The 114912-nt window shown below is 53.5% G+C and carries 111 protein-coding genes and 8 tRNA genes (2 of these 119 cut by a window edge); 90 read left to right on the forward strand and 29 right to left on the reverse strand.

From position 1 onward, the window contains the following. Positions 1-664, forward strand: partial view of a type III pantothenate kinase gene (locus AALG83_01180; protein MEY8381773.1) — the 3' portion only. It extends 107 nt beyond the left edge of the window; the window shows 664 of its 771 coding nt (coding positions 108-771); its start codon lies off the left edge, out of view; it ends in the stop codon at positions 662-664. A gap of 3 nt (positions 665-667) precedes the next feature. Then, positions 668-1894 carry a homoserine dehydrogenase gene (locus tag AALG83_01185; GenBank protein ID MEY8381774.1) on the forward strand — a complete coding sequence of 409 codons (1227 nt, stop codon included), beginning with the start codon at positions 668-670 and terminating at the stop codon, positions 1892-1894. 95 nt (positions 1895-1989) lie between these two features. On the opposite strand, the gene AALG83_01190 is transcribed toward AALG83_01185, so the two are convergent. From AALG83_01190 to AALG83_01235, 10 genes are all read right to left on the reverse strand, one after another. Then, positions 1990-2736, reverse strand: a complete 747-nt coding sequence (locus AALG83_01190; protein ID MEY8381775.1) for a GntR family transcriptional regulator — start codon at positions 2734-2736, stop codon at positions 1990-1992. Positions 2737-3155: 419 nt separating this feature from the next. Beyond that, positions 3156-3662: a zinc ribbon domain-containing protein gene (locus tag AALG83_01195; GenBank protein MEY8381776.1), complete on the reverse strand. Its 507-nt coding sequence runs from the start codon at positions 3660-3662 to the stop codon at positions 3156-3158. Between the two features lie 44 nt (positions 3663-3706). Further along, a complete protein-coding gene (locus tag AALG83_01200) occupies positions 3707-4372 on the reverse strand; it encodes a zinc ribbon domain-containing protein (protein MEY8381777.1) in 666 nt (221 codons plus the stop codon). Further along, positions 4362-5138: a zinc-ribbon domain-containing protein gene (locus AALG83_01205; GenBank protein ID MEY8381778.1), complete on the reverse strand. Its 777-nt coding sequence runs from the start codon at positions 5136-5138 to the stop codon at positions 4362-4364. Before AALG83_01205 ends, AALG83_01200 begins: the two co-directional genes overlap by 11 nt. Positions 5139-5186: 48 nt before the next feature. After that, entirely contained in the window at positions 5187-5651 is a 465-nt protein-coding gene (gene tadA, locus AALG83_01210) for a tRNA adenosine(34) deaminase TadA (protein ID MEY8381779.1), read from the reverse strand. A 14-nt stretch (positions 5652-5665) separates the two neighbouring features. Further along, entirely contained in the window at positions 5666-6469 is an 804-nt protein-coding gene (locus AALG83_01215) for an HAD-IIA family hydrolase (GenBank protein MEY8381780.1), read from the reverse strand. Positions 6470-6478: 9 nt separating this feature from the next. Next, on the reverse strand, positions 6479-7114 hold the full coding sequence (locus AALG83_01220) for a hypothetical protein (protein MEY8381781.1): 636 nt from the start codon (positions 7112-7114) through the stop codon (positions 6479-6481). Continuing rightward, a complete protein-coding gene (gene uvrA / locus AALG83_01225; GenBank protein ID MEY8381782.1) occupies positions 7111-9948 on the reverse strand; it encodes an excinuclease ABC subunit UvrA in 2838 nt (945 codons plus the stop codon). Before uvrA ends, AALG83_01220 begins: the two co-directional genes overlap by 4 nt. 38 nt (positions 9949-9986) lie before the next feature. Then, positions 9987-11945, reverse strand: a complete 1959-nt coding sequence (uvrB, locus tag AALG83_01230) for an excinuclease ABC subunit UvrB (protein MEY8381783.1) — start codon at positions 11943-11945, stop codon at positions 9987-9989. Positions 11946-12121: 176 nt separating this feature from the next. Next, a complete protein-coding gene (locus AALG83_01235) occupies positions 12122-13852 on the reverse strand; it encodes an NFACT RNA binding domain-containing protein (GenBank protein ID MEY8381784.1) in 1731 nt (576 codons plus the stop codon). A 177-nt stretch (positions 13853-14029) separates the two neighbouring features. Here AALG83_01235 and AALG83_01240 point away from each other — a divergent pair, with 177 nt between their 5' ends. The 4 genes from AALG83_01240 to AALG83_01255 are packed head-to-tail and all read left to right on the forward strand — an operon-like array spanning position 14030 to position 16850. Beyond that, positions 14030-15070 (forward strand): beta-eliminating lyase-related protein, encoded by a 1041-nt coding sequence (locus AALG83_01240; protein MEY8381785.1) that lies wholly within the window; start codon positions 14030-14032, stop codon positions 15068-15070. 12 nt (positions 15071-15082) lie between these two features. Then, on the forward strand, positions 15083-15796 hold the full coding sequence (gene rph / locus AALG83_01245) for a ribonuclease PH (protein MEY8381786.1): 714 nt from the start codon (positions 15083-15085) through the stop codon (positions 15794-15796). Then, positions 15793-16383 (forward strand): RdgB/HAM1 family non-canonical purine NTP pyrophosphatase, encoded by a 591-nt coding sequence (rdgB, locus tag AALG83_01250; protein ID MEY8381787.1) that lies wholly within the window; start codon positions 15793-15795, stop codon positions 16381-16383. The genes rph and rdgB overlap by 4 nt, the downstream gene beginning before the upstream one ends. Continuing rightward, positions 16380-16850: a metallophosphoesterase gene (locus AALG83_01255; GenBank protein ID MEY8381788.1), complete on the forward strand. Its 471-nt coding sequence runs from the start codon at positions 16380-16382 to the stop codon at positions 16848-16850. Before rdgB ends, AALG83_01255 begins: the two co-directional genes overlap by 4 nt. A 32-nt stretch (positions 16851-16882) precedes the next feature. On the opposite strand, the gene sigG is transcribed toward AALG83_01255, so the two are convergent. The 3 genes from sigG to AALG83_01270 all read right to left on the reverse strand — a co-directional run bounded on the left by sigG (position 16883) and on the right by AALG83_01270 (position 19338). Beyond that, on the reverse strand, positions 16883-17656 hold the full coding sequence (sigG, locus tag AALG83_01260; protein ID MEY8381789.1) for an RNA polymerase sporulation sigma factor SigG: 774 nt from the start codon (positions 17654-17656) through the stop codon (positions 16883-16885). Positions 17657-17829: 173 nt separating this feature from the next. After that, positions 17830-18537 carry an RNA polymerase sporulation sigma factor SigE gene (gene sigE, locus AALG83_01265; GenBank protein ID MEY8381790.1) on the reverse strand — a complete coding sequence of 236 codons (708 nt, stop codon included), beginning with the start codon at positions 18535-18537 and terminating at the stop codon, positions 17830-17832. A 9-nt stretch (positions 18538-18546) separates the two neighbouring features. Beyond that, complete coding sequence (locus AALG83_01270) at positions 18547-19338, reverse strand: sigma-E processing peptidase SpoIIGA (protein ID MEY8381791.1); 792 nt, start codon at positions 19336-19338, stop codon at positions 18547-18549. A gap of 196 nt (positions 19339-19534) precedes the next feature. On the opposite strand from AALG83_01270, the gene pyk reads away from it, so the two are divergent. The 8 genes from pyk to AALG83_01310 all read left to right on the forward strand — a co-directional run bounded on the left by pyk (position 19535) and on the right by AALG83_01310 (position 25377). After that, the gene (gene pyk / locus AALG83_01275; GenBank protein MEY8381792.1) at positions 19535-20959 is read left to right on the forward strand and encodes a pyruvate kinase; all 1425 of its coding nucleotides are present in this window, start codon (positions 19535-19537) and stop codon (positions 20957-20959) included. Positions 20960-21023: 64 nt separating this feature from the next. Further along, a complete protein-coding gene (locus AALG83_01280; GenBank protein MEY8381793.1) occupies positions 21024-21275 on the forward strand; it encodes a YlmC/YmxH family sporulation protein in 252 nt (83 codons plus the stop codon). A gap of 138 nt (positions 21276-21413) precedes the next feature. Further along, positions 21414-21869, forward strand: coding sequence for a transcriptional regulator NrdR (gene nrdR, locus AALG83_01285; GenBank protein MEY8381794.1), 456 nt, complete (start codon positions 21414-21416; stop codon positions 21867-21869). Positions 21870-21914: 45 nt separating this feature from the next. After that, entirely contained in the window at positions 21915-22730 is an 816-nt protein-coding gene (locus AALG83_01290) for a polyphenol oxidase family protein (protein MEY8381795.1), read from the forward strand. A 45-nt stretch (positions 22731-22775) separates the two neighbouring features. Further along, positions 22776-23921, forward strand: a complete 1146-nt coding sequence (gene nifS, locus AALG83_01295; GenBank protein ID MEY8381796.1) for a cysteine desulfurase NifS — start codon at positions 22776-22778, stop codon at positions 23919-23921. Positions 23922-24341: 420 nt separating this feature from the next. Beyond that, entirely contained in the window at positions 24342-24599 is a 258-nt protein-coding gene (locus tag AALG83_01300) for an IreB family regulatory phosphoprotein (GenBank protein ID MEY8381797.1), read from the forward strand. A 27-nt stretch (positions 24600-24626) separates the two neighbouring features. Then, positions 24627-25034, forward strand: a complete 408-nt coding sequence (gene ruvX, locus AALG83_01305) for a Holliday junction resolvase RuvX (GenBank protein MEY8381798.1) — start codon at positions 24627-24629, stop codon at positions 25032-25034. Between the two features lie 16 nt (positions 25035-25050). Continuing rightward, entirely contained in the window at positions 25051-25377 is a 327-nt protein-coding gene (locus AALG83_01310; protein MEY8381799.1) for a DUF1292 domain-containing protein, read from the forward strand. Between the two features lie 150 nt (positions 25378-25527). On the opposite strand, the gene AALG83_01315 is transcribed toward AALG83_01310, so the two are convergent. Next, a tRNA-Pro gene (locus AALG83_01315) sits at positions 25528-25604 on the reverse strand. A 233-nt stretch (positions 25605-25837) separates the two neighbouring features. Here AALG83_01315 and AALG83_01320 point away from each other — a divergent pair. The 7 genes from AALG83_01320 (at position 25838) to AALG83_01350 (ending at position 28294) form a co-directional block, all read left to right on the forward strand. Next, positions 25838-26020: a hypothetical protein gene (locus tag AALG83_01320; GenBank protein MEY8381800.1), complete on the forward strand. Its 183-nt coding sequence runs from the start codon at positions 25838-25840 to the stop codon at positions 26018-26020. A 248-nt stretch (positions 26021-26268) separates the two neighbouring features. After that, positions 26269-26345, forward strand: a tRNA-Arg gene (locus tag AALG83_01325). A 5-nt stretch (positions 26346-26350) separates the two neighbouring features. Continuing rightward, positions 26351-26427 (forward strand) — tRNA-His (locus tag AALG83_01330). A 23-nt stretch (positions 26428-26450) separates the two neighbouring features. Then, positions 26451-26525: transfer RNA gene (locus tag AALG83_01335), tRNA-Gln, on the forward strand. A 13-nt stretch (positions 26526-26538) separates the two neighbouring features. Continuing rightward, positions 26539-26614: transfer RNA gene (locus AALG83_01340), tRNA-Lys, on the forward strand. A 257-nt stretch (positions 26615-26871) separates the two neighbouring features. Further along, positions 26872-27579: a hydrolase gene (locus AALG83_01345; protein MEY8381801.1), complete on the forward strand. Its 708-nt coding sequence runs from the start codon at positions 26872-26874 to the stop codon at positions 27577-27579. Between the two features lie 43 nt (positions 27580-27622). After that, entirely contained in the window at positions 27623-28294 is a 672-nt protein-coding gene (locus tag AALG83_01350) for a nucleotidyltransferase domain-containing protein (protein ID MEY8381802.1), read from the forward strand. Between the two features lie 65 nt (positions 28295-28359). Here AALG83_01350 and AALG83_01355 read toward each other — a convergent pair whose 3' ends face one another. Further along, a complete protein-coding gene (locus AALG83_01355) occupies positions 28360-28710 on the reverse strand; it encodes a hypothetical protein (protein MEY8381803.1) in 351 nt (116 codons plus the stop codon). Positions 28711-28802: 92 nt separating this feature from the next. Here AALG83_01355 and AALG83_01360 point away from each other — a divergent pair, with 92 nt between their 5' ends. The 4 genes from AALG83_01360 to AALG83_01375 all read left to right on the forward strand — a co-directional run bounded on the left by AALG83_01360 (position 28803) and on the right by AALG83_01375 (position 32701). Then, complete coding sequence (locus AALG83_01360) at positions 28803-29792, forward strand: WYL domain-containing protein (GenBank protein MEY8381804.1); 990 nt, start codon at positions 28803-28805, stop codon at positions 29790-29792. Between the two features lie 75 nt (positions 29793-29867). Further along, positions 29868-30773, forward strand: a complete 906-nt coding sequence (locus tag AALG83_01365) for a sugar phosphate isomerase/epimerase (GenBank protein MEY8381805.1) — start codon at positions 29868-29870, stop codon at positions 30771-30773. 12 nt (positions 30774-30785) lie between these two features. Then, entirely contained in the window at positions 30786-31934 is a 1149-nt protein-coding gene (locus tag AALG83_01370) for a Gfo/Idh/MocA family oxidoreductase (GenBank protein MEY8381806.1), read from the forward strand. Positions 31935-31999: 65 nt separating this feature from the next. Beyond that, the gene (locus tag AALG83_01375) at positions 32000-32701 is read left to right on the forward strand and encodes an MBL fold metallo-hydrolase (protein ID MEY8381807.1); all 702 of its coding nucleotides are present in this window, start codon (positions 32000-32002) and stop codon (positions 32699-32701) included. 225 nt (positions 32702-32926) lie between these two features. Here the strand turns inward: AALG83_01375 and AALG83_01380 are convergent. The 3 genes from AALG83_01380 to AALG83_01390 all read right to left on the reverse strand — a co-directional run bounded on the left by AALG83_01380 (position 32927) and on the right by AALG83_01390 (position 33493). Further along, positions 32927-33002: transfer RNA gene (locus AALG83_01380), tRNA-Val, on the reverse strand. A gap of 49 nt (positions 33003-33051) precedes the next feature. After that, a tRNA-Glu gene (locus AALG83_01385) sits at positions 33052-33126 on the reverse strand. Positions 33127-33169: 43 nt separating this feature from the next. After that, complete coding sequence (locus AALG83_01390; protein ID MEY8381808.1) at positions 33170-33493, reverse strand: hypothetical protein; 324 nt, start codon at positions 33491-33493, stop codon at positions 33170-33172. 37 nt (positions 33494-33530) lie between these two features. On the opposite strand from AALG83_01390, the gene AALG83_01395 reads away from it, so the two are divergent. Genes AALG83_01395 through AALG83_01410 form a run of 4 tightly spaced genes read left to right on the forward strand, consistent with a single transcriptional unit; the run spans position 33531 to position 35822 of the window. Beyond that, complete coding sequence (locus tag AALG83_01395) at positions 33531-34088, forward strand: SIS domain-containing protein (protein MEY8381809.1); 558 nt, start codon at positions 33531-33533, stop codon at positions 34086-34088. Between the two features lie 26 nt (positions 34089-34114). Further along, complete coding sequence (locus tag AALG83_01400) at positions 34115-34684, forward strand: SIS domain-containing protein (protein MEY8381810.1); 570 nt, start codon at positions 34115-34117, stop codon at positions 34682-34684. A gap of 15 nt (positions 34685-34699) precedes the next feature. Then, positions 34700-35251 carry an SIS domain-containing protein gene (locus AALG83_01405; protein ID MEY8381811.1) on the forward strand — a complete coding sequence of 184 codons (552 nt, stop codon included), beginning with the start codon at positions 34700-34702 and terminating at the stop codon, positions 35249-35251. A 49-nt stretch (positions 35252-35300) separates the two neighbouring features. Then, on the forward strand, positions 35301-35822 hold the full coding sequence (locus tag AALG83_01410; protein ID MEY8381812.1) for a GNAT family N-acetyltransferase: 522 nt from the start codon (positions 35301-35303) through the stop codon (positions 35820-35822). A gap of 38 nt (positions 35823-35860) precedes the next feature. Here the strand turns inward: AALG83_01410 and AALG83_01415 are convergent, their stop codons facing one another. Next, entirely contained in the window at positions 35861-36463 is a 603-nt protein-coding gene (locus tag AALG83_01415) for a pentapeptide repeat-containing protein (GenBank protein ID MEY8381813.1), read from the reverse strand. Positions 36464-36731: 268 nt separating this feature from the next. Here AALG83_01415 and AALG83_01420 point away from each other — a divergent pair, with 268 nt between their 5' ends. From AALG83_01420 to efp, 4 genes are read left to right on the forward strand one after another with little or no spacing between them, the layout of a single operon-like run. Beyond that, on the forward strand, positions 36732-38267 hold the full coding sequence (locus AALG83_01420; protein MEY8381814.1) for a sugar translocase: 1536 nt from the start codon (positions 36732-36734) through the stop codon (positions 38265-38267). Next, a complete protein-coding gene (locus tag AALG83_01425) occupies positions 38264-39130 on the forward strand; it encodes a TIM barrel protein (GenBank protein ID MEY8381815.1) in 867 nt (288 codons plus the stop codon). Before AALG83_01420 ends, AALG83_01425 begins: the two co-directional genes overlap by 4 nt. Beyond that, positions 39123-40187 (forward strand): Xaa-Pro peptidase family protein, encoded by a 1065-nt coding sequence (locus tag AALG83_01430; GenBank protein ID MEY8381816.1) that lies wholly within the window; start codon positions 39123-39125, stop codon positions 40185-40187. The genes AALG83_01425 and AALG83_01430 overlap by 8 nt, the downstream gene beginning before the upstream one ends. 16 nt (positions 40188-40203) lie before the next feature. Continuing rightward, positions 40204-40761, forward strand: coding sequence for an elongation factor P (efp, locus tag AALG83_01435; protein MEY8381817.1), 558 nt, complete (start codon positions 40204-40206; stop codon positions 40759-40761). A gap of 99 nt (positions 40762-40860) precedes the next feature. Here efp and AALG83_01440 read toward each other — a convergent pair whose 3' ends face one another. Next, positions 40861-41031, reverse strand: coding sequence for a YlcI/YnfO family protein (locus AALG83_01440; protein MEY8381818.1), 171 nt, complete (start codon positions 41029-41031; stop codon positions 40861-40863). Positions 41032-41171: 140 nt separating this feature from the next. On the opposite strand from AALG83_01440, the gene AALG83_01445 reads away from it, so the two are divergent. After that, positions 41172-41498 (forward strand): SLOG family protein, encoded by a 327-nt coding sequence (locus AALG83_01445; GenBank protein MEY8381819.1) that lies wholly within the window; start codon positions 41172-41174, stop codon positions 41496-41498. Positions 41499-41562: 64 nt separating this feature from the next. On the opposite strand, the gene AALG83_01450 is transcribed toward AALG83_01445, so the two are convergent. Together AALG83_01450 and AALG83_01455 are read right to left on the reverse strand one after the other, a co-directional pair. After that, complete coding sequence (locus AALG83_01450) at positions 41563-42702, reverse strand: aldo/keto reductase (GenBank protein MEY8381820.1); 1140 nt, start codon at positions 42700-42702, stop codon at positions 41563-41565. Positions 42703-42845: 143 nt separating this feature from the next. After that, positions 42846-42922: transfer RNA gene (locus tag AALG83_01455), tRNA-Ala, on the reverse strand. Between the two features lie 149 nt (positions 42923-43071). Between AALG83_01455 and AALG83_01460 the strand changes: the two genes are divergently transcribed. Beyond that, positions 43072-44400, forward strand: a complete 1329-nt coding sequence (locus AALG83_01460; protein MEY8381821.1) for a replication-associated recombination protein A — start codon at positions 43072-43074, stop codon at positions 44398-44400. A gap of 115 nt (positions 44401-44515) precedes the next feature. On the opposite strand, the gene AALG83_01465 is transcribed toward AALG83_01460, so the two are convergent. Then, a complete protein-coding gene (locus tag AALG83_01465) occupies positions 44516-45244 on the reverse strand; it encodes a manganese catalase family protein (protein ID MEY8381822.1) in 729 nt (242 codons plus the stop codon). Between the two features lie 146 nt (positions 45245-45390). Here AALG83_01465 and AALG83_01470 point away from each other — a divergent pair, with 146 nt between their 5' ends. The 11 genes from AALG83_01470 (at position 45391) to AALG83_01520 (ending at position 59432) form a co-directional block, all read left to right on the forward strand. Next, the gene (locus AALG83_01470; protein MEY8381823.1) at positions 45391-46569 is read left to right on the forward strand and encodes an MFS transporter; all 1179 of its coding nucleotides are present in this window, start codon (positions 45391-45393) and stop codon (positions 46567-46569) included. 150 nt (positions 46570-46719) lie between these two features. After that, a complete protein-coding gene (locus AALG83_01475; GenBank protein MEY8381824.1) occupies positions 46720-48030 on the forward strand; it encodes an efflux RND transporter periplasmic adaptor subunit in 1311 nt (436 codons plus the stop codon). A gap of 4 nt (positions 48031-48034) precedes the next feature. Further along, positions 48035-48715 carry an ABC transporter ATP-binding protein gene (locus AALG83_01480; protein ID MEY8381825.1) on the forward strand — a complete coding sequence of 227 codons (681 nt, stop codon included), beginning with the start codon at positions 48035-48037 and terminating at the stop codon, positions 48713-48715. After that, entirely contained in the window at positions 48712-50355 is a 1644-nt protein-coding gene (locus tag AALG83_01485; GenBank protein MEY8381826.1) for an HlyD family efflux transporter periplasmic adaptor subunit, read from the forward strand. The genes AALG83_01480 and AALG83_01485 overlap by 4 nt, the downstream gene beginning before the upstream one ends. Before the next feature lie 11 nt (positions 50356-50366). Beyond that, positions 50367-51620, forward strand: coding sequence for an ABC transporter permease (locus AALG83_01490; protein MEY8381827.1), 1254 nt, complete (start codon positions 50367-50369; stop codon positions 51618-51620). A 14-nt stretch (positions 51621-51634) separates the two neighbouring features. Beyond that, entirely contained in the window at positions 51635-52321 is a 687-nt protein-coding gene (locus AALG83_01495) for a hypothetical protein (protein ID MEY8381828.1), read from the forward strand. Between the two features lie 135 nt (positions 52322-52456). After that, entirely contained in the window at positions 52457-53230 is a 774-nt protein-coding gene (locus tag AALG83_01500; GenBank protein MEY8381829.1) for an SDR family NAD(P)-dependent oxidoreductase, read from the forward strand. A gap of 182 nt (positions 53231-53412) precedes the next feature. Next, a complete protein-coding gene (locus AALG83_01505) occupies positions 53413-54534 on the forward strand; it encodes an aldo/keto reductase (GenBank protein ID MEY8381830.1) in 1122 nt (373 codons plus the stop codon). 397 nt (positions 54535-54931) lie between these two features. After that, the gene (locus tag AALG83_01510; GenBank protein ID MEY8381831.1) at positions 54932-56176 is read left to right on the forward strand and encodes an SPFH domain-containing protein; all 1245 of its coding nucleotides are present in this window, start codon (positions 54932-54934) and stop codon (positions 56174-56176) included. A 14-nt stretch (positions 56177-56190) separates the two neighbouring features. Further along, positions 56191-56889 carry a hypothetical protein gene (locus AALG83_01515; protein ID MEY8381832.1) on the forward strand — a complete coding sequence of 233 codons (699 nt, stop codon included), beginning with the start codon at positions 56191-56193 and terminating at the stop codon, positions 56887-56889. 107 nt (positions 56890-56996) lie between these two features. Beyond that, positions 56997-59432 (forward strand): DUF6273 domain-containing protein, encoded by a 2436-nt coding sequence (locus AALG83_01520; GenBank protein ID MEY8381833.1) that lies wholly within the window; start codon positions 56997-56999, stop codon positions 59430-59432. Between the two features lie 221 nt (positions 59433-59653). Here the strand turns inward: AALG83_01520 and AALG83_01525 are convergent, their stop codons facing one another. Together AALG83_01525 and AALG83_01530 are read right to left on the reverse strand one after the other, a co-directional pair. Further along, complete coding sequence (locus tag AALG83_01525) at positions 59654-61444, reverse strand: ABC transporter ATP-binding protein (protein ID MEY8381834.1); 1791 nt, start codon at positions 61442-61444, stop codon at positions 59654-59656. Next, positions 61441-63255 carry an ABC transporter ATP-binding protein gene (locus AALG83_01530; GenBank protein ID MEY8381835.1) on the reverse strand — a complete coding sequence of 605 codons (1815 nt, stop codon included), beginning with the start codon at positions 63253-63255 and terminating at the stop codon, positions 61441-61443. Before AALG83_01530 ends, AALG83_01525 begins: the two co-directional genes overlap by 4 nt. A 520-nt stretch (positions 63256-63775) precedes the next feature. Between AALG83_01530 and AALG83_01535 the strand changes: the two genes are divergently transcribed. Further along, a complete protein-coding gene (locus tag AALG83_01535; GenBank protein MEY8381836.1) occupies positions 63776-65281 on the forward strand; it encodes a sugar ABC transporter ATP-binding protein in 1506 nt (501 codons plus the stop codon). Between the two features lie 3 nt (positions 65282-65284). After that, on the forward strand, positions 65285-66283 hold the full coding sequence (locus tag AALG83_01540) for an ABC transporter permease (protein ID MEY8381837.1): 999 nt from the start codon (positions 65285-65287) through the stop codon (positions 66281-66283). A 412-nt stretch (positions 66284-66695) separates the two neighbouring features. Here the strand turns inward: AALG83_01540 and AALG83_01545 are convergent, their stop codons facing one another. Further along, entirely contained in the window at positions 66696-68192 is a 1497-nt protein-coding gene (locus tag AALG83_01545) for an IMP dehydrogenase (protein ID MEY8381838.1), read from the reverse strand. 124 nt (positions 68193-68316) lie between these two features. Beyond that, positions 68317-68934, reverse strand: coding sequence for a DUF5698 domain-containing protein (locus AALG83_01550; GenBank protein ID MEY8381839.1), 618 nt, complete (start codon positions 68932-68934; stop codon positions 68317-68319). 253 nt (positions 68935-69187) lie between these two features. Between AALG83_01550 and ruvC the strand changes: the two genes are divergently transcribed. From ruvC to queA, 4 genes are read left to right on the forward strand one after another with little or no spacing between them, the layout of a single operon-like run. Beyond that, complete coding sequence (gene ruvC, locus AALG83_01555) at positions 69188-69688, forward strand: crossover junction endodeoxyribonuclease RuvC (GenBank protein ID MEY8381840.1); 501 nt, start codon at positions 69188-69190, stop codon at positions 69686-69688. Positions 69689-69702: 14 nt separating this feature from the next. Beyond that, entirely contained in the window at positions 69703-70287 is a 585-nt protein-coding gene (gene ruvA, locus AALG83_01560; GenBank protein ID MEY8381841.1) for a Holliday junction branch migration protein RuvA, read from the forward strand. Between the two features lie 22 nt (positions 70288-70309). Beyond that, positions 70310-71362, forward strand: coding sequence for a Holliday junction branch migration DNA helicase RuvB (gene ruvB / locus AALG83_01565; protein MEY8381842.1), 1053 nt, complete (start codon positions 70310-70312; stop codon positions 71360-71362). Positions 71363-71365: 3 nt separating this feature from the next. Then, entirely contained in the window at positions 71366-72388 is a 1023-nt protein-coding gene (gene queA, locus AALG83_01570) for a tRNA preQ1(34) S-adenosylmethionine ribosyltransferase-isomerase QueA (GenBank protein ID MEY8381843.1), read from the forward strand. 238 nt (positions 72389-72626) lie between these two features. Here the strand turns inward: queA and AALG83_01575 are convergent, their stop codons facing one another. Next, positions 72627-75035 carry a DNA topoisomerase (ATP-hydrolyzing) gene (locus AALG83_01575; GenBank protein MEY8381844.1) on the reverse strand — a complete coding sequence of 803 codons (2409 nt, stop codon included), beginning with the start codon at positions 75033-75035 and terminating at the stop codon, positions 72627-72629. A gap of 18 nt (positions 75036-75053) precedes the next feature. Beyond that, positions 75054-77006 (reverse strand): DNA gyrase subunit B, encoded by a 1953-nt coding sequence (locus AALG83_01580; protein ID MEY8381845.1) that lies wholly within the window; start codon positions 77004-77006, stop codon positions 75054-75056. Positions 77007-77168: 162 nt separating this feature from the next. On the opposite strand from AALG83_01580, the gene AALG83_01585 reads away from it, so the two are divergent. The 38 genes from AALG83_01585 to prmA form a co-directional block, all read left to right on the forward strand. After that, positions 77169-78416, forward strand: coding sequence for a cell division protein FtsQ/DivIB (locus AALG83_01585; protein ID MEY8381846.1), 1248 nt, complete (start codon positions 77169-77171; stop codon positions 78414-78416). A 210-nt stretch (positions 78417-78626) separates the two neighbouring features. Beyond that, positions 78627-79676 carry a substrate-binding domain-containing protein gene (locus AALG83_01590; GenBank protein ID MEY8381847.1) on the forward strand — a complete coding sequence of 350 codons (1050 nt, stop codon included), beginning with the start codon at positions 78627-78629 and terminating at the stop codon, positions 79674-79676. Positions 79677-80000: 324 nt separating this feature from the next. Continuing rightward, positions 80001-81032 (forward strand): substrate-binding domain-containing protein, encoded by a 1032-nt coding sequence (locus tag AALG83_01595; protein ID MEY8381848.1) that lies wholly within the window; start codon positions 80001-80003, stop codon positions 81030-81032. Positions 81033-81429: 397 nt separating this feature from the next. After that, positions 81430-82470 (forward strand): substrate-binding domain-containing protein, encoded by a 1041-nt coding sequence (locus AALG83_01600; protein MEY8381849.1) that lies wholly within the window; start codon positions 81430-81432, stop codon positions 82468-82470. A 166-nt stretch (positions 82471-82636) separates the two neighbouring features. Continuing rightward, the gene (locus AALG83_01605; GenBank protein ID MEY8381850.1) at positions 82637-83410 is read left to right on the forward strand and encodes a polysaccharide deacetylase family protein; all 774 of its coding nucleotides are present in this window, start codon (positions 82637-82639) and stop codon (positions 83408-83410) included. A gap of 16 nt (positions 83411-83426) precedes the next feature. Next, positions 83427-84044: a single-stranded DNA-binding protein gene (locus AALG83_01610; GenBank protein MEY8381851.1), complete on the forward strand. Its 618-nt coding sequence runs from the start codon at positions 83427-83429 to the stop codon at positions 84042-84044. Positions 84045-84113: 69 nt separating this feature from the next. Beyond that, the gene (locus AALG83_01615; GenBank protein MEY8381852.1) at positions 84114-84398 is read left to right on the forward strand and encodes a YerC/YecD family TrpR-related protein; all 285 of its coding nucleotides are present in this window, start codon (positions 84114-84116) and stop codon (positions 84396-84398) included. Between the two features lie 32 nt (positions 84399-84430). Next, on the forward strand, positions 84431-86605 hold the full coding sequence (locus AALG83_01620; GenBank protein ID MEY8381853.1) for a UvrD-helicase domain-containing protein: 2175 nt from the start codon (positions 84431-84433) through the stop codon (positions 86603-86605). 11 nt (positions 86606-86616) lie between these two features. Beyond that, positions 86617-88554, forward strand: coding sequence for an NAD-dependent DNA ligase LigA (gene ligA, locus AALG83_01625; protein ID MEY8381854.1), 1938 nt, complete (start codon positions 86617-86619; stop codon positions 88552-88554). Between the two features lie 7 nt (positions 88555-88561). Then, a complete protein-coding gene (locus AALG83_01630) occupies positions 88562-89551 on the forward strand; it encodes an AIR synthase family protein (protein MEY8381855.1) in 990 nt (329 codons plus the stop codon). 68 nt (positions 89552-89619) lie between these two features. Further along, the gene (locus AALG83_01635) at positions 89620-90495 is read left to right on the forward strand and encodes a YicC/YloC family endoribonuclease (GenBank protein ID MEY8381856.1); all 876 of its coding nucleotides are present in this window, start codon (positions 89620-89622) and stop codon (positions 90493-90495) included. Between the two features lie 10 nt (positions 90496-90505). Beyond that, a complete protein-coding gene (locus tag AALG83_01640) occupies positions 90506-90757 on the forward strand; it encodes a DUF370 domain-containing protein (protein MEY8381857.1) in 252 nt (83 codons plus the stop codon). Beyond that, complete coding sequence (gene gmk, locus AALG83_01645; protein MEY8381858.1) at positions 90758-91327, forward strand: guanylate kinase; 570 nt, start codon at positions 90758-90760, stop codon at positions 91325-91327. A gap of 20 nt (positions 91328-91347) precedes the next feature. After that, positions 91348-91554 carry a DNA-directed RNA polymerase subunit omega gene (gene rpoZ / locus AALG83_01650; GenBank protein ID MEY8381859.1) on the forward strand — a complete coding sequence of 69 codons (207 nt, stop codon included), beginning with the start codon at positions 91348-91350 and terminating at the stop codon, positions 91552-91554. Then, a complete protein-coding gene (gene coaBC / locus AALG83_01655; GenBank protein MEY8381860.1) occupies positions 91544-92737 on the forward strand; it encodes a bifunctional phosphopantothenoylcysteine decarboxylase/phosphopantothenate--cysteine ligase CoaBC in 1194 nt (397 codons plus the stop codon). Before rpoZ ends, coaBC begins: the two co-directional genes overlap by 11 nt. Positions 92738-92827: 90 nt before the next feature. Beyond that, complete coding sequence (gene priA / locus AALG83_01660; protein ID MEY8381861.1) at positions 92828-95056, forward strand: primosomal protein N'; 2229 nt, start codon at positions 92828-92830, stop codon at positions 95054-95056. 14 nt (positions 95057-95070) lie between these two features. Then, the gene (gene def, locus AALG83_01665; GenBank protein ID MEY8381862.1) at positions 95071-95538 is read left to right on the forward strand and encodes a peptide deformylase; all 468 of its coding nucleotides are present in this window, start codon (positions 95071-95073) and stop codon (positions 95536-95538) included. Continuing rightward, positions 95528-96481: a methionyl-tRNA formyltransferase gene (gene fmt / locus AALG83_01670; protein ID MEY8381863.1), complete on the forward strand. Its 954-nt coding sequence runs from the start codon at positions 95528-95530 to the stop codon at positions 96479-96481. The genes def and fmt overlap by 11 nt, the downstream gene beginning before the upstream one ends. A 3-nt stretch (positions 96482-96484) precedes the next feature. Continuing rightward, entirely contained in the window at positions 96485-97798 is a 1314-nt protein-coding gene (gene rsmB / locus AALG83_01675; GenBank protein MEY8381864.1) for a 16S rRNA (cytosine(967)-C(5))-methyltransferase RsmB, read from the forward strand. A 2-nt stretch (positions 97799-97800) separates the two neighbouring features. Next, a complete protein-coding gene (gene rlmN, locus AALG83_01680) occupies positions 97801-98838 on the forward strand; it encodes a 23S rRNA (adenine(2503)-C(2))-methyltransferase RlmN (GenBank protein ID MEY8381865.1) in 1038 nt (345 codons plus the stop codon). Between the two features lie 2 nt (positions 98839-98840). After that, entirely contained in the window at positions 98841-101435 is a 2595-nt protein-coding gene (locus tag AALG83_01685; protein ID MEY8381866.1) for a Stp1/IreP family PP2C-type Ser/Thr phosphatase, read from the forward strand. Then, positions 101425-102330 carry a ribosome small subunit-dependent GTPase A gene (rsgA, locus tag AALG83_01690; protein ID MEY8381867.1) on the forward strand — a complete coding sequence of 302 codons (906 nt, stop codon included), beginning with the start codon at positions 101425-101427 and terminating at the stop codon, positions 102328-102330. Before AALG83_01685 ends, rsgA begins: the two co-directional genes overlap by 11 nt. Further along, on the forward strand, positions 102323-103000 hold the full coding sequence (gene rpe, locus AALG83_01695; protein ID MEY8381868.1) for a ribulose-phosphate 3-epimerase: 678 nt from the start codon (positions 102323-102325) through the stop codon (positions 102998-103000). The genes rsgA and rpe overlap by 8 nt, the downstream gene beginning before the upstream one ends. An 18-nt stretch (positions 103001-103018) precedes the next feature. After that, on the forward strand, positions 103019-103747 hold the full coding sequence (locus tag AALG83_01700; protein MEY8381869.1) for a hypothetical protein: 729 nt from the start codon (positions 103019-103021) through the stop codon (positions 103745-103747). Positions 103748-103883: 136 nt separating this feature from the next. Continuing rightward, the gene (locus AALG83_01705) at positions 103884-104429 is read left to right on the forward strand and encodes a cyclase family protein (protein ID MEY8381870.1); all 546 of its coding nucleotides are present in this window, start codon (positions 103884-103886) and stop codon (positions 104427-104429) included. Further along, a complete protein-coding gene (locus tag AALG83_01710) occupies positions 104426-105118 on the forward strand; it encodes a TIGR01906 family membrane protein (protein MEY8381871.1) in 693 nt (230 codons plus the stop codon). The genes AALG83_01705 and AALG83_01710 overlap by 4 nt, the downstream gene beginning before the upstream one ends. Next, the gene (gene tsaD, locus AALG83_01715) at positions 105115-106182 is read left to right on the forward strand and encodes a tRNA (adenosine(37)-N6)-threonylcarbamoyltransferase complex transferase subunit TsaD (protein ID MEY8381872.1); all 1068 of its coding nucleotides are present in this window, start codon (positions 105115-105117) and stop codon (positions 106180-106182) included. The genes AALG83_01710 and tsaD overlap by 4 nt, the downstream gene beginning before the upstream one ends. 36 nt (positions 106183-106218) lie before the next feature. Next, the gene (locus AALG83_01720; protein MEY8381873.1) at positions 106219-106929 is read left to right on the forward strand and encodes an N-acetylmuramoyl-L-alanine amidase; all 711 of its coding nucleotides are present in this window, start codon (positions 106219-106221) and stop codon (positions 106927-106929) included. Then, entirely contained in the window at positions 106926-107834 is a 909-nt protein-coding gene (locus AALG83_01725) for a carbon-nitrogen hydrolase family protein (GenBank protein MEY8381874.1), read from the forward strand. Before AALG83_01720 ends, AALG83_01725 begins: the two co-directional genes overlap by 4 nt. Further along, positions 107824-108228 carry a ribonuclease III domain-containing protein gene (locus AALG83_01730; protein MEY8381875.1) on the forward strand — a complete coding sequence of 135 codons (405 nt, stop codon included), beginning with the start codon at positions 107824-107826 and terminating at the stop codon, positions 108226-108228. Before AALG83_01725 ends, AALG83_01730 begins: the two co-directional genes overlap by 11 nt. Positions 108229-108239: 11 nt before the next feature. Continuing rightward, complete coding sequence (gene rlmB / locus AALG83_01735) at positions 108240-109004, forward strand: 23S rRNA (guanosine(2251)-2'-O)-methyltransferase RlmB (GenBank protein ID MEY8381876.1); 765 nt, start codon at positions 108240-108242, stop codon at positions 109002-109004. 88 nt (positions 109005-109092) lie between these two features. Continuing rightward, positions 109093-109734, forward strand: coding sequence for an RNA polymerase sporulation sigma factor SigH (sigH, locus tag AALG83_01740; GenBank protein ID MEY8381877.1), 642 nt, complete (start codon positions 109093-109095; stop codon positions 109732-109734). Between the two features lie 127 nt (positions 109735-109861). Next, a complete protein-coding gene (greA, locus tag AALG83_01745) occupies positions 109862-110347 on the forward strand; it encodes a transcription elongation factor GreA (protein MEY8381878.1) in 486 nt (161 codons plus the stop codon). An 18-nt stretch (positions 110348-110365) separates the two neighbouring features. Then, positions 110366-111856: a lysine--tRNA ligase gene (gene lysS, locus AALG83_01750; protein ID MEY8381879.1), complete on the forward strand. Its 1491-nt coding sequence runs from the start codon at positions 110366-110368 to the stop codon at positions 111854-111856. Positions 111857-111887: 31 nt separating this feature from the next. Continuing rightward, positions 111888-112502, forward strand: a complete 615-nt coding sequence (locus AALG83_01755; protein ID MEY8381880.1) for a hypothetical protein — start codon at positions 111888-111890, stop codon at positions 112500-112502. Positions 112503-112544: 42 nt separating this feature from the next. Beyond that, entirely contained in the window at positions 112545-113519 is a 975-nt protein-coding gene (dusB, locus tag AALG83_01760) for a tRNA dihydrouridine synthase DusB (GenBank protein MEY8381881.1), read from the forward strand. Positions 113520-113551: 32 nt separating this feature from the next. Beyond that, positions 113552-114094, forward strand: coding sequence for a YcxB family protein (locus AALG83_01765; protein MEY8381882.1), 543 nt, complete (start codon positions 113552-113554; stop codon positions 114092-114094). A gap of 8 nt (positions 114095-114102) precedes the next feature. Next, positions 114103-114912 carry the 5' portion of a 50S ribosomal protein L11 methyltransferase gene (gene prmA / locus AALG83_01770; GenBank protein ID MEY8381883.1) on the forward strand. The gene runs 141 nt beyond the window's last position, so only the first 810 of its 951 coding nucleotides appear in the window; the start codon lies at positions 114103-114105; the stop codon falls past the right edge of the window.

Consider the following 114912-nt stretch of genomic DNA (forward strand, 5'->3'; position numbering starts at 1 on the left):
CGATGAGCTTGGCATCAAAGTCGTCTCGTTTTTCAATTATCTTGGCATTGATACGGAAAAGGTGGAGGATATCATCGTCTCCTCCGTCATTCCCTCCATCAACTATACAGTGGAGCATATGTGCCGCATCTATTTCCATAAGAAGCCGTATTTCGTGGAGCCGGGCATCAAAACGGGCATCAATATTCTCTATGATAACCCCAAAGAGCTGGGATCCGACCGCATCGTGAATGCGGTTGCGGCGTATGTGAAATATGGCGGCCCCTGCATCACGGTAGATTTCGGGACGGCCACTTCCTACGGCGCGGTTTCGGCCAAAGGCGAGTTTTTGGGCGGGGCCATTTGCCCGGGCGTGAAAATTTCCGCTGAAGCGCTCATCTCCAATACGGCCAAGCTGCCCCGGGTGGAGCTGACCATGCCGAAGAATGTCATCAACCGCAATACCATCAGCTGTATGCAGTCCGGCCTTTTATATGGCTATGTGGGTCAGGTCGACTATATTTTGCGCAAGATGAAGGCCGAGCTGGGCGGAAGCGCCAAAGTTGTCGCGACGGGCGGCCTGGCGGATGTGATCGCGCAGGAAACCAAAACCATCGATGTGATCGACAGCCTGCTGACTCTGGAAGGGCTGAAAATTATTTATCATAAGAATGTGGAGAAGTGAGCTATGAAGAGTGTCAAAATTGCCATCATGGGCATGGGGACAGTGGGCGGCGGTGTTTACCGGCTAATTGAGATGGAAGGGGAGCGCATTGCCCGGGAACAGGGCATCTGCCTGGAAGTGAAAAAGACGCTGGCGCTTGCGTATAGCGTGGAAGTTCCCGAGGCCGTCAAAGCGGCGAATGTTCAGGAGATTGCAGAGGATCCGGAGATCTCCATCGTCGTCGAGCTCATGGGCGGCATGGAGCCTGCCAAGACGTTTATCAAAACCATGCTGGAGGCGGGAAAGACGGTGGTCTCGGCAAATAAACAGCTCATCGCAAATGCCTGGCCCGAGCTGGAAGCAGCAGCCAAAAAGGGCGGCGCAGGATTCTATTTCGAGGCCAGCGTGGGCGGCGCGATTCCCATTATCCGGACGGTCAACACCAGCCTTCAGGCGAATACCATTCAGTCTATCGAGGCTATTATCAACGGGACGACCAACTTCATCATGACCAAGATGTGCGATGAGGGCGGTGATTTTGCGGAGGTGCTCAAGGAGGCGCAGGAGCTCGGCTATGCCGAGGCAGACCCGACGGCAGATGTGGATGGTTTTGACGCGATGTATAAGCTCTCCATCCTCTCTTCGCTGGCGTTCTGCTCCCGGATGCCCATCGATAAGATCTACCGCGAAGGCATCCGCAATGTGAGCAAGAAGGATATCGACTGCATCAAATCGATGGGGAAGGAAGTCAAGCTTCTGGCCATCGGTAAAAAGGATGGCAACAAGGTGCAGCTGCGCGTGCACCCGACCATCATCCCCAAAGAGCATATGCTGGCGACGGTAAAAGGCTCCTTCAATGCAGTATTTTTAAAGTGCAGTATGGCAGACGACCTCATGCTCTACGGCAGAGGTGCAGGAGATTTGCCTACGGCCAGCGCAGTTGTTTCGGATGTCCTGAATGCTGCAACCCAGGAAGCACCCGCGTATGCGCGTTTTAAGAACGTGGAAGGCGAGGTCGACCCGGAGATTTGCTTTGATGATAACTGGCAGACCGGCTATTACCTGCGGGTCCAGGGCGGGGATGCCGCGCAAAAGGCGAAAGCCGCTTTGGAGAAGAGAGGGATTCAGGTTGCGCAGGAGATCGCTTTGGATGGCGATTTGGCCCTTATCGTCGAGCAGGCGCATGAGCAGGAGATTCAGGCGGCTGTGCAGGAGATGGGCGGCGTCGCATCGCTGCTGCGCATGCAATAGAAAAATCAATCGCAAAAGCAAAAGAGCAGAGAGGTTCTCTGCTCTTTTTTTGCATGAAAAAAGCGGGCGCTTCCTGCCCGCTTTCAAAACGCGTTTTAGACGACGTATTTATAGACACACCCTAAAATGGATTCTTTGATGCGAAAAATCGGGGTGCCGTCCGGCTCGGAAATGGTCTGGCGCAGAACCAAAATCGGCTCGCCCCGGTTGACACGCAGCGCGGAGGAGACCCATTTGCTGGAGCGCTCGATCTCGATGGTCTTTTTCGAGCAGGAAATTTGCCCAATATGAAATTCTCTTTCCAGGATTCCCCAAACAGATTCGGATTCCAACGGAAAATTCTCCAGCGCGGCGTATTTGGGATGAAAGAAATATTCCTCGATAGCCGCCGGCTTGCCGTTGACGAAATAGTTATTAGCATATAAAAAGACGAGCTCTTCCGCGCGAAGCCCCAGTGCTATCATATCGTTTTTGGTTGCGGGGATGAGTCCTTTATAGGAAATATGGCTGGTGAGCCGGGAATTGCTCTCCAGCGCAAAGCCGCCGCTGGAAAGGGAGGAAACCGAAGTGGATTTCGGCTGCTTTTTAGGCGGCAAGGATAAAACAGGCTTTTGCTGCTTGACATAAGTTCCTTTGCCCTGGCGGCGAACCAAGATATCCTGTTTCGCTAAGGCCGCGATGGCCGCGCGAATGGTGGTGCGGCTTAAGTGATATTGTTCGCAGAGCTCCAATTCCGAAGGGATCTTATCGCCCTCCTGGTATTTGCCATTTTTTATTTCTGATAAAATCAGGTCGCACAGCTGCAAATAGAGCGGTGTGATGGAATTTTGGTCTAGAGCCATTTGAGTTATCTCCTGGGTGCAGAGGGGCATGGCTGATGCAGATGCTCACTCTTTTGGCGCTCTCAATCCATCCTGTTTTCGTAACAAGAGATAGGAGGGAGACTGCATCAAAATACCCGCTATTTTTATCGGTTTTCCTGCAAAAACAGAGCACATTCTGAGCGATTGCGCCATCTTGTTTTGCTGTCAGTTTTTCATCAATATATATTTTATTATTACATTTTAATAACAACTCGTCAATGGATTGAAAAAATATAAAGAGAAATTTAATAAATAGGGGAGAAAGTCTGAAGAAATCTATAAAATAAGAAGCACTGTTTTGGCAGTGCTTCTTGCGGATAGTAGCATTTTACTACATATGAAAAAATGATGAACTAAATGTTAGAAGCGTAAAAGCTGGATTCACTATATAGAGAAAACTAGTTATACTTGTAATAATTCCATAAAGCTTTATAGGTGTGGTGCCAATAATCGGATTCATTTTTGGCTTCAGTGTATTCATCATATAGCTGCTGATATTTATCTTCCCATTCAGTAATCGTCTCGTTTAAATCATCAACGGCCTGATTACTACGAAACATCTCCAACATAAAATAGACGGTGGAACATAGGAGCAGGCAGATGACGATGCTCATGCTGATGATAGCGGCTTTGGCTTTATGAGGTTTTTTTGGTTTGGGCATTACCTCGCCGCAAACAGAGCAAGCCTTTTCCTTCTTGCTGAGCAAAGCGCCGCATTTTGGGCATATCTGCACTTTGCCTTTCATTTTGGAGGAGATAGGCATGGGTTGTTGCGGCGATGTGTAAAAGGCAGAAGATTGGGGAGCGGCGCTGGATTGGGCTTGCGCTTCCGCTGAAGAAACCCCGCAATAAGGGCAAAAGGTGCTTTGTTCTGGGATGAGATTTCCACAATTCTTACATTTCATAATCTATGCTTTCCTTTGCTTTATTGAATTAAAAAGGCGGCCAGTTATTGGCAATGCGGGCAGGGGCGATAGCCTTGGTATCTTGCGTTTTCACTGTTGAAGATATAAAAGTATGAGTCATCCAGATAAGAGCAACCATAGGAGTGATAGTAGCGATTGCTGTTTCCGACAATCACGGCATAGTCATGGAAAAAGCTTGCCTCTCTATACATTCTATCGTAATCTAATTTTAAATCTTGATAGTGCCTTTTCCATGATTCTGACTGCTTGGTTTGAGTAGCTAACTCAGAATTTAGTTTTTCGATTACCTCTGAGTAAGAGGTAATCTCTTCGTTCAATTTGTCAATCGCGCGGTTTCCCTCAAACATTTCCAGCATGAAGTAGACGGTAGAACATACGAGCAGGCAGATGACGACGCTCATGCTGATGATCGCGGCCTTCGCTCCATGGGGCTGTTTCGGCATGGCCTCTCCGCAAATAGAGCAGACCTTCTCCTTCTTGCCGAGCAAAGCGCCGCACTTTTGGCATTTCTGCACCTTGCCTTTTGCCTTCTTTGGCTTGCCAGAAGATTGCTGAACCGGCGGCGCATAAGGCGCAGTAAACTGAGGGGCGGCAGGCTGAACCTCCTGAGCTCGTTCTAAAGAAGCACCGCAGTAGGGGCAGAAAGTGCTTTGATCTGGAATAAGACGTCCACAGTTTTTACAGTTCATGATTGTTTTCCTCCATTGGAGCGCCGCACCGATTGCAGAATTTGGCACCAGCGATCAGCGCATTTCCGCATTTTGGGCAGAAACAGGCTGCGGCATTGGCCGGAGCCTCCGGCGAAGGCGAAGCGTTCTGATAGGGCTGATAACCGGCAGAGGCAGAGAAGCCTGAAGGTGCGCCGCCAGAGATGCTTTGGGCATTTTGCATGGGAGCGCCAGGCTGCTGCACATAGTCATAGTTTGGCACATAGGCAGGGGCCTGGGGCGGTACCTCCATCTCGAACAGCTCGCTGCGCTTATTGAAGTAGGAAAGATTTGCTGCGGCCCAGCAAAACGCGCCGGTAATTCTACCCAGCATATAGGGTGAAAAACTCCCGCTAATCAGTATCCCCAACACTTCGCATCCCACGCTAAACCAAAGATAGACCATGTTCCACTTGAAGGAAGAGGGAGAGAGCTTGAGTAGTTTCACAAAGGTGATAACGCTGATAGCAAAACAGGCAAAATCCATCAGCAGGGCAATATAGAAAACAGGAGCCAGATATCCTCCGAATAGATACGGGAAATAGGGGATATAGCTGTTAACTAGTGTTATTATAAACGAAAGAAACGAGATCGGGAAGCGAATAAATATGTAGAAGAAGAGCCATTTTGTCGGCATTCCGAACGCCTTTGTTTTGCGGCTGTAGATTGATTGGTTCATAGAATCCTCCCTATCCATTTTTATACTATGGCTAATTATCATTATAATGCTTGCGACAAAATTCTGCAAATTTTTTACTGGCAAAACAGCATGAAAAAAAGGAGGATTTCCTCCTTTTTACTCTTTTTTCTTTTTGCGCTTTTCCCGGAAGTATTCTCTTAAAATTTGCGCGCATTCCTCTTGCAGGATTCCGCCGGAAACCAGAGGGTGATGATTGAAGGGCAGGGCGTTCAAATCGCAAAGACTGCCAAAACAGCCGGCTTTGGGATCGGGAGCGCCGAAACAGACCTCATCCAGCCGGGCATTGAGAATCGCCCCAGCGCACATAGGGCAGGGCTCCAGCGTTACATAAAGCTGGCAGCCAGTCAGCCGCCATCCGCCCAGCTTTTTCGCGGCCTTTTGAATGGCGAGAAGCTCTGCATGAGCGCAGGGATTTTTGCCCGCTTCGCGCTTGTTATGCGCCCGGGCGATGACGCTGCCCTCCCGGACGATCACCGCTCCAACGGGAACTTCATCGATGGCCGCGGCCTTGGCGGCTTCGCGCAGAGCCAGGCGCATATAGTATTCTCGCGTTTGCTGCATGAACCCTCCTCCTTTTAGGGGCAGAGCGCTTGGAGAATGCCGGCCACGCTATCAAATGTATAGTCCGGGGCAATCTCGGAGGCATCAATATCCTGCTGACTGATTTCGCCTGAAAGCACAGCGATGCCCGTAATGCCGCCGTTCACGGCCGTCGCGATGTCGGTATAGAGCCGGTCGCCGACGATGGCAGTCTTTTCCGGCGCCGTTCCTGCGGCATCCAGGATAAAGGAGACGGTTTCTGCAAAGGGCTTGCCCATAAACTTTGGGGCAATGCCCGTGGCATGCTCGATCATGGCGCTCATAGAGCCGCAGTCCGGCAGGAAGGCGCCGCCCTCCAGCGGGCAGACGCGATCGATATTCGTGGCCAAAAAGGGAACGCCGGAAGAGACGAGCCGGCAGATGGCCTCGGCTTTTTGAAAGTCAAAAGTAGTATCGAACCCGAGTACAACGGCATCGGCCGCCTGAGTATCGGCCGGCAAAAGCTCGATTCCTGCCTGCGCAAACTGCGCTTCCAGCGCGGGCGTGCCGGATAAAAACACCTTTGGGGCAGGAAAATGCGTTTTCAGATAGTGGAGTGTAACATCTCCGGAAGTCATGATATGCGAGCGGGTGATGCCCGAAAAGCCCATCCGTTCCAGCTTTTTGACATAATCCTCAGGTGCTTTGGAGGAGTTGTTGGTAAAGAAGAAAAACTTGATTCTGCGCTCCAAAAGCGCCTGAATCAGCTCCAGCGCGCCGGGGATCAGCGTCTCGCCGAGGTTGATGGTGCCGTCCATATCGAATACAAAACATTCCAGATCGCGGATTGGTGTGGGCATAGGGCCTCCTTATTGGGATAATATGGTTTGGAAAGAAAAATCTTTTTTCTGAACGCCCGGATAGCCGAGCTCGAGCTGGGAAAAATCCAGCAACTCCAGCAGGTTTTCCAGCATCACTTCTTCCATATAGATGGGGTCGGTAACATAGCTATAGGTCGCCGCCAGATCTTCCAGCAGGTTTTCGGCATTGTATTTGTGCAGATTTTCCTGCACGTTCCAGTCCTTATACTCCTGGTCGCTCATGCCGAATTCTTTTTGAAGCGCATCGAAAAACTCCTTTTCCTTGCCGTAAACTTCCGTATCATTGATCTCGATGATATGCGCATCGTATTCGGTTTCCAGAAACTGCTGATCGGCTCCAAGGCTGAACTGCTCGGCATAGTAGGAGAGGATGCGCAGCTCCGCTTTCTGCAAAAAGAGATCTTTTTCCTTTTGCAGGGCCGTTCCCTTCACCTGATGGGAAATCTCCTGCTCTTTTAGCGAGCGCTGCAAATCCTGCACCGTCATGATCACCTGGCCGTTGACGACCAGCAGCGGGTCATCTGGGTTCATGCCTTCCAGCGCACTTTTTTTGGAACAGCCTGCGGCGCAGAGCAGAGCGAGAAGCAGCAAAACGGCGAGAAAAATACTGAAGGCTCTTCTCATTGGTTGCCACGCTCCAAAACTTTTTTGAGGAACTGGCCTGTGGCGCTGTTTTCTACCGTCGCCAGGTGTTCGGGCGTGCCCGTCGCGACGATTCTGCCGCCTGCATCGCCGCCTTCCGGCCCAAGATCGATGATGTGATCCGCGCATTTGATGACATCCAGGTTATGCTCGATGATGACGATGGTGTTGCCCTTTTCACCCAGCCGCGCGATGATATCCACCAGCTTTTTGACGTCGTGCGTATGCAGGCCGGTGGTGGGCTCGTCCAGAATAAAGAGCGTCTTTCCCGTCTGCCGGCGGGAGAGGTAGGTCGCCAGCTTGATGCGCTGTGCTTCGCCGCCTGAAAGCGTCGTGGAAGGCTGGCCAAGCTTGATATACGTCAGCCCCACATCCTTGAGCACCTTCAAAATCGGCTCAATCTTGGGGATGTTTTTGAAAAACTCATAGGCATCTTCCACGGTCATATCCAGCACTTCAAAGATATTCTTGCCCTTGTATTTGACTTCCAGCGTCTCTCTGGTATACCGCTGCCCTTTGCAGACTTCGCAGGGGACATACACATCCGGCAAAAAGCTCATGCCGATCTGGATGATGCCGTCGCCCTTGCAGGCTTCGCAGCGGCCGCCCTTGACATTGAAGGAGAAGCGGCTCTTGGTATATCCGCGCACTTTGGCGTCGTTCGTCATAGCGAAGAGATCCCGGATGTGATCGAACACGCCGGTATACGTCGCCGGGTTGGATCTGGGCGTGCGGCCGATGGGGGACTGATCGATGTTGACGACCTTATCGAGCTGCTCCAGGCCCAGAATCTGCTTGTGCTTGCCCGGGCGGTATTTGGCGCTGTTCAGCTGACGTGCCGCCGCCTGGTAGAGAATCTGGTTGACCAGCGTGGATTTGCCGCTGCCGGATACACCGGTTACCGCGGTAATCAGCCCGATGGGGAACTTGACGTTGATATTTTTCAGGTTGTTCTCCGACGCGCCCTTGATCTCGATATACCCGTTGGCCGGCTTTTTGCGCTTTTTTGGAATTTCGATTTTCCGCCTGCCCGAGAGATAATCGCCGGTGAGGGAGTGCGTATCAGCCATGACCTGCTCCGGCGTTCCCATGCAGACAACTTCGCCGCCATGCACGCCGGCGCCCGGCCCGATATCCAGAATATAGTCGGATTCCATCATGGTTTCCTCATCGTGCTCGACGACGAGCAGCGTGTTGCCCAGATCCCGCAGGTTTTTGAGCGTGGCCAGAAGCTTGGCATTGTCCCGCTGATGCAGGCCGATGCTGGGCTCGTCCAGAATATAGAGCACGCCTACCAGCCCGGAGCCAATCTGCGTGGCCAGCCGGATGCGCTGAGCCTCGCCGCCCGAAAGCGTTCCGGCAGAGCGGGAGAGCGTCAGATACCCCAGGCCGACATCGATGAGAAAATCCAGCCGCGCGTTCAGCTCTTTGAGCACGCGGTCTGCCACGGCCTGCTGCTTGGCGGTGAGTGTCAGGTTATTGAGGAACTGCTTGGCCTGCACGATGGACATATCCGAAAGCTCCGCGATATTGACGCCGTTGATCCGCACGGCCAGCGTCTCGGGGCGGTAGCGCAGCCCGCCGCAGGTGTGGCAGGGCATTTCATACATATACTGGCGGATTTCCGCCTTCATCCCTTCGGAGGAAGTCTCGTTGAACCGCCGCTCCAGATTGGGAATGATGCCCTCAAATGTGCGGTTATAGCGCGAAACTTCCGAATCACTGCGGTATTCCATGGGGATGACTTCCTCGCCCGAGCCATACAGCACAATCTGCCGCGCCTTTTCGGGCAGATCCTTCCAGGGCGTATCCATAGAGAAGCCGTAGTGCCGGGCCACAGAGGCCACGCGCTGGCCATTCCACTTATCCCATGCCGAGAGATTCCAGCCCGAGACGCGCACGGCCCCCTGGGCGATGGAGAGGTTTTCATCCTGCACGATGGTGCTCTCGTCTATCTTGAGAATGACGCCAAGGCCCGTGCAGTCCGGGCAGGCGCCGAAGGGGCTGTTGAAGGAGAACATCCGGGGAGAGAGCTCCTCGATGCTGATGCCGCAGTCCGGGCAGGCGTAGTTCTCGCTGAACAGCATCTCCTGGCCGCTGTCCGCATCCTGCACGATGACCAGCCCGCCCGAAAGCTTGAGGGCGGTTTCCAGAGAGTCGCTCAGCCGGCGGCGGATATCCTCCCGCAGGCGCAGGCGGTCCACGATGACCTCGATGGTGTGCTTGTTGTTCTTGACCAGAGAGATCTCCTCTTCCAGCATGTGCATCTGCCCGTCCACCCGAACCCGGGCAAAGCCGCTCTTGGCAAGGTCGGTAAAAATTTTCTTATGCTCGCCTTTTTTTGCCCGGACGATGGGGGCCAGGATATTCAGCCGCGCGCCTTCCGGGAGCTGGAAAACCTGCTCTATCATCTGATCGACGCTCTGCCGCTCGATGGGTTTGCCGCATTTGGTGCAGTGCGGCACGCCTGCCCGGGCGTAGAGAATGCGCAGGTAATCCTGGATCTCGGTTACCGTGCCCACGGTAGAACGCGGGTTTCGGCTGGTGGTTTTCTGGTCGATGGAGATGGCGGGGGAGAGCCCCGTAATATAATCCACGTTCGGCTTCTCCATCTGCCCCAAAAACTGGCGGGCATAGGAGGAGAGCGATTCCATATACCGCCGCTGGCCCTCGGCGTAGACGGTATCGAAAGCCAGGGAGGATTTGCCGCTGCCCGAAAGCCCGGTGATGACGATGAGCTTGTTTCTGGGCAAATCCACGCTGATGTTTTTTAAGTTGTGCTCTTTGGCACCTCGAATGCTGATGACGTCTTCCAATGCAGTTACCTCTTCCTTTGGGGCAAGCCCCTTCGCACTTATAATTCTCCTTTAAGCTGCCGGATGCGATCCCGCAGCGCCGCGGCAATCTCGAAATCCAGCTCGGCGGCAGCTTCCTTCATCTGCTTTTCCAGCAGTTTAATATTCTTCTCATTGCGGTTGATCTCCCGGATATCCGAAGTCTGGCTGGAGACTTCCTCCGTTAGATCGATCTTGTCGTTGACTTCTTTGACGACGGATTTAGGCGTGATGCCGTGCTTCTCGTTATACGCCTGCTGGAGCGCGCGGCGGCGGTCTGTCTCGCCCACAGCGCGCTGAATTGAGCCGGTCATCACATCCGCATAGAGGATGACGCGCCCTTCGGCGTTTCTGGCGGCGCGGCCGATGGTCTGGATGAGGGAGGTTTCATTGCGCAGAAAACCCTCTTTATCCGCATCCAAAATGGCCACCAGAGCGACTTCCGGGATATCCAGCCCCTCGCGCAGCAGGTTGATGCCCACGAGCACATCGAATTCGCCCAGCCGCAGGCCGCGGATGATATCGATGCGCTCCATGGTATCGATATCCGAGTGCATGTATTTGACGCGCACGCCCATCTCGCTGTAATAATCTGTCAGCCGTTCGGCCAGCTTTTTGGTCAGCGTCGTAACCAGCACGCGCAGGCCCTGCTTGGTAACTTTGTTGATCTCGGCCAGAAGGTCGTCCAGCTGGTTTTCGACTGGGCGGATGATCACTTCCGGATCTAATAGGCCCGTGGGGCGGACGATCTGCTCGACGATGGCGCCTTTGGCCTTTTCGCGCTCGTATTCCGCCGGGGTAGCCGAGAGATAGATGGCCTGGTTGATGCGCTGGTTGAACTCGTCGAACTTGAGCGGCCGGTTGTCTGCGGCGGCAGGCAGCCGGAAGCCGTATTTAATGAGCATTTCCTTGCGCGCCTTATCGCCGTTATACATGGCGCGCACCTGCGGCAGCGTCACGTGAGACTCGTCCACAAACAGCAGATAATCGCTCGGGAAGAAGTCCATCAGCGTAAAAGGCGCATCGCCCGGGTTTCTGCCGTCGAAATAGCGGGAATAGTTCTCGATGCCCGAGCAGGAGCCAACCTCCTGAAGCATCTCCATGTCGTAGGTGGTGCGCTGCAAAATGCGCTCGGCCTCCAGGTATTTTCCGGCCTCTTTAAACATCTCGGCCTGGGCGAGCATATCTGCCTTGATGCGCGGGATGTTGGCCAGAACTTTTTCGCGGCTCACGGCATAGTGCGTCGCCGGGAAGATCATGACGTAGCTGGAGGAGAGCACGGGCTTTCCGGTTACCACGTCCACTTCTAAAATCCGGTCGATCTCATCTCCGAAGAACTCGATGCGGATAGCTCTGGAAAGGCCGCCCATGGGGAAGACTTCCACAATATCGCCCCGCACCCGGAAAGTGCCCCGGACGAATTCGATGTCGTTGCGCTTGAAGTTGATGGCAATGAGGCGCTCCATCAGAACGTCGCGGTCGATGGTCTGCCCGGTGCGCAGGGCGACCGTCGCATCCCTATAGTCCTCAGGCGCGCCGATGCCGTAGATGCAGGAGACGCTGGCCACGACGATGACGTCCCGCCGCTCCAAAAGCGCCGAAGTTGCGCTGTGGCGCATGCGGTCGATCTCCTCGTTCATGCTGGAATCCTTTTCGATATAGAGATCCCGCTTTTCGATATACGCCTCCGGCTGATAGTAGTCGTAGTAGGAGACGAAGAACTCCACGGCGTTGTGCGGGAAGAACTCCTTAAACTCACTGCAAAGCTGCGCGGCCAGAGTTTTGTTATGCGCCAAAATCAGCGCTGGGCGCTGGGTCTGCTCGATGATATTGGCCATGGTAAACGTCTTGCCCGAGCCGGTTACGCCCAGCAGAACCTGGTCGCGCCGGCCGGCCTCAACTCCCTGAACCAGAGCCTTAATCGCATCCGGCTGCCCGCCGGATGGCTTAAATTTTGATTCTAGTATAAATTTACCCACAAATTCTGTTCCTTCGCAAAAAATCTCTATTCTATTTTATACCACTTGCCCCCCGGTTGCAAACCAATTCCTGTACTAGTTTTTACCCACTTTGTTAAATTCTTCTTAACTTTTTGGGGCGGGGGAGAGCAAGAAAAAAGCAGGGCGGTTTTTCCGCCCTGCAAAGCGCCAAAGGACTATTGCCTGCGCAGGCGATCTGCCAGCGCGGCATCCGGAGAGACCAGGATGCTCCAGTAGTGATCGTAGTTGACCATGCCCGGCCGCGCGCCGTTTGCTTTCCAGACGTTTTTGCGCGGCGCATAATCGATCTCCACTTTGCCGGCCTTGCTGCCCCGGCAGTAGGTGGCCGCGATGGTGGCCGCCTCGATGACGTCGCTGTCCAGCAGCTCTCCGCCGCCCGTAAAGAGGATGACGTGGCTGCCTGGCTGGTTTTTGGCATGGAACCAGTAATCCGTGTCCTCCGCGACGTGCAGCGTCAGGGCATCGTTCTGGCGGCTGTTGCGCCCGGCCAGCGCTTTGCTGCCGCTGCTCAGCAAAAACTCCATGGGCTTTTCCAGCGGGTCGCTTCGGGTGATCTTCTCTCTGGGCGCCAGATCCAGATAGCCATAGCGCACCAGCTCCGCGCGGACCTCCTGCAAATCCTCCAGCTCCTGCGCGGCCTCGGCGGTATACTCCAGCTCCCGCAGATACCCAAGCTCCTGCTCGTATTGCGCGGCCTGCTTTTCCGCGATGGCAACGCCGTTTTTCAGCTTGGTAACTTTCTTAAAATACTTGGTGGCGTTGGCCGATGGGCTGAGGGAGACGTCCAGCGGAACGGTAATTGGCTCGCCGGTATAGTAGTTGACAAGCTCTGCCTTGGCCATGCCGCGTTTGAGCTGATAAATATTGGCGGAGATCAGCTCGCCGTACAGCCGGAATTTCTCCGTCCGCTCGGCCGCCTGAATGGTCTCCCACTGGATTTTCAGCTTTTTTTCCACCCGGGCGATGTTCTTTTTCAGCACGCGCATCACGCCTGCGCGGCTCTGCTCCAGCTTTTGCAGGAAATCCCGCCGGGCATAGTAGTAGTCCACGGCTTCATTGGCCGCGGCAAAGCTTTGGCGGTTCTGCTCGGAATAGGCGGCATAGGGGACGAGGGAGAGAAACACGGGCACGCCCGCCATATTTTTCTGCACGCAGGGCGCGGGGTGCGCCAGCGCCTGCTCTAAATAGGCGCGGATGAACTCGGCGAAATCAGGAGCCTGCCCCGGCGGCAAGAGCGCGGGCGTCTCTTCAAAGAAGCGCGCGCAAAGCTCCTCGGCCGTCTGGGGGGAAAGGCCCTCCAGCGCCTCAACCAGGCCATACGGCAGGTTTTTGCCTGAAACTGCGGCGGCAATCTCGTCGCAGTCAGCTTCCAGCGGGTTTGTTTTATCCATCGGGGGCAGCTCATAGCGCACTCCGGGGAGCACCTGCCGCTTGCTGCTGGTATCCACAGAGATGTGCTTGATGCTATCCATGATTTTGCCGTTTTCATGCACCAGAATGATATTGCTGTATTTGCCCATGATCTCGGTGTAGAGCGCATAGCGGCAGGCGATGCCCATCTCGTCCTTGGCCGCAATATCTATGCGGACGACGCGCTCCAGCCCTTCCTGGGCAATTTGCTCGATGCGGCCGCCCGAGAGGTATTTGCGCAGAAACATGCAGAAGTTGAACGCCTTATCCGGGTTGGGCTTTTGCTGGGCCGTCAGGTGCAGGCGCGGGTCGCTGCCCGAGGCGGAAAGCAGCAGCCGCTTTTTGCCTTCCCTGGTATGAAGCAGCAAAATGGCTTCATCTTTCTGCGGCATATTTATCTTTTCGATCTTCGCGCCTGCCAGCGGAGCAGAAAGCTCGCGGATCAGGGCGCAGAGGGTGAGTCCGTCTAAAGTCATGTGAAGTTCCTTTCCCAGGCGCGGCGGCTTTGCCGGGCGCCAATAGCCCTATTATACTATTTTTTGCCTCTGCGCGCCACCTTTTCCTGGTTTTGCCCGGAAAAACGGGATTCTTTGCATTCTGCATCCGGTATGATACAATAAGAAAGAAAATATGCTAGAGCATAGGAGAAAGATATGGAGACGATGCGGCAGGATTTTAGCTGCGATTATCTGGAAGGGGCGCATCCGCTCATCTTGCAGCGCCTGATGGAGACGAACCTGGAAAAAGCGCCGGGCTATGGCATGGATCGCTATTGTCAGAGCGCCAAGGAGAAGATCCGTGCGGCCTGCGCCTGCCCGGAAGCGGAGATTTTCTTTCTTTCCGGCGGAACGCAGACCAATGCAGTCGTGATAGAAGCGCTGCTGCGCCCCTATCAGGGCGTGATTTCGGCGGATACCGGGCATATCAGCGCTCACGAAGCCGGGGCCATCGAGCATGGCGGGCATAAGGTGCTGACTTTGCCGCATACGCTGGGCAAGATCAGCGCAGAGCAGGTCCGGGCCTGCTTTGAGGCATATGAAAACGATGGGAACCGGGATCACCTGGTCATGCCGGGCATGGTCTATCTCTCGCATCCGACGGAGTACGGCACGCTCTATACCAGAAAAGAGCTGGAGGAGATTGGGAAAGTCTGCGCGCAGTATGGAGCGCCGATCTATCTGGATGGCGCGCGGCTGGGGTATGGCCTGGCGGCAGAGGGGACGGATGTTACCCTGCAAACGCTGGCGCAAGTCTGCGATGCGTTCTATATCGGCGGAACCAAGATGGGAGCACTGCTGGGCGAGGCGCTGGTGTTCCCGCGGCCTGGTCTCATCCCGCACTTTTTCTCCATCATCAAGCAAAACGGCGCGCTGCTGGCCAAGGGGAGAGCGCTGGGCATCCAGTTTGATGTGCTTTTTACGGACGATCTCTATTTTCAGCTGGGCAGGCATGCCGTGCGCCTGGCGCAGGAGATGAAAAAAAGGCTGGAAGAGAGGGGATGCCGCTTCCTGTTCGATTCGCCGACCAACCAGCAGTTTCTCATTCTGGAAAACCGGCAGATGGAGCGGCTCTCCCAAAAGATTGGCTTCAGCTTCTGGGAGGCATACGATAAGGAGCACACGGTCGTGCGCCTGGCCACAAGCTGGGCCAGCAGGCAAGAGGATATCGCGCAGCTCACTGCGCTGTTTGAATAGAGAGGGAAGAATATGAGAGTAGATGGAAGAGCAAACGATGCGCTGCGCGATTTGCGCATTACGCCGCATTTTATGCCGAACTCGGGCGGCTCCTGCCTGATAGAATGGGGCAATACCAGAGTGCTGGTTACGGCGAATGTGGAAAATAAAGTGCCGCCTTTTCTGGCGGGCAAGGGGAGCGGCTGGCTGACGGCGGAATATGCCATGCTGCCCGGCTCCACCCTGGGGCGCAAGCCGCGGGAGCGCCAGAAATCCGATTCCCGCAGCATCGAGATCCAGCGGCTGATTGGCCGGAGCCTGCGCTCTGTGCTGGATTTTGAAGCCCTGGGCGAGCGGATGATCACGGTAGACTGCGATGTCATCCAGGCGGACGGCGGAACCCGGACCGCCTCGATTACGGGCGGCTTTATCGCGCTCGGCCTGCTGGTCAGGCAGCTCATGAGCGAGGGCATTTTGGAGAAAAACCCGATTCGGGAATATCTGGCTGCGGTATCGGCAGGAATCGTGGATGGAGAGCCGCTCTTAGATCTCTGCTACCAGGAGGATTCGCGGGCCGAGGCGGATATGAACTTCGTGGGGACGGAGGGCAGCTGCATCAGCGAGATTCAGATCTGCGGCGAAAAGCGCGCGATTACGGATGTGGAATTTGCAAACCTGCTGGTCGCCTGCAAAACCGGCGTAAAGCAGCTCATACAAAAGCAAAAGGAAGTGCTGGAGAATTTATGAAAAAACTGATTTTGGCAACGGGAAACCCGGGCAAAGTCCGGGAGATGAAGCAGATTTTGGCAGGGCTTTATGATGAAGTGATCTCCATGAAGGAAGCGGGCGTGGCCGTGGATGTTGTGGAGGATGCAGATAGCTTTCTGGGCAATGCGGCAAAAAAAGCACTGGCCATCAGCCAGCTGGTGGAATGCGATGTCGTCGCGGATGATTCCGGCCTTTGCGTAGATGGGCTGGGCGGCCGGCCGGGCGTCTACTCGGCGCGCTACTCTGCGGAGGGCACGGACGAGGCCAACAATGCCAAGCTCGTGCAGGAGGTTTCCCAGCTGGGCGAAGAACAGCGGGGCGCGCACTATGAATGCGCCATCGTCCTGGCGCGCAAGGGCGAGGTCGCTTTTTCCTGCGAATGCCGCTGTGATGGACAAATTATTCTGGAGGCCCGGGGAAGCGAGGGCTTTGGATACGATCCCTATTTCCTGCTGCCCGAATACGACAAGACGTTCGGAGAGATCGAGCCGGCCATCAAGAACCAAATCAGCCATCGGGCCAAAGCGCTGGCCGAGCTGCGCCAGTTTGCGGAGCAGGAGAGATGAGGATTCTCGTTCTTTCGGATACCCACCGCCATCTGGAGCCCATGAAGCGCGCTATCGTCCAGGCAGGGCCGGTAGATTATATCTTCCATCTGGGAGATAACAGAGCGGATGCCGGGCAAATCTCCAAATATTCGGATGCAAAAGTAGTCTGCGTGAGGGGAAACTGCGATTCCATTGGGGAAGCCGAGCAAACCGTATTTTTGGAGGGGCAGCGCTTGCTTTTGACGCATGGGCACTGCTATGCCGTCAAATACTCCCTGGATCGCCTCTCTTATCTGGCAGAAGAGCGGCAGGCGGATGCCGTGCTGTTTGGCCATACGCATATGCCTCTCACGGAGTATGCGGGCGGGCGCCTGCTCTATAACCCGGGAAGCGTGGGCGAGCCGCGGGGCGGGCACAGGGCTACATTCGGCCTTCTTTTGGTAACGAGGGACGGCATTTTCCCCAAAACGGTGGAGCTGCGCTGAGCAAATAAAAAAGAGCCCATATGGGCTCTTTTTTATACATAGTTTTTCTTGATGTTGCGTATCGCGCTTTTTTCCAGCCGGGAGACCTGCGCCTGACTGATGCCGATTTCCTCCGAGACTTCCATCTGCGTCTTGCCTTCAAAATACCGCAGGCGGATGATGTTCTTTTCCCGGTCGCCCAGCTTGCTGATGGCGTCCCGAAGCGCGATGCCCGAAAGCCAGGTTTCCGAAGAGTTTTTTTCATCCGAAAGGCTGTCCAGCACATAGAGCGCATCGCCGCCCTCCTGATAGATGGGCTGGGAGATGGAGATGGGATCCTGAACCGCATCCAGCGCAAAGGAAAGCTCTTCCCGGGAGATGCCCATCTCTTTGGCGATGGCGTCGATGCCCGGTTCCTGGGCGTTGCGCTCGGCCAGCTCCCGGCTGATGGCAAAAGCGCGGTAGGCCGTATCCTTGAGCGAGCGGCTGACGCGCATCAGGCTGTTATCCCGCAGATACCGGCGAATTTCGCCGATGATCATCGGGCAGGCGTAGGTCGAGAACCGAACGCCGACGTTGATATCGAAATTATCGATGGCTTTGATCAGGCCGACGCAGCCAATCTGGAAGAGATCGTCCATATTTTCGCCGCGCGTAGAAAACCGCTGCACGATGGAGAGGACCAGGCGCAGGTTTCCCTGAATGAATTCCTCCCGGGCACTGCGATCCCCGGCATAGATTTTTTCAAAATATTCCCGCAGGCGGCTCTCTGGGATGACGGGCAGTCTGGAAGTATCCACGCCGCAAATTTCCACTTTATTTATCATAGCATTGCTCTCCCTTGTTGCAGTAAATTGTGCCTCTGGGTTTTAGGGTTGCCTCTGGCGGGATTTTCTATACCGGGGAAAAACTGGAAGAAACCGCGAAAAATGGGGGAGGGAAATGCAAATCAAAAAGGCAGCCTGGGGGCTGCCTTTCAAAGCTTCTATTGCCTTTGAAGCTAGAGCATTTTCGAGACGTCTTTTTGCAGGCGCTTGATGATGCGCTTTTCCAGCCGGGAAATATAGCTCTGCGAAATGCCCAGCGCGTCTGCGACCTGCTTTTGCGTGTTTTCCCGGAAGCCGGATAGCCCAAAGCGCATATTGATGATCAGCTTTTCCCGGGCGGGCAGATGCGAAACAGCCTCGGCGATGAGGGATTTTTCCACGTCGCTCTCAATCTCCTTGAAAACGGCGTCGCCCTCCGTGCCCAAGATATCCGAGAGCAAAAGCTCGTTGCCATCCCAATCCACATTGAGCGGCTCATCCAGGGAGATCTCTCCTTTAATGCGGGAAGTGCGGCGTAAAAACATCAGAATCTCATTTTCGATACAGCGGCTGGCATAGGTGGCCAGCTTGATGTTTTTGCTGGCGTCGAAGGTGTTGACCGCCTTAATCAGCCCGATGGTGCCAATCGAGATGAGGTCTTCCAGGCCGACGCCGGTATTATCGAATTTGCGGGCAATATAGACGACCAGGCGGATATTGCGCTCGATCAGGCTGGTTTTGACCTCGCTTTCGCCGCCGGCCAGGCGCTGTATTAGAAGACTCTCCTCGCTCTTGGAGAGGGGCGGGGGAAGCGCTTCGCTCCCATTGACGTATAGGAGATGGCGTTTTGCCAGAGTGATTTTAAAAATGGCCAGACGGATTTGTTCCAATGTTTTTATCATATGTTCCTCCTATAATGGGAATAGTTTTAAATTCGGCCCGAGAAGGGCGGTGTAGCCCTCGGGAAACGAAGTATCTGCAAGCGCGAGATAGGCCTTGGCCGCATAGCTTTTGTCCCGGGTGGTAATAATGAGCTTATCTGGCAAAAAGCCGGGCAGGCTGGATTCCCCGGATGCCGTGCGGCAGGGAAACGAGGGCAGAGCATGCCGCTCTATCTGCTCCAGAAGCGCGCTGCCAGCCGCGCTGCGCGCCACGATGATGACGGAAAGCCCGCCGGGGCTTTGCAGCAGGTTGCCGGTATCTAAAAAACCCCGGAGATTGACGGCAGCTCCGGAAAATTCCGCGTGAATGAGGTAGTCTGTTCCTTGCTTGGGATGGGGCGTGCGCAGGAGCAGCTCCAAAAGTACGATGCCCGCGGCCAGGCCGAGCAGGAGATAGCGCAGAATGGGAAGCCCGAGATATGCGCCGTGAAGCGGCGCGTCCAGCGCCAGCATGGCGAATAAAATGCAGCCGCCAAAGAGGAAGGAGCATAAGAGCGCCAGGCCGCAGCGCAGAAAATACCGCCTGGCCGGGCGGGCTCCCATGGGCAGGCACATGACGGCCAGAGCGATGCACTTAAAGGCGAATCCCCCGAGCGGCGGGAAAGCCAGCGCCAAAACAGAATAGAGCGCGCCAATTCCCGCTCCCATGCTGACGCGGGAGAATTTGACGCGCTTTTCACTCAGGCGCGCAGCAAAAAATAAAATGATAAAGTCCATCAGGAAGTTATCCAGAAAGACCAGCTCGATATATACCTTTTTCATTTCCCTCACCCGGGCACAGTATATCCTACTCACTTTTCAAAAAATGTAGAACTGTGGGATGCAAAAAGCGCACAAAATGGCGAATGTGTAAAAAATGAAGGAGAGTATTTTCATCCTGCATTTTTCGTGTATAATATAGACTGGAAGTATTTTTTGAATAGATTACCCCTAAGAGAGGAAGCAAAGGAATATGGCCATGAGAAAAACCAAAATTGTCGCGACGCTGGGGCCGGCCAGCAGTGATGTGCAGACCATCAAACAGCTCATTTGCGCAGGGATGGACGTCGCGCGCTTCAATTTTTCGCACGGCGATCACCGCGAGCAGCTCAGCCGCCTTTTGGCGCTGAAGCAGGCGCGCGAAGAGCTGGGCAAACCGGTGGCGGCGCTTTTAGATACCAAGGGGCCGGAAGTGCGCCTTGGGCGGTTTGAAGGCGGCAAGGCCGAGCTTCTGGCCGGAGAGAGCTTTGCGCTGACCACGGCAGACCTTCTGGGCACGGCAAAGCGCGCGAGCGTCTCCTATAAGCGCCTGCCTATGGACGTGCGGGCGGGAGATACCATCCTTTTAGACGACGGCAATATCGAGCTTCGCGTTGAGCGTGTCTGCGGATCCGAAATCGAGACGCAGATCATCGACGGCGGCATCGTTTCGGACCGCAAGGGCGTGAACCTGCCGGGCGTGCACCTGAATATGCCCTATATGAGCGAGGCGGATGAGCAGGATCTCCTCTTTGGCATCAAGCATGGCTACGATATCGTTGCGGCCTCTTTTGTGCGCAGCGCCGAAGACCTGATCATTCTCCGGGAGTTCCTCAATAAAAACGGCGGCGGGCATATGAAGATCATCGCCAAGATAGAAAACGCCGAGGGCGTCGAGAATGCGGGAGAGATCATTCGCAGCTGCGATGGCATCATGGTCGCGAGAGGCGATATGGGAGTGGAAATTCCCCTGGAGGAAGTGCCCGTTGAGCAGAAGCGGCTAATTAAGCGCGGATATCTTGCGGGCAAGCAGGTCATTACCGCGACGCAGATGCTGGAGAGCATGATTACAAACCCCCGGCCCACCAGAGCAGAGGGGACGGACGTCGCCAACGCCATTTACGACGGCACCAGCGCTATCATGCTTTCGGGCGAGACGGCGGCGGGCAAATATCCCGTCAAAGCCGTCGAGACTATGGCTCGCATCGCCCTGCGCACCGAGCAGGATATCGATTATAAGAAGCGCTTTTTTGCAGAGAGCCAGCGCAACCGCGGCGCGGAGAATACGCCGGACGCCGTCTCCCATGCTGCCTGCACCGTCTCCTACGATTTAAATGCGGCGGCCCTGCTGGCCCTCACCAAAACCGGGACGACTGCAAAGCTCATCTCCAAATTCAGGCCGTCCATGCCCATCATCGGCTGCGCCATGACGGATGAAGTCATGCGCCAGCTCAATCTCTCCTGGAATGTTTTTCCTGTGCGGGTGGAAGAGAAGATGGAGATGGATGAGCTCTTTGCCCATGCGGTGGAAAAGGCCGTGGAGGCGGGCTACCTGCGCCGGGGCGAGCTGGTGATCATGGTAGCGGGCATTCCCCTGGGCTTTGCCGGGACGACGAATATCATCAAAGTGCATATTGTGGAATAAACGCGCTGCCCGATAAACCAAAACTCCCCTCCAAGCATATGATAAAAGCAAGGAGGGGAGTTTTTTGCGGTTTAATCAGCTGAGAAAGAAAGAGGTCATCAACGTCTGCGAGGGGCGCAGCCTTGGCTACATATGCGATTTGATTTTTGATGAGTGCAAGGGGCATATCCATGCCATTGTCGTGCCCGGAAGCTGTGGGCTGCGCGGCATGTTCCAGCACCGGGACTACGTGATTCCATGGAAAGATATCTGCAAAATTGGGGACGACGTGATTTTGGTCGAGATCGATATGGCAACTTGCGAGATCATTCATTGAGTATGCGCCGCTTTTTGTGCTATAATAACCCCGAAAGCGCATATTCGGCGCGGCTTCTCTCGCGCAAGGCGGAAAAATATGATAGAATGAAGCTGCTGTGTTCCGAAGAAAAAACAAAGCGATGCAAGAGGTGGAATTATGAGGTGTATTTATTGCGGACACCAGGAGAGCAAGGTAGTCGATTCCAGGCCGCTGGATGAAGGGGTTTCCACGCGCCGGCGCAGAGAATGCCTGAAATGCGGCAGAAGATTCACGACGTATGAGAAGGCAGAGCAAGTGCCCGTGATGGTCGTCAAAAAGGATGGCAGCCGCCAGGCCTTTGATATCGATAAAATCAAACGGGGCATTATGAAGGCCTGCGAAAAGCGCAATGTCTCTATCGATACCATCGATGCCATGGCGCTGGAAATCGAAAACCAGGTGCAGAACCGGGTGGAGCAGGAAGTGCAGGCGCAGGATATCGGCGATATGGTGATGGAATCGCTCAAAAAGGTGGACGAGGTGGCTTACGTCCGCTTCGCTTCGGTTTACCGGGAGTTTAAAGACATCAGCACTTTCATGAGCGAGCTTAAAAAACTGGTGGCAGAGAAATAGCGCGAGGATCTCGCGGCAAAGAGCAGAAGGGGATTTCATTTTATTATGGCATATGCAGATAAGGTGCAAAGAGGCTTTTTGGAGCGGCAAAAAGACGGCGTCATTTTCTATACGATTCCATCCTTCGAGGCACTGGGAATCCGCCATGGGTTCACTTCCCGCATTGGCGGTGTGAGCGACGGCCCCTTCTCTTCTTTGAACTTGAGCTTTAAGCGCGATCCCTCGCCGGAGCGCGTCCGGGAAAACTTCCGGCGCGCGGCAGGAGCCATGGGAATGCGGGCAGAAGAGCTGGTGGTCTGCAACTACGAGCATGGCAATCAGGTGGAGTTTGTGGATGAGCGCCATCACGGCATGGGAATTTTCCGGGAAAACGAGCTGCCAAAGTGCGACGGCGTCTGCGTGACGGCGCCGGGAACAGCGGGCGTGAGCCTGCATGCAGACTGCAACTCGCTTTTCTTTCTGGATAAAAAGCTGCGGGCGGCGTCGGTTTGCCATGCGGGCTGGAAGGGCACACTTTCGGGCATTGCGCGGACGGCCGTGCAAAAACTGCAGAGCCTGGGCATTGCGCCGGATGAAATTTTGGTGGGCATCGGGCCTTCCATATGCGGCCATTGCTATGAGATTCAGGAGGACGTGGCAGGGCTGTTCGAGCCGGAGTATCCGGCGGCGGTTTTGCGCGGGGGCGAAGGCATCCATCTGGATTTATGGGCCGTTTTGTTGGCGCAGTTTGAAAATCTCGGCATTCCGCCAAAAAATATCACACTCTCCGGTCTTTGTACATATGATAATAGCGAGAGGTTCTTCTCTCATCGAAGAGACCATGGAAAAACGGGCGCGATGGGGTCTTTCATCGCGCTGTAACTGGAAAAAGCGGGCGCCCTGCCTGCTTTTTTAATAAGGAGCGAGGTGCTTATTTTGATCTATTTGGATAATGCCGCCACGACGAAAGTGCGGGCGGAAGTATTAGAAGCGATGCTGCCCTATCTGCAAGAACAATATGGAAACCCATCCTCGGTCTATGGGCTAGGGAGGGAAGCGCACCACGCGCTGGATATTGCAAGAGAGCAGCTGAAAACGGCCCTGGGGGCAAGGCTGGCCCGGGAGATTTTCTTCACCGGCTGCGGCACGGAGAGCGACAACTGGGCGATTTCCGGCGCGGCTCATGCGCTGCGGCAAAAGGGCCGGCATATCATCACGAGCAAAGTGGAACACCATGCCGTGCTGGATACCTGCCGTGCGCTGGAGACGGATGGCTATGAGGTAACCTATCTGGATGTAGACTGCTATGGGCAGGTCAGCCCCGAGGCTGTGCGGGCCGCGATTCGGGAAGATACCATCCTGGTAAGCGTGATGTTTGCGAACAACGAGGTGGGGACCATCAACCCCATCGCCGAGATTGCCCAGGCCGCGCATCAGGCGGGCGTGCTGATGCATACGGATGCCGTGCAGGCGGTGGGGCATGTGAAAATCGATGTGCAGGAGCTGGGCGTGGATCTGCTCTCGCTTTCCGGGCACAAATTCCATTCGCCCAAAGGCGTCGGCGCGCTCTATGTCAGGCAGGGAACGCCGCTCGATAAATATCTGCACGGCGGCGGCCAGGAGCGCGGCCGGCGATCCGGCACGGAAAACCTGGCTTCCATCGTCGGCATGGGCCGGGCCATCGAACTGGCATCCCAGGAGCTCGAAAGCGAGGCTCAGCGGCTGACGGCGCTGCGGGAAGAGATGATCAAAATGGCGCGCCAGAAGATTCCCGGCGTCATTTTGAACGGCCATCCCACCCAGCGCCTGCCCGGCAATGTCAATCTGCGCATTCCCGAGCTGACCAGCGAAGCCGCGCTCTATAACCTGGATATGATGGGCATTGCCTGCTCCAGCGGTTCTGCCTGCACGGCAGGCTCGCTTTCGCCGTCGCATGTCCTCATGGCGATGGGGCTTTCCGAAAAGGAGGCGCGGGGCGCTCTGCGCTTCACCTTCTCGCGCTATACGACGCAGCAGGAAGTAGAGGCCGCGGTGCAGACGCTGGCAGAGATCGCTCAGCGGCTGCGCAAGTAGCGGCTTGCGTTTTTAAAATGAAAAATTTTGAAAACGCACGATTTTGTGATTAAATTCCCTTTTTCTGCGCAGATTAACGATGAGAATTCATTTGCAGAAGGGAGTTTGAAATGAATATGAAATGCACAGCCCTTAGTTTTTTGATGGGCGGTCTGGTGGGCGCGGCTGCGGTTATGGCAACTGTTCCCGGAACCAAGACCTTTATGAAGAGAACCATGAGAAAGGGCAAACGCGCCCTCGAGGATGCAGTTTGCAACATGTGGTAATCGTGAAGAGCCGCTCGGCAGAGCGGCTCTTTGCATCATACAATGGCGCCGGGAATCTGCGAAAAACTGGTAAATTCAGGCGCAGATTGGTTGATTTGTAATTGGGCTTGGTATATAATAATTCTATTAAGAGGGCAACAGGAGGGCTATCACGATGAATCATGCTGATCGGACGACGAAATTTGTCTTGACAAAAGACATGGACAACCCTGCGCGCGGGATTATCAAGCTCGCCTGCGATGCGATGCAGCAAAAGGGATACGATCCTCTCAATCAGCTGGTTGGGTATATCCTCTCCGGCGATCCGACGTATATCACAAGTTTCAACGGCGCGCGCAGCCTGCTGACCAGGCTGGATAGGGACGAGCTGTTGGAAGAGATTGTCTCGCAGTATATCGAGAATCTCGAATAGGAGGCAGGATTGTTATACCCGAAGATCATGGGGTTAGATGTTGGAGAGAAGCGCATTGGCATTGCGCTTTCGGATCCGCTGCGCATTACGGCGCAGGGCCTGGAATCCTATCAGGTTCAGGGCGAGCAGGAGGATATTGCCTATATTAAGGCGCTTTGCGAAAAGCATGGCGTGGAGCAGATTGTCTGCGGGCTCCCGAAAAATATGAACGGGACGATTGGCCCCCAGGCGGAGAAGATTTCCGCGTTTGCGGAAAAGCTGAAAGAAGCGACGGGGCGGGAGATCATCATGGAAGATGAGCGCCTGACGACGGTCTTTGCACAGCGCACGCTCATCGAAGCGGATGTCAGCAGGGCAAAGCGGAGAAAAGTGGTCGATAAGCTGGCTGCGGTAGCAATATTGCAGGGCTATTTAGATAGGACGAAAATTTACTGATTTAGGAGAAAATAACATGAGTGAACATTGCAACGGCCATTGCGAGCACTGCGCTGGCCATGATGGCGAAATGGATATCGAGAGCAACATCATTGCGCTGACAGACGACGAGGGCAACGAAGTCGAATTTGAGTGCCTGATGACGTTTGATTGTGGCGAGCATTTCTATGCGTCGCTTCTGCCCGTCGTTCCCCTGGAGGATTTTGAGGAAGGCGAAGTGCTCATCATGCGCTTGGATGAGGATGGCGAGGAGAGCGTTTTCAGCCCCGTCGAATCTGAGGAGGAGCTGGAAGCAGCTTGGAACGAATTTATTCGCCTCTATGAAGAAGAGGAAGAGGAGTAGGGCCAATTTGGCTCGTAAAAAAAGCAGCGGAGAGTATGGAAGCATTGTTCTCCGCTGCTATTTTTATGAGAAGATTCCTATGTATAAGCTGCTCGCAAACCCTATCAATTCGATAAACAAAAAAACCGCTCTATTGAGCGGTTTTCTTTTTGGTCTGGGTGACAGGAATTGAACCTGCGACCTCTTGAACCCCATTCAAGCACGCTACCAAACTGCGCTACACCCAGAGACAATCATAAAAAATCAACAGTGATATATTAGCATTCTCTATTTTGTTTGTCAAGGCAAAATCCTCAGCTTCAAAATTTGAAATTAAATTTTTATGGGAAAAAGAAGAAAATCAAAGACAAATTTTTCTGGAGAAACCGGACGATTGGCAACATAAAAAAGTGTTTTTTACAGATACTATCTTTGCAACAAAGTTTGCGAAACTCAAAAGTGAGAAAGGAGGCAATTTATAATGAAGAACAATAAGAATTGCAATTGCAACAACACGGGGTCGAACCAGTCTAACAACCAGAACTCCAATCGCTCCAACAACAACCAGAGCAATAACCAGAGCAATAACCAGAGCAACCAGAGAAATAACTCGAACAACAGAAACTCGAATTTCAAGAACCAGATGAATAACGAGCACGAGTAAGGAACGAAAAAGAGTACACAGATTCTGTGTACTCTTTTTTCATTAAAATGCCAAGCCATACTATCAGAAAAGGCTCTAGTTTGCCCTGTTTTTATATGTGAAAAAAAGCAAAAGTAGGCGGGGAAAAGTTTTGCCGAATTTTTTCCTTGACACTTCATATCATTTAAGATATAATTTGTTTTGCGCGATAGGGCAAGCTTTTGGCAAGTTTCCCAGCAAACGCGGCGGCGATGAGCCGAATGGGGCATGCGTCTGTAGCTCAGCTGGATAGAGCAACGGCCTTCTAAGCCGTAGGTCTTGGGTTCGAATCCCCACAGACGCGCCAGTATGGTGGGCATAGCTCAGTTGGTTAGAGTGCCAGGTTGTGGCCCTGGAGGTCGTGGGTTCGAATCCCACTGTCCACCCCATTTTATTTTAGCAAGGGCGATGATGGGGTGTAGCCAAGCGGTAAGGCACGGGACTTTGACTCCCGCATTCGTAGGTTCGAACCCTGCCACCCCAGCCAAAATTTAATATTTGACTCGCTAGCTCAGTTGGCAGAGCACTTGACTTTTAATCAAGGTGTCCGGAGTTCGAATCTCCGGCGGGTCACCAGGAAAAACCGCTCAATAGAGCGGTTTTTCTTACCCTTATTGGAAGCAATTCAGGCTTCATCCCCTCATCTGAAAAAGCAAGAAGTAGGGCCGATCTTCTCTTTGTTGAAGATGATTTTGTTTTCGGCTTATTTTGTCTGCGAAAAATATGGCGGGAACGTAACGTTTTAGAAAATTTGGGTGCAGATGCATTGGGAACAGGGCAAAGGCATGGTAGAATAGAAAAAAGACTTGAAAAACCGCAATGGAGGGAAGGGTATGGAAGAGAACAGATGGGAACAGGAAAACAGAGGGATTCCCTGCTTTGAGGGAAATTTGCGCAGCCATATGATCAGCGCGCCCCAGTGCCTGCGGAAAGCATCCGGGATTCGCATTTTCGGCAGAAAAATCAAATCCCTGGCCTTTACGACGGATGTTGCCATCATCCGCAATATCAATACCGATGCGATTATCGCAGTTTACCCCTTTACCCCCCAGCCGGCCATCACCAAAGCCATCATGACGGCGGCCGATATGCCGGTTTTCGTCGGGGTGGGCGGCGGAGTGACCAAGGGCGCGCGGGTGATCGATTTGGCGCGGGATGCGGAGTTTGTGGGTGCATTTGGGGTTGTGCTCAATGCGCCGACGGAAAATGAGACCATCCGGCAGCTCAAGCAGATTTTGGACATCCCCGTGGTGATTACGGTGGTATCCGAGCATACGGATATTGCGGGGAGAATCGCGGCGGGAGCGGATATTATCAACGTTTCCGGGGCGGCCAAAACGGCGCAGATCGTCAAAAAAATACGGGAAACATACCCGGATATTCCGATCATTGCGACGGGCGGGCCCACGGAAGAGAGCATTGAAGCGACGATTGCGGCAGGAGCCAACGCCATCACCTATACGCCGCCCAGCAACGGCGAACTTTTCGCGATCAGCATGCGCAAATACCGCGAGGCGGAACAAGAGGCAGAGCAGAAATAAGAATGAGCAGCGAGATTTCGCTGCTTTTTAGACGGAGGAGAATATGACAGAGCAGACAAAGCAGTGGTGCGGGGCGTTTCAGAGGGCGATTTTAGAGCTGTTCCCGGGGCGCGTTGCCTTTTTGGGGATTCAGGGCAGCCATCGCCGGGGCGAGGAGACAAAGCAAAGCGATATTGATATGGTCGTAATTTTGGATGAGCTGGGTGCGGAGGACTTGCGGGCCTATCGGCAGATGGTAGAAAAGATGCCGGAGCGGGAAAAAATGTGCGGCTTTGTCTCGGGGAGAAGCGAACTGGCGCATTGGCCCAGAGCGGATCTGTTTCAGTTCTATTATGATACCCAGCCCATTTTAGGGGATTTATGCGAGCTGTTTCCAAAGCCTGGGCGGGAGGAAGCGCAGGAGGCGCTGAAAATCGGCGCGGCAAATCTCTATCATGCTGCCTGCCATTGCTATCTTTTTGAAGGGGGAAAGGCGCAGACCCTGGCGATGCTCTATAAGGGCATTTTCTTTTTGCTGCAAGCCGATGCATTTTGCAAGGAGCAGGTTTATTACGACAGCAAACAGGCGCTGGGGCAGGTGCTTTCCGGGGAAGAGGCATGGTTATTTGGGCGGTGCATGAGCAGAGAGGCCATTGCAAATGCCCAGGGGCAGGAGTTGGAGGAGCTGTTTATGCGGCTTATCGCCTGGTGTGCGAAGAAGATGGCAGAGCGATAGAACAGGGTGGCAAAAAAAGCGCAGAAAAGCGCCGCAGTAAAGATGCGGCGCTTTTTCATCGTGCTTCAGCTTATCTTTTCGCGGGAACATCGCTGTGTTTTTCCGCTGTGGGAAAAGCGGGCACTTTTTTTGCGGACAGATGTTTCCGGCTCGGCGGGATATTCGCTCTCGTATGCATCGAAGTGCGCCAGCGCCAAAGCGGCCAGAACAGCGGCGATTGTGCAGCCCCAAAAGGCCCCTAAAAAATGAAAAAGCCCTGCAAAAACCAGAGGGACCAAGCAACAGCCCAAACAGAAGAAAGCGACGCCTCTGCCGTAGCGGCCGCCCTGCGCGCCGCGCAGGAAGCTTTCCAGAAATCTATGCAAAACTGAATAACGCTTTTTCATGAAACCACATCCTTTCTCTGTAGTTATCATACCAAAAGGATAGTCCGAAAAAACGGACTATAGAGGTTGAAAGCATGGGATGTTTATGGTACACTGAAAAACAAAGGGGAGGGATGCGAGACATGGCTAAGGGCCCAAGGCAAAAGATGAAGCTGCTCTATCTGATGAAGATTTTATTGGAGCGCACGGACGAAGAACATTTGATGACGATTCCGCAGATGGTTGAGGCGCTGGCGGAATATGGAATTGGCGCAGAGCGCAAGAGCCTGTATGACGACTTGGAGACACTGCGGACGTTTGGGCTGGATATTGAATGCCGGCGCAGCAGAAATTTTGGCTATTATGTGGCCAGCAGGGCGTTTGAACTGCCCGAGCTCAAGCTGCTGGTAGACGCTGTGCAGGCATCCAGGTTTATCACGCATAAGAAAAGCGAGCAGCTCATCAAAAAAATAGAGAGCCTGACCAGCGCCGGGCAGGCGCGCCAGCTGGAGCGCCAGGTTTATATTTTGAACCGGGTGAAAACCATGAACGAGAGCATTTATTATAATGTCGACGAGATTCACCGGGCGATTTCCGAGGAGCGGCAGATCTCCTTTCTCTATTCCGAATACAAGCTGGATAAAAAGCTGCACCCGCGCAGAGACGGCGAGCGGTATACCGTCAGCCCGTATCTGCTGCTCTGGAATGACGGCTACTACTATCTGGTGGCCTATTATGAGAGGTATGGCGGGCTCTCGCATTTCCGCGTGGATAAAATGGCAAAAATCAGCCTGGAGCCTGAGCGGCGCATCGAGATGGGGCAAAAGCTGGAGCCGGCAGAATATGCCAACAGGATGTTCGGCATGTTTGGCGGAGATGTGCAGGGCATTGTGATGGAATTTGACGAGAGCCTTGTGGGCGTCGTGGTGGATCGCTTTGGCAGAGATGTGCCCATTTCCAGCGCAAAAGACGGCAAGTTTACCGCGCATCTCAAAGTCGCGGTCAGCCCGGCCTTTTTCTCCTGGGTGTTTCAGTTTGGAGGCAAGGCGAAAATCATCTCGCCGCCCAGCGTCGCCGAGAAATTGCAGCAGGCCGCAAAAGAAACTTTGCAGCTTTATGAAAAAAGAGCATAAACGCTCTTTTTTCTCTTTCCAAATATGATATAATGGGCATACCGAATCTAAAAATGCAAATAGGCGGAGGTTTTTATGAAACTTGGATATTTGAGCGCAATTTTGCCGGAGTATCGCTTTGATCAGGTGGTGGACTATGCGGCGCAGCTGGGGCTTAAGGCCGTGGAGCTGGCATGCTGGCCCATGGGAAAGGCGACGCGGCGGTATGCTGGCGTTACGCATATCGATGCGGATTGCTATGACAAGGGGGCGATTCAGGAAAAGCTGGCCGAGACGGGCATCGAGATCTCCGGCCTGGGATACTATCCCAACCCGCTGGATCCGGATAAGGAGCAGAGCGAGCTTGCGGTTGCGCATATCAAAAAGCTTCTGAAAGTTGCGGAAGATCTGGGCGTTCCGGTTCTCAACACGTTTATCGGCAGAGACCCCCGGGCGACTTTGAGCGAGAGCTTCGATGCGTTCCAGAAAATTTGGCCGGATATCATCAAAGAGGCGGAGGATCGCGGCATCACCGTCTGCATTGAGAACTGCCCCATGTATTTTACGACGGATGAAGAGCCCTGCGGCAAAAACCTCGCCTGCACACCCGCGATTTGGCAGGAGATGTTCTCGCGGATTGACAGCAAGAACTTTGCGCTCAACTATGATCCTTCGCACATGATCATCATGCAGATGGACTATACGCTGCCCATCTATCAGTTTGCGGAAAAAATCCGGCATATTCACATCAAGGATGTGCAGTTCTATCCGGAGAAATACAACCAGGTGGGCTTCTTCGCGCCGCCGCTGGCATATCACACGCCCAAGCTCCCGGGGCTTGGGGATATCGACTGGGGCAAATTCGTCTCGGCGCTCAACGATATCGGGTATAAGGGCGCGGCTATCTTGGAGATCGAGGACCGGGCATACGAGGAGACTTTGCAGGATCGGCTGGATTCCATCCGCCTTTCCAAGAACTTTATGAACCAGTATATTTTGTAAGGAGAGGGCGCCATGAAGAAGATAAAAGTCGGCGTGATCGGCGGGGGATTCATCGGGCCGGTGCATGTGGAAAGCCTGAGAAGGCTGGGCTATATTGAAGTTGTGGCAATCGCGACGACCAACGCGGCCGGGGCGGAGGCGCTGGCGCAGAAGCTCTGCATCCCCAAGGGGTACGGCGATTATATGGAGCTGATCGCGGATGAGCAGGTGGAGGCGGTGCACATCTGCGCGCCGAATTACCTACATTATTCCATGGCCAAAGCGGCGATTTTGGCGCATAAGCATGTGGTATGCGATAAGCCGCTGGCTATGACTTCCGCAGAAGGAGAGGAGCTGCTGGCCCTGGCAGAGAGGGAAGGCGTGGTTGCGGCGGTGAGCTTCAACCTGCGCTACTACCCGCTGCTCCATCAGGTGAAGGCCATGATAGACGCGGGAGAGCTGGGCGAGATTTATGCGGTGAACGGCTCATACCAGCAGGATTGGCTGCAGCTCCCCACGGATTACAGCTGGCGCCTGGAGCCGGAGCAGGCCGGAGAAGCGCGGGCGATTGGCGATATTGGCTCGCACTGGCTGGACGGCGCCGAGTTCATGACTGGCCTGCGGATTGAAAAGGTCTGCGCGGACTTCGCGACCTTCCTGCCCGTGCGCAAAAAGCCCAAAAAGGCGATCCAGACATTCTCGGGGAAAATGCTCACAAACGACGACTACGAGGATATGGAGATTACGACAGAGGATTATGCCTCTGTTCTGCTGCGGTTTGGCGGCGGCGCCCGGGGAACGCTCACGGTCAACCAGGCGGCGGCTGGGCGCAAAAACCGGCTGTATTATGAGATTTACGGCAGCAAGGCGGGCATTTGCTTTGACGGCGAAATGCCCAACCAGCTCTGGATTGGCAAGCGCACGGGAAATAACGAGATCATGATCAAGGATCCTTCCCTGGCAATGCCTCTGGCGCAGGAGATCATGAGCTACCCGGGCGGCCATGCCGAAGGGTTTGGCGATGCCTTCAAGCAATGCTTCAAACAGGTTTACGACTATATTCTGGGCGGGCAGCAGGGGGAAAAGCGCTTCCCGACATTCGAAGACGGCGTGCGCGAGATGAAAATTTCCGAGGCAATCGTCAAATCGGCCAAAGCGATGGCCTGGGGCGAGGTCAAATAGCATAACAGGAGCTCAGGAGCTGGCGCTTTTGAGCTCCTTTTTCAAAGCGGGAAGGAGGCAACGGCATGGAGCAGGAATACTGCGTGAAGACAATGGGAGAGAGAATTTGGGCGATTGAGGAAGGTATCGTCCGTATGTTTCTGATCGAGGGGGAAGCGCGTGCGCTTTTGCTGGACACGGGGTTTGGCAAGGGAGCCCTGAGAGAGCTGGTTTCCGGCCTGACGCAAAAACCGCTGATTCTGGCGCTTTCTCATTCGGATCGAGACCACATTGGCGGATGCGGGCAGTTTGAGGGGGAGATCTATCTGCATCCAGCGGAATATGAGCGCTTTTTGCAGAACATGCCGCAGAATCGGCTGCGCCTCAAGCCTTTATGGGAGGGCGATACCATCGAACTAGGCGGCAGGAAGCTGGCCGTGCTGCATACTCCGGGGCATACGCCGGGCAGCATCATGCTGCTGGAGCAGGAAACGGGCGTACTGTTTTCGGGGGACAGCGTGCAGGAGGGGCCAATTTATATGTTTGGCTCGGGGCGCAACCTGGAGGCCCTTTGCGCCAGCATGGAGCGATTGGAGAAAAGGAAGGAGGCATTTCAAACCGTGCTGCCCTGCCATGGCAAAATGCCCCTGGACGCTTCGTATCTTGGAGAAATCCAAAGAGGAGCGCAGGCGATTTTGAAAGGGGAAATAGAAGGGCAGGAGCCCCAGGACAGCGGGATGCCATGCAGGGAATATGCCTATGGCAGAGTGAAATTCTACGCGCCTTAAAAAAGAGAGCCTGGCCGGGCAGAAAAGCCGGCCGGGCGCTTTGATTTTGGGGAGGGTTTTATAAGAAATAGGGCTGCCAAAGGCGCGATGCGCTGGGCGAATTTGTGCGAGAGCTGCCGCGGGAAGGGTGCTAAGGTAAGGCTGGCTCTGGCAGGGCGCCCCGCTATTTTGGCAAAAAAATACTGCCCTGAAAATCAGAACAGTATTTTTTCAGCGATATGCTGTTGGTGGGAACAATTGGGCTCGAACCAATGACCCTCTGCTTGTAAGGCAGATGCTCTCCCAGCTGAGCTATGCTCCCAAACTCCCCCGCCAACCGCCCGAGGCAGCTGACGAGCAAGCTTTAAAAATGGTGACCCCTAGGAGAATCGAACTCCTGTTACCGCCGTGAAAGGGCGATGTCTTGACCGCTTGACCAAGGGGCCACAAACGGGACGTATAATATATTAAACAATGACGGAGAAAATGTCAAGGGAATTTCTGAAAAATACCGAAATTAAGTTGGCAGGCGGCGGCTATGCCTGCCTTTGCCGGAGTTTTTCTGCCTAGGCGGTTCGGAAAAGATAACTTTTTTGCAGGAAAATGCCGTTTACTTCTAGAACAGGCCATGATACGCTTAAAATATAAAAGGGCGCCTTTGAGAGCCAATATAAAAATGGGCTGAAGGCAAGAGAAAGGTTGCAAATGCGCGCCTTGGCGATGTATAATAAAAGCATTCGGAGAAACAGACAAGATCATAGAGGAGAGGAGCGTTTTGCCTCCATGTGCTTTGCTTTTCCCGAGCGCATCCAATTTATGGCCTTGAGCCAAAAGAAAAGGAGATTTGAAAATGGATAAGTTGAAGAGAAGACAGGAAATGGGCAAAATTAACGCGGAGATTCTGGCCGCTGTCGATCAGAAGCAGATCGACGAGCTGGTAGACGCGATTATCGACGCCAGAAGAATTTTTGTTTCCGGCTGGGGCAGAGCGGGGAACATCGTCAGAATCCTGGGCATGGATATGTCGCAGCTGGGCATGAACGTGTTCTGCGTCGGCGACAATAACACCCCTTCCATCCATGAGCGGGATCTGCTGATCATCTTCTCCGGCTCGGGCAACACAAAAACCATCTCCCTCATCTGCCAGCAGGGCAAGGATCACGGCGCGAAAGTCTGCCTGATCTCGGGCAACGCGGATTCCACCATGGGCAAGATCGCGGATATCAACGTCGTCATCCCGGCATCGCAGTGGAAAGAGGAAAAAGAAGGCGAAGAGCATTCCGAGATTCGCGGGCTGAATATCTATCAGGTTGCCTTCATGCTCAACGATTTCATCGAAGAGTGCGTGATGGAGCGCCTTGGCAAGACGTTTGAAGACGTCCGCGCAAACCACAACAACCTGGAATAATCCCACTGCTAAAGGAGAGATAGGCAATGACAAAGAAAATGGATAGAGTTGCAGAGCGAGCCAGAACAGGCAGAGAAGATGCCGAGATGCTGGCCGGCATCGACCAGGCGCAGCTGGATGCGATGGTAGATGCTATCCTGGAAGCAAAGCGGATTTTCGTCGCAGGCTGGGGCAGAGCGGGGAACGTCGGCAGAATCCTCTCGATGGACTGCTCGCAGATCGGCCTTGAGACTTACTGCGTCGGCGATAACGGAACGCCGGCCATTCAGCCGGGCGATATTCTGGTCATCAGCTCGGGCTCTGGAGAGACAAAGACCATGTGCATTCTTGCGCAGCAGGCAAAGGAACACGGCGCAAAGCTGGGCCTGATTTCCGGCAACGCAGATTCCACGATCGGAAGGCTTGCGGATGTGAACGTAGTCATCCCGCAGAACAGGCGCAAGCGCGGCGACGGCGCGCCTCCTGCTCCCACCAGCTCCGGCGGCTCTATGTATCATGTTATCGTCATGGTTTGTGATCTGATCCGCGCTTATGCGATGGAACGGCTCGGCGTAACCTGGGAAGACGTCGGCAGAAACCACAACAACCTGGAATAAGAGGAGATTACGATCATGATGGATAGAGTAAAAGAGAAAATCAGAATGGGCGAAGAATGCGCCCAGATGCTAAACGGCGTTTGCCAGCAGGAGCTCGATGAGCTCGCAAAGGCGATTCTCCATGCCAGAAGAATTTTCGTCGCAGGCTGGGGCAGAGCGGGGAACATGATCAAGATCCTCTCCATGAACTGCTCGCAGGCTGGGCTGAGGACGTTTGTCGTCGGCGATAACGGGACGCCTGCCATCGGCGAAGAGGATTTGCTGGTGATTGGCTCGGGTTCCGGTGAGACCAAAACTATGTGCATCATCGCGCAGCAGGCAAAAGAACATGGTGCCAAGCTGGCGCTGGTTACGGGGAGCCAGGATTCCACCATCGGCAGACTGGCAGATTTGAAAGTCGTCATCCCCAAACCCGTTCGGCCGGAGGGAGAAGAGGTTCCGGATGGATGCGGCGGCTCGATTTATCCGGTGTTCAACATGGTGGCAGATACCGTCCAGTCCTATCTGGCGGAGTATATGAGCCTTGTCCCGGCGGATATTGGGTTTAACCACAACAATCTGGAGTAAGAAAAAGAAGGGGCCTCTTCGGAGGCCTTTTTCTATATGAGGAGGAGCAATGCAATATCGGATTGAGACGCAGCGGCTGGGGCTGAGAGAGCTGCGGCAGGAAGATTTTAGCGCGCTGTGTTTGTTTTTGCAGGATATTGAGGTAATGTACGCCTGGGAATATGCCTTTAGCGACGAGCAGGTGCGCGGCTTTATTTCGAACCAACAAAAACGCTATCAGGTGGATGGCTTTGGATATTACGCGGCAGTGGAAAAGGCATCCGGCAAAGTAATAGGCTGCATGGGGCCGCTGATGGAGCAAATCGGCGGGGAAAAGTTTTATGGGATTGGATATATTTTGGGAAAAGAAGCCTGGGGCAAGGGCTATGCCACAGAGGCCGGAGAGGCCTGCATCCGGTATCTCTTTGAAAACTACCCGGCGGAGAAAGTGATTGCGGAGATCAGGCCGGAAAACCGGGCGTCTGTGCGGGTGGCGGAGCGGCTGGGCATGAAAAAAGAGAGCCAGTTCATCAAGGTAGTCAATGGGAAGCAGATGCCTCATGCAATTTACGCGCGGTATGCGGAGCAATAAAAAAGAAACGCAACAGCGTTTCTTTTTTTGATTGGAAGCTATACGATCTCGACCCCGAAAAACCGCATAAAGGCGGCGGCCTGGATGGCGTTTAGTTTGACGCCGCGCAGCTCCTGAAACGTATCCGAGATAGAGATGTTCGTCAGATCGCAATCTGAAAGATCCAGCTTTTTCATGGAAACGCCAAAAAAATCGGCATCCGAGAAATTGACCTTTTGAAGCTGAAGATCTTTGAAGCGGGCGGCGTGAAACGAGGCGCCGCTGAAAAAACTCTCAGAAACCTCGCAGTTTTCCCAGATGATCTGCGGAAAGTTCGCATAATAGAAAAGGCTCTCAGCGATCTTGCATTCCCGGATGCGCGCCTCGGAAAAATTACAGCCGTCGAACTTGCTCTCGGCCATGCCGCCATATTTCCAAAAACTCTCGGAGAAATCGCTGCCCGAGAGATCGCAGCCTTCGAACCGCGTATGCAAAAGGGAGGCCTTGGAAAAATCGCATTGCAGGAATCTGCATTTTCGGAATAGAACGCGGTTAAAATCCAGCCGGGAGAAATCGGATAGCAGGAGCGATTCATTTTCAAAGATCTGGTTTTCAATTGGCGTTTCCGCGCTTTGAGCGTTTTGTATCAATTCCAGAAGCATGGGGTTCTCCTTTTTAGATAGATGATCTGCTTTCAGTTTAGCACACAGGGTAGGAATTGTCTCGCAAAAAAGAGAGGGCCGAAATGCGCTATCCGCTTTATCGGGCAGTATCAAGCGGATGGCTGAACGCTCTGAAAATCCAAAAAGAAAAAAGGGAGTGCGGGAATTTTCCCGGTATTTTGGAAAAGACTAAAAAGAAACAGCCGATTTTGATTTTTCATAAAAATATGCTAAAATATTCTAGTATCTTTCAAAAAGGAGAGCCCCTTTGAATCGCGCAAGGAATTCTATTCGCAATATCATATTCGGCCTGGGCGGTCAGATTTTAAATATTCTGATGAGCTTCGCCATGCGCACGGTCTTTATCCATACGCTGGACGAGGTTTACCAGGGCGTCAACGGGACGTTCACCAATATTTTGATGCTCTTTTCCCTGGCGGATCTGGGCGTCGGGACGGCTATCATATACGCGCTCTATAAGCCGATTGCAGAGGATAACAAAGTCAAAATCCAGGGCCTGATGAAGCTGTATCAGAAGGCGTATATCATCGTCGGCTTTGTGGTTGTTGCGATGGGGCTCGTTACGCTGCCTTTCCTGGAATACCTGGTCAAAGACGCGAATATCCCGGATCTGCACCTGATTTTCATGCTGTTTGTCATCAATACGGCATCGGGGTATTTCTTCTCCTATAAAGGCTCGCTGATTACGGCGCACCAGAAGAACTATATCGTTACCAACGTCATCTACGGGACATCCATTTTGTGCTATGGCATTCAGATGATCGTCATGAGCCTGACGCACAACTATATTCTGACGCTCTCCATTCAGGTGGGCACCAACGCGCTGCAAGGCATCATCACCATGTTCCTCGCGGATCGGATGTATCCCTATATCCGGGGGAAAAACGACTCTGTGCTCCCCAAAAAGGACCGCAAGGCAATTTTCCGCAGCATGGGTTCGCTGATGTTTTACAGAGCGGGACAAGTTGTCATCAACGGCACGGACAGCCTGATCATCTCTTCCATTGTCGGCGTCAAGGAGGCGGGGATTTACTCCAACTATTCTCTGCTGACGACGACGGTCAAGAACCTCTTGCAGCAGGTGTTCAACGCCTGCACGGCCAGCATCGGCAATATGGCGGCAACCGAGAGCAACCGGCGCAAATACAAGGTCTATAACGCCATCTTCTTTGGGAACTTCTGGATGTTTGGCTTTGCGGCGGTCTGCTTCTATGTGCTGTTCAACCCATTCGTCGCGATCTGGGCCGGCACGGATCGGCTGCTGGATCAGACGATGGTCGTCTTTATCGTTTTAAACTTCTATCTGGTCGGGATGCGCAATGTCAATACGACGTTCCGGGATACGATGGGCGTTTTTGAAGAGGGGAAGTTTATTCCGATCATCTCGGCAATTGTCAATATCGGCATCTCGATTATGACAGCGAAAGCCTTCGGGCTCATCGGCGCATTTATCGGGACAACCGTCAGTATGCTGACGACGCTGGTCTGGATGGAGCCGGTCGTGCTGTTTAAACATGGGTTCCACCGAAGCCCGCTCGTGTATTTTGTAAAATATGCCGTCTATTTCTGCGTTACACTGCTCACGGCGCTTCTGACGGATTTTCTGGCGGGCCTGCTGGGAAGCGGCGGCCTGCTGGTGTTTGCAGGAAAATTCCTTATCTGCATGATCGTGCCCAATACGATTTTCTACTTGCTTTTCCGCAAGACTGGGGATTTCCAGCTGCTTGCGCGGCAGGTCAAATCGGTTTTGGGCAGAAAACTTAGGAGGAAAAAACACGCATGATTTTATTTGGGCCTTCCGGAAATTCGGAGCAGTTTTACGAGGCAGGATATAAGCACACTTATGAGGCGATGGCCTGGATTCGGGGCATGGGCCTTGGGGCATATGAATACTCCTTTGGCAGAGGCGTGCGCATCGGTGAGCAGACGGCGGCAGTTGTGCGGGAAAAGGCGCGGGAGAATGAAATTGCCATGAGCGTGCATGCGCCGTATTTTATCAACCTGGCGACAGACGACCCGGAAAAGCGGGAGAAGAACCTGCAGTATTTTTTGGAAAGCGCAAAAGCGGCAAAATGGCTGGGAGCAGACCGCGTGATCTTCCACCCGGGCTCCTGCGCCAAGATGGATCGGGCGCTGGCCTTTGATATGACAAAGCGCAATTTCACGTGGATTTTGCAGCAGCTGGATGAGGCCGGCCAGGGAGATTTGACCTATTGCCCCGAGACCATGGGCAAAATCAACCAGCTGGGGGATTTGCAGGAGATCATTGCTCTGGTGAATCTAGATGAGAGAGTGCTGCCCACCATCGATTTTGGTCATCTGCATACCCGGGGGCGGGGCGCCATCAACTCGCCGGAGGATTTTGAGGAGATTTTGAAAGCGCTCATCGATGGCATCGGGCAGGAGCGCACCAGCCGGATGCACGTCCATTTCTCGAAAATTGAGTTTACGGCCATGGGGGAAAAACAGCACAGGACGTTTGCCGAGGAAGGATACGGCCCGGATTTCGCGCATCTGGCGCCTATGCTGCTCAAATACGATTTACAGCCGCGCATCATCTGCGAATCCAAGGGGACGATGGCGATGGATGCGCTGGCCATGAAGCAGATGTACGAAAAAGCGAAGGAGGGGATGAAACATGAATAAGTTTGAAAAGCTGCGCGCCTATATGGCGGAAAACGGAGTAGACGGCGTTCTGATTACCAGCCTGGAGAATATGCAGTGGTATTCCGGGTTTTCCGGGGATACCGGGGATATTCTGGTAACGGCGGATGCGCAGTATTTTATGACGGATTTCCGCTATCTGGAGATGGCCGAGCGGGAGATGGGCGATGATTTTGAGTTTGTCAAAATTGCGCAGGACGGCGCATACCGCGAGGCGGCGGAGCTGATGAAAAAGCACGGCGTAAAAAGGCTTGGCATCGAGACTTCTAAAGTTACGCTGGATCAGAAAGCGGCGATGGATGCGGCATTTTCCGCTTCCTACTGCTCGATCGACGACGAGATGCGCGCACTGCGCACAATCAAAACGCCGGAAGAAATTGAGAAAATGCGCAAAGGCGCAAAAATCACCGCGGATACCTTCTATCACATGACCAAAGTGATCAAACCGGGCGTTTCGGAATACGATTTGCTGGCAGAGATGATCTATTTCTTCCATAAAAACGGCGTGAAGCCCTCCTTTGAGCCGATCATCGCCACAGGCCCCAACTCCTCTCTGCCTCACGCGACGATTTCGGATCGCAAAGTGCAGAATGGGGATTTCGTTACGATGGATTTCGGCGTGATCTATGAGGGGCAGTGCACGGATTTTACCAGAACTGTCGCTGTGGGAGGGGTTGCGCCCGAGCTGGAAATGATTTATAATATTGTGCAGAAAGCACAGCTCGCGACGCTGGCAGCCCTGCGCCCGGGGATTACGGGCGGCGATGTGGATGCCGTTGCGAGAAATATCATCACAGATGCCGGCTATGGTGCGTTCTATGAGCATGGGACGGGCCATGGTGTGGGCGTAGAGATTCACGAGGCTCCGTGGTTCCGCAGAGATAATCCGCAGGTGCTCGAGGCGGGCATGATCGGCACTGTCGAGCCGGGCATTTATCTGCCGGGGCAGGGCGGCGTGCGCATCGAAGATATGGTAGCCATCACGGAAGATGGCTATGAGAATTTCTATACGGTATCAAAAGATTTAATCGTTTTATAATTGGAGGAGAAAACAAATGGTATCAGCAGGCGATTTCAGAAAGGGCGTTACGATCGAGATCGATGGCCAGGTTTGGGTCATCGTGGATTTCCAGCACGTCAAGCCGGGCAAGGGCGCGGCATTCGTGCGCACGAAGATCAAAAACGTCGTTACGGGCGGCGTGCTTGAGCGGACGTTCAACCCGACGGAGAAATACCCCAAGGCGATGGTCGAGAGAAAAGAGATGCAGTATCTCTATTCGGACGGCGATCTCTACTACTTCATGGATCTCGAAACGTATGATCAGCTGCCCCTGGGCAAAGCGCTGGTGGAAGAGGCGATGCAGTACGTCAAGGAGAATTCCAACGTTACGGTGAAGTTCTTCAAGGGCGAGGCATTCTCTGTGGAAGCGCCCAACTTCGTCGAGCTGGAAATCGTCGAGACCGAGCCCGGCTTCAAGGGCGATACGGCAACTTCCGGCAACAAGCCGGCTGTGCTCGAGACGGGAGCGAAGGTCATGGTTCCGCTGTTCGTCAACCAGGGCGATCGGATCCGTGTGGATACCAGAACGGGCGACTACATGGAGCGCGTTTAGGCGCAAAGCAAAAAGAGCGGCGAAAGGCCGCTCTTTTTTATATGCAAAATAGAGGGAGCTTGTTATGCGATCAAAAGAGCAGCGCAGAAGCGCTGCTCTTTATTCTTCTTTTAAATTCTCCAATATCATCCTTACTGCCGCGATGACAAAAGCAGAAAAGGTGCAGTTCTTTCCCTGGATAGCTGCTTCCACTTGCTCAATGACATCGTTGGGAAAGCGGATAGTTTTATTGGTTGTTTTGGGAATGGAGGGAATTCTAAATTTTCTCATGCACCAGCTCTGTTATAAGGTATCTAACCTCATCATAGAGCATAAAAAGACGGTTGTCTGCATTGCAAATGCCTTGCTCACAGCGGGAGAGAAAGCTGTTATACTAAAGCTATCTTTTGTGAAATTGAGAGCAGGGCAGAATGAAAATCGCGGTAGTGGGTTCGAGAAATTTAGAGGTAGAGATTGGCAGATATTTGCCGGAGGGGATCACGGAGATCATCAGCGGGGGAGCTCGGGGCATCGATCGGGCGGCGGAGACCTATGCAGATGCGCACGGCATCGCCAAGCGCATTTTTCTGCCGGATTACCAAAGATACGGGCGCAGAGCGCCGCTGGTGCGCAACCGGCAGATCGTGCAGGCGGCGGAGCTCGTCATCGCCGTCTGGGACGGCGCCTCCCGTGGGACGAAATATACCATAGACTATGCGCGCTCCCTGGGCAAGCCGGTGCGGGTTTATCGGGTTTAAAAAACGGGGAGAAACAGGGAGATCAAAAAGGAGGCGCTCACGCACCTCCTTTTTTGTTAAAAGCTTATTCAAAGAGCTTGGCGGCCTTAGCCATGTTTTCAATTACCGGAACGCCGAAGGGGCAGCGCCCTTCACAGCTTCCGCAGGCAATGCAGTCGCTGCCTTTTGCGGAGAGAGAAGCGTAGTGCGAGGCGATGGAAGGCGGGATATGCGCCTCATCCAGCCGGGCAATATCCAGGTATTTATTGACGGCCGCGATATCGATGCCCGCAGGGCAGGGCTGGCAATGGCTGCAATAGACGCAGTTGCCCTTAAAATCGTTGCGCTGGGTGCCCAGAACAGGGGAATAATCCCGCTCCTCGTCGCTCAGCTCCAGATAGCGCATGGCCTCAGCGACTTCGGCGGCCGTCTGGCAGCCCACCAGCGTGCTGGCCACGGCAGGGCGCGTCAGGGCATAGTGGATGCACTGGGCGACGCTCATGGGCTTCTCGAACGGCGTATGTTCGGCAGAGATCAGCTTGCCGGCTCCCAGCGTTTTCATGACGGTGATGCCAATGCCCTTGTTGGCGCAAAACTGATAGAATGCCGCCCGACCGGGATCGATGCCGTGAAATGCCGCGGAATCCAGGCCATCATTGAGCACATCCAGCGCATTGGATTCGGCGGGAATGAGATCGAACGCCATATTGATGCTGAATAGGAGCATCTCGGGCAGACCCGTCTGGATGACGCGCTGCGCCATCGCCGGGTTATGCGAACTGAAGCCGATATGGCGGATATCGCCGCGCTCTTTGAGCTTCAGGACGTAATCTGCGAAGCCGGTATCAAAAACGCCGCGGTAATCCTCCTCGGAATCGATGAAGAACATCATGCCAAAATCGATATAGCCATAGATGCGCAGTAGATCTTCAAAATAGCGCTGAACTGTGGGCAGATCGCGGCTGATGTCGTATTGTTTGCTGAGGTCTGTCGAGCCGATATGCCCTTGAATCAGCACATCCTTGCGGCGCGCGCCCAGGGCCTTGGCGATATTCTCCCGGATCTCCCGGCCGGGCATAAACACATCAAAAATATTCACGCCGTAATCCAGCGCCGCGGAGATTGTCTCGCCCACCTGCGCAAAGGGTTTGCCATCCAGATGTTCGCAGCCAAGGCCGATGATGCTGGCCTGGCACCCGGTTTTTCCAATTTCACGATACTCCATGTTTCCACCATCCTATCATCATATTGCTAAGATTCTATTCTGTTTTTTTGCTGTGCCTTTATGATACCATGAACGCAGGATTTTGCAAAGCGGAGAGAGCCGCGGCAATAAAAAAACCGCGGATGATTCTATCCGCGGCGAGATGGTGGAGATGATGAGACTCGAACTCACGACCTCTTACATGCGAAGCAAGCGCTCTAGCCAACTGAGCTACACCCCCAACTGCCAACAACACGCATTATACACCATCTCCCACAAAGTTTCAATATCTATTTTTGAGTTTTTGAAAAATAGGCGGGAATTTGGCCGGGGCTTTCTCTTTGGCAAAAATTCTGCTACAATTTAAAGGAAGAGCGCAGGAGGGGGATTATGGCACAGCAATCGTTATTTGAAACAGGGCAGAACCGCCCGCTGGCAAGCCGGCTTCGGCCGACGGATCTGGATGGGTTCGTGGGCCAAAAGCATTTGCTGGGGGAAGGGAAGGTTTTGCGGCAGCTCATCGAGCAGGATATGGTTTCCTCCATGATCTTCTGGGGGCCGCCCGGCGTGGGCAAGACGACGCTGGCCCGCATCATCGCCGGCAAGACAAAGGCGAATTTTATCGATTTCAGCGCAGTAACCAGTGGGATCAAGGAGATCCGCGAGGTCATGAGCCGGGCGGAAAACGACAGGCTGCTGGGAGAAAAGACCATCCTGTTTGTAGATGAGATTCACCGCTTCAACAAAGCCCAGCAGGATGCTTTTTTGCCCTTTGTGGAAAAAGGGAGCATCATTCTGATTGGCGCGACGACAGAGAACCCTTCTTTTGAAGTCAACTCCGCTCTGCTTTCCAGATGCAAGGTATTCGTTTTGCAGGCGCTGGCGCAGGAAGATCTGGTGCAGTTATTGCAAAACGCGCTGGCAGACCCCAAGGGCTTTGGGGAACAGCAGGTGGAAATTTCCGAAAAACTACTGGAGATGATCGCCGCTTTTGCCAACGGTGATGCCAGGACGGCGCTCAATACGCTGGAGATGGTTGTGCTCAATGCAGAGCGGCGGGGGGAGAAGACCATCGTCTCCGAGGAGATTTTGGAGCAGTGCATCAGCAAAAAATCCCTGCTCTATGATAAGAACGGCGAGGAGCACTATAATCTGATTTCGGCGCTGCATAAATCCATGCGCAACAGCGATCCGGATGCGGCGGTCTACTGGCTGGCGCGGATGCTGGAGGCCGGAGAGGACCCGCTTTATATCGCCCGGCGGCTGGTTCGCTATGCCAGCGAGGATATTGGGCTGGCAGACCCCAGCGCGCTGTCTATGGCTGTGGCGGCATACCAGGCCTGCCATTTTATCGGTATGCCCGAATGCAGCGTCAATTTGACGGAGGCGGTGATCTATTTCTCCGTAACGCCCAAATCCAACGCGCTCTATACGGCGTATGAGCGGGCCAAAAAGGACGCGCTGACCATGCTGGCAGAGCCGGTTCCGCTGCAAATCCGCAATGCGCCGACCAAGCTGATGAAGGAACTGCACTATGGCGAAGGCTACCAATATGCGCACGATACGGAGGAAAAGCTGACGGCTATGCAATGTCTGCCGGATTCGCTTTTGGGCAAGAAGTATTACCGGCCGACGGTGCAGGGCAGGGAGAGCCGAATCAAAGAGCGGCTGGAGCAGATTGAGCAGTGGAAGGAGCAGCACAGGGAAAAACAGCAATGACGACAGCGGCGCGGGCAGAGTTTTGGGATGCGGCCCAAGCGCCTGCTGCTATTTGGTGAAAAAAAGAGCGATGCTGGATACAAGGCCAGGCACCGCTCTTTTTTATAAGGAAAATTCAGTCTTTTTTCGGCGGAACAAAGGTGGATTTCTTGCCGAAGTTTGGCTTTTCCTTTTGGGGAGGCTGAAAGCTCGGCTTTTCCACCTGGGTATTCTCGAAATTATTCTTGGGGGAGGGAGAGGAGAGGTCGAAATACAGGCGGGAATCCTCGGTTACGCCAAAATCGCGGTTGGAGCCGGTATCCTGCACGCGGTTGAAGGCCTCGCGGAACATGGCGTTATGCGCCTCTTCCCGGTTGAGCAGAAAATCGATGGTCTCACGGACGCACTTATCGCCGATTTGGCGGTAGAGATATTCGTAGACCACTTTGGCGCGCTGTTCGCTGGCGATATTGGAGAGCAGGTCCGCGCAGAGATCTCCCGTAACGGTAACGTAGTCGGAAGTCCAGGAATAGCCGGAGGAATTGATGAGCCCGGGGTTCAGCCCTAGGATGACATGCGTCTGGATTTCGCCAACCTGCGTCTGCTGATAATCCACGTCGTGGCCGTTGAGCAGGTTAATCGTCTGGGCGACCATTTCCATATGGCTCAGCTCTTCTGCGGCGATATCCATAAACAGATCCTTGATGGCGGGATCTTTGATGCGGAAGCTCTGGGACATATACTGCATGGCCGCTTTCAGCTCGCCGTTTCCGCCGCCCAGCTGCTCTTGCAGCAAAACGGCATACTGCGGATTGGGGCGCTCAACTTTGACATCCTGCAATAATTTTTTGTTGTGTTCAAACATGGTTTTCTCCTTTAGAAATACATTTTCCCTTATTATCTGTGAATTGGCCACTGTTATGCGCGAAAAGACGCGAAGGAGCGGTTGTAGGCGGGTGGAAAAAGGTGTAAACTAAAACAGACCGGATAAAAAGAAATGGAGAATTTTTTATGCAGCTGTTTTTGGAAAAACACAAGCGCGCTGTGATGCAGATGATCACTGTGCTTTTTTGGTTTGCGCTTTATGTCTATGTCCCTTATCAGACGCCGTACCTCACTTTGCTGGGCGTGGCGTCTTCTTTTATCGGGATCATTTTAGGCGCCTATGGGTTTTCCCAGATGATCATCCGCATCCCGCTGGGAATTGGGGCAGACCGAAAAGGGCGGCATAAACCTTTTATCATCCTGGGCAACATCTGCGCGGCGGCGGCCTCTGTTCTGCGCTTCTGCTGGCCCGGCGCAGTCTCCTTTCTGCTGGCAAACCTCATTTCTGGCATGGCGGCCTCGACCTGGATTTCAAGCACTGTGCTTTACCCGACGTATTACCCCAAAGATCAACTGAAAAAGGCCATGGGAACACTGCTGGCCATGAACAATTTCGGCACGCTGCTGGGCTTTCTTGCAGGCATGATCGCGACCCAGTTTTTTAAAACAGAGGTTCTCTTTTTGATGAGCGCCGGGGCGGGAATTTTGAGCGCCGCACTGAGCCTCTTCTTATGGGAAGAGCCGCAGGCGCAGGCAAAGGCTTTGCCGCCGCTGCGCGATCACTTCCGCATTTTTAAGCGCAGGCGGCTTCTGCTGTTTTCCGTGGGCATGGCGCTTTTGCAGGCCGTCAATATGAGCACGGCCATGTCGTTCACCAGCGAATACGGCAGGCAGATTGGGGCGGATAATTTGCAGATTGGCCTGCTTTCAGCGCTCTATATGGGCGCTTCAGCCCTGAGCTCCCTTTATACGGGGACGCGCCATGCCGCGCGCCTGGGAGAGAAAAAACTCGTTCCGGCCTTCTTCCTGGTCTACGCGCTTTGCTGCGCAGGCATTCCGCTGATCCGGCAGATTTGGCTGCTCTGCCTGGCGCAGGTTTTGGGCGGCTTCTCCTTTGCCAGCCTGCTTTCGCTTTTTATGTCTGGGGCGGTGGAAGGGGTGCCCCAGGAAAAGCGCTCGACTGCCATGGGCTTTTTCCAGGCGGTATATGGCATCGGCATGACGTTCGGGCCGACGCTTATGGGCGTGATGGTGCAGGGCGCGGGCATGCAGGCGGCCTATTGGGCGATGAGCGCGCTCTGCGCCGCAGACGGCATCGCAGTTTGCTGGCTGCTTTCCAAAAAGAGCTTTTCCAGCGGGCAATAGCGCCGGAGCAACGTATATAATTTGTATCAAGTTGTAAAAGATATAGGAGAGGATGGCAAAATCTGCTATGATGAAGCTATCCTAATTGGAACTTTTTTGAAAATTGCGCGTCTAAGAGGATAGTATTTGAAAGGGTAATGGAGAAAAACCATGAGTAAGAAGAAAAAGATCATTCTAATTGCATCTATTTCAGCGGCTGTTTTGCTGATCGCAGGCGGGCTGTACTGGCTGCTTAGCGGAACGGGCGCTTCGGGGCAGAAGGTTTATGTGCAGCCGGTTTCCGAAATCCTGGGATTAGGGGCGGCGGGCGTGCAGAACCGGTATGCCGGCGTGATCGAATCGCAGAAGACGCTGAAAATCGAGCTGGATCCTTCTAAAACGCTTTCGGAGGTTTTCGTCAAAGAGGGCGATGAAGTGAAGGCGGGGGATCCGCTTTTCTCTTACGATGTCGATGAACTGAAGCTGAACCTGGAGCAGCTCAATTTGGAGCTGGAGAGCACAAAGAGCAGCATCACGACCATGCAGGAGCAGATTGCCGCGCTGAAAAGAGAGAAAGCCAGCGCGCCCAAAAGCGAGCAGCTGCAGTATACCATCCAGATCCAGACGCTGGAAGTGAACATCATGCAGGCAGAATACACCATCAAGACAAAAACTGCCGAAGTCGAGAAGGCGAAAAGCGCCATCGAGCATGCCGTCGTCACGGCGGAGATGGATGGGGTTGTGCGCGAGCTCAACCAGAGCGGGGGAGAGCAGCAGCCAGGCTACGGCGACGGTTCGCAGTCCTCTTTTATGACGATTACAGCCACAGGCTCCTTCCGTGTCAAGGGGCTGGTGGGCGAGCAGTTTGTCTACACGCTCTACGAGGGCATGCCGGTGATCATCCGATCCCGGACGGATGAAAATGCCATTTGGAAGGGAACTATCCAGCTCATCGATGTTTCGAACCCGGTCAAGGGCAACAATAACGGCATGATGCATTATGACGGCATGGCGGCGCAGGATGACACCACCAGCACGTCCAAATATCCCTTCTATGTGGAGCTGGAGTCTTCTGAGAATTTGCTCATGGGGCAGCACGTCTATATCGAGCCGGATATGGGGCAGGGCGCGCAGAAGGAGGGCACCTGGCTGCCCAGCGCCTATCTGATTTTGGAGGATGAGAAGGCCTTTGTCTATGCGGCGAATACATGGGGCAAGATTGAGAAGCGCAGTGTCGAGCTGGGCGAATACGACGAGACGACCGACAGCTATGAGATTTTGAAGGGCCTTGAGCTGAAAGACCGCATCGCGTTCCCGGAAGACTTCATCAAAGCGGGGATGGGCGTAACGGATTCGCCCACCTATGGCGGCGGCGATGACGATCTGCCGGAAGGCGGCTTGCCCGGCGAAGACGACATGCTGCCCGGCGGCGGAGATGAGGGCATTATGCCATACTCGGATGCTGCTGCCCTGGAGGAATAGGCGTATGGTAGTCAGATTAGAGCATATCTTTAAAGACTATATGCAGGGCAAGCTGACTGTGCCCGTGCTCAAAGATATTTCGCTGGATATTGAGGAGGGCGAATACCTGGCCATTATGGGCCCTTCCGGCTCTGGCAAGACGACGCTGATGAACATCCTCGGATGCCTGGATATTGCGACCAAGGGCAGCTACTTTCTGGAGGAGAAAGATGTCTCCGGCCTTTCGGATCGGGAGATGGCAGAGCTGCGCAACCGCTATATCGGCTTTGTCTTTCAGACCTTCCACTTGCTGCCGCGCCAAAGCGCGATAGAGAACGTGGAGCTGCCGCTTCTATACGGCGGATATTCCAAAAAGGACCGCAGAGCAATGGCAGAAGCGGCGCTGGAGAAGGTCGGCCTGGCAGACCGCATGGAGTTTAAGCCGGGGCAGCTTTCAGGCGGCCAGTGCCAGAGAGTTGCCATTGCGCGCGCCATCGCAGGAAAGCCGAAGCTTCTGCTGGCAGATGAGCCCACCGGCGCGCTGGATTCCAAATCCGGCGAGCAGGTGATGGAGATTTTCTCCCGGCTGCATCAGGAAGGCGCGACGATTGCCATGATCACGCATGAGCGCTCGATTGCCGAATGCGCCCAGAAGATCCTCTATATTCGCGACGGCGAATTGCACCGGGAGGAGGCAGGAAGATGAAGAAGAAATTGAGCAAAAAGATGGTTGCCGCCATCAGCATCTCGGTTGCTGCTGTAATCATCGCGGGAATTGGCGCGGCCATTGCAATTTCGGCGGGCAACGCGCGGGTGGACGTCGTCCCGGTTTATCAGATTATGAACTCCTGGATGGGGGAATCCGAGACGACGAACGGCATGGTGCAGTCTTATATGGCGCAGACCATCCCGCATAGCAAGACCAACACCATAACCAAGATATACGTCAAAGACGGAGACCAGGTGGAGATTGGCGATCCGCTGCTGGAATACGATGTAACCATGCTGGATTTGCAGCAAAGGCTCAAAAAGCTGGAAGTTCAGCGCATGGGGCTGGAACTGACGCAGCTCAAAGAGGAGCTGGCGGCGCTGAGAGGGCTGAAGCCGGGCTCTGCAAGGCTGGCAGGCGATTTTGCCCCGGCAGACGGGCTGATGCTGCTGGCGGTTGCGCCGGGGAGCGCGATCAACACAGGCGAGCTGGATGAGAATGCCCTCTACTATAACCAGACGCCTCCTGCCGGGACGGAGGTGGATCCCTATCTGTTCCTATGCGCCAAGGGCACCAAGATTCAGCAGGGTTTTCTTGCGGAAATGCTCAGGCTGGCAGCAGAGAAGGGAGATTCTGTTTTTGCGCGGGTGGAATACCGCCAGGGGGATACGCAGACGGGAGAACTGCTCTATGCGTACCGCATGGCGTTTCACGCGAACGGAGAGTTTGAATTCGATTTAGATCTTCCCGAAGTTCAGCCTCCGGCACCCTCTGCATCCGAGGAGCCGGAACCCAGCGCCGAGCCATCGCCTTCGGAGGAGCCGGAGCCCAGCCTGGAGCCTGAACCGAGCTTTGAGCCCGAGCCCAGCATTGAGCCGGATCCGGGCTATACCGCCGATGAGATTAAGCAGATGATAGCGGAGAAAGAGGCAGAGGTTCGGGAAAAGGAGCTGGCCATCAAAAAGGCCGAGCTGGAGCTGAAAAAGGCGGAGACGCAGCTGGGCGCAGAAGGCGTCGTGAAGAGCGTGGTCAAGGGCAAAGTCAAGCTGGCGCCCAACCAGGATGCCCTTCAGGAGGGCGAAGCACTGCTCACCGTGACGGGTGGCGACGGCTTCTATGTGCAGGGAATGGTCAATGAGCTGAGCTTGTCCAAGGTGCAGCCGGGGGATACGGTTTATGTGATGAACTATATGAACGGCATGAGCTATGAAGGAGAAGTTGTGGAAGTTTCGGATATGCCGCAGCAAAATTACGGCTTCTCTCAAAACCCCAACGAATCCGCATATCCGTTTACGGTCCATGTGGGCGGCGATGCAGAGCTGACCATTGGGGACTATGTGGATATCTCCTATGGCGGCGGCGCTGCCTCGGGAGGGAATGAAGCGCTCTATATCGATAAGATGTATGTCCGGGAAGAGAATGGCGAGAGCTATGTGTTCATCGCGGTGGATGGCAAGCTGAAAAAGCAGACGGTCAAGACGGGAGCGACGCTCTATGGCTGGTGCATTGAGGTCAGGGAAGGCCTCTCGCCGGAAGATTATATCGCTTTCCCATACGGCAAGCTGGCCAAGAACGGGACGAAAGTGAATTTGCCGGATAATACGGGCGACGATATGGCCTGGGCGGTTAAACGATAGGAGGCAGAGAAATGCTAGAAAATATACGATTGGCGTTCGTCGGGGTATGGACGCATAAAATGCGCTCTTGCCTGACGATGCTTGGCATCATCATCGGCATCGCTTCTATCATTGCCATTTCTTCCACGATTATGGGGACGAACGAGCAGATCAAGCAAAACCTCATTGGCGCGGGCAATAATGCCGTAGAAATTCAGCTGCACCAGAACGATTACCCCATAGATATGGAAGGCGGCGTTCCGCAGGGAATCCCAACCGTTTCCCAACAGGCGATGGAGGAGATCGCGGCGCTGGACAATGTGGAGGCGGCGGCACAGTTTTATAAGCGCAATATCTATTCCAGCGTTTTTTACGGAGCGACAAGCCTCTCCAATGGCTATCTTTACGGGATCGATTCAAGTTATCTTGGCGTATACGGATACCAGATTCGGCAAGGCAGAGGCTTTTCCGAGGCAGATGAAAAGGGCGCGCACAAAGTCGCCCTGCTGGATAAGGATGCGGCAGACGCGCTGTTCCTGGGAGAAAACCCCGTCGGCAAGACTGTAGAAATACAGAGCGAGCCATATGTGATCATCGGGGTTGTGACGCAGAGCAGTGAGTTCCAACCCGTCATCAACACGCCGGAAGACTACTATAACTATATGAAGACCAGCAATGGCAAGGTGTTCGTCCCGATGGCGACCTGGCCAGTGATCTATCAGTATGATGAGCCGCAGTCTGTGGCTGTGCAGGCGAGCAGTACGGAGGCCATGAGCACAGTGGGCAAGCAGGCGGCAGATGTGCTGAACAGCTATCTCCAGACGGGCAGCGAGGGCCCAATTCTCTATAAGGGAGAAGACTTGCTGGAGCAGGCGAAGGAGATGCAGGATCTCTCCAAGAGCACCAATCAGCAGCTCATCTGGATTGCCAGCATCTCGCTGCTGGTCGGCGGAATTGGCGTCATGAATATCATGCTGGTCTCCGTAACCGAGCGGACGCGGGAGATTGGCCTCAAAAAGGCGCTGGGCGCCAGAAAGGGAATCATCTCCGGGCAGTTCCTGACGGAGGCGGCCGTTTTGACTTTCCTGGGCGGCCTGGTGGGCGTCATCAGCGGCATCATTTTGGCGGTGGTAATTTCAAAAATATCGCTGGTTCCCATCGCTATCAGCGCGCCGACAGCTCTGATTGCAGTCGCATTCTCCGTGATCATCGGGCTGATTTTTGGCATTGTGCCCGCCATGAAAGCGGCGAATCTCAACCCGATTGAGGCGCTACGGCGGGAATAGGAAGGAAGAGCAGAATGAAAAAACAGAGTATGAGAGGTGGGCTGGCGCTGCTGTTTTGCGCGGCGCTGTGCCTCGCCGTGATGATAGGGGGCTGCGCAAAGCAGCCGGAAGCGCCGAGCGGCTCTGCCGCTGTGCCAGAGGCTTCTGAGAAAGTGCCCGAGCTGGGCGAAGAGAAGCTGGAGCATATGCTGCCCATTCTGGAGGGGATTGCGGTGGCCGCGGAGGGCGGCAAGACGTATGACAGCCAGGATGCGGAGCAGGTTTGGCAGATGCTCTACTCGGTTGCCTACCGCAACGGCGAGCAGGGACAGGAGGCGGTTTGGCAGGAAGGTGGAGATCTGTCTGTCAGCAAAGCGCTTATGGAGCAATATGCGGCGGCCTGCTTTGAGGGATTTGCCCAGCTGCCGGAGGTTCCGGAAAGCGTTGAGCAAGTGGTCTACGAGCAAAGTACCGGGAAATATCTCCTGAAGAATACGGATCAGAGCGAGATTTATGGGAAAATTTATGCTGTTCAGGAGACGGCGCAGGGGATTTACCGCGTATCGCTCAATCTTTTTGCAGGAGATGACGATCTCCCGTATGAGCAGTATGAGTTCATATTGGTCGATAATAAAAATAAGAGTGAAGCAGCGCAAAGTTTTGATTACTGCGTCCGGCAGGCAAACAAGTTTGAGATGAATCCGGGCAGTATGGCGCGGTAGAAAAGGGCAGCGAAACGCTGCCTTTTTTACTGAAAAAAATGACATCCGAAAGAAAGCGGTTTTACATTTTTTGGGCAGGGCGATATAATAAAGCAAGTGAAGTTTGCGGCGGCTTTATGAAAGAAAGGGAGAAAGATGAAAATTGCGGTGATAACGGGGGCGTCTTCTGGCATGGGCAGGGAGTTTGTTCGGCAATTGGCCCAGCAGGAGGAACTGGATGAGATTTGGGCGATTGCCCGAAGAGAGCAAAGGCTCAAAGAGCTGGCCGACGAGGTTCGCATTCCCATCCGGGCGCTGGCGCTTGATCTCACCCAGGAACAGAGCTTTGAAGAATATGCACGGCAGCTGGAGGCGGAAAAGCCCGAAGTTGCGGTTTTGGTGAACTGCAGCGGATATGGCAAATTCGGCCATTTCTCGGAGATTGTTCTGGATGATATGATGGGCATGATCGATTTGAACTGCAAGGCGCTCGTGCGCATGACGGCGCTGACGCTTCCCTATATGGGGCGCGGCGGGGAAATCTACCAGCTGGATTCGCTTTCCTCCTTCCAGCCCGTTCCCTATATCAATATTTACGGCGCCACCAAGGCATTTGTTTTGAGCCATTCCAGAGCGCTGAACCTGGAACTGCGCCCAAGGGGCATTCGGGTGATGGCCATTTGCCCCGGGTGGGTGAATACCGAGTTTTTCGACCGTGCCGAGACGCAGAGCGAAAAGGTCATCACCTACTTCAATGCCGTCTACCAGCCGGAGGACGTGGTTGCAACGGCGCTAAAGGATATGAAGAGGGGAAAAGACGTTTCCATCCACGGGTTCAAAATCAAGATGCAGGTGTTTTTTACAAAGCTTTTGCCGCATCGGCTTGTGATGCGGGTTTGGATGAAACAGCAAAAATTTCCGGCAAAATAGCCGAAGAGGTGGGAGAGGGACTCCCGCTTTTTTTATTGGAGGCGCCTTGCGCTTGTGCCGGAAAGCGGGGCGTGTTAGAATAAGAATAAACAAGGGAAAAGGAAATACCGCTTGACTTAAAGTGTGCTTTATCGGTTACACTGGATTTGTTGTTAATAAAGGAAAGGTAGAGGAGGAACAAAATGCAGTACAGAAAGTATGGCAAGACGGGAGAGATGGTCTCGGCGCTTTCGCTGGGCATGATGCGGCTGCCCACGGCAAGCGAAGAGGGAAATTCTAAGGATATCGATCAGGCGGCGGCAAACGAGATGGTGAAGCTGGCGCTGGAAAAAGGGGTCAACTACTTCGATACGGCGTATCCCTATCACGGCGGGCAGAGCGAGGTTTCCCTGGGCATTGCACTGCGGGAGAGTGGGCTGCCCAGGCCGTTTATCGCCAGCAAGAGCCCGGTTTGGCTGATAGAAAAAGAAGAAGATTTTGATAAATACCTGGATGAGCAGCTGGAGCGGCTGGGCGTGGATTATATCGATTTCTATTTGCTGCATGCTCTGGATGCAGATCGCTGGGAGAATAAAGTGCAGAAATTCAATCTGTGCGCAAAGATGGAGCAGGCCCGCGCGGCGGGAAAAATCCGCCATATCGGCTTCTCTTTCCACGATAAGCTGGAGGCATTTCGGCAGATTGTCGATGGATACGAGGGCTGGGAATTCTGCCAGATTCAGCTCAACTATATCGATACCAATTATCAGGCGGGCATTGAGGGCCTGAAATATGCGGCGCAGAAGGGCATGGGCGTTGCGATTATGGAGCCCCTGCTGGGCGGCCGGCTGGCCACGCCGCCAAAGGATGTTAAAGAGGTGTTCAAAGGCAAAGATCCCGTTCAGGCGGCGCTGGATTTCCTCTGGGATATGCCGGAGGTTGGCGTTGTGCTCTCGGGCATGAGCAATTTGGAGCAGTTAAGGCAGAATATCGAGTTTGCAGAGGCATCCTCGGCAGGCAAGCTCTCGGAAGAGGAGCGCGGCATCATGGCCAAGGCCAAGCAGATTTACGATGCCAAGGCGTTGGTGCCCTGCACGCGCTGCGCATACTGCATGCCCTGCCCGGCGGGACTGAATATCCCAAGCCTGATCAACAAATACAACAATACGGCTATCTATGAGTTTGAAGAGGTCCGCAAAAACTATATGGATACGGAAGTCAAGGCGGATGCCTGCATCGGCTGCCATGCCTGCGAAGCGGAATGCCCGCAGCATCTAAAGCCCAGTGAGCTGATGCCCAAGATCCACGCTCTCTTTACAAAGTAAACAGAAGAAAGAACAGAGATACGGTGCAGCCTATGAGAGCTGCACCGTTTTTTATTTGCTTTCTCCCTTTATGATGATAGATCCCTTTGCTGTTGTGAATAGCGCATAACTTTGTACATTCAAATGCAGCAAACAATATCATCTGGTAAGCAAAGCAGCTGTCAAAAACGATCGAAGCAACATAGCACAACTGGGCCTTTCCTGCTTGAAAAGGCTCAGTTGTGTTACCCGGAGATTTGCGTATCGACAAATTTCGAATAAATTGTATTTATATCGACAAATTTCTTGTAAGTGCTCTTTGTCGCATGATATAATATACAAAATAGAATGGGTTTGTTGTAGCCTGGTGCACAGCATAATGTGGGTTATGCTGCCTGAAATATGAGGAGGTAATTCTATGGCACAGATTGCTGAAATTATTAAATACGAGGGTGACAACAGCACTTTCATTTGGAAACATCCAAGCGAAGATTTTAACAGCCTGACACAGCTGATTGTTCACGAGAGTCAGGAAGCGATCTTCTTTATGAATGGCCAGGCGCTCGATCTGTTCGGGCCGGGCCGCTATACGCTGGAAACTCAGAATATCCCCAAACTTGGCAAAATTCTTAACCGCACCACCGGCGGAAACACTCCGTTTCATTGCGAAGTTTATTTTATCAACAAAACCGAGCAAATGAGTATTAAGTGGGGCACCGACAGCAAGGTTCAGTACATTGAACCTACATATGGGTTTCCGATCTCCATCGGCGCTTCCGGTGAAATGAGCCTTCGCGCGGAAGACAGCCGTAAGCTGCTTTTGAAGCTGGTTGGGACTGAGAATTTCCTCGGCCAGCAGAAATTAACATCCTTTTTCCGCGCGTTTTTGATGACGAGAGTGAAAACCTATATCGCACAAGCGATGAAAGCCAATGCGATCAATATTTTTGAGCTGGATGAAAACCTGACCGTCTTTTCAGATTCTATCCACAAGCAGCTGATTCCTGATTTTGCAGATTACGGCGTATCTTTGGAGCGCTTTTTTGTCACCAACGTAGCTAAGCCAGACGGAGACAGACAATATGAGAAGTTTAAGGAGCTTCACTTCCGCCAATATGCGGATATTGCTGAAGCAAAGCTTCGTCAGCAGGCAGATATCATCTATGCTCAGACGGAAGCGCAAAAGGTGATCATTGATTCGCAGGCGCAAGCTGCCAAACGCGCGCAAGAAGGGTATACCTATCAGCAAGAACGCGGTTTTGATGTAGCAACAGAGGCCGCGAGAAATGAAGCGGTTGGCCAGTTTACGAATCTCGGCGTCGGGCTGGGCGCAATGGCTGGAGTTGGCGGCGCTGTTGCGGGCACAGTCAGTGGAGCAATGAGTGATGCGTTAAATCAAACAAGCATGGCAAGTGCTGATTCTAAATGCGCAAAATGCGGGGCGGCTCTTCCTGAAAATGCAAAGTTTTGCTTGGAGTGCGGTGAGAAGATTGCCCCTGCAATACCAGATGGCATGGTAGTTTGCCCAAAATGCGGTAGCGCCGTTGCAAAAGGTAAATTTTGCCCAGAGTGCGGCCACAAGTTTGTAATTGTTTGCCCCAAGTGCGGCAAGGAGATTGCTGCAGGCGCCAAGTTCTGTCCTGAATGCGGCGAGAAGCTCTAAAAGAGGTGCTGATAATGAAAAAAACTTTTAAATACTATTCGATTATTTGGGCTGTTTTGTTCATTCTTTTTCAAGTGATTGCCTTTGTTCCTGCCGGTTGGCTGGGATTGGAGAAATATACTGCTTCCTTCTGGATCGGCTATGCCTTCATTCTGCTCTCGTTTGCCGGGCAATTGCTCTGCGCCTATTTCGCATTAAAAGAAAACAATATAAAAAAGATTTTCTATAACATATCTCTCGTTACCACAAGCTACACTGGGCTAATTCTTTCTTTTGTCTTTGGCGGCCTGTGCATGATGATCTCTATGCTGCCTTATTGGGTCGGCATTGTTTTGTGCAGTGTTCTCCTGGCATTTAATGTAATTGCCGTGCTAAAAGCCGCTGCCGCAATTGAACTTGTAAGCGCTGTTGATGACAAAGTGAAAGCAAAGACTTCTTTTATCAAAGCGCTGACGGCAGATGCGGAGGGCCTGATATCCCGTGCAAAAAGCGAAACTGTAAAAGCAGAATGCAAAAAGGTTTATGAGGCTGTGCGCTATTCTGATCCTATGAGTGATGAAGCGCTTTCTGCCATCGAGGATGAAATTACTATTCAGTTCGCAAAACTCACTGAAGCTGTAGTAGAAGGCAATGAAATCTTAACAGTCGAAACCGCGGATGAGCTTGCCGTTATATTGGCCGATAGAAATAATAAATGCAAGCTTTTGAAATAAGGTAATAATATTATCTCCAATTTTTTGTGCTCTGGCAGATGGGTGAAGGCCTGCATTCTGCCCAGAGCCCAGATGTAAGTTTAAGATGACCTTTGGGGGAATAGAGAATGGCATTATTTAGATGCAAAATGTGCGGTGGCGCATTGGAAATCAACAATCATGAAACGGTTGCAACCTGTGAGTATTGCGGAACTCAGCAGACCTTGCCTAAACTGGATAATGACCGCAAAGTAAATCTCTATGATCGGGCCAACCATTTCCGCCGCAACAACGAGTTTGATAAAGCGATAGGGATCTACGAGCAGATTCTCAATGAAGATAATACCGACGCTGAAGCATATTGGTCGCTGGTGTTGTGCCGCTATGGTATTGAATATGTAGAGGATCCTTCGTCTCATAACCGGATTCCCACCATAAACAGAGCACAATTCACTTCTGTTTTTGACGATGATAACTATAAATCCGCCTTGCAGTACGCGGACGGCTATCAACGCCATATCTATGAGCAAGAAGCAAAGACCATTAACGAGATTCAAAAGGGCATTCTTGCCATTTCTCAAAAGGAAGCGCCTTTTGATGTGTTTATCTGCTATAAGGAAACGGATCGTAACGGGCAGCGCACTCCTGATAGTGTATTAGCAAACGATTTGTATCACCAGCTTGCACAAGAAGGATTTAAAGTGTTCTTTGCCCGCATCACCTTGGAGGATCAGCTTGGCTCTGCATACGAGCCATATATCTTTGCGGCTCTAAACAGCGCAAAAGTCATGGTTGTCCTCGGCACAAAGCCGGAATTTTTCCAATCCGCGTGGGTCCGCAATGAATGGAGCCGCTATCTCGCGCTTATTAAGCAGGGGCAGAGGAAAACGCTCATTCCCGCATATAAGGATATGGATCCCTACGATTTGCCAGAAGAATTTTCCCACCTGCAGGCACAGGATATGTCTAAGCTCGGCTTTATGCAAGATTTGATTCGCGGCATTAAGAAAATTGTCCAGGCGGATGAGCCCAAAACAGAAAGTGCGAAAGAAAATCTAGAAAGCGGTGGAAATACCAATATTGCTCCTTTGCTCAAACGTGTGTTTATGTTTCTTGAGGATGGAGATTTTGACAGCGCTGATGAGTATTGTGAAAAAGTTCTGGATATCGAACCTGAAAATGCGCAGGCATATCTTGGAAAGCTGATGGCCGAGCTGTGGGTCAGAAAGCAAGAGAACCTGAAGGATTGTGCTGAGCCTTTTGACAGCAGCAATAACTATCAAAAAGTGCTGCGCTTTGGCGATGAAGAATTAATAACAGAGCTGATGGGCTGCATAGAACATATCAACATCCGCAATGAAAATGCTCGCTTGGTCGGAATTTATACCCGCGCGCAAAGCTCGATGTCTGCTGCGAGAACAGAGAGAGAATATAAAGAAGCCGCACGCCTGTTTGAACTGATCAGCGATTACGAGGACTCCGCTGCTCTGGCAGAGGGTTGCCGCGATAAGGCAGAAGCCGCAAGAAAAGATGCCATTCTTGCAGAGGCGAGGCTAAAAGCGACGGGCGAAGCTATATCTCATTATGAATCTGCAATTAAGCTCCTAGAATCTATTTCTGGATGGAAGGATGCGGATGAGCAGATCTGCGTTTGCAAAGAAAAGATAGAAGAAATCAAGGCAAAGGCTGAGGCAGAGCGCATGGAGCGTAGGCGACAGGCCGAGCTTGTCCGTGCAGAAGAGGAAAAAATCCATACAAGCAAAAAGTGGATTTCAATTATAACGGTGTCTATTGTGTGCATAACGATTGTGCTTCTCGTCGTTTTGGATGCTGTTATCAATAGCAACAAATATAATGATGCGGTTGCATTGATGGATGCAGGGAACCTTGATGAAGCATATGAAATCTTCAAAGAGCTTGGGCACTATAAAGATTCTAAAGATAAAGCGAGTGATATAAGGCTCGTCAAAGCTAGAGAAGCGTTAAAACGCACCAAGGTTGGAGACTATATTAAGTTTGGAACATATGAGCAAGATAATGAAACATCTAATGGTGAAGAAGATATAGAATGGCTTGTACTTGAAGTAAAAGACGGTAAAGCGCTTTTAATTAGCAGATATGCCCTTGACTATCGAAGCTATTATATATATCGTAAAGATGTTAGCTGGGAAAACTTTCCACTTCGCGAGTGGTTAAACGAGAGTTTTTTGAATGCTGCATTCTCGGACGATGAAAAGGCGAAGATACTCACCGTAACGGTATATCCTGATAAGGAGTCGGCCGGCAATGAGACGCAAGATAAGATTTTCTTACTAAGTTATGCCGAAGCGGATAGGTATTTTAGCTCTAATAGCGAAAGAAGGTGTAAACCTACGGATTATGCGGTTGAAAAAGGAGCATATGTCAAGGAATCCACTGGTAACTGCCGGTGGTGGCTGCGGACGAATGGCGCCAAGCCGGGGTATGCTGCCTATATCGATGAGCGTGGTGAAGACTTTCTTAGCAACGTCAATGCCGATAGTTCTGCTATCCGCCCGGCTATGTGGGTTGAGGTGAACCCCTAATTCTTTGGAAGCCGGGGGCATCCAAGCAATGAGGATATCAATCTGTGTGGAGGGAACAGAAGAAAGATGACGCATTGATTTTTCGCCTAACTGCACTCGAAAGCGGTGCAGTAATCAAATAGTGCAAAAAAAGAGAGAAAGCGAAGCTTCTCTCTTTTTTTGCGGGATTCCGGTTTTGCAAAATGCAATTTTTAGAGAAACAATAGTTTCCTTGATTTTTTCTACTGCTGGGAATAGAGCTGATAATAGGCGCCTTTTTTCTCCAGCAGCTGTTCATGCGTTCCTTGCTCGACGATGCCGCCATCGCCGATGACCAAAATGAGATCGGCATTGCGGATCGTGGAAAGCCGGTGGGCGACGATAAAGCTGGTGCGCCCTTGCAGAACCGTGGTGATCGCCTGCTGAATGAGCTGCTCGGTCTGCGTATCGATAGAGGAAGTTGCCTCGTCTAATACAAAGATGCGGGGATCTGCCAGGATGACCCGAGCGAAGGAGATAAGCTGTTTTTGGCCCGTGGAAAGGCGGATGCCGCCTTCGCCAACCTCGGTATCATAGCCGTGCTCCTGCTCCAGAATGAACTGCTCGGCATGCACCATCTGCGCGGCTCTGCGCACCTCCGCATCCGAGGCGTCTTTTCTGGCATAGCGGATGTTATCCCGGATTGTGCCCGAAAAAAGGTGCGGGGATTGGAGCACATAGCCTAAATTGCGCTGTAACCAAAGCTGTGAGCGCTCCCGGTAATCCACGCCGTCGATTAAGATGCGGCCGGAAGTGGGCTCATAGAAGCGGCAAATGAGGTTGATAATCGTGCTTTTGCCTGCGCCGGTTTCTCCGACCAGCGCGATGCTCTTGCCCGCGGGAACATGCAGATTGAAGTTGGAGAGAATCTGCTCCTGGGGGATATAGTGGAACCCAACATTCTCAAAGGTAACATCGCCATGCAGCTTTGGCCAGTTTTCCTGCTTGGGATGGAAACTATCGCCAAAGACCTCCTCAACTTCGGGCGTATCCGTGATCTCGAGGGGCGTATCCAGCAGAGAGAGCACTCGCTCGGCCGCCGCCTGTGCGCTTTGAAACTCTGCCAAAATTCTGGCCAGCTGCTGGATGGGATCAAAGAGCTGGGTGGTATAGGAAAGGAAGGCAGAGAGCGTACCAAAACCAATGAGGCCAAGCAAAACCTCCTGGCCGCCGCGATATAGGGCCAGCGCCGTGCCCACAGAGCTAAGCAGCATGACGATGGGCATGAAAACCGCCGAGAGCACGGCCGAGCGGATGGATACCTTGCGCATGGTCGTGGTAATCTCCTGAAAATCTTCCAGGTTGGCCTGTTCGCGCACGAGAGTTTTGGTCGTCATGGCACCCATGATCCCCTCGTTGAACGCGCCGGTGATGCGGGAGTTGGTCTTGCGCACCTCCCTCTGGCATTTGAGGATTTTCTTCTGGAAATAGAGGCATAGAATGGCGAGAACGGGGATGACGCAGAGCGCGATGAGCGCCAGCTGCCAATTCAGGGAAAACATCGCCGCCATGCACCCGACGACAAAGCTGAGCGCCCAGAGCACATCTACCAGGCTCCAGGCGATCATCTCGGAAAGCCGGGCGACATCGCTGATCATGCGGCTCATGAGGTAGCCAACCGCTGTCTTATCGTAGAAGGAGAAGGAGAGCGTTTGCAGCTTGAGAAAGACATCCTGGCGAATATCATAGGATATCTGCATTTCCAGCTTGCCTGCGCCCGAAACGAAGCACATGACGCCGATGCTCTGCAAAGCGACGGCCAGAACATAGGCCGCAAAAAACCAGCCCAGGCCATCGGTGGTGCCGGGTGTAATAAAATGGTCAATGGCATATTTGTTGAAAAGCGGATAGGCGATATCCACAAGCGCCACGCAAATCAGGGAAAAGACGCTGAACATCACCAGGCCCTTGGAGCGCCAGGCGTAGGAGATCAGCCGCTTCCAAAGGCTCATATCTATTTTTTCTGAAAATTCCTGTTCGTGAAGGCTGCTCATACGCCCTCTCCTTTCTGGCCGCTTTGTTTCTGCATACTTTGAATTTCGGCAATCCGGCGGTACATGCCGTCCTCCGCCATCAGCTGATCGTGCGTTCCCTGCTGCACCAGCCGGCCGTTTTCCAGCACGAGGATATGGTCGGATTCCCGCAGTGTCGTGATGCGGTGAGAGATGATGAAGGTGGTGCAGGTGCCGCGGATAGAGGCCAGAGCCGAGCGAATGGCGGCGTCTGTCTCGGTATCTACGGCGCTCATGGAATCGTCGAAAATCAAAATGGGGGCGTTTTGCATGAGCGTCCGGGCGATGGCCACGCGCTGCTGCTGGCCGCCCGAGAGGGTAACGCCCCGCTCGCCCACGACTGTATCATAGCCTGAATCAAAGCGCTGGACAACATCGTGGATTGCGGCGGCCTTTGCCACCGAGTAGACCTCCTCATTGCTGGCGCTCGGCGCGGCCATGCGGATATTTTCCAGTATCGTGCGGGAATAGAGGAAGGGCTCCTGCAGAACGATGCCGATGTTTTTGCGCAGATGCTTGTGTTCGATATCGTTCACATTGACGCCGTCAATGAGGATTCGGCCTGAAGTGCAAGGGTAGAGGCGCTGCATGAGCTGCACGAGAGAGGTTTTGCCCGAGCCGGTTGAGCCGAGAATGGCGATGGTCTGCCCGGCTTTGACGGAGAAACTGATATCTTTTAACACATCGTCATAGCGATCATAGCCAAAGCAGACGTGCTCAAACTCGATGTTGCCGGAAATCTCTGGAGTCAGCGCCTGCCCCGGCTCTTTTTCGGGCTCGGCAGAGAGAATCTCGTCAAGCCTGCCCAGAGAGACGCCGGCTTTGCCCAAATCCGAGAGAATGCGGCCCAGCTGCCGGACGGGCCAGGCGAGCATATCGGTGTAAGTAGTGAAAACCAAAACGTTGCCCAGGCTGAAATTGCCTGTTACGGCGAAATACACACCTGCCAGCGTGGAAATGCCGATCTGGAGATAGATGAGGCCATCTGTTCCGCCCCAATAGACGCCGAGCAGTGTGTTGAGCTTGGCTGTGATATTTTTATAGGCGCGGTTTTTCTCTGTGAACTGCTCCATCTCATTTTTTTGCTGCCCAAATGCGCGGACGACGCGCACACCTGTGAGGTTTTCCTGCAGTGTAGTGGAAAGTTCTCCTTCGGCCTCGTCGGAATAGGCGAAGTATTTGCGCACTTTTTTATAGTAGACAAACGAGATGATGCAGAGGAAAGGAAAAGTGGACATCGAGATCAGCGCCATCTGCGGATGAATGGAGAACATGAAGACAGCGGCGACGCTGACCATGGTCAGCGCGCGGACGATCTCCAGCAGCTGCATACCGATAAAGCGGCGCACCATATCCACATCTGAAGTGCAGCGCTGCACCAGATCGCCTGTGGAGGCGTGCTTATGGTAATCATAGGGAACCTCCTGCAAATGCGCGTAAAGCTTATCCCGCAGGGTTTTGGCGACCCCCTCGGAAACCTGCGCGATGCTGCGGTTGCGCAGAAAAGCGAAAAGACCGTTAAGCAAGGTGAGAGCAACTAAAACGACAGCACAGATGGCGAGGTTGCCAGCCAGCATCTCCCTATCCGCAAAACTCTGCGCCAGGGATTCGAGAAAGAAGGGCAGGGAAGGAGCCTGGCCTCCGATCACATAGTCGATGGTAAAGCTGGAAACCAGCGGAATAAGATAGGAAAGAACCGTGCCGCAGAGCACGGAAAAGGCGCCTAAGAAAAGATAGCGGCGCAAGCCCTTGAGCAATTCGCCGGCAAGCCGCCAGCTGCTTTGATGCTTCATAAACACCTCCGGAAAAACGAAAAAAGCAAGACTCCTATCATAAAAACAGATGAAAAAGAATATCTACATTATATAAATGATTGGAAAGTTTTTCAATCGCGTTTCTCCATCATTTTCCCGCGGCCTTAAAATGGCAGAGCATTTTTACTCAAACGATAGGCGAAAAGCACTTCTTGTGGTATACTTTTTGATAGAAAGCAAGATATAGTAAAGATTGGAATTGTAAATTTGAAAAAAACGTAAAAAATTCCTGAAATTTTTCTTGACTTTGAGAGCTTTAAATGCTAACATTACCTAAGAGTTAAACAACAGTTCGTTTTGTTGTTGGTAATTGGGAATTTCATTAATATCAATTTTTATATAAATGGGTTTTAACCCCGCTATTCAACTGAAAAAATGAAAAAACGGCATCTTTTTAAGAGGTGTTCTTTTGGTTCATGTGTTTATTGTAATATACAATTTTTAATTGTTACTTTAATAAACTATACTCAAATATTAAAGATGGTGGTGATGTAAGAAAATGGCAGAGCTATTACGCATGGAAGGGATCTCGAAAAGCTTCCCGGGTGTGCAGGCGCTGAAAGATGTTCACTTCGAAGTTCAATCGGGCGAAGTACATGCCCTAATCGGAGAGAACGGCGCAGGCAAATCCACCCTGATGAAATGCTTGACGGGAATCTATGTACCAGAGGAAGGGACGATGACTTTCAAAGGCGAGCCTTGGAAAGTTTCTAACCCCAAAGAAGCAACGGATAAAGGTATCTCCATTATTCATCAGGAGCTGAACCTGATGAACGCGCTGACGGTTGCGCAGAATATCTTCATCGGCCGCGAGCCCAGAAAGATGGCGTTCGTGCTCGACGACAAGAAGATGCGCAGAGAGACGCTCAAGCTGATGGAGAGAATCGATTTTTATCTGGATCCCGATGCTATCGTAGGAACACTTACAGTAGCACAGATGCAGATGGTTGAGATTCTGCGTTCCCTCGTTGTCGATACGGATATTTTGGTGCTTGACGAGCCGACTTCTTCGCTGACAAGTGCAGAGGTTGAGAAGTTGTTCACGATTATCCGTGGTCTGCGGGATGCAGGCAAGGGTATAGTTTATATCTCCCACAGATTGGAAGAGTTCGATCATATTGTCGATAAAGTAACAGTCCTTCGGGATGGCCAATATGTAAATACCAAGCTTTGGAAAGAGACGACCATCAATGAGATGATCGCATCCATGGTTGGCCGCGAGATGACGGAGCAGTTCCCCGAGCGCCACGCCGAGATTGGCGAAGTCGTTCTGGAAGCAAAGAACATCGTGCGCGGCAAAGTCCTCAAAAACTGCTCGATGTATGTTCGCAGGGGCGAAGTGCTGGGCATGGCAGGCCTGATGGGCGCCGGCCGTACCGAGCTGGCTCGCGCAATCTACGGTGCGGATAAGATTGATTCCGGTGAAGTTTTCATCAACGGCAAGAAAGTCAATATCCACAACCCGAAAGATGCTGTTAAGATGGGCATTGCTTATCTCTCCGAGGATAGAAAGAGAGATGGCCTCATGCTCGACCAGGATGTTTCCTTCAACACCTACATCGCAAACCTGGATAAATACTCCACGGGCGGCGTTGTAAATGATAAGGAAATCAGAAAGACAGTTGGCGAGTTTGTCGAAGCACTTTCTATCAAGACTCCTTCGCTGCAGCAGCTTACGCAGTTCCTCTCTGGCGGTAACCAGCAGAAAGTTCTGGTCGCTAGATGGCTCTGCAAAAAATCCGATATCATCTTCTTCGATGAACCGACGAGAGGTATCGACGTTGGCTCCAAGTATGAGATTTACTGCCTCATCAACGAGCTGGCGGAAAACGGCGCTGCAGTTGTCATGATTACTTCGGAAATGGCCGAGATTTTGGGCATGAGCGATAGAATCATGGTTATGTATGAAGGCACTGTCGTAGGCGAATTGTCTGCGGAAGAAGCGAACCAGGAGATCGTCCTGCACATGGCTTCCAATACACATAGACTTATGGAGGAAAAATAAGAGATGGAAAAGACAGCACAAGCTAAGCTTGGAAAGAAGAAGCTCACTGGTGACCAGTGGCAAAAAATTACGATTATCGGCCTAATCCTGGCCGTCTGCATCGCATTCTCGTTCTTGTCGGAAGCATTCCTGACGCTCGAGAACCTGATGAACATTCTGCTTCAGATGTCCGTTGTATGCATCATGTCCTTCGGCATGACGATCATCATCATCAATGGTGGTGTTGACCTCTCGATGGGTGTTATCATCGCCTTCACCGGCGTTGTTGCAGCTCTGTTCGTTAAGGGCGGTAAAGATGGCGACAGCACGGGCAACATCTACATCGGTCTGCTGCTCGGCATTCTGGCTGGCGCTCTGATCGGCTTCATCAACGGCACGGTTGTTGCACGCTTTGGCCTTGCTCCTTATATCGCAACCCTGGGCATGCAGCTGACGCTGAAAGGTGTTACCTATCTGATTTCCAGCAACAGCCCGATTTACGTCGCGCCGACTTCTGACTTCAGACTGGTCGCTCAGCAGAAGCTCTTCGGCTTCCTGCCGCTGCCGATTCTTTACACAATCTTCTTCGGCCTCATTGCTTCCTTCATTCTGAAGAAAACAGTTCTCGGCCGCCACATCTTCGCTATCGGCTCCAACGATGAGGCTGCTAGACTTTCCGGTATCAACCTGCCGGTTGTCCGCACCATGGCTTATACGCTGGGCAGCACCTTCGCTGCAATCGCAGGTGTTCTGTATGCAGCTCGTGTTAACAGCGGTAACCCGACGGCTGGCGCTGGCTACGAAGGAAACGCCGTTGTTGCTACGGTTCTCGGTGGTACCTCCATGGCTGGTGGTCATGGTTCCATCAGCGCAGCAGTTATCGGTGCTATCCTGATGACACTGCTCCAGAACGGCTTCAACCTGATGAACGTTAACACCAACTATCAGATGATTCTGACAGGTGTTATCCTGATTATCTCGGTTGTCGTCGATAGAATCAGAAGAGAGAAAGCAATGTCCTAGTCGCTTTCAAGCGAATCTGAATGATAAAGAGCAAGCACAATGTGCTTGCTCTTTTATATTATTTTGAAGTGAAATCGCTTCAAAATGTATTTTATAAGTATGGATTAGGCCATTTTCCGGACAATTATCGATTATTTCCCGGGCATAGGGCTCGCACTATTCATTTGATAGAGATGAGTTACTATGAGAGGTAATAGGGGGGGCGTTGCGGAAAAGTTCTGAGGAACGGTGTAATTCTTATGGCCATCAAAGATTGATAGGATAGACTGGAACTTAATATTTTAAGTAAATGAAAATAGCAGGCCAAGGAAAAATGCGCTGGGAGAAGAGAGTGTCTGAAAATAGAGCAATGTATTGATTATGATGGCAATAAAAAAGAGAAGCAAACGCTTCTCTTTTTTTCTATTAAAGGCTAATTTGTTTTATTTTTGAGCAAAACGTCGTGCGCCCCACCTTCTACGATGGAAGTGGAGGAGACGACTGTAATCTTAGCGCGCTCCTGTAACTGTGCAATAGTGATGGCGCCCACATTGCACATGGTGGAACGAACTTTGCTCAAAGATGCCTGCACATTGCTGCGGAGGCTGCCAGCATAGGGAACGTAGGAATCCACGCCCTCTTCGAAAGAAAGGCCGGTGTTTTCGCCGCTGTCGTATCTTTGCCAGTTGCGCGCACGGTTGGAGCCCTCGCCCCAGTACTCTTTCATATAAGTTCCATTAATGTTGACCTTATTGGTCGGGCTTTCATCGAATCTGGAGAAGTAGCGGCCAAGCATCAGGAAGTCGGCGCCCATCGCCAGAGCCAGCGTCATGTGATAATCGTGCACAATGCCGCCGTCAGAGCAGATGGGGATGTAGATGCCAGTCTCTTTGAAATACTCATTCCTAGCGTTGACCACATCGATGAGGGCGGTAGCTTGTCCGCGTCCGATACCTTTTTGCTCTCTGGTGATGCAGATAGAGCCGCCGCCAATACCTACTTTGATGAAATCTGCGCCAGCTTCTGCCAGATAGCGGAAGCCTTCGCTGTCTACGACGTTGCCCGCGCCGATTTTGACGCTATCGCCATAATTTTGGCGCGTAAATTCCAAAACTCGGCGCTGCCATTCGGAATAGCCTTCGGAAGAATCGATGCAGAGCACATCTGCGCCAGCAGCGATCAGAGCAGGAATGCGCTCTTCATAGTCCCGGGTATTGATGCCTGCGCCGACCATATAGCGCTTGGAAGTATCCAGCAGCTCCAGAGCGTTTTCTTTATGTGTATCGTAGTCCTTGCGGAATACCATATAAACCAGATGATTATCATCATCGATAAGGGGGAGGGCATTGAGCTTATGCTCCCAGATGATATCGTTGGCAACTTTCAGAGAGGTGCTGACATGAGCACAGATGAGATCTTCGAATTTGGTCATAAACTCGGAGACTTTTGTATCCGCAGACATGCGGCTGACGCGGTAATCACGGCTGGTAACAAGACCCATCAATTTGCCGTTTGGCGTGCCGTCCTCGGTTACGGGCATGGTAGAATGGCCGGATTTTTGCTTGAGCGCCAAAACATCTGCAAGCGTATCATCCGGGCGAAGGTTGGAATCGCTGGTAACAAAGCCGGCTTTATAGCCCTTGACCCGGGCGACCATTGCGGCCTCGCTTTGGATGGATTGCGAACCATAAATAAAAGAAAGACCGCCTTCCTGCGCCAAAGCAATGGCCATCCGATCGTCGGATACCGATTGCATGATAGCGGAAACCAGCGGTATGTTGAGAGAGAGCTCTGGCTCTTCGCCTTTTTTGAACTTACAGAGCGGCGTTTTTAAGCTGACATTGGAAGGAATGCACTCGGCAGTAGTCAGGCCGGGGACGAGAAGATACTCGCCAAACGTGCGCGACGGTTCACTAAAATAGTATGCCATACTCACAATTTCTCCTTATGATAATTAAAACATATATTTCTATAAGGATAGCATTTTGGGGCAGGAAAGTCAAACAAAAGAGGGCACAAAAAACGGGCTTTTGCCCGTTTTTTGTCAGATGAATTTAGCTGTCGCGCTCTGCATTGCGCCCCCGTCCGAATAGGGTAGGGAGCTTGGAAGCGGCGCCTTTGATATACCCGCCTTTGACGGAGGAAACCTGGCCAACAGTGATAAAAGCGTTTGGCGTAAAGTCGTTGATGATCGCGATGGCCTCGTTGGTGCGCTTGCGTTTGAGCGTCAACTGCAAGACGTATTTTTGCTCGCCGTCGATGCCCTGGCCATCCAACACAGTCAGCCCAAAGCCTTTTTCGCGCAGGAAAGAGGCAAGCTGCAGGGATTCCGCGCCGCTGGGCAGATAGACTGCCACAGAGCAAAGCCCCAGAGCCAGTTTTTCATCCATCCAGGAGCCGATATAGTTGCCAAGGGCAAATGCCAGCGTCAGCGCGATGGCCTTCATCGGATCTTCCTGATAGCCCGTCAGAACAGAGGCCGTGATGAACAGCCACAGGATATATTCCAAAGCGGCAATGATGCAACCCACCAGGCGCATTCCCTTGTTGATGAGCACCGTGCGCAAAGTAGAGATGGAAACTTCTAAAATTTTGCCAAAAAAGATAAAGAGATAAACGGCGACGGTATGGCCGCTGGTAAAACTGGCGATGGCATTCATGAGTGCTTGCATAACAGGCTCCTTTTTGATTTATTCACCTTATTCTAACAAGGCGCAATGGAAAATTCAAGGAGAGTGGAAAAAGTTCATATTTGGGCAGCCGGAAGAGGGCTGCTGACCGGGTTTGTTTTATGCTATAATAGGAAAAAGGTAGAACTGCCAGGCAATTTACGGCTGTTCCTTCCGGGCAAAATATAGTATAATGAATGGGAGCTTTGCCGGCCGGAAGGGGCAAAGAAAAAGCGATAGAAAAGGCGGAAAGAGATTGGTTATTTTAGGGATAGACCCGGGAATTGCCATCGTTGGCTATGGCGTCATTGAATACGATGGTTTTCGAATGAAGCTGATAGATTACGGCGCGATTTTAACGCCGGCCGGCATGAAGCTGCCCGAGCGGCTGGATATTATTTTTGACAGCATGACGCAGCTGATGGAGCGGTTCGAGCCGGATGCCGTGGCTTTTGAGGAGCTGTTTTTCGCCAAAAATGTCAAGACGGCCATCGACGTCGCTCAGGCGCGGGGCGTCTCCCTGATGGCGGCGTATAAAAAGAACAAGGCGCTATATGAATATACGCCTTTGCAGGTCAAGCAGGCGGTAGTGGGATACGGCAGGGCAGACAAGCACCAGGTTCAGACGATGGTCAAGACCATTCTCTCCCTGGCGGAAATTCCAAAGCCAGATGACGCGGCAGACGCTGTGGCCGTCGCCATCTGCCACGCGCAGACGGTGAACTACCGCAAATCCAACCGATATTTTCGGGATTAACGGGGGAAAAGTGAATGTATGCTTATATACGCGGGGCGCTGGCCCTCAAAGGCAAAGATTACGTCGCTCTGGAATGCGGTGGTGTGGGCTATAAAGTGTTCGTTACCGAGCGCTTTCTGCAAAACGCCAAGCTGGGCGAGGAGACGACGCTGTACACGCAGCTGATTGTGCGCGAAGAAGAGCTTTCGCTTTATGGGTTTCCCAGCGAGGCGGAAAAAGAGATGTTCGAGAAGCTGATTGGCGTCTCGGGCGTTGGGCCTAAGGCTGGAAAGGCGATTTTATCCGAGATGACGGTGGCCGAGATCGCATCGGCCATTTTTTCGGCAGATTCCAAGGCGTTTTCCAAAGTGAGCGGGATTGGCCCGAAAACTGCCGGAAGGATTGCGCTAGAGCTCAAGGATAAGATCAAGGCGCAGGATGCGATTGGCGCTGTGGGCGGTGAGGAAACGCCGGCAAACACGGCCGTCAGCGACGCGGTAGCTGCGCTGGTCAGCCTGGGGTATGGCAAAGCAGAGGCGGCGCAGGCGGTTTCGGAGGTATCGGCTTTGGCGGATACGGCGGAAGAGCTCATTTTGCTGGCGATTAAGCGCATTGGCTAAAGACGAGCAGAGGGGAGAGCATATGCTGGAACAAGAAAATACAGAAGGACGCATTGTATCCGGGTTTTCCAAGGAAACGGAAGCCCCGATGGAAGTGAGCCTGCGCCCAAGGGTTTTAGAGGAATATATCGGCCAGGAAAAAGTAAAAGAGAGAATGCGCATTTTTATCGAGGCGGCCAGATCGAGGGGAGAGGCGCTGGATCACGTGCTGCTCTATGGCCCGCCGGGGCTGGGCAAGACGACGCTTTCGCATATCATCGCCAGCGAACTGAATGTGAACCTGCGCATCACTTCCGGCCCTGCCATCGAGCGCCCCAAGGATTTGGCGGCGCTGCTGACCAACCTGGGCGAGGGAGACGTGCTCTTTATCGATGAGATTCACCGGCTGAATGCCAGCGTGGAGGAGGTGCTCTATCCGGCGATGGAGGATTATGCGCTGGATATCATCATCGGCCAGGGGCCAAGCGCAAAATCACTGCGCATCGATTTGCCGCACTTTACGCTGGTCGGCGCAACGACGAAAGCTGGAATGTTGACTTCGCCGCTGCGGGATCGATTTGGCGTCATTTGCCGGCTGGAGCTGTATACGCCGGAGGAGCTGGATATTATCGTCGAGCGCTCGGCCTCGATCATGGGAATCAAAATCGAGCACGACGGCGCCATGCAGATTGCCCGGCGCAGCCGGGGCACGCCGCGTATTGCAAACCGTCTGCTGCGCCGCGTGCGGGATTTCGCAGAAATTCAGGCGGATGGCATCATCACTAAGGAAGTTGCGGATCGGGGCCTCGATATGCTGGAGGTGGACAGCCTGGGGCTGGATGGCGTGGATCGCAAAGTTCTGGAAACGATGATCACCATGTTTGGCGGCAGGCCGGTTGGGCTGGAAACGTTGGCGGCCGCGACGGGAGAAGAGGCTGCGACGATAGAGGATGTCTATGAGCCCTATTTGATGCAGCTGGGCTTTTTAATGCGCACGCCAAGGGGCCGGGTTGTTACGGATTTGGCTTATCAGCATTTGGGGTACCAGAGGCCAAAGGAACGGGAAAAAGACGATACCCAGGGGAGGCTGTTTTAGCATATGAACACCAGTGATTTTTACTACGATTTGCCCGAAGAGCTGATCGCGCAGACGCCGGCTGAGCCCAGGGATTCCTCGCGCCTTTTGATTTACCACCGGCAGGACGAGACGGTTGAGCATAAGGTTTTCTGGGATATTATCGATTATTTAACTCCCGGGGACGCCCTTGTGGTAAATGATACCCGGGTAATCCCAGCCCGGCTCTATGGGAAAAAACAGGGGACGGGAAGAGAAGTTGAGTTTTTACTGCTCAATCGGCTGTCCAAGGATACTTGGGAGGCCATTATGCGCCCGGGAAAGAAGCTGCGCATCGGCGATCGGGTGGAGTTTGCAGAGGATTTGCAGGCAGAAATTCTGGAGAAAAAGGAAGACGGCGTTACGCAGGTCAAGTTCTATTTTGAAGGGCTTTTCGAGCCTTTGCTGGAGCGATATGGCAATATGCCACTGCCGCCTTATATTACAAAACGGCTGGAAGATCGGCAGCGCTATCAGACGGTTTATGCCAAGGAAAACGGCTCTGCCGCGGCGCCGACTGCGGGCCTGCATTTTACGCCCGAGCTGATGGAGAAAATCCGGCAAAAAGGCATCGATATTATCCCGGTTTTACTGCATGTAGGCCTAGGGACATTCCGCCCAGTCAAGGTAGACAACGTGGAGAACCACAAGATGCACAGCGAATATTACAGCGTCTCCGCAGACTCCGCCCGGCGCATCAACGAGACGCGAAAGAGAGGCGGACGGATTATCGCCGTCGGGACGACTTCTGTGCGGACGCTGGAGAGCGTAGCGGATGAGGAAGGCTGCATCAAAGAGCAGAGCGGCAATACCGAGATTTTTATCTATCCGGGCTATCGCTTTAAATGCGTGGATGCACTGATTACCAATTTCCATCTCCCAGAAAGCACGCTGCTCATGCTCATTTCGGCTTTTATGGGAAAAGAGCAGGCGCTGGGCCTGTATCGCCTGGCGGTGCAAGAGCGGTATCGCTTCTTTAGCTTTGGAGATGCGATGCTGATAGTATAAAGAAGTATGTGATTTTTAATAAAAAGCATAGCAGGGAGTGAAAAGGGGCGGGGATAGATACCGCGCCCTTTTTATTGAACTCATGCAGTTTTCAATGTATTTAAAGGAAGTGTAAAGCGCGAGCTTTGAATTGAGAATGAGTGTGGGAGCAAGCAGCCACAAGCTGCAACCATGCCAGGGATAGTAAAAAGAGCGGATGGTTTTAAGCCATCCGCTCTTTTCATTCACTGCATATATCCTAGAAGCTTCGCACTTCCGCCACAAAATCTCCCAGCATGGCGGGAACGAGCTGAGCGCCTTTGGAATAACGCTCCTCTAACGGAAGCTCGGCCGAAGTGAGAGGGTAGACCTGCCCAGAATTGGTAATTACCTCAAAGGCGGCGGGCTTTGTCAGCAATACGGCGGCCACGAGATAGCTGCCATTGGTGCCGCCCTTTGCCCACTGGAAAGTTTTGAGGCCTTTACCGTTGCGACCCTGCACCTCATACTCCGAAAGCTTGCTCTGCTTGGCAAAGCCGAGCTCGCTGAAAATGGCGAGGTTGCCCTGGCCGTCCGTCTGAGCGGCGAAAATAATGCTGTCGTCCGCCGCCAGCTTGATGCCGCCAACGCCCTTGCCTGTTTTCCCCTGAAGGCTGATCTCCTCCTTGGAGAAACAGATGGACATGCCAGCCTTTGTAATCAGCAGGAGATTGGGAAGAGACGGGATATCCGCCTCGGCAAGCAGCAATTCATCCTTGGGCTTTAAACCGCAGGCGATGATCTTCTGTTTGCGGCTCTCCAGTTCGGCGAAATCGGTGTATTTTACCATGCCGCTCTTGCTTACCGTCAGCAGGCGGCCCTGCGCAGGAGAGGAGACGGAGATGATTTTTTCGCCTTTCTCGATGCCCGCCAGCAGGGAATTGATGGTGCTGCCGGCGTCCTTATACTTGGCTTCCTTGATACTTTCGACATCCAGAGAATAGAGGTTTGCATGGTTGGTAAACAGCCAGAGCTTTGCCTCTGTGTTTGTCTCGATGATCTGTGCCGGGAGATTGCGATCCGTCGCCTCGCCGCCCTCTGCGCCCCGGGCCAGTACCTTCCTATTCATGCGCTTGAGATTGCCGCCCTTGGTATAAATCACGGCGCACTCTTCGACCACTTTAAAATGCTCTTCATCAATCGTGATGGTGCCGCTCTCGGAAGAGAGGGGCGTGCGACGCTTGACGGCATATTTGGAACTGATAGCCGAAAGCTCCTGAATGATGACGCCGTCCAGCCGATCCTGCGAGGCCAGAATGGCGCGGAGTTCGTTTAGGAGCGCGACGGTTTTCTCGTATTCCTCCCGCAGGGTGATGACTTCCAGCTGGGTCAGGCGCGCCAAGCGCAGATCCAAAATCGCCTGCGCCTGAATGCCGGTGATATGGAGCTTTTCCATCAGGCCGGCCTTAGCCTCCTTGGAACTGCTGGAAGAGCGGATGATCTTGATGACCAGATCGATGTTGGTTACCGCAATGATGAGGCCCTCCAGCTTATGCTCCTTTTCCTCGGCCGCTTCCTTATCAAACTGCACGCGCCGGGTAACGACATCGCGCTGAAAGTTGATATAGTAATCCAAAATCTCCAAAAGCCCCAAAAGCTTGGGCTGCCCATCCGCAATGGCGACCATATTGATGCCGTAGCTGATCTGCATATCCGAATATTTGTAGAGGCAGTCCAGCACTTTTTCCGCATTGGTGCCGCTCTTTAATTCGATGACGGCGCGCAGGCCGGTACGGTCGGTCTCGCTGCGGACATCGCTGATCCCGGCAAAGAGATCCTTGCGCGTGGTGCGCAGCTGCTGGATTTTGCGCAGCATGGCCGATTCGCGGATCTCGTAGGGGAGCTCTGTGATGACGATGCGCGTCTTGCCGCCGCGGACCTGCTCAATCTCAGTTTTGGCGCGCAGAGTGATCTTGCCTTTGCCCGTCTCATAAGCCTGCCGAATGCCTTCCTTGCCCAGGATTACGCCGCCGGTGGGAAAATCCGGCCCCTTGATGCGGCGCATCACATCTGACAGCGAGCAATCCGGCTGCTGGATGCGCAGAATGACGCCGTCGATCACTTCCTTCAGGTTGTGCGGCGGAATGTTGGTCGCCAGGCCGACTGCGATACCCGTTGCGCCGTTGACCAGGATATTGGGGAAACGGCTGGGCAGAACAGATGGCTCTTTGAGAGAGTCGTCGAAATTCAGCTGGAAGGGGACGGTATCTTTGTTAATATCCCGCAGCATTTCCAGCGCGATAGGTGCCATGCGCGCCTCGGTATAGCGCATAGCCGCCGGGCCATCGCCGTCGATAGAGCCGAAGTTGCCCTGGCCGTCGATGAGGGGCATGCTCATGGAGAAATCCTGCGCCATGCGCGCCAGGGCTTCATAGATGCTGGAATCGCCGTGCGGATGGTATTTTCCCATGGTATCGCCGACGATACGCGCGCATTTCTTGTGCCCGCCGTCCGGGAAAACCTGCATTTCGTTCATGGCAAAAAGGATATGGCGCTGAACCGGCTTGAGGCCATCCTCCACTCTTGGAATGGCGCGCTCTAAAATGACATATTCCGCATAGGGCATGAAGCTGTCGTGCATCACGTCTTCCAGGGGTGTGCGTATAATGCTTAAAATCTCTTCTTTCATCGTCTCGTCTTTCCTTTGCTATGCTTCCTGGGTGTTGGCCTGGAAGCGATCAGGCTTATTGAAATTTGCGTATTCGCTGATATACTGCTTTCTGGGCTCGACATTGTCGCCCATGAGGGTGGCGATGATGCGGTCGCAGGAGGCGGCGTCTTCCAGGCCAACCTGCACAAGCACGCGCGCCTCCGGATCCAGCGTCGTCTCCCAAAGCTGCTCTTTGCTCATCTCGCCCAGGCCCTTATAGCGCTTGACTTCCGCGCCGCGCCCCAGCCGCGCCTTTGCCTCATTCAGCTGCTTTTCTGTATGCGCCCAAACCACCTGCTTGCCTTTTTTGACGCTGTAAAGCGGCGGCTGCGCGATATAGACATGCCCATCCGCGATGAGGCTGCGGTAGTAGCGGAAGAAGAAAGTCAGCAAAATGGCGCGGATATGGGCGCCGTCCTGGTCTGCATCGGCAAGAATGATGATCTTGTGGTATTTCAGGCTGGATTTATCGAAGGATTTATCAAACCCGGCGCCCAGCGCTGTGATGATAGAGCGGAACTCCTCGTTTTGCAGAACCTGCTCAATGCGCTTTTTCTCGACGTTCAGCGGCTTCCCGCGCAGAGGCAGGATAGCCTGAAAGCGGCGGTCGCGCCCCATTTTGGCATTGCCGCCGGCGCTGTCGCCCTCGACGATGAACAGCTCGTTTTTCTCCGCGATTTTGCCCGTGCAGGCAGAGAGCTTGCCCACCAGCGGGGCGGAATCTGCCTTGCTCTTCTCACGCTCGATTTTCTTTGCTTTTTTGGCCGCTTCGCGCACTTTGGCCGCAGTGATGGCCTTTTCTGCGATGCGCGCACAGACGGCGGTATTGCTGAGATCCGAGAAATATTCGCTCAGCCCCTCGGAGACGATGCCTTCTACGGCAGTACGGGCTTCTGTATTGCCCAGCCGCGTTTTTGTCTGGCCCTCGAACTGGACATTTTTGATTTTCAGAGAGAGGATGGCAGTCAGCCCTTCGCGGAAATCCTCGCCTTCAAAGCTGATTTTTTCTTTGGCCGCGGCAGAAGAGTTCTTCATATATTCGTTCATCACCTTAGTGATGGCCGTTTTGAAGCCAGTTTCATGCGTGCCGCCCTCGGGCGTGGGGATATTATTGACGTAGGAATAGATGCTTTCGCTCTCTCCTGAAACATACTGCATGGCGACGCTGGCCCAGATGCCGTTTTTCTCACCCTCGATGACGATGGGCAGGGGATGCAGGGCCTCTTTATCCTGGTTCATATCCAGCAGAAAATCCGAAATGCCCCCGGAATAATTGAAGGAGACCTTGCGGCTTTTTCCTTCGCGCTTGTCCACCAAATGGATGGTAATGCCGCGAATCAGGAAGGCGAGCTCCCGGAGCCGCCGCGCGATGCGATCAAAATGCAGGTTCAGATCATCGAATACGGTGGCATCCGCCAGATAGGTGATTTTGGTGCCGCGCTTATTGGTCGCGCCGGCTTCGCGCAGGGCATACTGCGGCTTTCCGGCATGCAGCTTGCCGCCTTCAAAGACGGACGCATACTCCTGTTCGTAAATTTTTCCGCCGAAATAGACTTCCACTTTCAGCCATTTGGAAAGCGCGTTGACGACGCTGGCGCCCACGCCGTGCAGGCCGCCGGAAAAGGAATAGCTTTCATTATTGAACTTTCCGCCGGCGTGCAGCTGCGTAAAAACGACTTCCACGCCCGAGATATGCAGCTCTGGGTGAATGCCGACGGGAATGCCGCGGCCGTTATCCTCGACGGTAACGCTCAGATCCTCATTTAAGGTTATGGTTATGGTATCGGCAAAGCCGTTGGCGGCTTCGTCGATGGAGTTATCGATAATTTCCCAAAGAAGATGATGCAAGCCGCGGTGGCCGGTAGAGCCGATGTACATGCCCGGCCGCCGGCGCACGGCATCCAGGCCCTCCAAGACTTGAATATCATCCACTGTATATGATGTAGACATGAACTTCCTCCATACTGCTTGCTGAAAACAAAGATATACCTATTATACTTCATTTCTATATTTTTTTACAACTGTTTTACTTTTTTGCGGGAAAGCGCTTTGATGCTTGGCTTTTGCAGAAGGGTATAGTATAATATTTGAAAGGCGTTAAACGAGGATTCTATGGCGAAACAAGAAGAGTTGAAAAGCTTCCAGGAGCTGATTACAGCGGAGAAGCAGAAAGCAAAGCCGAAAAATAGCCTCCGTTATGGCAGAAAGATTGGAGAAACCGAGCGGGAGGCGCTGGAGAAGCCCCAAAAGGAGGCTTCTTTGGCGTATGCAAATACGAGTGCCGCGCGCCCGGAGCCGGCGGCTGCCGCGGCGCAAAAGCCGGCCAGGGAAAAGCCGCGGCAGAGGGCCGAGAAGCCTGCTGCCAAGCCACAAAAACCCAAAAAACAGGCGCAGAAGAGCAGCGTGATCAAGGAAACTCCTGCTGTAAAAAGAAAGTCGGTTCCGCCGCAAAAAACGCCCAAACCCGGGCAAACCGCAGCGCGCCAGCCAAAGAAGCCGGAGCAGAGCCGCAAAAAGCGCCCGCATCAGCTGACGACGCGGGAAAATATTTCCTATCTTCCGGCGGCAATGAAGGAGCCGGCTCCGCGCAAGCGCCACAGCAAGAAAGCCGCCGCGCTTTTGATCAGCATGATTGTGCTGATCGGCATCGTGGGCTTTCTGGGCTATCAGTTTATCCGCGCAGATGAAATTGAGGTGCGCGGGGCAGAGTCTTTCGATGCGCCCTATGTCATTGCGCTTTCAGGCATTCGCTCGGGGACGCATATCTTCCGGGTGGACAAGCGGGCGGCCGCCGCGGGCATTGCGCAGGATCCCCATCTGGTGCTCCAGAATATCGAATATGCCTTCCCCAATAAGATTACGCTCGTCGTTTCCGAGCGCAAAGAGGCGGCATGTTTTGAATTTATGGGAACGTATGTCATCACAGATTACTCCGGCATCATTTTAGGGCATGTGGAGAGCAGCGAACAGCCGCAGCATCTGCCGGTGATCCGCGGAATCAACGTAACGGAGTTTGCCCTGGGGGCCAAAATCCGCACGGACGACACCTTTAAACAAAATATCATGACCATCCTATTGGAAAATACGACGGCCTACCAGCTGACGGATTTGGTGCGTGAAGTCGATCTGACGGATACCAACAGCATCACGCTAGGGCTTTCCAATGGAATGCAGGTTATTTTTGGGCAGGCGGATCAGATAGAGGAGAAGCTAGCCTGGCTGCAAAATATCTTAAAGGAGCTGGAAAAACAGGGCAAGACCGGGGGGATTATCGATCTCTCCTCCGTTCAGATGCCGACGTATCTGCCGCCGCAGGAGCCTAACGAGCCGGCTTCGCAGGAGCCAGCGCCTGCGGAATAAAAAGAATCATCATAAAAGGAGCGCCAGCAGGCTGCTCCTTTTTTATTGATAGGATTATGCTAAGCTGGGCCTTGCATGGGAAAGCGGAAGCAATTTTTAATTGGTTCAGAAAAAGCAAGTTTTTCGCAGGAAAAAGCCGTTTACTGCCTGGTGGGAACGTGATATTCTAAAGTACATACAAGAGGCGCCCAAGTGAACATGGAGGAAAAAATGAAAAAAACGATTTCTATTGTATTCGCACTGCTTTTGGTCGCGATGCTGTTCGTTTCCTGCGCTAAGGGCGGCGAAGAAAAAACCGAGGGTCCCAGCTCCATCGTCGGGCCTGGTGAGACTTCCGGTACTGAAGACGGCGATAAAGAGGTAGGCGAGATTGCGGTGGTTTTGCAGACATACAACGGCTCCTTCTGGTCCGACGTTATGAGAGGCGTTGACAAGGCTATCGACGAGCTGGCTGAAAAAGGCGTTAAATGCACGTTCAACGGCCCGGACGACTCCACCAACCTGCAGGCGCAGATCGAGATGATCGAGGCTGCTGTTGCGAGAGACGTCGACGCTCTGGCTGTCGCACCTGCTGACTCCGCAGCTGTTGGCGGCGCAATGGGCATCTGCCAGGAGAAGGACATTCCTGTTGTTCTGTTCGACTGCTCGGCTGATTCCGATTGGCCGGTCTGCCTGGTTTCTTCGGATAACTACAAGCTGGGCCTGCTGGCTGGCGAAGCGCTCGGCAAAGCCATGGGAGGCAAAGGCCTTTGGGCAGCGGTCAACTGGAGCGATGCAGTCATCACCAATGGCCAGCGCTCTTTCGGCTGTGAGGACTACATCAAAGAGCATTATCCGGATATGGAATGCTACCAGCTGTTCTTTACCTATAATATGCCTGATGCTGCAATTACCTTTACCCGTGATACGCTGACAGCGCGCAAAGACATCGGCGGTTTCATGGTTGGAACAGAGGGAGACCTTGCGAACGTTCTTTCGGCCGTCCAGGAATCTGGCAGAGTCGGTGATGTGAAACTTGTTGCCATTGATATCACACCCGTTTCTCTTGAGTATATCAAAGACGGCACGCTGGCAGCAGTTGTAACGCAGAACCCGTTCAACATGGGCTACACGGGCACGATGACGGCTTACAAGGCTGCCCTCGGCGAGGAAGTTCCGGAATTCATCGACAGCGGCTCTGCTATCGTTGATAACGAGACCATGGAGAACAATGAAGAGACTCGTGCGATTCTAAAAGAACTGAATCTGCTGGATGTATAAAGAAGGATGAAAAAGGGCTCTCATTCCAAGAGCCCTTTTTTATGGCAAAAGTTTAGAATTGAAATAGGGAATAGAACAAAAGAGTATTTCTGAATTATTAAATATATTACAAAAATATAAATAAATTATTTCGACAAAAAGTGCTTGCTATTCAGAAAATTTGAAAGAGACGTTATGATACATTTCTTCACATAAATAAAAATTGTGTAGACATATGGAGATTGTTCTGTTAAAATGACAAATGTTGCGGATGATAACAAAATATTTCGTTTACTTAATATTTGTCATCAACTGGCTCTGCCAGTAAATTTTAAGGAGGAAAAGATGAAAAGAACAATTTCCATCGTATTTGCTCTTCTTTTGGTTGCGATGCTGTTCGTCTCCTGCTCCAATGGCGGGGATGAGAAGCCGGATGCCAGCGCTTCTGCGCCCGGCGAAAGCGCTGCCAATGGGGAAGTGGGCGAGATTGCAGTTATTCTGCAGTCCTACAACGGCTCTTTCTGGTCCGATGTCATGAGAGGCATTGAGAAGGCTATGGACGAGCTTGGCGCTGAGGGTGTCAATGTTACCTTTAACGGCCCGGACGATCCCACCAACCTGCAGGCACAGATTGAGATGCTCGAAGCTGCAATTGCCCGCGATGTAGATGCGATTGCGGTTGCGCCTCAGGATGCTGCTGCTGTTGGCGGCGTAATGCCCCGCTGCGAAGAGAAGAACATCCCGGTCGTCCTGTTCGACTGCTCGGCTGAATCCGACTGGCCGGTTTGCCTGGTCTCCTCGGATAACTACAAGCTGGGCACGCTGGCTGGCGAGGCTCTTGCGGAAGCAATGGGCGGCAAAGGCAAATATGCGATTGTCAACTGGAACGATGGTATCATCACCAATGGCCAGCGCTCTCAGGGTGCTCAGGAGTATATCGAGCAGAACTATCCGGATATGGAGTGCTACAAATCCTTCTTCACCTATGGTGTTGTGGATGCTGAGCTGACGTTTGCCCGCGATACGCTGACCAGCCAGTCGGATATCGGCGGTTTCATCACCGGCTGCGAGAGCTACATGCCGCCGGTCGTCGCTGCGACGCAGGAAGCTGGCAAAGTAGGGGAGATCAAGATCGTCGCCATCGACATCACGCCGGTTTCCCTGGAGTATGTCAAAGACGGCACGCTGGCAGCTGTTATCACCCAGAACCCGTTCAACATGGGTTACACGGGCACGGTTTCGGCTTATAAGGCTGCAATGGGCGAGGAGCTTCCGGAATTCATCGACAGCGGCAGCGCTATCGTTGACAAGGATTCCATGGAGAATAACGAAGAGACCCGCGCAATCCTCAAAGACCTCAACCTGCTGGACGCTTAAGCCGGAAAGCAAAAAATCTCTCCTCTGAATTTTTCGGAGGAGAGATTCAAAAAAGAATAACTTCATCATAATAGAGCCGGAAAATGCAAAAGAAACTTGAAGTTTCTGGCAAAAAGATGAGAATTTATTTCAAAGCGGTAAATAATCGAGAGAAAAGAACAATAAATATTAAAAATATTTAAATTTCTTTTCCGGCGATTTTATCGCTTTTTTTGATAGAGACATTATAATACATCTTTAATTTCTCCATAAAATGCCGCTGGACAAAGAAAAAAACTCGTGATAGGATTACAACGATCCAAGGATGTGATGAGAGTTTACAAGAGCGGTTTTTGTGTTACGCTCTGGTAATATTTAATTTGTTGCGAAAAGCAACGAAAATTTTAAGGAGGAAAAGATGAAAAAAACTATTTCCATCGTATTCGCGCTTCTTCTGGTTGCGATGCTGTTCGTCTCCTGCTCCAAAGGCGGAGAGGACAAGCCGGATAATAGCCCCGCTGTTAATCCTGGCGAAAGCGCTGCAGCTGGCGACGGCGAAGTGAGCGAGGTTGCAGTTATTCTGCAGTCCTACAACGGCTCCTTCTGGTCCGACGTTATGAGAGGCGTTGACAAGGCTATCGACGAGCTGGCTGAAGTTGGCGTAAAGTGCACCTTCAACGGCCCGGACGACTCCACCAACCTGCAGGCGCAGATCGAGATGATCGAGGCTGCTGTTGCTAGAGATGTCGATGCGATCGCTGTTGCTCCGGCAGATGCTGCATCTGTTGGCGGCGTAATGCCCCGCTGCGAAGAGAAGAACATTCCTGTTGTTCTGTTCGACTGCTCGGCTGAGTCTGATTGGCCGGTCTGCCTGGTTTCTTCGGATAACCACAAGCTGGGCCTGCTGGCTGGCGAAGCCCTGGGCAAAGCCATGGGCGGCAAAGGCACTTGGGCAGTTGTTAACTGGAACGATGGCGTTATCACCAACGGCCAGCGCTCCTGGGGCGCTCAGGAGTATATCGAGGCAAACTACCCCGATATGGAACTCTACAAATTGTTCTTCACCTACAGCGTTGTCGATGCTGACCTGACGTTCGCTCGCGACACGCTGACGGCTCAGAAGGACTTTGGCGGCTTCATCACTGGCTGCGAGAGCAACCTGGCTCCGGTTCTTTCCGCGGTTCAGGAAGCTGGCAGAGTCGGCGATGTCAAGATCGTTGCTATCGACATCACGCCTGTCTCCCTTGAGTACATCAAGGACGGCACGGTTGCTGCTGTTGTAACGCAGAACCCGTTCAACATGGGCTACACGGGCACGATGACGGCTTACAAGGCTGCCCTCGGCGAGGAAGTTCCGGAATTCATCGACAGCGGTTCCGCTATCGTTGACAAGGACACCATGGAGAACGACGAGACAACTCGCGCAATCCTCAAAGAGCTCCAGCTGCTGGATGCTTAATCCAAGTTAAGAGCGAAAAACAAGGCTCCCTGCAAATTGCAGGGAGCTTTTTTATTATGAAAGAACAGGAGGGCTTGGCGAGATGGTGAGATAGATGAAAGAAGATTTCATTTTGTATTTTCATAGCTGGGCACTTGCACGCATAGAATGAATGGGGTGAGAAACTATGCGTGTTTTTTTAATCAGGAAAAAATGGCTGTGGCGCGGGGCAATCGTCGCTGTAGTTTTGGCGGCTGCGCTCGTTTGCGCAGGGACGATGCCCGCATCGCCGGTGTTCTTCTCAAACAAAACGCAGTATCAGATCAAAAGCGTCAAAACAGAAGAGAAGTGCATCGCCATTACCATCGATACTGCATTTGGGCAAGAGGATTATACCCAGCAGATTCTAGAGGTGTTAGACAAAAAGGGCGTCCCGGCGACGTTTGCCGTCATGGGAATCTGGGCGAGGGAATATCCGGATGCCGCCAGAGCCATCGCGGATGCCGATATGGAGCTCATCAGCCACTCCTATGCGCATGAGCACTATGACGGCCTTTCCAAAGAGGCGATTTGTGAGGATGCAAAAAAGGCGCAGCAGGCCTTAAATGAGCTGGGTGTGCACAGCAGTTTCATCCGCGTGCCCTATGACTGCTGCAATGAATCCACCTATCAGGCGCTCAGGGAAGTTGAGCTGATTCCGGTTGGATACAGCGTGGCAATGGGCGAGGCGGAGCAAAATGCAGAGGAGATCGCAAACCGCATTGTGGAGCAGGTGAAGCCGGGGGATATTCTCATATTTCAAAACAACAGCCCGAATACGGCGCCGGCCATCGAGGAAGTGATCGCGCGCCTAAAGAGCCTGGGCTATCGGTTCGAGACGGTTTCGGGCTTGCTGGGAGAGGACTATACCGTAAATAGCAGTGGCGTCGCTGTGCCCACGCAGTCGCCCGTTCATGCATAAGGAAAGAGAGGCACATATGAAAATTTGTGAGACCAATGAGGCACAGTTGTTCGGGCGCATACTGGAAGAGCCGGTTTATAGCCATTCCACTTACGATGAGCAGTTTTTTCAGATGAGGTTTGGCGTTCCCCGGCTTTCCGGGCATATGGATATTCTGCCCACCATCATTTCGGCTTCGCTGCTCTCTGCCGTCCCCGAAGGGGAAGCACCGTTTGGCCTGCGGGGCCAGCTGCGCTCCTATAATCAGGCAGAGAAGAGCATCAACCATCTGCATATCCGTTTCTTTGCCCAAAACTTGCAGGATGAGCTGGATTCGCTTTGCCCAAGGCGGCAGAACTTTGTATTTCTGGAGGGATTTTTGTGCAAGCCGCCTGTATACCGGGTGACGCCCTTTGGGCGGGAGATCACGGATATGCTGCTGGCTGTCAACCGCTCATTCAAAAAATCCGACTATATCCCCGTGATTGCGTGGGGGAAGAACGCCAGGTTTGCCAAGAACCTTCAGGTAGGCCAGAAAATGAGGATTGAGGGCCGGTTCCAGAGCAGGGAGTATGAAAAGTGCCTGCCCGGGGGCGAAAAAATAACGCGCACGGCCTATGAAGTCTCGGCTTCTTCTGTTAGCATCGTAATCTGATAAAAGATGATTTGCAGGAGCGCAAAATTATGATAGAATAAACTATATCACAATAAAAGGAGCGCTATCATGCAAAAGGGCAGTACGCAGGATTACAACAATCTTTATGACGCCATCCTCTCGCTTCAGAGCCGGGAAGAATGCGCCGCTTTCTTTGAAGATCTTTTTACCATCTCCGAGATCAGCGCGGCGGTGCAGCGGCTGAAAGTGGCGGGGATGCTCTATGAAAAGCAGACCTGCAACGCAGTTGCCGAGAAAACCGGCGCCAGCACTGCCACAGTGAGCCGCGTCAATAAATGCCTGCATTATGGGGCAGGCGGATACCGGCTTGTGCTGGAGCGCAGAGAGAAATAACGCTTGAAAAAGATGGCTGCTAGGAGAGAAGAATGGATTTGAGCTTTTTGAGCGAAGTGCAGCAAAGGGCTGTCCGGGCGACGGAAGGGCCTGTGCTTGTGCTCGCGGGCGCTGGCTCTGGAAAGACCAGCGTGCTGACCAACCGGGTTGCTTATTTGGTGAATGAAAAAGGGGTAGACCCTTTTTCTATTTTGGCGATAACTTTTACGAATAAAGCGGCAAACGAGATGAAGGAGCGCATCTCTGCGCTGGTGGATTTCGACGTCAGCCGCATGGCGATCTCGACGTTCCACTCCATGTGCGCAAAGTTTCTGCGCTTTGATGCGGACAAGATCGGCTATGAGCGCAATTTCTCTATTTACGATACGGACGACTGCATCACGGTGGTCAAGCGCGTGCTGGAGGCCAAGGGTATGGACGTCAAGCACGCCCGGCGCGTGCTTTCGCATATCAGCAATATCAAAAATAATGAAGCCAAGATGACGCCAGAAGATTATGCCGGGCAAGCCATGCAGGCAGATCAGTCCATGCAGGCCCTGCCATCCATCTATCGGGAATACTGCGATCGGCTGCGGCGGGAGAACGCCATGGATTTCGACGATCTGCTGCTGAATATGCTGCGCGTTCTGCGGGAGAGCGAGACTGCCCGGGAATATTATCAGAACCGTTTCCGCTATATCATGGTGGATGAGTATCAGGATACCAACAGCGTGCAGTATGAGCTGGTGCATATTCTGGCGGATAAATATAAGAACCTTTTTGTCGTGGGCGACGATGATCAGAGCATCTATGCCTGGCGCGGCGCGGATATCCGCAACATCCTGGATTTTGAGAGGGATTACCAGAATACTCAGGTCATCAAGCTGGAGCAGAACTACCGCTCTCATGCGAAAATACTCGATGCCGCCAATGCGGTGATCCAAAAGGCGGAGGAGCGCAAGCAAAAAACGCTGTGGTCTGCCAGAAAAACCGGGGCGCTGCCCAAGGTCTATACGGCGCCAAACGAATATGCCGAGGCAGAGTTTGTTGCCAGAGAGATTAGCAGCCTGGTCAGCCAGGGCAAGAACTATACAGATTTTGCCGTGCTTTACCGCACGCATACGCAGTCCCGCGTGCTGGAGGAAAAGCTGCGCATCTACGGCATCCCATACCAGATTTTTGGCGGCATGAGCTTTTTTGCCCGTAAGGAAATCAAGGATATGGTGGCGTATCTGACGGTCTATGAAAACCCGATGGCGGATACGGCGCTGGCGCGCATTGTCAACGTCCCAAGGCGGGGCATTGGCGATGTCTCCCTGCAAAAACTGCGGGGGTTTGCCGCGGCGCATGAGCTCTCGCTTCTGGAAGCGATGGAGCGGGCGGATGAGTTTATGAGCGGCGGCCGATCGAAGTTCGCTTCTTTTTTGGAAACGGTGGACAAGATCCGCGCCTCCTGCGAGGAAAAAGGCGTGGGAGAGATCGTGGAGGCGGTGTTTGCGGCGTCTGGATACCGGGATATGCTGATGGAAGACGAGAGCATCGAGGGGCAGACCAAGATAGAAAACGTCGAGGAATTCATCAACTCCGCCTATACCTATGAAAAAGAGAATGAGGAGCCGACTCTGGAAGGATTCCTCTCCTCGGTTTCGCTCATCAGCGATGCAGATACGGTTTCGGAGGAAGGCAGCGTTACGCTGATGACCATGCACAGCGCGAAAGGGCTGGAGTTCGATACGGTGTTTCTGGTTGGGATGGAGGAAAACCTCTTTCCCTCCAAGCGCTCTGTGGACAGCGGAAAGCTGGATGAGGAGCGCCGGCTCTGCTATGTCGGCATTACCCGGGCGAAAAACACCCTGTATTTTACCAACTGCATGACGCGAAACCTCTATTCCGGCCAGAGCGAGAACTACCCGTCGCGGTTTTTGATGGATATCCCCAAAGAGATGATGGAGGAACTGACGCCCGTCTCCCGGATGCCGCGCCGGGAAAAGGCGCCGGCGGCATCGCCTAAGCCGATTTTCTTCCAAAAGAAGGCCGAATTTAAGCCGCAGGCGCAGGAAGCCGCGGGCGATTTCGCGCCGGGCATGGTAGTAGAGCATAAAAAATTTGGCCAGGGGAAAATTAAGTCTATTATGGGCGAGGGAGATCAGAAGGTTGCGGTCGTCTCTTTTGCAGACGCAGAGCGCAAACTGTTTTTGAGCTTTGCCCCGCTGAAAATTGTCAGATAGGAAGGCTTGTCATGCAGGAAATGCAGCAGCTCGTCTCGCAGCTCAATGAATATGCATACGACTACTATGTGCTGGATAACCCGCGCATCAGCGACAGCGAATACGATGCGCTATACGATCGCCTGCTTTTGATGGAGAAGGAGCAGGGAGTCGTCCTGCCCGATTCCCCGACCAAAAGAGTCGGCGGCCCGGTGCTCGAAGGCTTTGAGAAGCACACGCATCTTGCGCCGCTTTATAGCCTGGATAAGGCAAAAACCATCGAGGAGATCCGCGCCTGGGAGAAGCGCAATGAGAAAATCGCCGGGCCTGCGGCGGAATATACGCTGGAATATAAATTCGACGGCCTCACGATTAACCTAACTTACGAGGGCGGCAGGCTCATCGGAGCGGCAACCCGCGGAGACGGTGTAACGGGAGAGGAGATCTATGAGCAGGCGCTGACCATTCGTTCGATTCCGCTTACCATTCCTTTTCAGGGACGGATGGAAGTGCAGGGAGAGGCCATCATGCACCTCTCGGATCTGGAGGCTTATAACAAAACGGCCAAAGAGCCGCTCAAGAATGCGCGCAACGCCTGCGCAGGCGCATTGCGCAACCTGGATACGACCGTAACGGCTTCGCGCAAGCTGGATGCCTATTTCTATAACGTCGGCTATATCGAAGGGAGAGATTTTGAAGATCACACGCAGATGATCGCATTTCTCAAAGAGAATAAGTTTAAGGTGAGCGAGTTCGAGCGGGTTTACCGCTCAGTTGATGCCCTTATCAGCGGCATCGAGGAGGCCGGAGAGAACCGGGAGAACCTGGATTTTCTCATCGATGGGATGGTCATCAAAATCAAGGATTTTGCGCTGCGGGAGCAGCTCGGGTATACAGAAAAATTCCCGCGCTGGGCCATTGCATATAAATTCGCCGCCGAAGAAGTGACGACGAAGGTTCTGGATATTCTCTGGGAGCTTGGGCGGACGGGCAAGCTGACGCCTATTGCACAGCTGGAGGAAGTGCAGATCGCGGGCGCGAGCGTGCGCCGGGCGACGCTCAATAACCTGGAAGATATTTTGAGAAAGAGAGTAACCGTTGGGTGCAGGGTATTCGTCCGGCGCAGCAACGATGTGATTCCGGAAATTCTGGGGGCTGTTCCGGGAGAAGAGGGCGTCTATGCGGATGCACCTCAGCGCTGCCCTGCCTGCGGCAGTGATTTGGAGCAGGTCGGCCCAAATTTGTTCTGCCCCAATACGCTCTCCTGCAAGCCGCAGCTGGTTGCGAGAATGGCGCATTTTGTCTCCAGAGACGCCATGAATCTGGAGAGTATTTCAGAAAAAACAGCCGAACTGCTTTTCGAGCATGGGCTGGTGCAGGATATTGGCGATCTCTATCAAATTACAAAAGAGCAGCTGCTGGAACTGCCCGGCATTCAGCAAAAAAAGGCTGAGAATATTTTTTCTGCCATAGAGGGCAGCAAGACCCCGGGGCTGGCAAACTTTGTCTACGCGCTGGGCATCAACAACGTCGGCAAAAAGACGGCCAAGGATCTGGCAGAGGCATTTGGCAGCTTTGAGGCCATCGCGGCGGCCAGCCTGGAAGAGCTGGTTGGCATCCGGGATATTGGCGAGATTGTGGCGCAGTCTATTTTGGACTTTTTTGCCAGCCAGCAGGTGCAGAAAACGCTGCAAAAACTCTGGGACTGCGGCATGAAGCCCAAGGCATATGAGAAAAAGGAAGGCATTTTTGCGGGAAAAAATGTCGTCGTGACGGGAACGCTGGCCTCTATGACGAGAAAAGAGGCTGGGGAGCAGATAGAAAAAAGAGGCGGCATCTTGCAATCTGCCGTCGGGAAAAACACGCATCTGCTCGTGGCAGGGGAGAAAGCCGGCTCCAAGCTCGCAAAAGCCCAGAGCCTTGGCATAGAAATTTTAGATGAAGAAGCTTTCTTAGCGCTTCTTTCGTGAGGCAAACGTGAAAATCGGGAAATTGACAAATGAACAGTTGCAGGCGCTTGTGATCGATAAGCTGAAAGTCGGGCGCAGGGAGGTTGTGCTGGGCGCGGGAATTGGCGAGGACTGCGCCGTGCTGGATTTTGCGGACAACCTCTGCGTCATCTCGACGGATCCCATCACCGGCGCGTCGGAGGATGCGGGCAGCCTTGCCGTGCATATCTCGGCCAACGATGTCTCGGCGGCAGGCGGCGAGCCTGTTGCCATGCTGGTTACCATGCTCATCCCGCCCTCGGCCACGATGGAGCAGCTGGAGCGCGTTACCGACGCACTTTGCACCCAGGCCGGGCGGCTGAATATCGATATTGTCGGCGGGCACACCGAGATTACGGATGCCGTAAACCGCATTGTCCTCTCGACCGTCGTGCTGGGAAAGGCAGGGCGTGTACTGCGCGGCAAGAATATCCGGCCGGGGGATCATCTGATCATGACCAAGCAGGCGGGCATGGAAGGGGCGATGATTCTCTGCGCGGATTTTCCGGAAAAGGTTGCGGAGGTTTTGGAGGAAAAAGATCGGGCTCTGCTGGAGCAGATGGGGGGGCAGATCTCCGTCGTCGCAGAGGCTAAAATCGGCGAAAAGCTGGGCGCCAGCGCCATGCACGATGTGACAGAGGGCGGGATTTTAGGCGCCTCCTATGAGCTGGCTGATGCGGCAGGGCTGGGCTTGCGGCTGGATGTGCAGAGCATCCCGGTGCACCCGGTCGCGCAGAAGGTGTGCGCACATCTGGCGCTCAACCCTTACCGGCTGATCTCCAGCGGAAGCCTTTTGATCGTTCAGCCGGGAGATCCCGCGCCGCTCTTGCGGGCTTTGGAGCAAGCGGGAATTGCCGCAAAGGTTATCGGCGTATTTACGCAGGAAAAGGGCATTACCGATGAGAATGGAGCGCCCATTCTGCCGCCCCAGCAGGACGAGCTTTATAAAATCACCAGCGGCCAGGGGCTTGGAAATTAGAGCGGGATATGCTATAATTATTTGCTAAGGTTTTATGGCCTAAGCAGCAAAGAAATGAGGAAAACTGTATGAACAGCATGACTGGCTTTGGCAGAGGCGAAGCGGAGAAGGATGGCAGGCGCATCACAATCGAGATCAAAACCGTCAACCACCGGTATCTCGATATCAATTTGCGCACGCCGCGGGTTTTGCTGCCGCTGGAAGAATACGCCAGAAGCGAGATAAAAAAGCGGCTTGCCCGGGGCAGAGTAGAAGTGTTCGTCAATTATAAAAACACCTCGGATGCCGTGGGAGAAATCCGCGCGGATCTGGCCTTGGCCAAAAAATATGCCCAGGCGGCCGCAGAGATTGCCGGCGCTGTGGGCATGGAGCAGCAGCTGCCGCTGGAGAGCCTGATGCGCATGGACGGCGTGCTGACGGTTGAGGAAGCGCAGGAGGATGAAGCGCTGTTAAAAGAGCTGTTTGGCCAGGCGCTTGCAGCCGCGCTGGATGTTTTGAACGCGGCGAGAAAAGCGGAAGGCCAGCGCATGGTGGCGGATCTGCTGGAGCGCGGGGAGACGATTTTGGGCATTCTGGCGGGCATTGAGGAGCGGGAGCCAATCGTCATCCAGGAATACCGGGAGAAACTGCGCGCCAAGCTGGAAGAATTTTTGGCGGGCACGCCCATCGATGAGAACCGCTTTCAGGCGGAGATCCTGTATTTTACGGATAAATCCAACATAACGGAAGAGATCGTCCGCATCAAGAGCCATGTCGCCCAGCTAAAGGAGACGATGGCAAAGGACGAGGCGCTTGGGCGGAACCTGGATTTTCTCATTCAGGAGCTCAACCGCGAGTTTAACACGATAGGCTCCAAATCTTCGGATGTGGCCATCACAAAAGGCGTGCTGGCGGCAAAGGCGGAAGTGGAAAAAATCCGCGAGCAAGTCCAGAATCTCGAGTGAGGGCAGCGCGATGAATATGGTAAATATCGGCTTTGGAAATATTGTGAACATCACGAGAGTGCTGGCCATCGTCGGCCCGGAGGCCGCGCCCGTCAAGCGGATGGTGCAGGAGGCCAAGGCCAGCGGCCAGCTGATCGACGGCACCTGCGGCAGAAGAACGCGGGCCGTGATTGTAACGGATGGGAACTATCTTGTGCTTTCGGCTTTGCAGCCTGAGACCATTGCTGCCCGGGTTTCCGCAGGCGGCGCTTTGGAGGAATAGATGAGAAAAGAAGGAAAACTTTTTGTCATTTCCGGCCCGTCGGGCGTGGGAAAAGACACGGTGATCGCGCGCATCCTGCAAAAGAACGACAACGTCGCGCTGAGCGTCTCCTGCACGACCCGCGCTCCCCGCGGCCAGGAGAAGGATGGCGTGGATTACTACTTTAAGAGCGTTTCGGAATTCGAGCAGCTGATCGAGGAAGACGGCTTTTTGGAATATGCCAAAGTCTTTGATAATTACTACGGCACTCCGGCGACAGCCGTGCGGGAGAAGCTCCAGCAGGGCAGAGACGTCATTTTGGAGATCGACGTTCAGGGGGCGATCAATGTGCGCAATAAGGCCCCGGGGGCGATTCTGGTCTTTATCGCGCCGCCCAGCATGGAGGTGCTGCGCCAGCGCCTGGAGGGCAGAAAAACCGAGACGCCCGAAGCCATCGAAAAGCGTTTTTCCCGGGCGGCCAGCGAGATGAAGCTGGCAGATAAGTATAACTATCAGGTTGTAAACGACGATCTCGATCAGGCGGTGGAAGAACTGAACGAGATCATCGTAGAAGAGCACAATAAGCAGTAAAGCAGGCGAGGAGAAAAAAGATGATTCAGAAATACGATTTGGATAAGACGCTGGAAAAAGTGGATTGCCGCTATACGCTGGTAGTCGAAGTCGCCAAGCGGGCCCGCCAGATTATCGATGGGGCCGAGACGCTGACCGAGCAGGCGGATCCCAACCCCGTCTCCCAGGCGATCGACGAGGTCTATGCCGATAAGATCACCTATGTCCGCCACAACGATGAAAAATAAGCATATCGCGCTTTGCGTTACCGGCGGGATCGCGGCATATAAGGCCGCGGCGCTGGCGAGCATGCTCAAAAAAGCCGGGGCGCACGTCCATGTCTGCATGACCAGGCATGCCTGCGAGTTTATTACTCCGCTGACCTTTGAGACGCTTTCAGCCAATCGGGTGATCACGGATACTTTCTCCAGAGAGGCCCCCTATGAGGTAGATCACGTCTCCCTGGCCAAGCAAGCGGATTTGGTTGTTGTCGCTCCGGCCACGGCGAATATCATCGGCAAAGCGGCAAACGGCATTGCGGATGATTTTGTCTCAACGCTGCTTCTGGCGGCCCGGGGCAAGGTGATTTTTGCCCCTGCCATGAATACGGCCATGCTGCATCATCCGGCTGTGCAGGAGAATATGCAAAAGCTTGCCGGGAGAGGATGCGCGTTCATCTCCCCACAGGCGGGAATGCTGGCCTGCGGCGATGTAGGCGATGGGCGCATGGCGGAGCCGGAAGAGATTTTTGCCTATCTTGATCGCGCGCTCTCTGCAAAAAAGGATATGCAGGGCGTGCGTGTTCTGGTAACGGCAGGGCCGACCAGGGAAAAGATAGACGACGTCCGCTATCTGACCAACCGCTCCTCTGGAAAGATGGGTTATGCCCTGGCGGAGGCGGCGGCAGAGCGCGGCGCCCAGGTTACGCTGGTTTCGGGCGCATCGCTCCCAGCGCCGGAGCATGTTCGGGTGATTCCGGCTGTGAGCGCGCAGGATATGTACCAGGCGTGCATGCAGGCATTGCCCGAGGTGGATTTGGTCGTAAAAGCGGCGGCAGTGGCAGACTATACGCCAAAGCACAAGCTTTCGGGGAAGATGAAAAAAGGCGAGGACTTCGCGCTGGAGCTGGTGCGCACGCCGGATATTTTGAAGGCCATCGGCCAGCAAAAGCAGGGCCAGGTGCTGGTGGGGTTTGCGGCGGAAGCGGCAGATTTGGAAAAAAACGCGCTGGCGAAAATAAAGAGCAAGAACCTCGATCTGATTGCGGCCAACGATATTTCCCGGAGCGATATTGGCTTTGGGAGCGAAAATAACGCCATGACGCTGTATTTTGCGGATGGCAGCCGGAAGGAACTGCCGCTGGCGCCCAAAAAAGAGATCGCCGATCTCATTTTGTCCGAAGCGATGGCGCTCATGCAGGCGCATTCCTAGAGAAAAGCGGCCAGAGAAGCACTCTGGCGCTTTTTTTATATTGAAAACAGAGCGCTTGGGAAATGACAGGCGCTATGCTATAATAAGGCTATGGAAAAGCGATATGTGGAAGTGATCGTAGACGTTGCGCATAGCAGTGTCGATAAAATATTTGATTATGAACTGCCGGAAGGAATGGAGGCGCAGGCCGGTAGCAGGATTTTAGCGCCTTTTGGCAGAACGCAGGTAGAGGGGATTGTGCTGGCCGTCAAGCAGGAGACTGCGCTAAGCCCGGAAAAGATCCGGGCAGTGCAGCGCGTTATCGACGAACAGCCGGTTGTAACGCAGGATCAGATTCTGCTGGCCAAGTATATGTGCGCCAAATACCATGCGACGATGGCCTTCTGCCTGCGGCTGATGTTTCCGGCAAAACTGCGGGGCGAGCGGATTCGCCCAAAACTCATCCGGGTCGCCGAAGTTGTGAGCCGGGAAAAATTGGCTGAAGAGGAGAAAAAGTGCTATACAAAAGAGGGTGTCGTCCGGGCAAAAAACAGGCTCAAAACCATTTGCAAGCTGAAAGAGAGCGGCAAAATGCCGACGGCACTGCTGGATGCGCCCTCCGTCCGCTATCTGCGGGACAGCGGTGCGGTTGCTATCCAGGAGGAGCAGGAATACCGGGAGCCTTATGCGGAGATCGCGGCGCAGGAAAAGAAGATCGAGCTAAATCCGGAGCAGAAAGCGGCGGCAGAGCAGATTAGCCGTGCGGTAGAGCAGGGCGATAAACAGGTATTTTTGCTGCATGGCGTAACCGGGAGCGGGAAGACAGAGGTCTATATCGCCTGCGTGCGCCGCGCGCTGGAGCTTGGGAAATCGGCCATCGTTCTGGTGCCGGAAATTGCACTAACGCCCCAAATGCTGGGCGAGTTTTCGCGAAATTTTCCGGGAGAGATCGCGGTTTTTCACAGCGGGCTTTCGGACGGCGAGCGGTTCGACGAGTGGAGGCGGCTGCGCCAGGGGCAGGCACATATCATCCTTGGCGCGCGTTCTGCGGTTTTCATGCCGGCAGAGAACTTGGGGCTCATCATTTTGGACGAGGAGCACGAGGCAAGCTATAAAGCCGAAAATTTCCCGCCCTATCATGCGGCGGACATTGCCAAAATGCGGGCGGCGATTAGCCAGGCTAGCGTCGTTCTGGCCAGCGCGACGCCGCTCATCGAGGATTACGCCAAGACAGAGCTGGGCATCTATCAGCTGGTGGAGCTGCCGCACCGGGTGGCGGGGCGCAAGATGCCGCCCATCATGCTGGTGGATATGAAGAAGGAGTTTTTGCGCGGCAACCGGGGAATGCTGAGCCTGGCGCTTCAAAGAGAGATGGCAGAGGTTTTGGAGAAGGGCGAGCAGGGCATTTTATTTTTGAACCGGCGGGGTTATGCGAGCAGCGTGATCTGCCCGTCCTGCGGCCACGCGCGCATGTGTTCGCATTGCGATGTCCCCCTCAAATATCACAAAAACGACGGGCAGCTGCACTGCCACTATTGCGGCAGAGTGTTCCCGCTGGAGGCGCAGTGCCCGGACTGCGGAGAGCCTTTTTACAAGCTCTCCGGGGCAGGGACCGAGCGCATTGAAGAGGAAGTGCGCCGAATTTTTCCCCGCGCGCGGGTGCTTCGGATGGATTTTGATACCACGCGCAAAAAGAACGCGCATCAGGAGATTTTTCAGGCTTTCCGCAAAGGAGAAGCGGATTTTCTCATCGGCACGCAGATGATCTCCCGCGGGCTGGATTTCCCGGGCGTAACGCTGGCGGCAGTGCTGGCGGCGGATACCATGCTGACGACAGGGGATTACCGCCAGGAGGAGCGCACGTTTGCCATGATCGAGCAGGTCGGCGGAAGGGCTGGCCGCGCCCGGCCGGGCAAAGTTGTGGTGCAGACGTATAACCCAGAGCACTATGCCATCGGGTTTGCGGCCAGGCACGATTATAAAGGGTTTTACCGGCAGGAGATCCAGTTCCGCAAAAACACTCTGCGCCCGCCTTTTTCCAGGATGTTCCGCATGGTTTTTGTGCACAGCGATGAGAAAAAAGCGGAGAAAGTATGCCAAAAGGCAGAAAATCTGCTAAAAGGCGTGCTTGAGAAGTATAAATCTGATATAATTTTGTTTGTGGCGAAGCCGGCCCCGGTGGCAAAACTCGAGGGCAAGGCGCGCTACCATATTTTGCTCAAGGTAAGGACGGGCAAAAGCACAGCGGCCATTCAGAAGGCGCTCTGGGAGGTTTGGGAGAGCGTCAGAAAAGACGGCTCGCTGGTGAGCTTTGATGTCGATCCATACGATGTGAATTAGAAGGAGAAAATGCAATGGCACTTCGCAATATTGTTCAGGAACCAAATGAGACGCTGAGAAAAAAATGCAGGAAGGTTGAGAAAATTACAGAGCGAATTTTACAGCTTTTGGATGATATGAAGGAGACGCTGGCCAAGGCGGACGGTGTGGGCCTGGCGGCGCCGCAGGTCGGCGTGCTGCGCCGGGTGGTGATCATCGATGTGGGCGAGGGCCCAATGGAGCTGATCAATCCCGAGATTTTGGAAGCCGCCGGAGAGCAGACGGGAGAAGAGGGCTGTCTTTCGGTTGCCGGGCGCTGGGGCGTGGTTACCCGGCCGAACTATGTCAAAGTAAAGGCCATGGATCGCCAGGGCAAAGAGCGCATTTATGAAGGTGAGGGGCTATTGGCCCGGGCATTTTGCCACGAGATCGATCATCTGGATGGCAGGCTTTTTATCGATATTATGAAGGAAGAGATCATGGAGGATGCGGATGAAGAGTAAGAGCGAGCTTAGGATCGCTTTTTTGGGCACGCCGGAATTTGCCGTGCCCTCTTTGCGGATGCTGGTGGAAGAGGGATACCGGGTTTGCGGTGTCTTTACACAGCCCGACCGCCCAAAGGGCCGCGGGCATAAGCTGATTGCCCCGCCTGTGAAAGAATATGCGCAGGAACAGGGCATTCCCGTCTTTCAGTTTGAGCGCATTTCCCGGGACGGTATGCAGGCGCTGGAGGAACTCGCGCCGGATCTGCTCATTACAGCGGCTTTTGGCCAGATCTTGTCCCGGGCGCTTCTGGAAAAACTCCCGCTCGGGTGCATCAATGTGCACGCATCCCTGCTGCCCAAATACCGCGGGGCGGCGCCCATCGAGCAGGCGATTTTGCATGGAGAGAAAAAGACGGGCATCACGACCATGTACACCGTCTACGAGATAGATGCCGGGGATATTTTGGAGCAGGACGAGCTTGAGATTGCCCCGGAGGATACGGGCGGCTCTTTGCGGGAGAAGTTATCCCTGCTGGGGGCGCAGACGCTAAGCCGCACGCTGGAAAAGCTGCTGAATGGGACGCTTAAGGCCACTGCTCAAAATCCGGAAGAGGCGACGTATTACCCCATGTTTCCAAGAGGCTTTGGAAAGGTGGATTTTACCAAAAGTGCAAGGGAAGTCTGCGATTTTATCCGGGGAATCAACCCGGCGCCTGGCGCTTTTATGCAGATGGGCGATCAAAAGATCAAGCTGTTTTTGGCCAAAGAGGCGGCAGCAGAGGGAACGCCCGGGCAGATTTTGCAGGCCGGCGCAAAGGAAGGGCTTGTGATCGCCTGTGGGAAGGGCGCGGCGGAGATTCTGCGCCTGCAATATCCTGGTTCGAGGCAGATGGACGCCAGGGATTTTCTGAGAGGGAGAAGCGGCATTTTCCAGCCGGGAGATTGCGTAGAAGGGGAGTAGCGCGTGAAGCAAAGGCAGTTGGCTCTAAAAATTTTAGGCGAAGTAGAAGAGGGCAGTTTTTTAAATCTGGCGCTCAAAAAGCAGCTGAAGGGGTTGCCAGAGCAGGAGCGCCGTTTTGTTGCTGCGCTTTTATATACCACGCTGGAAAATAAGGGGCGCATCGACTACGTCATCGACTGTTTTGCCCGGGGAAAACGGATTCATAAGCTGGTGCGCAATGTGCTGCGCCTGGGCGTCTGCCAGCTGATGTTTTTTGAGACGGTTCCCGAGAGCGCGGCCGTCAACGAGAGCGTGAAGCTTATGGAGAAATCGCCCAAACGGCAGCTCAAAGGGTTCGTCAACGCTGTCCTGCGCAATATTGCCGAAAATATGGGCAAAATTGAGTATCCTTCCCAGCAGGAGCAGCCGGCGCAGTATCTTTCTGTGCTTTATAGCTACCCGCTTTGGCTGGCGGAGAAATATATTTCGGAATACGGGTTTGATTTTGCAGAGGAGATGCTCTCCTATCATAAGCAGGCGGCGGATACCTGCGTGCGGGCCAACCGCCTGAAAATTTCAGGGCAGGAACTGCTCTTAAAACTCGAAGGGCGGGGATATGCCTGCCGTGCCGGGCAGTATATCCCGGATTGCTTCTATATCCGCAACATGACCGGCATCGATGAGCTGGATCTCTTTCAAAAGGGCCTGATGGCAGTGCAGGGCGAGGCCTCCATGATCGTGGCGGAGGCGGCGCAGGTGCGGCCGGGGCAGGCAGTTTTGGATGCCTGCGCGGCCCCGGGCGGCAAAACCGCATACCTCGCACAGTTTGCGCCGGGAAGGCTGGAGGCTTTTGAACTGCATGAACACCGGGCGGCGCTCATGCAGGAGAACTTTGAGCGCCTGGGCGTCGGGGCAGAGTGCAAAGTTTGGGATGCAAGCATCTTCTGCCAGGAAAATGAGCAGGCGTTTGACTGCGTCTTGGTGGATGCGCCCTGCTCTGCGCTGGGGCTGCTCTACAGAAAGCCGGATATCAAATACACGAAAACGCCGGAGGAGATAGCACAGCTATCCCAAACGCAGAAGAGCATTCTGACGGCCTGCGCGGAGTATGTGAAGCCGGGCGGGCGGCTGGTCTATTCCACCTGTACCATGAGCCGGGAGGAAAATGAGGAAAACATCGCCTGGTTTTTGAAAAAATTTCCGCAGTATCGCCAGGCGAATTTGGCGGCGATGCTGCCCGAGCGGCTGATGAGCCGGGCGAGAGGGGGAACCCTTCAGCTCTTCCCGCACCTGGACGGCATTGACGGCTTCTTTTTGGCAGTTTTGGAGAGAGAATAGGCATGACGACGCTTTTGGATTTATCGCTGGCAGAGCTCAAACAGCGGATAGAAGAAATTGGGGAAAAAGGGTTTCGCGCCGGGCAGATCTATGCCTGGCTGACGGCCTGCGTTCCCTTCGAGCAGATGAGCAATTTATCAAAGCCGCTAAGGGAAAAACTGCGGGAGCACTTTTCAGAGGGCTATCCGGAGATTTTGCAAAAGCTCTGCTCCAAAGACGGGACGAAAAAATACCTCTTGCAGATGGCGGATGAGAGCGTTGTCGAGTGCGTGCTGATGAACTATGAATACGGCAGGACGCTCTGCATTTCCACGCAGGTTGGATGCGCCATGGGCTGTGCTTTTTGCGCTTCGACAAAAGGCGGGCTGCGCAGGAACCTCTCGGCAGGGGAAATCCTGGGGCAGGTTTTGCGCGTCAACGCAGATCTGGGCAGCGGAAGGAATATCACAAACGTCGTGCTGATGGGGACGGGTGAGCCTCTGGGCAACTATGATGCCGTCGTCGGCTTTCTGCGGCTGATCCATCAAAAAGAGAGCCTTGGCATGAGCATGCGCAATATCTCGCTTTCCACCTGCGGGCTTGCGCCGGAAATCTACCGCTTTGCAGAAGAAGGGCTTGGGGCGACGCTCTGCCTTTCCCTGCACAGCGCAATTCAGCAAAAACGCGAGCAGCTCATGCCCATCGCGCGCAAATATCCATTGCACCAAGTGATCCGGGCGATGCAGGCTTACAGCGAAAAAAGCGGCAGGCGCGTGATCTATGAATATATTCTGATTGCCGGGCTAAACGATGGCAAAGAGGATTTGGATGCTTTGGAAGGCCTGCTGGGTGGGCAGAACTGCCATATCAACCTGATCCCGTGCAACGCGACAGACGGCAGGTTTGCGGCGCCCACCAAAGGGCAGGTTTACCGCTTTCTGGCCGGGCTTGATGAGCGCGGGCTTTCGGCGACGGTACGCCGCACGCTGGGAGAGGATATCGACGGCGCCTGCGGTCAGCTGAGAGCCAGATACCTGGGACTTCTGGATAGGACGGAGTAAGAATGGATATCTATGCTTTGACGCACCGGGGCAAAGTGCGGGAACAAAACGAAGACTGCATCTACCTCTCGCAGGGGGGCTATCCCTATCTTGCGATTGTGGCAGACGGCATGGGCGGGCACGTCGCCGGGCAGGTGGCGAGCTCGCGGGCGGTGGCGTTTGTGCGCAAACGGCTGGAAGGCTATGATCTGGATACCATCACAAAAGAGCAGTTTAAGCGCCTGGTGGAAGAGGCGAGCGACTATATTTTAGATCTTGCCAGCAAGGAAGAAGCATATAAAGACATGGGGACGACGTTTACCGCCGCCATCATCCGGGAAAATTCGGCGATCCTCGCGCATATCGGAGATTCCAGAGCCTATACTTTTTCGGGCGGCGCGCTGAAGCAGGTTTCCCACGATCACAGCTATGTTCAGTTCCTGGTAGACAAGGGCTATTTGAGCGAAGAAGAGGCGGAGCAAAGCCCCTACCGCAATATCATCACGCGGGCTGTGGGCATGGAGGAGGCGGAAGCCGAGGCTTATGAGGTCAGTTTCGAGCAGGGAGAAAGCCTGCTGCTCTGCTCGGATGGGCTGACGGCGCATCTGAGCAACTATGAGATTGGGCTTTGCCTGCAAGAGGAGTATGGCTCCGAGCGCAAAGCGAAAGAACTGCTGGAAGTTGCTCTGCTCAGAGGCGGGAGAGACAACGTCTCCATCATCATCGCAAATAACAACGAAGACAAGATGATCGAGGGGCGCTTTGAACTGCTCTCGACTGTGGACGAGGGCGGAACCAGCATCGTATATCAGGCAAAAGATCAGAAGACGGGCGGGCTGGTGGCGCTGAAAATGCTGCGCGAAGAGCTGGCCGATCAGCCCGAGTATGTGGAGAATTTCCAGCGGGAGGCCGAGATGCTCTCCTGCCTTCAGCATAAAAACATTCAGCACCTGGTTTACCGGGGCATCCACCAGGGCAGGCGCTATATCGCCACCGAGTTTATCGACGGCGAATCTCTCAAGCGGCATATCGAAGAGGGGACGCTCAGCATGGAGCAGAACGTCTCGGTCGCGGTGCAAATTTGCGAAGCGCTGGCCTATCTGCATGGCAAGGGCATTTTGCATAAGGATTTAAAGCCGCTCAACGTGCTTCTGACGGCGCCCAGCCGGCCGATTCTGCTGGATTTCGGCATTGCACAGCGCCAGGAGGAACAGGCGGCAGATGCGGCGGAAATCGAGAATGCCGAAGTTTTCGGGACGGTCAACTATTTCTCCCCGGAGCAGGCCAAAGGCGAGGCTCTGGATAGCCGCACGGATATTTATTCCATGGGTGTCCTGCTCTATGAGATGCTGACTGGGCAGCTGCCCTTCCAGGGCGAAGACAATCTATCCGTGGCGCTGATGCACCTGCACCAGCCGCCGGTTCCGCCCAAAGAGATCGACGATCAGATTCCCGAAAGCCTCAACCGCATTGTGCTCAAGGCGCTCTCCAAAGAAAAGGAACAGCGGTACCGCAGTATTCGGGAAATGCAGGCAGATTTGCAGCGCGCTCTGCGTCGCCCGGATGGCAAATACGTCCGCATCAAGGCAGCGAAGACGCCTGAGAAGAAAACGGCGGCGCAAAAAAGAGCCGGCAGGCACGCTGTTTTGACGGCTGCCTGCGTTTCGGCGGCGTTTCTTGCGGTCATTGGCGTTTTCTTTGCGATTTTCAGCGCCATAGGCGGAACTGGCGGGAACAGGGAGCTCTATATGCCTGGCTTTTCGGATAAGACCTATGAAGAGGCCAAGCAAACGCTGGATGAACTGCATTTGGTTCCGACGTTTACCTATGAATCCAGCCTGGAAGTGGAAAAAGGGTATGTCATCCGGCAGATGCCGGAAATCGGGGCGGTGGTACAGCAGGGCGAAGAGGTGTTTATCGTCGTCTCGCTGGGCAGGGAGCAGGTGAGCCCCATGCCGGAGGTGCTGGGCATGCAGGAAGAGCAGGCGCTGGCGCTGCTGGATTCCCAGGGGATCCGCAATGTCTCGGTGAGCTATGTGGATTTGCCGGATCAGCAGACGGGCGCTGTGGTCGCGCAGTCCCCGGATGGGGAGGCCCCGGTTGCCGAAGGGCAGGAGGTTAGCATCACGGTCAACCGGCCGGGCGAGCAAAATAGGGCTGTGCCCATGCTGGTGGGCAGCAAGATGGATCAGGCCATCGATGCCGCGGCGGAGGCGGGATTTAGCAAAGTGCTGATTTACGCCGTCAACGACGGGCAGTCGGTGGGCGAAGTTATCTTCCAATCCCCGCAGGCGGGGGCGCAGAATGTCTCCTTCAATACGCTCTATATGACGGTGCACCAGCCCAAAAACGGCGCTGTTTTCCAGGGAACTCTGAAAAGCGATACGGCCGGGCTGGACCGGGCAGGGCTGGTAACCGCGACGCTCTCCTTCTCGCTGAACGGGCGGGATTATGAGTTTGTCGTCTTTGAAGAGACGTTTGCAGAAGAGCAGCTCTTTGCGCAAAAATATTCCGGCGGCGTGGAGTATTCGCTGGTTCTGGCCAGCCAGTTCCGCGGACAAAACTGCCATTTGAATGTTTACTTAAACGGTGTTGTAGTATATACTAGTGATAGCTAGGGAGGGTACTTCGATTAAAGGGCGAATTTTAAAAGGAATCGGGGGATTCTACTATATCAAGGCAGAGGATGGGGTGGTCTATGAATGCCGCGCCAAAGGAAAATTCCGCAATACCGGAGAAAAGCCGCTGCCAGGAGATTTTGTGCTGTTTACGCCGGCAAGCCAGGATGGGAGCGGCAGTGTGGATGAGATTTTGCCGCGCAGGAATGCGCTGGTGCGCCCGGCTGTGGCAAACCTCGATCAGCTGCTCATCGTCGTTTCTGCGGCCAAGCCTGCCCTGGATGAAGTTTTGGTGGATAAGCTGCTGCTTTATGCGCAGTTTCATGAACTGCCAGTCATTCTTGGGATCAACAAGATCGATCAGGATAAGAAGGGGCGCGCACAGCAGATCCGTGAGCGCTATGAGAAGAGCGGGGCACAGCTTTTGGCGTTTTCCGTTGCCACGGGAGAGGGGCTGGAGCCGTTAAAGGAGCAGCTGCGCGGCAAATGCACCTGCCTTGCCGGGCAATCGGCGGTAGGCAAATCCTCGCTGGTCAACGCGCTGGCGCCGCATCTGGCGCTGGAGACGGGCGGCATGAGCAGAAAGACCGCCCGGGGGCGGCATACCACCAGGCACAGCGAACTGCTGGATCTCAAAGAGATCGACGCAATTTTGACGGATACGCCGGGCTTCAGCATTCTGGAAGTGCTGGAAATGGAGCCGGAGCAGCTGCGCAATTACTATCCGGAGTTTTACGGGATCAAATGCAGGTTTGATAGCTGCCTGCACTATAAAGAGCCCGAGTGCAAAGTGATGGAAGCGGTGCAGGCAGGAGAGATTTCCGCTGCCCGGTATGAAGGATATATAAGGCTTTTAGAAGAGCTGTTTGAAAGGAGAGACAAAAGATATGTCTAATCAAGAAATCAAGGTGCCAAAAACGATCATCGCTCCGTCCATCCTGGCGGCAGATTTTACCCGAATGGAAGAAGCGCTGCACAGCATAAAGGAATGGGGCGCAGAGTGGGTGCACTGCGATGTGATGGATGGCATGTTTGTCCCCAATATCACGTTTGGGCAGAAGATGATCGAGGATTTCCGCAAAAAATCCGATCTGTTTTTGGATGTGCACCTGATGGTGCAGGCGCCTGAGCGCTATATCGATGAGTTCATCGCCAACGGCGCGGATATGATCACGGTTCATGCAGAGGCCACCACGCACCTGCACCGGACGATCCTCCAGGTGAGAAACCAGGGCGTGAAGGTGGGCGTTGCGATCAACCCGGCGACGCCGATCAACGCTGTGGAGGAAGTGCTGGGCGATATCGATATGGTTCTACTGATGAGCTGCGATCCCGGCTTTGGCGGCCAGCCGTTCATTCCTTACGCGCTGGAAAAATCCAGAAGACTGCGCAAAATGATGGGGGATAACCAGCTGGATATTGAGGTGGATGGCGGCGTATCCGAGGAAAATATCGATGAGATTCTGGATTCCGGCATCAACGTTATCGTGGCGGGCAGTGCGCTGTTTAAAGCGAAAGATCCCAAGAAAACGCTGGAAGTTCTGCGCTATGGAACCGGGCGGTAAATTGAAGGAGAAATACCTATGAGAAGAGCTTTCGCGCTGGCGCTGGCGGTTCTTTCCCTGCTATGCTTGGCGGCTTGCGGCGAAAAGGATCCCATTTTGAAATCGGCAGATCCTGTTTATACAGAAGAAGGAGCGCTGACAACCGTCGATTACGGCAGTTTTATTCTGCAATATCCGACGGCACTGCAGGCGAAAAAGACCGAATCGCCCATCAAAGAGGATGAGAAGGGCAATACATACCTGCTGTTGGAAGTTTCGAACGAAACCGGAACTTTCTCTGTGGCGCGGATTCGGCTGTCTGAGAAAGAGTTTGCCAAAAATGTAGAACAGCGCGTCCTGCAGACAAAAACTGCCCTGGAGGAAAATTTGGGGACAGGCCTTTTGAGCTATGAGAGCGAAGTGCGGGAATGGAAGAGCCGGCAGACGCTGATTCTGCGCTATTCCTATCCCTTTGGCGAAGGCTATACGATGTATAAGACGCAGTATTTCATGATGGCGGGAAAATACACCTATGTCTTTACCATCAGCAATATCGACAGCGAAATCTCAGAAACCCAGCAGATTATCCTGGATAGCATCGTCGTGCAGAACCAGGATGGGCCTGTTTTGCCCAGCCAGGCACCATCGGCTTCGCCGGAAGGCGAGCCAGAAGGGGAGCCGGGCGAGGGCAGCTTGCCCCCGGACGACGCTGGGCAGGCAGAAGCACAGCCGGATGAGGGCGGCGCAGGAGAGCCAGTGCAGGAGTAAAGGCGTTTCTAACAATATCAAGATGATAAAAATCCGGCGAAAGCCGGATTTTTCTTTCTGTGGCCTTCGCTTGCAAATAGAGCGCTGTCAAGATATAATATGATAGGTTATTCGTATCTTAAAGTTAGGGTGGCATATGAAGATAATCGATATTTCGTTAAAACTGGATGAAAATGCGGCCGTTTATGAGGGCGATCCGCGCTTTTCCAGCGAAGTCTGGAAAAACGTGCAGGACGATGGCTTCATGCTCAGCACGCTTCGCATGGGCACACATACCGGGACGCATTTGGATGCCCCCTGTCATTTTATTTCGGATGGGAAAACTGTGGCGGAGATTTCTCCCAGAAGGTGCCTTGGCAAGTGCGCCGTTGTGGATGAAATCGACGCTTTTGCAGGCGGCTATTCGAGGGTGCTCATCAGCTCCAGAAAACAGGGAGGGCGCATCACGCTGGCGCAGGCGCAGCGGCTGATCGATCTAAAAGTCCGCCTGATCGGCACAGAAAGACTCTCGATTGGCAACGATGAAGTCCATCGGTATCTGCTGGGCAACGACTGCGTCATTCTGGAAGCGCTGGATCTTTCGGCCGCTCCGGAGGGCGAATATATTTTATCGGCATTGCCGCTGAAAATCGAGGCGGATGGCTGCCCGGTTCGGGCGGTTCTGATGGTGGCGGAAGCATGAGAGGGAAGCTTCTTCGCATCCTGTCGGCAGTTTGCGGCGCATTTGTGGTTTTAGGAGTTATCTTAAACTGCGTCAACTTCTTTTGCTTCCAAAAATCCTTTTACCAACGGGAATATCAAAAATTAGATACGGCAGAGCAAATCGGCATGAGCGGCGCAGATCTGCAAGCCGCGACGGACGCCCTCTTGGATTATCTGCGGGGCAGGCGGGAGGATCTGCATGTTCAGGCAACAATCGGGGGGCAGCAAAGAGAGGTTTTCAACCAGCGGGAAATCCTGCATATGGTGGATGTCAGAATGCTCTATCTTTGGGCCATGCGCATCGGCAACGGCCTGCTCATTCTGGCGGCCGCTTTCTATCTTTGGGCCTGGATAGGTGGGCGGGATAAGGCTGCGGTTCTAGGCGGGTATTTGCAGGGAAACTATATTTTGCTCGGGCTGATTGCGGCGCTTGGGATTTATGCGGCACTGGATTTTAACAGCTTCTGGACAGGCTTTCACAAAATTTTCTTTACCAACGATTTATGGCTGCTGGATCCCAGAACGGATCTCCTCATTCAGATGGTTCCAGAGCAATTTTTCTTTGATCTGGTCATGCGCATCGTCGTCTCGGCGGCAGTGATCATCGCCGTATTGATGGTGGCGGCGCACTTAGCAAAGCGGCGGCAGAAAACGGAGAGCAAGGCATGAGAAAAGACGAGGCAAATCAAAAACTACGGGCACTGCGCGAAAAGCGGAATGCCGTCATTTTAGGCATCGAAACTTCCTGCGATGAGACGGCAGCGGCCATCGTTCAAAACGGCAGGACTGTGCGCAGCAACGCGCTGTATACGCAAATTGCGATTCACGCCCAATATGGCGGGGTTGTCCCGGAAATTGCATCGCGCAATCACGTAGAGAAGCTTCCCTATATTGTGGACGAGGCGCTGGCGCAGGCTGGACTGCGACTACAAGATGTGGATGCGCTGGCAGTAACCCAGGGGCCGGGGCTGGTGGGCGCTCTGCTTACGGGCGTCTCCTATGCGAAGGCGCTCTCCTATGCGGTGGAAAAGCCGCTGATTGCCGTCAACCATATCGAGGGGCATATTTCTGCCAACTACATTTCGCATCCCAGCCTGGAGCCGCCCTTCATTTGCCTGATCGTCTCCGGCGGGCATACCAATCTGGTGAAAGTGCAGGATTACGGAAGCTACCGGCTTTTGGGCACGACCAGAGACGATGCCGCAGGAGAGGCGTTCGACAAAGTAGCGCGGATACTAGGGCTGCCATACCCGGGCGGGCCGCACCTGCAAAAGCTGGCAGAGCAGGGGGATGCCCATGCTTATGAATTTCCCAGGGCTTTCCGCGGGGAGACGCACCTGGATTTTTCCTTCAGCGGGCTCAAGACGGCCGTCGTCAACCTGGTGCACCGCATGGAGCAGAAGGGAGAGGCCTTCAGTAAAGAGGATTTGGCGGCTTCTTTCCAGCGGGCGGCAGTGCAGACGCTGATCCGCAATACCTTCGAGGCCGCGCGCCGGGAGGGAATGCGGCGCATTGTTTTTGCGGGCGGCGTCAGCGCGAACGAGGAACTGCGCCGGCAGGCTCTCATGCACGAGGGATACGAGATTTATCTTCCGGAGCTGAAATACTGCACAGACAACGCGGCGATGATCGCCTCTGCCGCTTACTATCAGCTTTTGGGCGGCTGTGAGGCCGCGCCGCTGACGCTCAATGCGGACCCTTCTTTAGAGCTAATTTCAGATGCGCAAGCATAGAAATGAGTAGAGAAGCTTGCATATGAGGTGGCAAATTTGAAAAATAGAGCGAGAAATAAAAAGAAAAGTAACTGGGGCGCACTTTTTATTGCGCTGGGAGTCGGGCTTGTGATCTTTGCCGCAGTTTATGTTACGGGCATTGCGAAGACGGCAACTACTGCGCCGGGAGATTCCCTGGCGGGCACCCGGATTCTGATCGATCCGGGGCACGGCGGGTTTGACGGCGGCAGCATTGGCGCGACGGGCACGGAAGAGGCAGAGATCAATCTTGCCATTTCAAAGCTGCTGCAAAAGGAGCTGGAATCTGAGGGTGCAGAGGTTGTGATGCTGCGCGAAGAGGATGAAGCGCTGGGCGAGGAAAAGCAGGATGATATGGCCAGGCGCCGGGAGCTGATCGAGACGTCCGGGCAGGATATTACCGTCAGCATCCATCAGAATAAATTCGGCGATTCCGCTGTATGCGGCCCGCAGGTGTTCTATGCGCCGGGCTCGGCGGAAGGGGAAAAGCTGGCTGGGTGCATCCAAAATAGCCTGAATGAGGCGCTGGAAGTCCAAAAGCCGCGCGTCCAGATGGAAGGCAATTACTATATCGTCAAATCAGGGACGGTTCCGGCGGTTATTGTGGAATGCGGATTTTTGAGCAACCCGGAAGAAGAGGCAAAGCTCAAAACCGAGGAGTATCAGAAGAAAGTGGCAAAAGCAGTGCGCGAGGGCATTACAGTCTATCTGAAAGGACAGGGCGTATGAGAGACAGGCTTCGAGTTGGAGTTGTGAATTTTCAGGCTGCCTGGGGCGCTATCCCAGAAAATTTGGCGCGCATCGAGCGCATATGCCAAAAGGCCAAGGAGCAGGGCGCGGAACTGGTGGTGTTCCCTGAAGTGGCGGTTTCGGGTTACAGTATTTTTGAGCAGGGCGCTATGCAAAAAGACGCGGCAGAGCAGATTCCGGGCGCTTGCAGCCAAACGCTCTGCCGGATTGCCAAAGAACTGGGCCTTTATCTTGCCGTAGGGATGCCTGAACGGGATGGGCAAACGGGTGAGATTTATAACAGCCTGCTGGCAGTTTCGCCAATGGGAGTGGACGCCGTCTACCGCAAGATCCACCCCTTTGGGCACGAATCGCTTTGGTGCCAAAAGGGACAAGCTCCCGTTATTTGGCAGACGCCCTGGGGAAAAATCGGCCTTGGGATTTGCTACGATACCTATCAATTTCCAGAGCTCATTCGCTATTATGCCAGCCAGGGATGCCGGCTGTATCTGAACAGCACGGCTCAGGCAGGGAGCCAGGCCACGCCGGAAGCGGCAGAGCGCTTTCGCCAATACTATCTTTCCACCATCGAAGCGGCCAGCCTGAGCAATGAAATCTTCATTGCCAGCAGCAACCTGGCCGGGGAAGAGGAGGGGACGCAGTTTGGGGGCGCCAGCCTCGTCATCGGGCCGGTTTTGCGCGAAGAAGGCTTTGGCCAGGATCCCTATTGCAGGATGTATGCGGGCGGGCTGGGAAATCAGGAGATTGGCGTCGTAACGGCAGAGATCGATCTCTCCCTGGCCGTGCGCACCATTTATCAGAACAATCCGATCACAGGCGAGCCGGATTACCGGCCGGAGCTCTACCGGAAATGGCAGGAAAAGGAAAGCAGAATTGAAAGATAGCATTTTAGAAAAAATAGAGGATAGGGAGGCAGCGCAGAAGAACCCCATTGTGCTGGCCTATCTTGGGGACACGGTCTACGATCTCTATGTGCGCACGGCGCTGGTCAAGCGGTTTGGCCTGCATGTCAACGAGCTCAACGCCAAGGCAGCGGGCATCGTCAACGCGAGGGCGCAGGCGCAGGCATCCGAGCGGCTGGCCGGCCTGTTTACCCAGCAGGAGGCAGAGATCTTCAAAAGAGGGCGCAATGCCAAAGTCGGCTCTGTGCCTAAAAATATGGAGGTCGCCGATTATCATAAGGCGACGGGGCTGGAAGCCCTGATGGGATATTTGTTTTTGACGGGACAGCATGAACGGCTGGAGCAGCTGATGGGAGCTGTGCTGGAGCAGGAATAGGAGGCGGCAGTATGGAAGAACAGGAACTGATTATCGGCAGAAATCCCGTGCGGGAGGCGATCCGCGCCGGGCGGAGCGTTGAGGCCATTTATGTCTCGGCCAGAGGCGAGGGCAGTATCCGCGAGATCTTGGCTCTGGCGCGCAAAAATGGGATTATCATCAAGGAAGTTCCCAAAACAAAGCTGGATGAGCTCTCCCTGCCCTATGGCCACCAGGGCAACCCGGGCAACCACCAGGGGATTGCGGCGCGGGTGAGCGAAGTCGCCTATCAGACGGTGGAAGATATGTTTGCGCTGGCCGAAAGCCGCGGGCAGGCGCCCTTTCTCATCATGCTGGATGGCATTGAGGATCCCTTTAACCTTGGAGCGATTGTGCGCAGTGCCGAAGTAATGGGCGCGCACGGCGTGATTCTGCCAAAGCGCAGAAGCGCTTCCATGACGGCCGCCGCCTGCAAGACGGCCTGCGGCGCGCAGGAGTATCTGCCCATTGCCAGAGTAACCAATCTGGCCGCGACGATAGAGGAGATCAAGCGGCGCGGCGTTTTCGTCGCCTGCGCGGATATGGATGGCCAGGAGGCGGCAAAAGCGAACCTCAAGGGCGCGATGATGCTGGTGATCGGCGCAGAGGGCGAGGGCGTTTCCAGGCTGGTGAAAGAGCGCAGCGATTTTGTCGTGAGAATTGCGGTAAAGGGGAAAATCGATTCCCTCAACGCATCGGCTGCGGCGGCTGTGCTCATGTATGAAAAAGTGCGCCAGGATATGGCGCAAGAGGTGTAAATTGGAAGAATATGCAGCGGAGCAGAATGTCGAAGTGCTCCAAATTGTGGATGAAACCCAGGAAATTGAGCTGGAGCCGCAGGAAGAGATGATCGGCTTTGGCTATGAGCGCTTCCTGAATATGACGGATGGGGAGATCGCGGAGCTGGCCAACAAGGATGATCCGCTTGCCTCCGACTATCTGCTCAATAAGTATAAGAATTTCGTCCGGGCAAAGGCGCGCTCCTATTTCCTGATTGGCGCAGACCGCGAAGATCTGGTGCAGGAGGGCATGATCGGCCTGTATAAAGCTATTCGGGATTACCGGCCGGATAAACAGACTTCTTTTCTGGCCTTTGCGGAGCTCTGCGTAACGCGGCAGATCATTACGGCGATTAAAGCGGCCACGCGCCAGAAGCATAAGCCGCTTAACAGCTATATTTCCCTCAATAAACCAGTTTACGACGAGGAATCGGATCGGACGCTCATCGATATTATCACGGGCAGCAAAGTCTCCAACCCGGAGGATATCATCATCGATCAGGAAGATCTCATGCAGATTGAGGAAAAGATCGGGGAGATGCTCTCGGATTTTGAATGGAAAGTGCTCTGCCTCTATTTAAAGGGCAAAAGCTATCAGGAGATCGCGCAGATTTTGGGCCGCAGGGTCAAATCCATCGATAACGCCTTGCAGCGCGTGAAAAACAAGCTGGAAAAGCATCTGGAAGACAGCAGGGCGCAGGCGGAGTAGCCAAAAGCATACAAAAGTGAAACAGGCGTTTTCTTGCAATGTGCGGAAAAAACGTGTAGAATAATAACATTGTTAAAATAGCCAGTTCCTGGGCGAGAGCGCAGAATCATATGGGAGGATAGTTCACATGGCAAACGAATTTGTTTTGACGAAAAAAGGCAAACAGGACCTTGAGGCTCAGCTCGAGTATTTGAAAACAGTCAAACGGGCAGAAATTTCTGAACAGATTAAAGTCGCGCGCTCTTTTGGCGACCTCAGCGAAAACGCGGAGTATACCGAGGCCAGAAATGAACAATCCAGAATTGAGGGAAGAATCCAGAGCCTGGAAAGCACGCTGCGGATGGCCACGATTGTAGACGACGATGAAGTCAATCTGGAGAAAGTCAGCATCGGCACAAAAGTGCGCCTTTTGGATCAGGAGTTTGATGAAGAGGAGATCTACCAGATTTTCGGCTCGATGGAGGCAGATGTCTCTAACAACATTATCTCAAATGAATCCCCGGTTGGGCAGGCGCTGCTTGGGCATTCGGTAGGCGACGAGATCTCGGTGGAGGTTCCGGGCGGCATTGCGCATTTTACGATCTTGGAGATTTCCAAGGCAGATGAGCGGTAAATAAGGAGAGAAAGCAAGATGGCAGAACAACAGCAAAATCATGGAGCGCCGGAAAAAAATCTGACGGAAGTGGTAAAGGTCCGCAGAGATAAGCTGGAGGCTCTGAAGAATAGCGGCAAGAACCCGTTTGAGGTTACGCGGTTTGACGGCGTGATCTCTTCCTCGGAGATCAAAGATAATTTTGAGAAGCTGGAAGGCTCCCAGGTGCGCGTGGCGGGAAGAATCATCTCCAAGCGCGTGATGGGAAAGGCGAGCTTTTTCCATATTCAGGATGGCGCAGGGCGCATTCAGGGCTATGCCAGAAGAGACGTCATGGGCGATGAACCCTATGCCGAGTACAAGACATACGACATCGGCGATATTGTGGGCCTGGATGGCGAGGCCTTCCGCACAAATGCGGGAGAGCTTTCCGTCAAGTGCCATAGCGTTACGCTGCTTTCCAAATCATTGCTTCCCCTGCCTGAGAAATTCCATGGTCTGAAGGATATGGATCTGCGCTACCGCCAGAGATATGTGGATTTGATCGTCAATCCGGAGGTCAAAGAGACGTTTGCAAAGCGCTCGAAGATCATCAAAGCCATCCGGGATTATCTGGATGAAAAGGGCTTTATGGAAGTGGAGACGCCGATTTTGCACGGAACGGCCGGCGGCGCCGCGGCGCGCCCCTTTATCACGCACCACAATACGCTGGATATCGATATGTATCTGCGCATCGCTACAGAGCTGCATTTAAAGCGGCTGATCGTCGGCGGGTTTGAGCGGGTCTATGAGATCGGGCGCATCTTCCGCAACGAGGGTATGGATATCAAGCATAACCCCGAATTTACCACGATGGAGCTATATCAGGCGTATACGGATTATAACGGCATGATGGAGCTTTGCGAGGGGCTGTTTGCGCACTGCGCCAAGGTGCTCTACGGCACAACGAAGATCACCTATCAGGGCCAGGAGATCGATTTGACGCCTCCCTGGAACCGCATGAGCATGAACGATGCTGTAAAGCAGTATACTGGGGTGGACTTCGCCTCGGCCACGGATGAGCAGGCCAGAGAGATGGCCAAAAAGCTGGGGCTGGAAGTGGAAAACGAGACGGCCGGCAAGATTCTCAGCATGGCGTTCGATGCCTTTGTCGAGGAAAAACTGGTGCAGCCGACGTTTATCACGGATTATCCCGTGGAAATTTCACCGCTGGCAAAGCGCAAGGCGGATAACCCTAAGCTGACCGAGCGTTTTGAGCTGTTTATCACCTCCCGGGAGCTGGCAAACGCCTTCTCCGAGCTCAACGACCCCATCGATCAGAAGCAGCGCTTTGTGGACCAGCTCAAAGAGCGCGAGACAGGGGACGAGGAAGCGCATATGATGGACGAAGATTTCGTCAATGCCCTGGAATACGGCATGCCCCCGACAGGCGGCATTGGAATTGGCATCGATAGAATGGTGATGCTGCTGACGGATAGCTATTCCATCAGAGATGTTTTGCTCTTCCCGACGATGAAGCCGAGAGCTTAATGGGAGCTGAGCAGGAAAGCGAGGTATTCTCATGAAAAAGGGAAACTTTCGGACGGATAAATTTCTGCTGTATATTTTAGGCAAGCTTTTGGCAGCCGGCCTGGCAGCTTTATTGATCATCTTCGCGTTCAGCACCGTCATGCATACGAGCAATATCTATATTCTGGCAAAAGATGCTTTTGCCAAGCGCACTTCGGTGATTTTGGTGCCGCTGGATAATCCGGATACGGATATTTTGGACAGCATCTATACAAAAGAGTACCTTCAAAAGAGCGGCCTGGCGACGCAGACGACCAACGCGAGCTATAAGATCAAGAGCTACGATGAGCGCACGGACGTCAAACTGGGCATTGTATTTCCCTGGCAAAAGGTGGCAAAAGTCAAGGTGAGCAACACCGTGCGGGATATTTCGGCGGAGATTGCGCCGGGCGCTATCCAGGTGAACGAAGTGGATCGGTTTATTGAGAGCGGGGAGTATACCCTGACTTTTATCAAGGAAAACGGGAGCTGGAGAGTGGCGGATCTGAAGCTGGACGAGGATACGACCATCGATCAGTCTGAGGAATACCCCATCCCGACCAAAGCGCCGGAAGAGGATTACGAAGAACAAGTCCCCGAGAGCACGCCCCCGGAGGAATCGCAGTAAAAAGCGGGCATTGCCTGCTTTTTATTTTTGGAGAAAATACGATTGAACCCCTATATTCATGCAAAAAACAATATTTTTTTAGCGCCCTTGGCGGGAATCACAGATCAGGCTTTCCGGCAGATTGCGGCAGAGCAGGGCGCCGGGCTGACTTATACGGAGATGGTGAGCGCCAAGGGCCTCAAATTCCATAACCGCAGAACCTTTGACCTTCTTGGCGTCAGCGAAGCGGAAGGAAGAGCGGCGGTTCAGCTCTTTGGGCGGGAGCCGGAGACCATTGCGCGCACAGCTGCCATGCTGGAGCAGGTGATGGGGGAGAAAATCGCGCTGTTCGACGTCAATATGGGATGCCCCGCGCCCAAGATCGTCAATAACGGCGAGGGTTCTGCGCTCATGAAAGAGCCCAAGCTGGCCGGGGAGATCATCTGTGCGCTCAAAAAGGCTGTGAAAAGCCCGGTAACGGCAAAGTTCCGCAAGGGCTTTGATGCGGCGCATGCAAACTGCGTCTCGTTTGCGGAGGTTTTAGAGCAGGCAGGGGCAGACGGCATTGCGGTGCACGGGCGTCTGCGCGAGCAATATTACGAGGGCAAGGCAGATTGGGACGCGATTGCGGAAGTGAAGCGGGCCGTGCGCATCCCGGTCATCGCAAACGGGGATGTTTTTGCCCCGGAGGATGCGCAGGCGATTTTGCGGCATACTGGAGCAGACGGCGTCATGGTGGCCCGGGGCGCCCTGGGTAACCCGCAGATATTCGGGCAGATCAGAAGCTACTTGGAGCGTGGCACATATGAGCGCCCCAGCCTTTCCGAAAAAGTGGAAACTGCGCTCAGGCAAGCCAGGCTGGCCATCGAGCAGAAGGGCGAAGAAATCGCCATGAAGGAATTCCGCAAACACGCGGCCTGGTATGTCAAAGGGATTGCAGGCGCGGCGAAGCTGCGGCAAAGGGCGGTCTCGCTTTCCAGCTACCAGGAGCTGGTGGCGTTTTTTGAATCCCTGCTGGCAAGCGCAGACAAAAAGTGATATAATTTATCAAAAAGGTTGAGGAGAGAAGAATGGTAGTAATCGATACCGCTTTGGATAAAAGAAAATACCGCAGTTTTTATTGGCGGGACAGCCTTTCCTTTGCAAATTGGAAGTTCGATGCTGTGCTGGCTTTCGCTTTGATTTTTTTTGCGGATATGGCGCTGAAGTTTGCAGAAGGAAATTGGATGAATGCGATTTTGCAGGGGTGCGTCGCCGCGATTGCGCTGCTCTGGTTCTTCCTGGAGCGCAGAAGCACGCTGAAAAAGCATTTGAAGCTTTTGGATATCCCGCTTTACCGCGACAAAATTCCCATGAAATTTGAGATCACAGCGAAAAAGATCGTCTCCCAGAATAAGAAAAACGGCAAAATGGAGGCGGTTAAGTGGGCGCAGATCCGCAAGGTAGCCCAAAATAAGAAATACTGGTTCGCTTATGTGGACAAGCACAGCGCCATGATCATCGCGAAAACGGATATCAAAGAGGGAAGCGCCGCCGAATTCGAGTCGTACTGGAAGGCGGAGCAGCAGCGGCGCGCCCAGCGCAAAAATGCGACAAAAGTAATCGAAGGATAGGATTTGCCATGAATTGGACATGTTTGCACCTCATCACTCAGCCCGAGCATGTGGATCTTTTGAGCGACCTTCTGGTGGCGGAAGAGATCTACGAGTTTTCCGTGCAGGATCCCCGGGAGTTTTCCGAGTATTTGGAGACTTCGGTCTACTACGACTACGTCGAGGATAAGCTGCTCACGCAAAAGGATGCTATCATCTGCATTTATGCGCCGGAAAACGGCCAGGGAGAGGAGAAAAAGCAAAAAGTTCTCCGGGCCGCAGAGCAGGCGCGGCAAATGGGCGCGGACGTTGAGCTCAAGACTTCCGGACTGCGCGAAGAGGACTGGATGAACAACTGGAAGAAGTATTTCAAGCCCACGGAGATTGGGCAAAGAATGCTCATTAAGCCTTCCTGGGAGCCGCTTCCAGAGGGTAACCAGCGTATTGTTCTAGAGATCGACCCTTCCTCCAGCTTTGGGACGGGCACGCACGAGACGACGCGGCTATGCATCGAGGCGCTGGAAGATCTGGTTGCACCCGGAGATGAGGTGCTGGATATGGGCTGCGGCAGCGGAATTTTGGCTGTGGCAGCAAAACTGCTTGGGGCAGGGAAAGTTACGGGCGTGGATATCGAGGAGGATTCGATCCGTGTTTCCCGGGAAAATGCGGCGCGCAACGGCATTGCGGAGCAGGAGTTCCGGCTGTTTTTGGGCAACATCCTGATGGATGAGGATTTGGCCCTGCAAATCGGGGATCGGCAATATGATGTTATCGCGGCAAATATCGTGGCAGATGTGATCAAGGCGATGATTCCGCTGTTCCGGCGCTATCTGCGGCCG

It is taken from the genome of Christensenellaceae bacterium 44-20, from assembly GCA_041223705.1.
Taxonomy (GTDB): Bacteria; Bacillota; Clostridia; order Christensenellales; family Christensenellaceae; genus QANA01.

Coding starts and splice junctions, on each gene's coding strand:
- AALG83_01375 (MEY8381807.1), top strand. CDS start 32,000: ATGGAGCAGGAATACTGCGTGAAGACAATGGGAGAGAGAATTTGGGCG.
- AALG83_01595 (MEY8381848.1), top strand. CDS start 80,001: ATGAAAAGAACAATTTCCATCGTATTTGCTCTTCTTTTGGTTGCGATG.
- AALG83_01535 (MEY8381836.1), top strand. CDS start 63,776: ATGGCAGAGCTATTACGCATGGAAGGGATCTCGAAAAGCTTCCCGGGT.
- rph (MEY8381786.1), top strand. CDS start 15,083: ATGAGAGTAGATGGAAGAGCAAACGATGCGCTGCGCGATTTGCGCATT.
- AALG83_01290 (MEY8381795.1), top strand. CDS start 21,915: ATGGCATATGCAGATAAGGTGCAAAGAGGCTTTTTGGAGCGGCAAAAA.
- AALG83_01540 (MEY8381837.1), top strand. CDS start 65,285: ATGGAAAAGACAGCACAAGCTAAGCTTGGAAAGAAGAAGCTCACTGGT.
- AALG83_01450 (MEY8381820.1), bottom strand. CDS start 42,702: ATGGAGTATCGTGAAATTGGAAAAACCGGGTGCCAGGCCAGCATCATC.
- priA (MEY8381861.1), top strand. CDS start 92,828: ATGGAAAAGCGATATGTGGAAGTGATCGTAGACGTTGCGCATAGCAGT.
- AALG83_01500 (MEY8381829.1), top strand. CDS start 52,457: ATGAAAATTGCGGTGATAACGGGGGCGTCTTCTGGCATGGGCAGGGAG.
- AALG83_01350 (MEY8381802.1), top strand. CDS start 27,623: ATGACAGAGCAGACAAAGCAGTGGTGCGGGGCGTTTCAGAGGGCGATT.
- AALG83_01355 (MEY8381803.1), bottom strand. CDS start 28,710: ATGATAACTACAGAGAAAGGATGTGGTTTCATGAAAAAGCGTTATTCA.
- AALG83_01395 (MEY8381809.1), top strand. CDS start 33,531: ATGGATAAGTTGAAGAGAAGACAGGAAATGGGCAAAATTAACGCGGAG.
- def (MEY8381862.1), top strand. CDS start 95,071: ATGGCACTTCGCAATATTGTTCAGGAACCAAATGAGACGCTGAGAAAA.
- ruvX (MEY8381798.1), top strand. CDS start 24,627: ATGGGGTTAGATGTTGGAGAGAAGCGCATTGGCATTGCGCTTTCGGAT.
- AALG83_01400 (MEY8381810.1), top strand. CDS start 34,115: ATGACAAAGAAAATGGATAGAGTTGCAGAGCGAGCCAGAACAGGCAGA.
- AALG83_01685 (MEY8381866.1), top strand. CDS start 98,841: ATGGATATCTATGCTTTGACGCACCGGGGCAAAGTGCGGGAACAAAAC.
- AALG83_01610 (MEY8381851.1), top strand. CDS start 83,427: ATGAAAATTTGTGAGACCAATGAGGCACAGTTGTTCGGGCGCATACTG.
- AALG83_01485 (MEY8381826.1), top strand. CDS start 48,712: ATGAAGAAGAAATTGAGCAAAAAGATGGTTGCCGCCATCAGCATCTCG.
- AALG83_01640 (MEY8381857.1), top strand. CDS start 90,506: ATGAATATGGTAAATATCGGCTTTGGAAATATTGTGAACATCACGAGA.
- AALG83_01580 (MEY8381845.1), bottom strand. CDS start 77,006: ATGTCTACATCATATACAGTGGATGATATTCAAGTCTTGGAGGGCCTG.
- AALG83_01520 (MEY8381833.1), top strand. CDS start 56,997: ATGGCATTATTTAGATGCAAAATGTGCGGTGGCGCATTGGAAATCAAC.
- AALG83_01240 (MEY8381785.1), top strand. CDS start 14,030: ATGGAGACGATGCGGCAGGATTTTAGCTGCGATTATCTGGAAGGGGCG.
- tadA (MEY8381779.1), bottom strand. CDS start 5,651: ATGCAGCAAACGCGAGAATACTATATGCGCCTGGCTCTGCGCGAAGCC.
- AALG83_01525 (MEY8381834.1), bottom strand. CDS start 61,444: ATGAGCAGCCTTCACGAACAGGAATTTTCAGAAAAAATAGATATGAGC.
- AALG83_01530 (MEY8381835.1), bottom strand. CDS start 63,255: ATGAAGCATCAAAGCAGCTGGCGGCTTGCCGGCGAATTGCTCAAGGGC.
- tsaD (MEY8381872.1), top strand. CDS start 105,115: ATGAGAAAAGACGAGGCAAATCAAAAACTACGGGCACTGCGCGAAAAG.
- AALG83_01585 (MEY8381846.1), top strand. CDS start 77,169: ATGGCGAAACAAGAAGAGTTGAAAAGCTTCCAGGAGCTGATTACAGCG.
- AALG83_01600 (MEY8381849.1), top strand. CDS start 81,430: ATGAAAAAAACTATTTCCATCGTATTCGCGCTTCTTCTGGTTGCGATG.
- AALG83_01270 (MEY8381791.1), bottom strand. CDS start 19,338: ATGAAAAAGGTATATATCGAGCTGGTCTTTCTGGATAACTTCCTGATG.
- rlmN (MEY8381865.1), top strand. CDS start 97,801: ATGACGACGCTTTTGGATTTATCGCTGGCAGAGCTCAAACAGCGGATA.
- AALG83_01575 (MEY8381844.1), bottom strand. CDS start 75,035: ATGAAAGAAGAGATTTTAAGCATTATACGCACACCCCTGGAAGACGTG.
- AALG83_01415 (MEY8381813.1), bottom strand. CDS start 36,463: ATGCTTCTGGAATTGATACAAAACGCTCAAAGCGCGGAAACGCCAATT.
- AALG83_01465 (MEY8381822.1), bottom strand. CDS start 45,244: ATGTTTGAACACAACAAAAAATTATTGCAGGATGTCAAAGTTGAGCGC.
- AALG83_01490 (MEY8381827.1), top strand. CDS start 50,367: ATGCTAGAAAATATACGATTGGCGTTCGTCGGGGTATGGACGCATAAA.
- AALG83_01190 (MEY8381775.1), bottom strand. CDS start 2,736: ATGGCTCTAGACCAAAATTCCATCACACCGCTCTATTTGCAGCTGTGC.
- AALG83_01460 (MEY8381821.1), top strand. CDS start 43,072: ATGGCACAGCAATCGTTATTTGAAACAGGGCAGAACCGCCCGCTGGCA.
- lysS (MEY8381879.1), top strand. CDS start 110,366: ATGGCAGAACAACAGCAAAATCATGGAGCGCCGGAAAAAAATCTGACG.
- AALG83_01755 (MEY8381880.1), top strand. CDS start 111,888: ATGAAAAAGGGAAACTTTCGGACGGATAAATTTCTGCTGTATATTTTA.
- AALG83_01425 (MEY8381815.1), top strand. CDS start 38,264: ATGATTTTATTTGGGCCTTCCGGAAATTCGGAGCAGTTTTACGAGGCA.
- AALG83_01635 (MEY8381856.1), top strand. CDS start 89,620: ATGAACAGCATGACTGGCTTTGGCAGAGGCGAAGCGGAGAAGGATGGC.
- AALG83_01495 (MEY8381828.1), top strand. CDS start 51,635: ATGAAAAAACAGAGTATGAGAGGTGGGCTGGCGCTGCTGTTTTGCGCG.
- AALG83_01470 (MEY8381823.1), top strand. CDS start 45,391: ATGCAGCTGTTTTTGGAAAAACACAAGCGCGCTGTGATGCAGATGATC.
- greA (MEY8381878.1), top strand. CDS start 109,862: ATGGCAAACGAATTTGTTTTGACGAAAAAAGGCAAACAGGACCTTGAG.
- AALG83_01710 (MEY8381871.1), top strand. CDS start 104,426: ATGAGAGGGAAGCTTCTTCGCATCCTGTCGGCAGTTTGCGGCGCATTT.
- sigE (MEY8381790.1), bottom strand. CDS start 18,537: ATGATAAAAACATTGGAACAAATCCGTCTGGCCATTTTTAAAATCACT.
- AALG83_01195 (MEY8381776.1), bottom strand. CDS start 3,662: ATGAAATGTAAGAATTGTGGAAATCTCATCCCAGAACAAAGCACCTTT.
- AALG83_01300 (MEY8381797.1), top strand. CDS start 24,342: ATGAATCATGCTGATCGGACGACGAAATTTGTCTTGACAAAAGACATG.
- AALG83_01405 (MEY8381811.1), top strand. CDS start 34,700: ATGATGGATAGAGTAAAAGAGAAAATCAGAATGGGCGAAGAATGCGCC.
- AALG83_01550 (MEY8381839.1), bottom strand. CDS start 68,934: ATGCAAGCACTCATGAATGCCATCGCCAGTTTTACCAGCGGCCATACC.
- AALG83_01515 (MEY8381832.1), top strand. CDS start 56,191: ATGAAAAAAACTTTTAAATACTATTCGATTATTTGGGCTGTTTTGTTC.
- AALG83_01430 (MEY8381816.1), top strand. CDS start 39,123: ATGAATAAGTTTGAAAAGCTGCGCGCCTATATGGCGGAAAACGGAGTA.
- nrdR (MEY8381794.1), top strand. CDS start 21,414: ATGAGGTGTATTTATTGCGGACACCAGGAGAGCAAGGTAGTCGATTCC.
- AALG83_01480 (MEY8381825.1), top strand. CDS start 48,035: ATGGTAGTCAGATTAGAGCATATCTTTAAAGACTATATGCAGGGCAAG.
- AALG83_01215 (MEY8381780.1), bottom strand. CDS start 6,469: ATGCCCACACCAATCCGCGATCTGGAATGTTTTGTATTCGATATGGAC.
- ligA (MEY8381854.1), top strand. CDS start 86,617: ATGCAGGAAATGCAGCAGCTCGTCTCGCAGCTCAATGAATATGCATAC.
- AALG83_01220 (MEY8381781.1), bottom strand. CDS start 7,114: ATGAGAAGAGCCTTCAGTATTTTTCTCGCCGTTTTGCTGCTTCTCGCT.
- queA (MEY8381843.1), top strand. CDS start 71,366: ATGAACACCAGTGATTTTTACTACGATTTGCCCGAAGAGCTGATCGCG.
- AALG83_01475 (MEY8381824.1), top strand. CDS start 46,720: ATGAGTAAGAAGAAAAAGATCATTCTAATTGCATCTATTTCAGCGGCT.
- ruvA (MEY8381841.1), top strand. CDS start 69,703: ATGTATGCTTATATACGCGGGGCGCTGGCCCTCAAAGGCAAAGATTAC.
- AALG83_01185 (MEY8381774.1), top strand. CDS start 668: ATGAAGAGTGTCAAAATTGCCATCATGGGCATGGGGACAGTGGGCGGC.
- AALG83_01725 (MEY8381874.1), top strand. CDS start 106,926: ATGAGAGACAGGCTTCGAGTTGGAGTTGTGAATTTTCAGGCTGCCTGG.
- AALG83_01200 (MEY8381777.1), bottom strand. CDS start 4,372: ATGAACTGTAAAAACTGTGGACGTCTTATTCCAGATCAAAGCACTTTC.
- AALG83_01445 (MEY8381819.1), top strand. CDS start 41,172: ATGAAAATCGCGGTAGTGGGTTCGAGAAATTTAGAGGTAGAGATTGGC.
- gmk (MEY8381858.1), top strand. CDS start 90,758: ATGAGAAAAGAAGGAAAACTTTTTGTCATTTCCGGCCCGTCGGGCGTG.
- rdgB (MEY8381787.1), top strand. CDS start 15,793: ATGAAAAAACTGATTTTGGCAACGGGAAACCCGGGCAAAGTCCGGGAG.
- AALG83_01255 (MEY8381788.1), top strand. CDS start 16,380: ATGAGGATTCTCGTTCTTTCGGATACCCACCGCCATCTGGAGCCCATG.
- AALG83_01235 (MEY8381784.1), bottom strand. CDS start 13,852: ATGACTTTAGACGGACTCACCCTCTGCGCCCTGATCCGCGAGCTTTCT.
- AALG83_01510 (MEY8381831.1), top strand. CDS start 54,932: ATGGCACAGATTGCTGAAATTATTAAATACGAGGGTGACAACAGCACT.
- sigG (MEY8381789.1), bottom strand. CDS start 17,656: ATGATAAATAAAGTGGAAATTTGCGGCGTGGATACTTCCAGACTGCCC.
- AALG83_01605 (MEY8381850.1), top strand. CDS start 82,637: ATGCGTGTTTTTTTAATCAGGAAAAAATGGCTGTGGCGCGGGGCAATC.
- AALG83_01545 (MEY8381838.1), bottom strand. CDS start 68,192: ATGGCATACTATTTTAGTGAACCGTCGCGCACGTTTGGCGAGTATCTT.
- AALG83_01615 (MEY8381852.1), top strand. CDS start 84,114: ATGCAAAAGGGCAGTACGCAGGATTACAACAATCTTTATGACGCCATC.
- AALG83_01370 (MEY8381806.1), top strand. CDS start 30,786: ATGAAGAAGATAAAAGTCGGCGTGATCGGCGGGGGATTCATCGGGCCG.
- AALG83_01765 (MEY8381882.1), top strand. CDS start 113,552: ATGGTAGTAATCGATACCGCTTTGGATAAAAGAAAATACCGCAGTTTT.
- AALG83_01360 (MEY8381804.1), top strand. CDS start 28,803: ATGGCTAAGGGCCCAAGGCAAAAGATGAAGCTGCTCTATCTGATGAAG.
- ruvB (MEY8381842.1), top strand. CDS start 70,310: ATGCTGGAACAAGAAAATACAGAAGGACGCATTGTATCCGGGTTTTCC.
- sigH (MEY8381877.1), top strand. CDS start 109,093: ATGATCGGCTTTGGCTATGAGCGCTTCCTGAATATGACGGATGGGGAG.
- fmt (MEY8381863.1), top strand. CDS start 95,528: ATGAAGAGTAAGAGCGAGCTTAGGATCGCTTTTTTGGGCACGCCGGAA.
- AALG83_01700 (MEY8381869.1), top strand. CDS start 103,019: ATGAGAAGAGCTTTCGCGCTGGCGCTGGCGGTTCTTTCCCTGCTATGC.
- AALG83_01345 (MEY8381801.1), top strand. CDS start 26,872: ATGGAAGAGAACAGATGGGAACAGGAAAACAGAGGGATTCCCTGCTTT.
- efp (MEY8381817.1), top strand. CDS start 40,204: ATGGTATCAGCAGGCGATTTCAGAAAGGGCGTTACGATCGAGATCGAT.
- AALG83_01440 (MEY8381818.1), bottom strand. CDS start 41,031: ATGAGAAAATTTAGAATTCCCTCCATTCCCAAAACAACCAATAAAACT.
- AALG83_01590 (MEY8381847.1), top strand. CDS start 78,627: ATGAAAAAAACGATTTCTATTGTATTCGCACTGCTTTTGGTCGCGATG.
- AALG83_01505 (MEY8381830.1), top strand. CDS start 53,413: ATGCAGTACAGAAAGTATGGCAAGACGGGAGAGATGGTCTCGGCGCTT.
- coaBC (MEY8381860.1), top strand. CDS start 91,544: ATGAAAAATAAGCATATCGCGCTTTGCGTTACCGGCGGGATCGCGGCA.
- AALG83_01705 (MEY8381870.1), top strand. CDS start 103,884: ATGAAGATAATCGATATTTCGTTAAAACTGGATGAAAATGCGGCCGTT.
- AALG83_01320 (MEY8381800.1), top strand. CDS start 25,838: ATGAAGAACAATAAGAATTGCAATTGCAACAACACGGGGTCGAACCAG.
- pyk (MEY8381792.1), top strand. CDS start 19,535: ATGAGAAAAACCAAAATTGTCGCGACGCTGGGGCCGGCCAGCAGTGAT.
- AALG83_01620 (MEY8381853.1), top strand. CDS start 84,431: ATGGATTTGAGCTTTTTGAGCGAAGTGCAGCAAAGGGCTGTCCGGGCG.
- rpe (MEY8381868.1), top strand. CDS start 102,323: ATGTCTAATCAAGAAATCAAGGTGCCAAAAACGATCATCGCTCCGTCC.
- rpoZ (MEY8381859.1), top strand. CDS start 91,348: ATGATTCAGAAATACGATTTGGATAAGACGCTGGAAAAAGTGGATTGC.
- AALG83_01365 (MEY8381805.1), top strand. CDS start 29,868: ATGAAACTTGGATATTTGAGCGCAATTTTGCCGGAGTATCGCTTTGAT.
- AALG83_01310 (MEY8381799.1), top strand. CDS start 25,051: ATGAGTGAACATTGCAACGGCCATTGCGAGCACTGCGCTGGCCATGAT.
- AALG83_01410 (MEY8381812.1), top strand. CDS start 35,301: ATGCAATATCGGATTGAGACGCAGCGGCTGGGGCTGAGAGAGCTGCGG.
- rlmB (MEY8381876.1), top strand. CDS start 108,240: ATGGAAGAACAGGAACTGATTATCGGCAGAAATCCCGTGCGGGAGGCG.